The organism is Paramesorhizobium deserti, from assembly GCF_001558695.1.
Taxonomy (GTDB): Bacteria; Pseudomonadota; Alphaproteobacteria; order Rhizobiales; family Rhizobiaceae; genus Paramesorhizobium; species Paramesorhizobium deserti.
Window position 1 is genome coordinate 452,168 of sequence record NZ_LNTU01000034.1, and the last position, 88,287, is coordinate 540,454.

The 88,287-nt window shown below is 61.0% G+C and carries 86 protein-coding genes, 1 tRNA gene and 4 pseudogenes (1 of these 91 running past the window's edge); 45 read left to right on the forward strand and 46 right to left on the reverse strand.

Annotated elements, in window-relative coordinates; all coding sequences use genetic code 11:
- The 3 genes from ATN84_RS18390 to ATN84_RS18400 all read right to left on the reverse strand — a co-directional run.
- Positions 1 to 25: the 5' end (the start) of a carbohydrate ABC transporter permease gene (locus ATN84_RS18390; protein ID WP_068883327.1), read on the reverse strand. The gene continues 845 nt to the left of window position 1, outside the view; the window shows 25 of its 870 coding nt (coding positions 1-25); the start codon lies at positions 23 to 25; its stop codon lies off the left edge, out of view.
- A gap of 1 nt (position 26) precedes the next feature.
- On the reverse strand, positions 27 to 920 hold the full coding sequence (locus ATN84_RS18395; RefSeq protein ID WP_068883329.1) for a carbohydrate ABC transporter permease: 894 nt from the start codon (positions 918 to 920) through the stop codon (positions 27 to 29).
- A gap of 238 nt (positions 921 to 1,158) precedes the next feature.
- A complete protein-coding gene (locus ATN84_RS18400) occupies positions 1,159 to 2,478 on the reverse strand; it encodes an ABC transporter substrate-binding protein (protein WP_068883331.1) in 1,320 nt (439 codons plus the stop codon).
- Positions 2,479 to 2,642: 164 nt separating this feature from the next.
- Here ATN84_RS18400 and ATN84_RS18405 point away from each other — a divergent pair, with 164 nt between their 5' ends.
- Entirely contained in the window at positions 2,643 to 3,422 is a 780-nt protein-coding gene (locus ATN84_RS18405; RefSeq protein ID WP_068883333.1) for an IclR family transcriptional regulator, read from the forward strand.
- A gap of 41 nt (positions 3,423 to 3,463) precedes the next feature.
- Positions 3,464 to 4,312, forward strand: coding sequence for an amidohydrolase family protein (locus tag ATN84_RS18410; protein WP_068883335.1), 849 nt, complete (start codon positions 3,464 to 3,466; stop codon positions 4,310 to 4,312).
- A gap of 30 nt (positions 4,313 to 4,342) precedes the next feature.
- On the opposite strand, the gene ATN84_RS18415 is transcribed toward ATN84_RS18410, so the two are convergent.
- The 13 genes from ATN84_RS18415 to rplU all read right to left on the reverse strand — a co-directional run bounded on the left by ATN84_RS18415 (position 4,343) and on the right by rplU (position 15,975).
- Positions 4,343 to 4,867: an RNA pyrophosphohydrolase gene (locus tag ATN84_RS18415; protein WP_068883337.1), complete on the reverse strand. Its 525-nt coding sequence runs from the start codon at positions 4,865 to 4,867 to the stop codon at positions 4,343 to 4,345.
- A 32-nt stretch (positions 4,868 to 4,899) separates the two neighbouring features.
- Positions 4,900 to 6,078: a divergent polysaccharide deacetylase family protein gene (locus ATN84_RS18420; protein ID WP_068883339.1), complete on the reverse strand. Its 1,179-nt coding sequence runs from the start codon at positions 6,076 to 6,078 to the stop codon at positions 4,900 to 4,902.
- 82 nt (positions 6,079 to 6,160) lie between these two features.
- Positions 6,161 to 7,483, reverse strand: a complete 1,323-nt coding sequence (locus ATN84_RS18425) for a S41 family peptidase (RefSeq protein WP_068883341.1) — start codon at positions 7,481 to 7,483, stop codon at positions 6,161 to 6,163.
- Entirely contained in the window at positions 7,473 to 8,834 is a 1,362-nt protein-coding gene (locus ATN84_RS18430; RefSeq protein ID WP_425287420.1) for a murein hydrolase activator EnvC family protein, read from the reverse strand. Before ATN84_RS18430 ends, ATN84_RS18425 begins: the two co-directional genes overlap by 11 nt.
- A 215-nt stretch (positions 8,835 to 9,049) precedes the next feature.
- Complete coding sequence (rlmH, locus tag ATN84_RS18435; RefSeq protein ID WP_068883343.1) at positions 9,050 to 9,532, reverse strand: 23S rRNA (pseudouridine(1915)-N(3))-methyltransferase RlmH; 483 nt, start codon at positions 9,530 to 9,532, stop codon at positions 9,050 to 9,052.
- Between the two features lie 75 nt (positions 9,533 to 9,607).
- Positions 9,608 to 9,943 (reverse strand): ribosome silencing factor, encoded by a 336-nt coding sequence (gene rsfS / locus ATN84_RS18440; protein WP_068883345.1) that lies wholly within the window; start codon positions 9,941 to 9,943, stop codon positions 9,608 to 9,610.
- Between the two features lie 172 nt (positions 9,944 to 10,115).
- The gene (locus ATN84_RS18445; protein WP_082766381.1) at positions 10,116 to 10,736 is read right to left on the reverse strand and encodes a nicotinate-nucleotide adenylyltransferase; all 621 of its coding nucleotides are present in this window, start codon (positions 10,734 to 10,736) and stop codon (positions 10,116 to 10,118) included.
- Positions 10,737 to 10,792: 56 nt separating this feature from the next.
- On the reverse strand, positions 10,793 to 12,076 hold the full coding sequence (locus ATN84_RS18450) for a glutamate-5-semialdehyde dehydrogenase (RefSeq protein ID WP_068883349.1): 1,284 nt from the start codon (positions 12,074 to 12,076) through the stop codon (positions 10,793 to 10,795).
- A gap of 4 nt (positions 12,077 to 12,080) precedes the next feature.
- The gene (proB, locus tag ATN84_RS18455; protein WP_153020300.1) at positions 12,081 to 13,229 is read right to left on the reverse strand and encodes a glutamate 5-kinase; all 1,149 of its coding nucleotides are present in this window, start codon (positions 13,227 to 13,229) and stop codon (positions 12,081 to 12,083) included.
- A 16-nt stretch (positions 13,230 to 13,245) separates the two neighbouring features.
- Positions 13,246 to 14,277, reverse strand: a complete 1,032-nt coding sequence (obgE, locus tag ATN84_RS18460) for a GTPase ObgE (RefSeq protein WP_068883353.1) — start codon at positions 14,275 to 14,277, stop codon at positions 13,246 to 13,248.
- A gap of 135 nt (positions 14,278 to 14,412) precedes the next feature.
- A complete protein-coding gene (locus ATN84_RS18465) occupies positions 14,413 to 15,033 on the reverse strand; it encodes a GNAT family N-acetyltransferase (protein ID WP_068883355.1) in 621 nt (206 codons plus the stop codon).
- A 128-nt stretch (positions 15,034 to 15,161) separates the two neighbouring features.
- A complete protein-coding gene (gene rpmA / locus ATN84_RS18470) occupies positions 15,162 to 15,431 on the reverse strand; it encodes a 50S ribosomal protein L27 (protein WP_068883357.1) in 270 nt (89 codons plus the stop codon).
- An 82-nt stretch (positions 15,432 to 15,513) separates the two neighbouring features.
- Positions 15,514 to 15,975, reverse strand: coding sequence for a 50S ribosomal protein L21 (gene rplU / locus ATN84_RS18475; protein ID WP_068883359.1), 462 nt, complete (start codon positions 15,973 to 15,975; stop codon positions 15,514 to 15,516).
- 342 nt (positions 15,976 to 16,317) lie between these two features.
- Between rplU and ATN84_RS18480 the strand changes: the two genes are divergently transcribed.
- The 11 genes from ATN84_RS18480 to ATN84_RS18525 all read left to right on the forward strand — a co-directional run bounded on the left by ATN84_RS18480 (position 16,318) and on the right by ATN84_RS18525 (position 24,892).
- A tRNA-Ser gene (locus ATN84_RS18480) sits at positions 16,318 to 16,407 on the forward strand.
- Positions 16,408 to 17,088: 681 nt separating this feature from the next.
- The gene (locus ATN84_RS18485; RefSeq protein WP_068883361.1) at positions 17,089 to 17,589 is read left to right on the forward strand and encodes a TraG/VirB4 family ATPase; all 501 of its coding nucleotides are present in this window, start codon (positions 17,089 to 17,091) and stop codon (positions 17,587 to 17,589) included.
- A 68-nt stretch (positions 17,590 to 17,657) separates the two neighbouring features.
- Positions 17,658 to 18,353: a hypothetical protein gene (locus tag ATN84_RS18490; protein WP_153020288.1), complete on the forward strand. Its 696-nt coding sequence runs from the start codon at positions 17,658 to 17,660 to the stop codon at positions 18,351 to 18,353.
- Positions 18,354 to 18,420: 67 nt separating this feature from the next.
- Entirely contained in the window at positions 18,421 to 18,597 is a 177-nt protein-coding gene (locus tag ATN84_RS27325; RefSeq protein ID WP_161939592.1) for a hypothetical protein, read from the forward strand.
- Complete coding sequence (locus ATN84_RS18495) at positions 18,590 to 19,642, forward strand: TrbL/VirB6 family protein (protein WP_068883365.1); 1,053 nt, start codon at positions 18,590 to 18,592, stop codon at positions 19,640 to 19,642. Before ATN84_RS27325 ends, ATN84_RS18495 begins: the two co-directional genes overlap by 8 nt.
- A gap of 54 nt (positions 19,643 to 19,696) precedes the next feature.
- Positions 19,697 to 20,416: a VirB8 family type IV secretion system protein gene (locus ATN84_RS18500; protein WP_068883594.1), complete on the forward strand. Its 720-nt coding sequence runs from the start codon at positions 19,697 to 19,699 to the stop codon at positions 20,414 to 20,416.
- A complete protein-coding gene (locus ATN84_RS18505) occupies positions 20,413 to 21,219 on the forward strand; it encodes a TrbG/VirB9 family P-type conjugative transfer protein (RefSeq protein ID WP_068883367.1) in 807 nt (268 codons plus the stop codon). Before ATN84_RS18500 ends, ATN84_RS18505 begins: the two co-directional genes overlap by 4 nt.
- Positions 21,219 to 22,541, forward strand: coding sequence for a type IV secretion system protein VirB10 (gene virB10 / locus ATN84_RS18510; RefSeq protein ID WP_068883369.1), 1,323 nt, complete (start codon positions 21,219 to 21,221; stop codon positions 22,539 to 22,541). Before ATN84_RS18505 ends, virB10 begins: the two co-directional genes overlap by 1 nt.
- 4 nt (positions 22,542 to 22,545) lie before the next feature.
- Complete coding sequence (gene virB11, locus ATN84_RS18515) at positions 22,546 to 23,580, forward strand: P-type DNA transfer ATPase VirB11 (protein ID WP_068883371.1); 1,035 nt, start codon at positions 22,546 to 22,548, stop codon at positions 23,578 to 23,580.
- A gap of 25 nt (positions 23,581 to 23,605) precedes the next feature.
- Positions 23,606 to 24,055, forward strand: a complete 450-nt coding sequence (locus ATN84_RS18520) for a hypothetical protein (protein ID WP_068883373.1) — start codon at positions 23,606 to 23,608, stop codon at positions 24,053 to 24,055.
- A 54-nt stretch (positions 24,056 to 24,109) separates the two neighbouring features.
- Positions 24,110 to 24,892 carry a class I SAM-dependent methyltransferase gene (locus tag ATN84_RS18525; protein ID WP_082766360.1) on the forward strand — a complete coding sequence of 261 codons (783 nt, stop codon included), beginning with the start codon at positions 24,110 to 24,112 and terminating at the stop codon, positions 24,890 to 24,892.
- A gap of 6 nt (positions 24,893 to 24,898) precedes the next feature.
- Here ATN84_RS18525 and ATN84_RS18530 read toward each other — a convergent pair whose 3' ends face one another.
- The 9 genes from ATN84_RS18530 to ATN84_RS18570 form a co-directional block, all read right to left on the reverse strand.
- A complete protein-coding gene (locus tag ATN84_RS18530; protein WP_153020289.1) occupies positions 24,899 to 26,482 on the reverse strand; it encodes an FGGY-family carbohydrate kinase in 1,584 nt (527 codons plus the stop codon).
- Between the two features lie 86 nt (positions 26,483 to 26,568).
- Positions 26,569 to 27,255, reverse strand: coding sequence for an HAD family hydrolase (locus tag ATN84_RS18535; RefSeq protein WP_068883379.1), 687 nt, complete (start codon positions 27,253 to 27,255; stop codon positions 26,569 to 26,571).
- Between the two features lie 7 nt (positions 27,256 to 27,262).
- Positions 27,263 to 28,039 carry an SDR family NAD(P)-dependent oxidoreductase gene (locus tag ATN84_RS18540; RefSeq protein WP_068883381.1) on the reverse strand — a complete coding sequence of 259 codons (777 nt, stop codon included), beginning with the start codon at positions 28,037 to 28,039 and terminating at the stop codon, positions 27,263 to 27,265.
- A gap of 12 nt (positions 28,040 to 28,051) precedes the next feature.
- Positions 28,052 to 28,828: an L-iditol 2-dehydrogenase gene (locus ATN84_RS18545; RefSeq protein ID WP_068883384.1), complete on the reverse strand. Its 777-nt coding sequence runs from the start codon at positions 28,826 to 28,828 to the stop codon at positions 28,052 to 28,054.
- Positions 28,825 to 29,823, reverse strand: coding sequence for an ABC transporter ATP-binding protein (locus ATN84_RS18550; protein WP_068883386.1), 999 nt, complete (start codon positions 29,821 to 29,823; stop codon positions 28,825 to 28,827). Before ATN84_RS18550 ends, ATN84_RS18545 begins: the two co-directional genes overlap by 4 nt.
- Before the next feature lie 31 nt (positions 29,824 to 29,854).
- Positions 29,855 to 30,685: a carbohydrate ABC transporter permease gene (locus ATN84_RS18555; RefSeq protein WP_068883388.1), complete on the reverse strand. Its 831-nt coding sequence runs from the start codon at positions 30,683 to 30,685 to the stop codon at positions 29,855 to 29,857.
- Positions 30,686 to 30,688: 3 nt separating this feature from the next.
- Positions 30,689 to 31,561: a carbohydrate ABC transporter permease gene (locus ATN84_RS18560; protein ID WP_068883391.1), complete on the reverse strand. Its 873-nt coding sequence runs from the start codon at positions 31,559 to 31,561 to the stop codon at positions 30,689 to 30,691.
- Positions 31,562 to 31,661: 100 nt separating this feature from the next.
- A complete protein-coding gene (locus ATN84_RS18565; RefSeq protein ID WP_068883393.1) occupies positions 31,662 to 32,978 on the reverse strand; it encodes an ABC transporter substrate-binding protein in 1,317 nt (438 codons plus the stop codon).
- Between the two features lie 162 nt (positions 32,979 to 33,140).
- Entirely contained in the window at positions 33,141 to 34,103 is a 963-nt protein-coding gene (locus ATN84_RS18570; protein ID WP_068883395.1) for a sugar-binding transcriptional regulator, read from the reverse strand.
- Between the two features lie 164 nt (positions 34,104 to 34,267).
- Here ATN84_RS18570 and ATN84_RS18575 point away from each other — a divergent pair, with 164 nt between their 5' ends.
- From ATN84_RS18575 to ATN84_RS18595, 5 genes are all read left to right on the forward strand, one after another.
- Positions 34,268 to 35,152, forward strand: coding sequence for a helix-turn-helix domain-containing protein (locus tag ATN84_RS18575; RefSeq protein WP_068883397.1), 885 nt, complete (start codon positions 34,268 to 34,270; stop codon positions 35,150 to 35,152).
- A 171-nt stretch (positions 35,153 to 35,323) separates the two neighbouring features.
- A complete protein-coding gene (locus ATN84_RS18580) occupies positions 35,324 to 37,495 on the forward strand; it encodes a TonB-dependent siderophore receptor (protein WP_068883399.1) in 2,172 nt (723 codons plus the stop codon).
- Positions 37,496 to 37,630: 135 nt separating this feature from the next.
- Positions 37,631 to 38,524 (forward strand): ABC transporter substrate-binding protein, encoded by an 894-nt coding sequence (locus ATN84_RS18585; protein ID WP_068883401.1) that lies wholly within the window; start codon positions 37,631 to 37,633, stop codon positions 38,522 to 38,524.
- A 99-nt stretch (positions 38,525 to 38,623) separates the two neighbouring features.
- Complete coding sequence (gene fhuB, locus ATN84_RS18590) at positions 38,624 to 40,603, forward strand: Fe(3+)-hydroxamate ABC transporter permease FhuB (protein WP_068883403.1); 1,980 nt, start codon at positions 38,624 to 38,626, stop codon at positions 40,601 to 40,603.
- A 66-nt stretch (positions 40,604 to 40,669) separates the two neighbouring features.
- On the forward strand, positions 40,670 to 42,970 hold the full coding sequence (locus ATN84_RS18595; RefSeq protein ID WP_068883405.1) for an acyl-CoA dehydrogenase: 2,301 nt from the start codon (positions 40,670 to 40,672) through the stop codon (positions 42,968 to 42,970).
- Here ATN84_RS18595 and ATN84_RS18600 read toward each other — a convergent pair.
- Complete coding sequence (locus ATN84_RS18600) at positions 42,963 to 43,712, reverse strand: DUF4336 domain-containing protein (RefSeq protein ID WP_068883407.1); 750 nt, start codon at positions 43,710 to 43,712, stop codon at positions 42,963 to 42,965. The genes ATN84_RS18595 and ATN84_RS18600 overlap by 8 nt on opposite strands.
- A gap of 100 nt (positions 43,713 to 43,812) precedes the next feature.
- Between ATN84_RS18600 and ATN84_RS18605 the strand changes: the two genes are divergently transcribed.
- The gene (locus tag ATN84_RS18605) at positions 43,813 to 44,301 is read left to right on the forward strand and encodes an MgtC/SapB family protein (protein ID WP_068883409.1); all 489 of its coding nucleotides are present in this window, start codon (positions 43,813 to 43,815) and stop codon (positions 44,299 to 44,301) included.
- 95 nt (positions 44,302 to 44,396) lie between these two features.
- Positions 44,397 to 45,998 carry a BCCT family transporter gene (locus ATN84_RS18610; protein ID WP_068883411.1) on the forward strand — a complete coding sequence of 534 codons (1,602 nt, stop codon included), beginning with the start codon at positions 44,397 to 44,399 and terminating at the stop codon, positions 45,996 to 45,998.
- Between the two features lie 19 nt (positions 45,999 to 46,017).
- On the opposite strand, the gene ATN84_RS18615 is transcribed toward ATN84_RS18610, so the two are convergent.
- Positions 46,018 to 47,640 carry an NTP transferase domain-containing protein gene (locus ATN84_RS18615; RefSeq protein ID WP_068883413.1) on the reverse strand — a complete coding sequence of 541 codons (1,623 nt, stop codon included), beginning with the start codon at positions 47,638 to 47,640 and terminating at the stop codon, positions 46,018 to 46,020.
- Between the two features lie 140 nt (positions 47,641 to 47,780).
- Here ATN84_RS18615 and cueR point away from each other — a divergent pair, with 140 nt between their 5' ends.
- The 4 genes from cueR to ATN84_RS18635 all read left to right on the forward strand — a co-directional run bounded on the left by cueR (position 47,781) and on the right by ATN84_RS18635 (position 51,012).
- A complete protein-coding gene (gene cueR, locus ATN84_RS18620) occupies positions 47,781 to 48,242 on the forward strand; it encodes a Cu(I)-responsive transcriptional regulator (RefSeq protein ID WP_068883415.1) in 462 nt (153 codons plus the stop codon).
- Between the two features lie 382 nt (positions 48,243 to 48,624).
- Positions 48,625 to 49,410 (forward strand): ThuA domain-containing protein, encoded by a 786-nt coding sequence (locus ATN84_RS18625; RefSeq protein ID WP_068883596.1) that lies wholly within the window; start codon positions 48,625 to 48,627, stop codon positions 49,408 to 49,410.
- 12 nt (positions 49,411 to 49,422) lie between these two features.
- On the forward strand, positions 49,423 to 50,562 hold the full coding sequence (locus tag ATN84_RS18630; RefSeq protein WP_082766361.1) for a Gfo/Idh/MocA family protein: 1,140 nt from the start codon (positions 49,423 to 49,425) through the stop codon (positions 50,560 to 50,562).
- Between the two features lie 267 nt (positions 50,563 to 50,829).
- On the forward strand, positions 50,830 to 51,012 hold the full coding sequence (locus tag ATN84_RS18635; RefSeq protein ID WP_068883417.1) for a type 2 periplasmic-binding domain-containing protein: 183 nt from the start codon (positions 50,830 to 50,832) through the stop codon (positions 51,010 to 51,012).
- A gap of 129 nt (positions 51,013 to 51,141) precedes the next feature.
- On the opposite strand, the gene ATN84_RS18640 is transcribed toward ATN84_RS18635, so the two are convergent.
- A complete protein-coding gene (locus tag ATN84_RS18640; protein ID WP_068883420.1) occupies positions 51,142 to 52,062 on the reverse strand; it encodes a LysR family transcriptional regulator in 921 nt (306 codons plus the stop codon).
- Positions 52,063 to 52,159: 97 nt separating this feature from the next.
- Here ATN84_RS18640 and ATN84_RS27530 point away from each other — a divergent pair, with 97 nt between their 5' ends.
- The 3 genes from ATN84_RS27530 (at position 52,160) to ATN84_RS18650 (ending at position 54,274) form a co-directional block, all read left to right on the forward strand.
- Positions 52,160 to 52,513: a hypothetical protein gene (locus ATN84_RS27530; RefSeq protein ID WP_201026401.1), complete on the forward strand. Its 354-nt coding sequence runs from the start codon at positions 52,160 to 52,162 to the stop codon at positions 52,511 to 52,513.
- A gap of 44 nt (positions 52,514 to 52,557) precedes the next feature.
- Positions 52,558 to 53,544 (forward strand): MBL fold metallo-hydrolase, encoded by a 987-nt coding sequence (locus ATN84_RS18645; protein WP_068883422.1) that lies wholly within the window; start codon positions 52,558 to 52,560, stop codon positions 53,542 to 53,544.
- A 91-nt stretch (positions 53,545 to 53,635) separates the two neighbouring features.
- A complete protein-coding gene (locus ATN84_RS18650; RefSeq protein WP_068883424.1) occupies positions 53,636 to 54,274 on the forward strand; it encodes a dioxygenase family protein in 639 nt (212 codons plus the stop codon).
- Between the two features lie 160 nt (positions 54,275 to 54,434).
- Here ATN84_RS18650 and ATN84_RS26285 read toward each other — a convergent pair.
- Positions 54,435 to 54,727: pseudogene (locus ATN84_RS26285) on the reverse strand (ABC transporter transmembrane domain-containing protein); the annotation flags it as partial.
- Positions 54,728 to 54,947: 220 nt separating this feature from the next.
- Here ATN84_RS26285 and ATN84_RS18660 point away from each other — a divergent pair.
- From ATN84_RS18660 to ATN84_RS18680, 5 genes are read left to right on the forward strand one after another with little or no spacing between them, the layout of a single operon-like run.
- Positions 54,948 to 56,714 (forward strand): IucA/IucC family protein, encoded by a 1,767-nt coding sequence (locus tag ATN84_RS18660; RefSeq protein WP_068883429.1) that lies wholly within the window; start codon positions 54,948 to 54,950, stop codon positions 56,712 to 56,714.
- Positions 56,698 to 58,449, forward strand: coding sequence for an IucA/IucC family protein (locus tag ATN84_RS18665; protein ID WP_068883431.1), 1,752 nt, complete (start codon positions 56,698 to 56,700; stop codon positions 58,447 to 58,449). Before ATN84_RS18660 ends, ATN84_RS18665 begins: the two co-directional genes overlap by 17 nt.
- Before the next feature lie 25 nt (positions 58,450 to 58,474).
- Positions 58,475 to 59,746: an AMP-binding protein gene (locus tag ATN84_RS18670; RefSeq protein ID WP_068883598.1), complete on the forward strand. Its 1,272-nt coding sequence runs from the start codon at positions 58,475 to 58,477 to the stop codon at positions 59,744 to 59,746.
- Positions 59,746 to 61,092 (forward strand): DUF6005 family protein, encoded by a 1,347-nt coding sequence (locus ATN84_RS18675; protein WP_068883433.1) that lies wholly within the window; start codon positions 59,746 to 59,748, stop codon positions 61,090 to 61,092. The genes ATN84_RS18670 and ATN84_RS18675 overlap by 1 nt, the downstream gene beginning before the upstream one ends.
- Complete coding sequence (locus ATN84_RS18680; RefSeq protein ID WP_068883434.1) at positions 61,089 to 61,934, forward strand: sugar phosphate isomerase/epimerase family protein; 846 nt, start codon at positions 61,089 to 61,091, stop codon at positions 61,932 to 61,934. Before ATN84_RS18675 ends, ATN84_RS18680 begins: the two co-directional genes overlap by 4 nt.
- Before the next feature lie 86 nt (positions 61,935 to 62,020).
- Here the strand turns inward: ATN84_RS18680 and ATN84_RS18685 are convergent, their stop codons facing one another.
- From ATN84_RS18685 to ATN84_RS27835, 7 genes and pseudogenes are all read right to left on the reverse strand, one after another.
- Entirely contained in the window at positions 62,021 to 64,108 is a 2,088-nt protein-coding gene (locus ATN84_RS18685; protein WP_068883436.1) for a TonB-dependent receptor domain-containing protein, read from the reverse strand.
- 159 nt (positions 64,109 to 64,267) lie between these two features.
- On the reverse strand, positions 64,268 to 65,026 hold the full coding sequence (locus ATN84_RS18690) for an iron ABC transporter ATP-binding protein (RefSeq protein ID WP_068883438.1): 759 nt from the start codon (positions 65,024 to 65,026) through the stop codon (positions 64,268 to 64,270).
- Positions 65,023 to 65,997, reverse strand: a complete 975-nt coding sequence (locus ATN84_RS18695; protein ID WP_082766363.1) for an iron chelate uptake ABC transporter family permease subunit — start codon at positions 65,995 to 65,997, stop codon at positions 65,023 to 65,025. Before ATN84_RS18695 ends, ATN84_RS18690 begins: the two co-directional genes overlap by 4 nt.
- The gene (locus tag ATN84_RS18700) at positions 65,990 to 66,970 is read right to left on the reverse strand and encodes an ABC transporter permease (RefSeq protein WP_082766364.1); all 981 of its coding nucleotides are present in this window, start codon (positions 66,968 to 66,970) and stop codon (positions 65,990 to 65,992) included. The genes ATN84_RS18695 and ATN84_RS18700 overlap by 8 nt, the downstream gene beginning before the upstream one ends.
- Positions 66,967 to 67,896, reverse strand: a complete 930-nt coding sequence (locus tag ATN84_RS18705; RefSeq protein ID WP_068883602.1) for a siderophore ABC transporter substrate-binding protein — start codon at positions 67,894 to 67,896, stop codon at positions 66,967 to 66,969. The genes ATN84_RS18700 and ATN84_RS18705 overlap by 4 nt, the downstream gene beginning before the upstream one ends.
- Complete coding sequence (locus ATN84_RS18710) at positions 67,896 to 68,180, reverse strand: DUF2218 domain-containing protein (protein ID WP_068883441.1); 285 nt, start codon at positions 68,178 to 68,180, stop codon at positions 67,896 to 67,898. Before ATN84_RS18710 ends, ATN84_RS18705 begins: the two co-directional genes overlap by 1 nt.
- Before the next feature lie 1,428 nt (positions 68,181 to 69,608).
- Positions 69,609 to 69,800 (reverse strand): annotated as a pseudogene (locus ATN84_RS27835) (hypothetical protein); the annotation flags it as partial.
- Positions 69,801 to 70,132: 332 nt separating this feature from the next.
- Between ATN84_RS27835 and ATN84_RS18715 the strand changes: the two are divergent.
- Positions 70,133 to 71,428 carry a cation:proton antiporter gene (locus ATN84_RS18715; protein ID WP_068883443.1) on the forward strand — a complete coding sequence of 432 codons (1,296 nt, stop codon included), beginning with the start codon at positions 70,133 to 70,135 and terminating at the stop codon, positions 71,426 to 71,428.
- Between the two features lie 42 nt (positions 71,429 to 71,470).
- On the opposite strand, the gene ATN84_RS18720 is transcribed toward ATN84_RS18715, so the two are convergent.
- The 4 genes and pseudogenes from ATN84_RS18720 to ATN84_RS18735 all read right to left on the reverse strand — a co-directional run bounded on the left by ATN84_RS18720 (position 71,471) and on the right by ATN84_RS18735 (position 74,353).
- Entirely contained in the window at positions 71,471 to 71,722 is a 252-nt protein-coding gene (locus ATN84_RS18720; protein ID WP_153020292.1) for an alpha-glucosidase C-terminal domain-containing protein, read from the reverse strand.
- 73 nt (positions 71,723 to 71,795) lie between these two features.
- Positions 71,796 to 72,323, reverse strand: coding sequence for an alpha-amylase family glycosyl hydrolase (locus ATN84_RS18725; RefSeq protein WP_201026407.1), 528 nt, complete (start codon positions 72,321 to 72,323; stop codon positions 71,796 to 71,798).
- Positions 72,319 to 72,836: pseudogene (locus ATN84_RS27535) on the reverse strand (LLM class flavin-dependent oxidoreductase); the annotation flags it as partial. The pseudogene ATN84_RS27535 and the gene ATN84_RS18725, both read right to left, overlap by 5 nt.
- Positions 72,837 to 73,120: 284 nt before the next feature.
- Positions 73,121 to 74,353, reverse strand: a complete 1,233-nt coding sequence (locus tag ATN84_RS18735; RefSeq protein WP_068883451.1) for an SAM-dependent methyltransferase — start codon at positions 74,351 to 74,353, stop codon at positions 73,121 to 73,123.
- Positions 74,354 to 74,529: 176 nt separating this feature from the next.
- Here ATN84_RS18735 and ATN84_RS18740 point away from each other — a divergent pair, with 176 nt between their 5' ends.
- A complete protein-coding gene (locus ATN84_RS18740; protein ID WP_068883453.1) occupies positions 74,530 to 75,588 on the forward strand; it encodes an HWE histidine kinase domain-containing protein in 1,059 nt (352 codons plus the stop codon).
- On the forward strand, positions 75,581 to 75,943 hold the full coding sequence (locus ATN84_RS18745; RefSeq protein WP_068883455.1) for a response regulator: 363 nt from the start codon (positions 75,581 to 75,583) through the stop codon (positions 75,941 to 75,943). Before ATN84_RS18740 ends, ATN84_RS18745 begins: the two co-directional genes overlap by 8 nt.
- Positions 75,944 to 76,024: 81 nt before the next feature.
- Here the strand turns inward: ATN84_RS18745 and ATN84_RS18750 are convergent, their stop codons facing one another.
- The gene (locus tag ATN84_RS18750) at positions 76,025 to 76,207 is read right to left on the reverse strand and encodes a CsbD family protein (protein WP_068883457.1); all 183 of its coding nucleotides are present in this window, start codon (positions 76,205 to 76,207) and stop codon (positions 76,025 to 76,027) included.
- Between the two features lie 225 nt (positions 76,208 to 76,432).
- Here ATN84_RS18750 and ATN84_RS18755 point away from each other — a divergent pair, with 225 nt between their 5' ends.
- Together ATN84_RS18755 and ATN84_RS26300 are read left to right on the forward strand one after the other, a co-directional pair.
- Positions 76,433 to 77,500 carry an AI-2E family transporter gene (locus ATN84_RS18755; RefSeq protein WP_068883459.1) on the forward strand — a complete coding sequence of 356 codons (1,068 nt, stop codon included), beginning with the start codon at positions 76,433 to 76,435 and terminating at the stop codon, positions 77,498 to 77,500.
- A gap of 247 nt (positions 77,501 to 77,747) precedes the next feature.
- A pseudogene (locus ATN84_RS26300) lies at positions 77,748 to 78,697 on the forward strand (IS630 family transposase).
- Between the two features lie 265 nt (positions 78,698 to 78,962).
- Here ATN84_RS26300 and nhaA read toward each other — a convergent pair.
- The 3 genes from nhaA to ATN84_RS27840 all read right to left on the reverse strand — a co-directional run bounded on the left by nhaA (position 78,963) and on the right by ATN84_RS27840 (position 82,033).
- A complete protein-coding gene (gene nhaA / locus ATN84_RS18770; protein ID WP_068883465.1) occupies positions 78,963 to 80,288 on the reverse strand; it encodes a Na+/H+ antiporter NhaA in 1,326 nt (441 codons plus the stop codon).
- Positions 80,289 to 80,456: 168 nt separating this feature from the next.
- The gene (locus ATN84_RS18775) at positions 80,457 to 81,482 is read right to left on the reverse strand and encodes a fatty acid desaturase (protein ID WP_068883467.1); all 1,026 of its coding nucleotides are present in this window, start codon (positions 81,480 to 81,482) and stop codon (positions 80,457 to 80,459) included.
- 80 nt (positions 81,483 to 81,562) lie between these two features.
- Positions 81,563 to 82,033 carry a hypothetical protein gene (locus ATN84_RS27840; RefSeq protein WP_244491122.1) on the reverse strand — a complete coding sequence of 157 codons (471 nt, stop codon included), beginning with the start codon at positions 82,031 to 82,033 and terminating at the stop codon, positions 81,563 to 81,565.
- 112 nt (positions 82,034 to 82,145) lie between these two features.
- Between ATN84_RS27840 and ATN84_RS18785 the strand changes: the two genes are divergently transcribed.
- The 6 genes from ATN84_RS18785 (at position 82,146) to ATN84_RS18805 (ending at position 83,857) form a co-directional block, all read left to right on the forward strand.
- Positions 82,146 to 82,340 carry a hypothetical protein gene (locus ATN84_RS18785; protein WP_068883471.1) on the forward strand — a complete coding sequence of 65 codons (195 nt, stop codon included), beginning with the start codon at positions 82,146 to 82,148 and terminating at the stop codon, positions 82,338 to 82,340.
- A 147-nt stretch (positions 82,341 to 82,487) separates the two neighbouring features.
- Positions 82,488 to 82,739: a hypothetical protein gene (locus ATN84_RS18790; protein ID WP_342027689.1), complete on the forward strand. Its 252-nt coding sequence runs from the start codon at positions 82,488 to 82,490 to the stop codon at positions 82,737 to 82,739.
- 2 nt (positions 82,740 to 82,741) lie between these two features.
- Positions 82,742 to 82,891 carry a hypothetical protein gene (locus tag ATN84_RS27540; RefSeq protein ID WP_201026402.1) on the forward strand — a complete coding sequence of 50 codons (150 nt, stop codon included), beginning with the start codon at positions 82,742 to 82,744 and terminating at the stop codon, positions 82,889 to 82,891.
- Between the two features lie 30 nt (positions 82,892 to 82,921).
- On the forward strand, positions 82,922 to 83,275 hold the full coding sequence (locus ATN84_RS26990) for a hypothetical protein (RefSeq protein ID WP_153020293.1): 354 nt from the start codon (positions 82,922 to 82,924) through the stop codon (positions 83,273 to 83,275).
- Positions 83,272 to 83,526: a DUF1488 family protein gene (locus tag ATN84_RS18800; protein ID WP_068883473.1), complete on the forward strand. Its 255-nt coding sequence runs from the start codon at positions 83,272 to 83,274 to the stop codon at positions 83,524 to 83,526. The genes ATN84_RS26990 and ATN84_RS18800 overlap by 4 nt, the downstream gene beginning before the upstream one ends.
- Before the next feature lie 52 nt (positions 83,527 to 83,578).
- Positions 83,579 to 83,857: a hypothetical protein gene (locus ATN84_RS18805; protein WP_068883475.1), complete on the forward strand. Its 279-nt coding sequence runs from the start codon at positions 83,579 to 83,581 to the stop codon at positions 83,855 to 83,857.
- Here ATN84_RS18805 and ATN84_RS27330 read toward each other — a convergent pair whose 3' ends face one another.
- Positions 83,858 to 84,166 carry a hypothetical protein gene (locus ATN84_RS27330; protein WP_161939593.1) on the reverse strand — a complete coding sequence of 103 codons (309 nt, stop codon included), beginning with the start codon at positions 84,164 to 84,166 and terminating at the stop codon, positions 83,858 to 83,860.
- 691 nt (positions 84,167 to 84,857) lie between these two features.
- On the opposite strand from ATN84_RS27330, the gene ATN84_RS18815 reads away from it, so the two are divergent.
- Positions 84,858 to 86,081, forward strand: a complete 1,224-nt coding sequence (locus tag ATN84_RS18815) for a sensor histidine kinase (protein ID WP_244491123.1) — start codon at positions 84,858 to 84,860, stop codon at positions 86,079 to 86,081.
- A 143-nt stretch (positions 86,082 to 86,224) separates the two neighbouring features.
- Here ATN84_RS18815 and ATN84_RS18820 read toward each other — a convergent pair whose 3' ends face one another.
- Positions 86,225 to 86,662, reverse strand: coding sequence for an anthrone oxygenase family protein (locus tag ATN84_RS18820; RefSeq protein ID WP_068883607.1), 438 nt, complete (start codon positions 86,660 to 86,662; stop codon positions 86,225 to 86,227).
- 789 nt (positions 86,663 to 87,451) lie between these two features.
- Here ATN84_RS18820 and ATN84_RS18825 point away from each other — a divergent pair.
- The gene (locus tag ATN84_RS18825) at positions 87,452 to 88,264 is read left to right on the forward strand and encodes an SAM-dependent methyltransferase (protein ID WP_068883479.1); all 813 of its coding nucleotides are present in this window, start codon (positions 87,452 to 87,454) and stop codon (positions 88,262 to 88,264) included.
- The last annotated feature ends 23 nt before the right edge of the window (positions 88,265 to 88,287 follow it).

The following is an 88,287-nucleotide window of genomic DNA, read 5'->3' on the forward strand; positions in this document are numbered from 1 at the left end:
GATAGGAGCTGTTCTTGTCTTCCATCCTACCACTCCGCTCCGATCTGCTGGCGCGCGGCGGCCAGTTTTCTGAAGAAATAGACGGTGAAAAGGATCGACAGCACGATCGAGACATAAGCCATGGCATTGGCCACACCCATGCGCGCATCGCTGTAGGCCGTCCGTCCGACGAGCGTCCACAAAAGCTCGGTGCGCCCCGCCGGCCCGCCGTCGGTCATGATCTTGACGATGTCATAGGCCCGCGCCACGTCGAGGGAGCGGATCGTCATGGCGATGAAGGCGAACGGCATGATGAATGGCCATGTGACATAGCGAAACGTCTGCCAGGGCGTGCAGCCATCGACCCGCGCCGCCTCCACCGGCTCCTGCGGCATGGCAAGAAGCCCGGCGAGGATCAGGATCGCGAAGACGGAGGTGGAGGACCAGACCTCGGCGACGATGATAGAAAAGAGCGCGAGGTTCCCGTTGATCAGCCACGGAATCGCCTGATCGGTCAGCCCCAGGGACTGCAGTGCGTTGTTCACGAGACCGATATTGTCGTTGAACATGAATTTGAACTGGAAGCCGACCAGAACAGGCGAAAACATCATCGGAAACATCATCAGCGTGCGTAAGAGCCGCTGCCCATGCGTCGCCTTGTTGACGAGCATGGCAAGCCCCAGCCCCAGGAACATCTCCGCGTTGAGCGCGATGGTGAGAAGCAGGATCGTGCGCCCGAACGCCACCCAGAAATCCCAGTTGGAGAGCACGTTGATGTAATTGCGCAGGCCGATGAATGTCCACAGCGTCTCCGGTCGCGTCAGCCGGAACGGCGTGAAGCTGGAATAGAAGGACAGAAGCAGCGGCAGAACAATGACCGCCACCAGCACGATGATCGCCGGAAGAAGCAGCAGGATCGGGGCTGGAAGTCTGAGTTTCATTTATAAGCCCTGCTCCTGATCGGCATGCGGCATGGATTCTGTCATTTGATCAAGCCGATCGACCGGCCGTGAAATACATCTCATCCGCCTGCCGGCACCTTCTCCCCGCACGCGGGGAGAAGGGAGAAGCGGCACCGTGCGGATTCCCCCTTGCAGCACCGCAGAAGGAAGACGTACCGACGTGGGCACCCCCTCGCCCCGCTTGCGGGGAGAGGGTAAGGGTGAGGGGCAGCGACGCTCAAAGCTTCCCCGCATCCTCGAGGATCTGCGTCGCCTTCTTCGCCGCGTCATCAAGCGCCTGCTTGGACGTCTTGTCGCCAAGAATAGCCGCCTGCAATTCCGGATAGACCGCGTTGGAGATCTCGATCCATTCCGCCAGCGGCGGCACGGGGAAGGCGTATTTCGAAGCTTCCTGGAAGGTCTTCAGCACTTCCGTGCGATAGGGATCATCCTTCGCCTCTTCGATATTGTATTCCCAGACGGCGGTGCGGGTCGGCAGCGGGCCGGCGGATGATTCGAGCTTCTGGCTGTCCTCATTGGTCAGCCACCAGACGAGCGAGGCCGCCGCTTCCTTGTTGGCGCAGTTTTCGGTCACCGAGAACCCATGGAAGCCGGACCAGCCGGTGCGCTTGCCGGAGGAGCCCTTCGGCTGCACCTTGACGGCGACATTACCTGCCACCTTCGAGGCCTTGGGATCGTTGAAGAAGCTCGCCCAGCCCGGCCAGTCGAGATTGAGCGCGATGGAGCCCGAGGCAAAGCCTTGCCCGAGATCGTCCCAGAGATAATTGGTCGTACCCGCCGGTACCGCCTTGGCCTTATAGAGATTGACGAACCAGTCGAGTGCCTTGACGCCGGCTTCCGAGTTGAAGGCGGGCTTGCCATCGGCATCGATATATTCGCCGCCATCCGCCACCAGCATTTCATAGAAGCGGCCGTTGATCGCCTCTTCCTTACCGGCGAACTGCGTACCGTAGAAGGTGGGCGGATTCGAGAAGAATTCGGCCTGCTTCGTTACCTCGTCCCACGTATCGGGCGGCACGAGGTCTTCGCCGTATTTTTCCTTGTACGCCGTCTTCTTCGCGTCGTCCTCATAGAGGCTCTTCTGGTAATAGAGCGCCGAAACGTCAAACTGCGCCCGCGGCAGCATGACGAGCTTGCCGTCGAGCGTCGCCGCCTTGATGACGGAAGGCACGAAGGCGTCGATTTCCGTCTTCGGGATAAAGGGCGTCAGATCGGTATAGATGCCCGGATATTGCGGGGCGAAGGACGAATGGTTCGACCCCACGCACCAGTTCAAGCTGTTGGCGGCGATATCCGACTTGATTTCCTTGTCCAGCTCGAAATGGTTCTTCTTCGAGAGAATGTTGACCTTCGCGCCGGTCAGCTTTTCCCATTCGCCGATGCGCTGGTAGAGCGCTTCATATTGCTGGCCGCCGATAAGCTTGGCATCGATCGTCTGTCCGTCAAACTTGCCGGGCAGATCCTGCGCCGATGCGCCGGTCCCCGCCAGCGCGACGACAATGGCTGCTGCCGAAACGGCAGTAAGCAATCTCTTCATGATTTCCTCCCTTTGGCGACCGCTCCCCGATCCCCACCGCGCCCTCACATATGGACGCTTCATTCATATGCAAACATTTAATTTATGGATCGTCAAGCGAGGAATTTACTTTTCGCGGAAACCGTTCTTCGTATATGAGTGAATGAATTTACAGGAGAGAGATCATGGCCGACGACGAGGACAGCGAACGATACCGCGCGCCGGCGCTCGACAAGGGATTGGACATCCTAGAGCTTCTTGCCGGCATCGATGGTGGGCTGACCCAGGCCGAAATCGCCAAGGAGCTTGGCCGCAGCCCGAACGAGTTCTACCGCATGCTCGACCGACTGGTGCGCCGCGGCTATGTCACGCGGCTTGACAGCGACCGTTTTTCGCTGACCCTGAAGCTATTCGGCCTCGCGCAGCTGCACGCACCGGTGCGCCGCCTTGCCTCCTATGCCACGCCGATCATGCGCGAGTTGGCGATGAAGACCCGCCAGGCCAATCAGCTCGTGGTGTTCGACCGGGGTGCGGCGGTGGTCATCGCCCAGCAGGAAGCTCCGGATTATTGGGGGATTTCGGTCCGCGTCGGCTCGCATATTGGCCTTTTCAACACGGGTTCCGGCCATGTGCTCCTCGCCTTCCGATCGCCGGACGAGCGCGCGATGATGATCTCGGAATATGAGCGCCGGATGGACGACACGGTTCAGCCGCAGGATTTCGACGCTCGCCTCGATACGATCCGTGAGCGCGGCTATGAAATCATGACCAGTGCCCAAATAGCAGGGGTCTATAATCTCTCGGCCCCTATTCTGGCACCCGACGGGCGGGCTCTCGCCGCCCTCACCTGCCCCTATATAACCCTCGTCAACGCACCGAATGCGCCCGATATCGGACAGACCACGGAAATTCTGGTGAAGGCGGCAAAAGCGCTTTCGGAACTCGCCGGGGCGAAGACGCACTGAAACAAGTCCGGGAAAAAAGAAGGCTGGGAGGAGAGCCTGATATGTTCATAGACACCCATCTCCACATCATTGACAAGCAGGCGCTCACCTATCCCTGGCTTGCCGATGTTGCCCCGCTCGATCGGGATTTTCTCTACCGGCAATATGCGCAGGAGGCGAAACGGGTCGGCATTGCCGCCGCTCTCCACATGGAAGTCGACGTTGCGCCTGAAGCAATTGATGCCGAGACCGACTATATCCGCGGCCTCTCGACCGAGCCCGACAGCCTGATCGTCGGCGCGATCTCCTCCTGCCGCCCCGAGGAGGCCGGTTTCCCGGCTTTTCTCGAGCGCAGACGAGCCGATCCCTTCATCAAGGGCTTTCGCCGCGTGCTGCACGTCATGCCCGACGAGCTCTCCGAAACGCCGCTCTTTCGCGAGAATGTGAAGCGGCTCGACGGCAGCGGCCTGACCTTCGACCTTTGCGTCCTGCCGCATCAGATCCCCCGCGCCACGGCGCTGGTTGATCTCGCCGCGGATACGCAATTCGTGCTCGACCATTGCGGCGTTCCGGCCATCGCGGCCGGCGAACGGCATCCATGGCAGGAGAATGTCGCTGAGATCGCAAGACGCCCCAATGTCGTTGCCAAGATATCAGGGGTCGTCGCCTATGCCGATGCCGGCACGTGGACGGTCGAAACCCTCTCACCCTATGTCGAGCATGTCGTCGACTGTTTCGGCTGGGACCGCGTCGTCTGGGGCAGCGATTGGCCGGTCTGCACGCTGGGTGGCGGGCTCGCCACATGGGCGGCTGCGACCCACGCACTCTTTGCCGGCGCAACCAGAGACGAACGACGCAAGCTGTTTTTTGAAAACGCCCGGAAACTCTGGAAGCTCGATCTGCCCGCCTGATGAGGAAAGCAGGCGCTTATATTGGGCGGCTTACGCGGCCAGATGCCGGAAAGCCGCCACGACCTTTTCATAGAGCTCGCGCTTGAAGGGGACAATCAGCGAGGGCAATTCCTCCATCGGCTTCCATGCCCAATCATCGAACTCCGCGGTGTGCCCGTCCGGCGGCGGGTTGATGGCGATCTCGCTTTCGTCGCCCTCGAAACGATAGGCGAACCATTTCTGCTTCTGCCCGCGATATTTTCCCTTCAACGCCACACCGACCAGATGCGGCGGCAGATCGTAATGGATCCAGTCCGGCGCCTCGGCGAGAAGCGAGACCCCGCGGATGCCGGTTTCCTCGTAGAGCTCGCGCCGCGCCGCCGGCTCGGCCTCCTCGCCCTTGTCGATACCGCCCTGCGGCATCTGCCAGAGCTGCACCGCCCCGTCCATCTCGTCACCCGGAATGATGATGCGCCGCCCGGCCCAGACAAGGCCGTCGCGGTTAAGCACCATGATGCCGACACAAGGCCGGTAAGGCAGCGTCTCGGGGGCTACCGGACCCTTGTTCTTTGCCATGGGAATTCTCCGACTGAAATGAGAAGCCTCTGCTAATCCCTTTCGGGATCGCGGACAAGCGCTGAAACCGGCACGATCTCGATTCCCCGCGTCTTGGCCTCGTTCGCCCATGCAGCTACGGCATCGACGGTGACGGCGAAGGCCGAGCCGGTTCCGATCGCGCTCCCTTTGGCGCGGGCGATACGCTCCAGCTCGTCCAGTTTTTTGAGGATTTCGCCACGCTCCTGCACGGCATCGATGACAAGATCGGCGGCGGAAAATGGCGTCGCCTGTTGCATTGCCACCGTGTCCGCCTGGCTGCGCGCCGAGGTACCGTCGTCGAGATAGAGCAGCCCGCGCCTGCCGATCTCCTGCATCACCGGGGTCAGAGCCTCGGCATCCGCTGTGAACCGCGCCCCCATATAGTTCATCACGCCGGTATAATTGGTGATGCGTGACAAGGTCCAGAACAGGTCCGCCCTGTTCTTCTCGGCCCCGCCCTCGACCGTCAGCGTATGACGGCCGGGATCGACGCGCGGATAGTCGAAAGGTTCGAGCGGAACCTGCATCAGGATCTCATGACCGCTTTGGCGGGCCGCCTGCATCCATCGCTGCAGGCTGTTTCCCTGCGGCGCGAAGGCGAGCGTCACCTCGTCGGGAAGCTGACGGATCGCGCTCTGCGTGCCGGTCTGCGACAGGCCGAGACCGCCGATGACGATGGCGACACGCGCCCCGCGAGCGCCCGACCAACCTCTGCTATAGACGTCGAGAGGACGGAGGCCATCTGGCCCGCGTATCGGCAATGGTCCAAGCGCCGTATTCTCGATCAGTTCCGGATCAGGAAGATGCGCCACGCGCGGATCCTGACCCGTTTTCGAGGGATCGTTCACCACGATCTTACCGGATGATGCCGGCATATCCGGCGTCACCTTGATGATGGCGGGGCCCGGCGAGGAGCCGCTGCCTGGTGAAAGGGATTTGTTGCGCGCCTGCTGCGAAGGTGCATCGCCCCGCACCGTTGATCGCTCCGGAGACCTTGCTGCGACTTCGGTCGCCGAAGGCAGCGGCGGTGTACGGAACGAACTGTTGTTGCTGATGGAGAAAAAGCCAGCAGCGACGACAATGACAGCCAAGGCAGCAGAGGGGATGAACCAACGAAAAGCGCGGGAACGGCCGTTCCCGCGCTTATCCTGATTTCTGTCCTGCCCAAGCGGGCTATGAAGGTCCGCCATGTTTCAGCCCACCGCCCCCGGCTGAACGGAAGCATGGCCCAATACCATGTTTCCGATGTTCACTGGCCGAAGCCGGAAATGATCAGTTCGGCACACCCTTGTTCGGATCGGGCGGAAAGGCCGCATTGGCCATCTCGCCGCGCAGAAGTTTATAGGCCTGGTTGAGCTGAACATCATCCTTCTGATCCGGCGGGACATAGGCCGCCGAACCCGAGCCCTTGTCGTCCTCATCGACGCCCTTGATATGGCCCTTGAGCTCGGATTCACCGCGCGTCACGTTCTGATCCTTGAACTCGTCCGGCAATGGCTGCTCGACGACGATATCCGGCGTGATGCCCTTGCCCTGGATCGACTTGCCCGACGGCGTGTAATAGAGCGCCGTTGTCAGCCGCAGCGATCCGTTTTCGCCGAGCGGTATAATCGTCTGCACCGATCCCTTGCCGAAGGACTGCGTCCCCAGAACCGTCGCACGCCGGTGATCCTGCAGGGCGCCCGCGACGATTTCGGACGCGCTGGCCGAGCCGCCATTGACGAGCACGATCAGCGGCTTGCCATTGGTCAGGTCGCCCGGACGGGCATCAAAGCGGGTCACGTCCTGCGGATCGCGGCCGCGCGTCGAGACAACCTCGCCCTTGTCGAGGAAAGCATCGGAAACCGCCACCGCCTGATCGAGAAGGCCACCGGGATTGAGGCGCAGGTCGAGCACATAGCCTTTCAGCTTGTCCGCCGGAACTTTCGACTGGATGTCCTTGATCGCCTTCTGCAGATCCTCATAGGTCTGTTCCGTGAAGGAAATCACGCGGAGATAGCCGATATCGTTCTCCACCCGGGAGCGCACGGCGCGCACCTTGACGATATCGCGAACGATCTTGAGCTTGATCGGCTTGTCCACGCCCTGGCGAACCAGCGTCAGCTCGATCGGCGTATTGACCGGACCGCGCATCTTGTCGACGGCATCGTTGAGGCTCATGCCGCGCACTTCGGTGCCGTCGATCTGGGAGATGAGATCGCCAGCCATCACGCCGGCCTTGGAAGCAGGCGTGTCATCGATGGGCGCGATCACCTTGACCAGATCGTTCTCCATGGTCACTTCGATGCCGAGACCGCCGAACTCGCCCTTCGTCTGCACACGCATGTCCTGTGCCGCCTCGGGATTGAGATAGGAAGAATGCGGATCGAGCGAGGTCAACATGCCGTTGATCGCGTTTTCGATCAGCTTCTTGTCTTCCGGAGGCGTGACATATTGGGCACGGACACGCTCGAAGATATCGCCGAAAATCGCGAGTTGCTTATAGGTGTCGTTACCGGCCGCATTGGCCGAGGAAGCCGGGGCTCCCTGCACCACAACCATCGCCGAGGCTCCCAGAAGGGCGCCGGCGAAAAGAAGCGATAGTTTACGTATCATTTTGGGTCCTTCCAGAAAGCCGCACCGTCCACCACGGGGCCGGATCGACAGGTTTTCCATCTTTTCTAAACTCTATGTAGAGCATAGGCGCGCCATTTCCCATATCCATAGAAGCGGCACTTGCCAGAAGCTTTTCTCCCATAGCGCCGACCGGTTCGCCTGCCAACACGAACTGCCCCTGCGACACATCGATTCTTTGCATTCCCGCTAATACGATATGATACCCGCCACCAGCGTCCAGGATCAAGAGTTGTCCGTAAGAACGAAATGCGCCCGCATAAAGAACAACGCCATCCGAAGGTGACGTAATCGTGGCATTCGCGGCAGTCTCGAGCATTTCTCCCATGCTGCTGCCGGTGATTTCATCCTTATCGCCGTATCGTCTGCTGATCCGGCCCGCCGCCGGCAGCATCAGCCGCCCGCGCAGCGAGGCAAAGTCGGCCTGCGCCGTCAGATGGTTGGCATCGGGGTCCCGGCTCTCCGCCCGCTCCTGCCCCTCGGCCAGCCTTTTCTGTTCCGCCAGCCGCGCCGCCTCGGCAGCCTCGCGCACCGCAGCCATCTGGCTGTCGAGCGAGGCGATCAGCTCTTTCAGGTTGGTCGCCTTTTGCGCCAGTTCTTCCGTACGCTTGCGCTCGGCGGCAAGCTGCTCTTCCGATTGCGCATGCAGCTTCTTTTTTTCCTCGAGGAGCAGCGAAAGCCGCCGCTGTTCCTCGACTTGCGCCTTGCGCGTGTCGGTAAGCCGCGCCTGCTCCTTGGCTATCGAGGCGGTGACGCGGCTCATCTCCTTCAAATCACCCATCAGTTCTTCCGTCTGCTGGCGCATCTCCGGCACAACGGCACCGAGAAGCACGGCACTGCGCACCGAGGCAAGGGCATCATCGGGCCGCACCAAGATGGCTGGCGGCGGATTGAGCCCCATACGCTGCAGCGCGGCGAGCACTTCCGCAAGAACGCCGCGCCGCGCCTTCAGCGACAGCTTTATTCCATCCTCCTGCTCACGCAGCGACATCAATTTTTCGCCGATATCTTCGATATCCTGCGTCAGCTTTTTCTCGGTCTTGGCGGACTGGATCAGCGCGGCGGTAATTGTCACCTGATCCTTCTTCAGCGCACCAATTTCATCGTCGAGCTTGGCGAGTTTCTCCTGCGACAGCGAAATCTCGCCGGTGATCCGCTCCAGCTCCTCACTGGTTTGCGAGCGCTGCATCTGTAGCGGCGCATCCTGCGCCTGCCCCGGGACCGGCAGACCGATAGCCATCCATCCTGCGCACAGAATTGCCAGACCGGCCGCGCCCTTTCGCAAGGCGCGATCGCCGGCGGTCCTGCATCGGTTTGGCGAATGGCAATTCATCTATTCGTCTTGTCGCCCCTCGGCGGACGGCCCGGTCATGGTTTCGTGGCCGATATTATGCCCTGTTTCGTTAAGGAAACATCAACCATAATGCTGGGCGGCGATAATTTGCGCGCAATGAAGCCCTACCGCTCGACAGCGTTACACGGAGTATTCCCCGTCCGCCTTGTGCGCCAGCCACCCATGCGGGATGAATCCGGCGGAAATGCGTGCATTCAAGCCCTGTGATAAGGATGGCCCGAGAGTATGGTCGCGGCGCGGTAAAGCTGCTCGGCCACCAGAATGCGGGCGATCTGATGTGGCCATGTCATGGCGCCGAGCGCCAGAACCAGATCTGCGCGGTCACGCAAGCGCGGATCATGGCCGTCCGGCCCGCCAATGGCCAGGATGAGCTGCCGCGGACCCTCGTCGCGCAATCGGCCTATGCGGCCGGCAAAATCCTCCGAATTCAGCATCTTGCCGCGCTCGTCGAGCAGGATAAGCCTCGCGCCGGCATCCAGCGCCTCGAATATGCGCGCCGCCTCCTCCTGCTTGCGCTGCTCCGCCGTTGCGGCGCGGCTTTCTACGATCTCCCCCACGCCCGTGAATTCCAGGCCGAGCGAAGATCCGGTCTTGGTGAACCGGTCAAAATAGCGGTCGGCCAACTCCCGCTCGGGACCGGCCTTCATCCGGCCCACGGCAAAAACAGTGATACGCATGGCCTTCCCTGGCCTGATCCACGCCGGCGCAAACGCCGGCTACGCACAATCCCCAAAGATCATGCGGTTAATGCATCAGTGCATGGTTTCCGCTTCCAGCTCTCCGTCAAGGTCCGGCGTGAGCCACATCTTCTCGATGTTGTAGAACTCGCGCACTTCCGGACGGAAGAGATGAATGATGATATCGCCGGTATCGATCAGAACCCAGTCGCCATTCGTCAGCCCCTCGACCTTGGCATTGCCGTATCCGGCATCCTTGAGGGTACGCAGAAGCTGATCGGCAACCGCCGCAACATGGCGATGCGAACGGCCCGACGCGATTACCATGTAATCGCCGAGTGCCGATTTTCCGCGAATGTCGATGGAGACGATGGATTCCGCCTTGGAGTCTTCGAGACTGGCGAGGACCATTTCGAGGGCATGGGATACGGACGCAAGCCCGCTGACCCCAGCCGTTGAAGGCGCAAATGCGTCCTTCTTCTGAATTGCTGTTCTCAGTGTCTTTCCTTTCCAACAAGAACAACGCCGCACGGCAAATACAAGCGCCGCACAGGATTAAGATAGGCAGAGTCCCGTGACAGTTTCAAGACCTGCCGCGGTCAACTTTACTTTCGTTCGGATGGCGCCGGCCATTGCGGATCGCGGTGGAGGAGAGCGATGAACGGGGGCCGTGGATGAAAGTCCACGCAGGAGCGCGGAAACGGGAGAGAAGCGGCGCATCGGCCTCATCGACGCGGGCGTGCGCGAAAGTCTTGGCCAGCCGCGACGAGAGATAGGCGAGCGTCGAGCCCGGACGGTCGACGACGGCAATCGGAAACGTCATGGCGATCTGCCGCCAGCGCTGCCAGCGGTGGAAGCCGGCCAGGCTGTCGGCGCCCATGATCCAGACGAACCGGACGCCTGGATTGCGCGCTTTGATCAGCGCCAGCGTATCCGCGGTATAGCGCACATTGTAAGCCGCCTCGAACGCCGTCACCTTGATGCGCGGGTCCCTGGCTATCTTCTCGCTCTGCGCCAGCCGCTCGGCGAGCGGCGCGAGCTCGCTTGCATCCTTCAGCGGGTTGCCGGGAGTGACCATCCACCAGAGTTGGTCGAGATGCAGCTGGCGCAACGAGATTTCCGCCACCAGAGCATGACCGGCATGAGGCGGGTTGAACGATCCGCCGAAGAGGCCGACAGCCATGCCCTTCTCGACATGCGGCATCCTGAGATAGTCGGTATCTATGCCGGGATAGCGCCGTTGCGGCGGCAACGATCGTGTCACGGGCGCGTCTGGCCGTTGCCGCGCACGCGGTATTTGAACGAGGTGAGTTGCTCGACGCCAACCGGTCCGCGCGCATGCATCTTGCCCGTCGCGATGCCGATTTCCGCCCCCATGCCGAACTCGCCGCCATCGGCAAACTGGGTCGAGGCATTGTGGAGCAGAATGGCGGAATCGATCTCGTTGAAGAAGCGCTCCACGGCCACAGCGTCCTCCGCGATGATCGCTTCCGTGTGATGCGAGGAATAGCGGTCGATATGACCGATCGCACCGCCGACGCCATCGACCAGCGCCACGGAGATGACGCTATCCAGATATTCGGTCGACCAGTCGGCTTCGCTTGCCGGCTTCGCGTCAGGAAACAGCGTCCGCACTTCGTCGCTGCCACGGATTTCGCAGCCAGCATCGCGCAAATCTTCCAAAATCGGCACCAGATGTGTTGCGGCGACGGCGCGATCCACCAGCAGCGTCTCCGCAGCGCCGCAAATGCCGGTACGCCGCATCTTGGCGTTGACGGCGATCCGCCGCGCCATGGCGAGGTCGGCCGAACGGTCGATATAGAGATGGCAGAGGCCTTCGAGATGGGCAAAGACCGGCACGCGCGCTTCCGACTGGACCCGCGCCACCAGGCTCTTGCCGCCGCGCGGGATGATAACATCGATATTGCCGCTGAGCCCCTTCAGCATTTCGCCGACTGCGGCACGATCCGTCACCGGCACGATCTGGATCGCATCTTTCGGCAGTCCAGCCGCCTTCAGCCCCTCAATGAGCGCCGCATGGATGACCGCCGTCGACTGCGCCGAATCCGAACCGCCACGCAGGATCACCGCATTGCCGGATTTCAGGCATAGCGCACCGGCATCGGCCGTCACATTCGGCCGGCTTTCATAGATGACGCCGACGATGCCGAGCGGCGTTCGCACGCGCTCGATATGGAGCCCGTTCGGCCGGTCCCATTCCGCGATCATCTCGCCCACCGGGTCCTTCAGTTCGGCGATCGCCCGCACGCCGTCTGCCATCGCACCAATCCGGCCGCTATCCAGTTTCAGCCTGTCCAGCATGGCGGAGGTCAGCCCCGCTTCTTGCGCGTTGGCGAGGTCGATCGCGTTGGCGGCGAGGATCTCGTCTTGCCGGCGGATCAGCGCCTCCGCCATGGCCACTAGGGCGGCGTGCTTGCGCTCGGCCGATGCGATGGCGAGTGGCCCGGATGCGGCCCGTGCTTTGGCGCCGATCTCCGCCATCAGCTTTGCAATATCCGTTCCGGCCTCTGCTTTCGTCAGCATTATCCTATCCTTCCGCCATGCGCGTTTCTTCGCGCATCTTCATTCCGCGCACCACGAGGTCGTTGCGGTGGATCATCGCGGCACGTCCCTCATAACCCAGAATGGCCGCGATCTCATTGCTCTTGCGTCCCGCAATTCTTACGGCATCCGCCGCGTCATAGGCAACAAGGCCGCGCGCCACCTCCCGGCCTTCAAGACTCATGACCGCAACGGTATCGCCACGCTGGAAATTGCCCTCCACCTCGCGCACGCCTGCCGGCAAAAGCGATTTGCCGGATCGGAGTGCCGCAAGCGCGCCATCATCCACCACAAGGCGCCCCGCCGGTTCGAGATTGCCCGATATCCAGGTCTTCCAGGCGCTGACCGGCGCGTTGCTCGCCTTGAACAGCGTCGCGCGTTCGCCCCGGTCGATTGCGCCAAGCGGGTTGAGCCGGCTCCCCGAGGTGATGATCATCGCCGTTCCCGCCGCATTGGCGATCTTGCCGGCATCGAGCTTCGTCTTCATGCCGCCACGCGAGAGCTCGGAAGCTGCTGCGCCCGCCATCGCCTCGATCTCCGGCGTGATCGCCTCCACCACGGGCAGGAAGCGCGCGTTTGGATCAAGATGCGGCGGAGCCGTATAGAGCCCGTCAATATCCGACAGGAGAATCAGGAGATCGGCCCCCATCATCGTCGCCACGCGCGCCGCGAGACGATCATTGTCGCCATAGCGGATTTCGGTCGTCGCCACCGTATCGTTTTCGTTGATAATCGGAACGGCGCCGAACTTCACCAACGTCTCGATCGTGGCGCGCGCATTGAGATAGCGGCGGCGTTCTTCGGTGTCGGAAAGTGTCAGCAGTATCTGTCCGGCGCGGATATTATGGCGCTCCAGCACGTCCGCATAGGCCCTGGCCAGCGCGATCTGCCCGGCAGCAGCGGCAGCCTGGCTTTCCTCCAGCTTCAGCGCCCCCTTCGGCATGGAAAGGACGGTACGGCCGAGCGCAATGGCGCCGGAAGAAACAACGAGCACCTCGACGCCGGCGACGGCAAGCGCCGCGATGTCCTCACCCAGGCTTTCCAGCCATTCGCGCTTGAGCCCGGTTGTCCGGTCGACCAGCAGCGCCGAACCGATCTTCACCACGATACGGCGATATTGTTTCAGCGCCTTCATTGTCATGATTGCCGTCTCACTCACCTGTCGCGGCGGCGTGAGCGCCTGCCTCGACGGTTCTCGCCTCGTCGATAATCGCCGCAAGCGCCCGAAGCGCCTCATCAAGCCCCTCGCGACTGACGGCGGAGAGGAGAAGCGGCGCCTGACGGCTCGCCTTCTTCAACGCTGCCGCCTTTTCCTTGCGCGCATCCTCGTCCAGCGTATCGATCTGCGACAAGGCGACGATCTCGATCTTGTCGCTCAAGCCATGGCCATAGGCCTCGAGCTCGCCCCGTACCGTCCGGTACGCCTTGGCGACATCCTCTTCCTGCGCCGAGACCAGATGCAGGAGCACCCGGTTCCGCTCGACATGGCCGAGAAAACGGTCGCCGATGCCAACGCCCTCATGCGCCCCCTCGATGAGACCGGGAATGTCCGCGATAACGAATTCCCGCCCGTCGATGCGGGCCACGCCGAGATTGGGATGGAGCGTGGTGAAGGGATAATCCGCGATTTTCGGCTTGGCCGCCGTCACGCTCGCGAGAAATGTCGATTTACCAGCATTGGGCAGGCCGACCAGCCCGGCATCGGCAATCAGCTTCAATCTCAGCCAGATGGTTCGCTCCTCACCCGGCAGGCCCGGATTGGCGCGGCGCGGCGCCCGGTTGGTCGAGGTGGTGAAATGCAGATTGCCGAAGCCGCCATTGCCGCCCTTGGCAATCCGGAAACGCTGGCCGACCTCGGTCAGATCGCAGATCAGCGTCTCATTGTCTTCCTCGAAGACCTGCGTACCGACAGGTACTTTCAGCGCCACATCAGCGCCCTTGGCGCCAGTCCTGTTGCGACCCATGCCATGCGTGCCGGTCTTTGCCTTGAAATGCTGCTGATAGCGATAGTCGATCAGCGTGTTGAGACCATCGACGACCTCAACCCAGACGTCGCCGCCGCGTCCGCCATCGCCGCCGTCGGGCCCGCCGAATTCGAGAAACTTCTCGCGGCGGAAAGACACCGCCCCCGCCCCGCCATCGCCGGAGCGGATGTAAATCTTTGCCTGATCGAGAAATTTCATTGCTTTACAACCTGTTTGTTTTGAGACGCCTTACAGGAGAAAAGGGAGTAAGGGAATAAGTGAGTAGGGGAAGTGGGTATGCAAGAAACTTACTCCCGTATTCCCATTCCCCTACTGCCCTATTCCCCTATTCACTCATCTGTGCCAGCTCCGCAGGCCTATCCACGTCCGCCGGTCGAGCGTGTAGCGCTCCGTCGGCACATTGCCGGCAGCAAGCGAATCCATCATGCCGGTGCCGGCATACTGAAAGCCGCTCTTATGGATCACCCGGCGCGAAGCGGCATTGGTCACCCGGCAGGAGACATGCAGCCTTTCGATATCCGTGGCACGGAAAGCCAGATCGATCAGCGCATGCGCCGCTTCCGTTGCATAACCCCTTCCCCAGAACGGCTCGCCCAGCCAATAGCCGATCTCCAACCCCTCGCCATGCTTGTGGGAATGGATGCCGCAGCAGCCCATGAATATCCCTGTCTCTGCTTGGGTAATGGCATAGACGCATTTGCCGATCTCGCCCGTTTTGGCTCGATTGACGAAATCCGCCGCATGGGCACGCGTATAGGGATACGGCATGCGCGAAAGCATCTCCGCGACGCGGACATTGTCGGCGAGATCGGCAATTGCATCCACGTCCTCCTCATGCGGCGGGCGCAGAACGAGCCTCTCGGTGACAAGAACGGGACAATCGATCCGCCTTGCGCTTTCTTCCTCGTCTTCCCGAGCATGATGTTCATCATGATCTGATATTTCGGCAACCATTTTCAGTCCTCCAGATGCGAAAAGGGGAGATGGTGGCGTCCCATCTCCCCTTTTTCTGATCTCTTGGCCTTGGATGCCAGACACCGGGTCCGATGGGACGCCGGTGCTTGAAGTGGAGTGCTACCGGCTTACTCCGCTGCCTCCGTAATCGGGTTTACCGATACGAAGGTACGTCCGTTGGCTTTCGTGCGGAAGGAAACCGAACCGTTCGACAGAGCGAACAGCGTGTGATCCTTGCCGATGCCGACATTTTCGCCGGCATGCCACTTGGTGCCGCGCTGACGCACGAGAATGTTGCCGGCGAGAACCTTCTCGCCACCAAACTTCTTTACGCCAAGGCGTTTAGACTCTGAATCGCGACCGTTGCGCGACGAACCGCCAGCTTTCTTATGTGCCATCGGTGTTCTCCTTTAAAACTCTCTGGCATGTCCCCGAAAAGCTGCTTCACTTTCGGATAGGATCATGCGGCTAAATCCAGACTTACTCGGCCGACTTGGCCTTGGGCGCAGCCTTCTTCGGCGCTGCCTTGGCTTTCGGTGCGGCTTCGGTCGCCTCGGCGGCTTCCGCCTTCACGGCTTCGTCCTTCTTGGCGGCGGGCTTCGCGGCGGCCTTCTTCGACGGCTTGGCGCCACCGGTAAGGATCTCCGAGATGCGGATCGTCGTCAGCTCCTGGCGATGGCCGCGGGTGCGCTTCGAATTCTGCCGGCGGCGCTTCTTGAAGGCGATGACCTTGCGGCCGCGGCCCTGCTCGACGACCTCAGCCGTCACCAGGGCGCCTTCGACGACGGGCGCGCCGATCGTGGCGGATGCGCCTTCGCCGACCATCAGCACTTCGGCGAATTCGACGATATCACCGGCTGCGCCGGAAACTTTCTCGACCTTCAGGAGGTCGTTGGCGGCAACGCGATACTGCTTGCCACCCGTCTTGATGACTGCGAACATTTTTTATCCTTTCGGGTCGTTCGGTCCGGCTCTCATGCGAAAACGCATGGGCCGTCTTTTTGTCAGTCGTGACAGATTTATCTGGAAAGGCCGCCAAATCATCCGTTATGGAGATCCGGCAAACCCGCTCAAAACGATGGGCGCGGATTCACCCACGCCTAAAGTCGCGCGCTTATAAAGGCGAAACGGGCGGCAAGTCAAGAATTTTCCCCGAGATTTGGCCAAATAGCTCTTGTATCTCGCGGCCATGCCCGCTATCTAGCGCACCGCACATTCAGCTCGCGTGGAATTTTCCTTAAGCGGATGGCAGAAAGTCTCTTTCTGGCTACCCGCCCATAACGCGGAGAGGTGGCTGAGTGGTTGAAAGCACCGCACTCGAAATGCGGCATAGGGGCAACTCTATCGGGGGTTCGAATCCCTCCCTCTCCGCCAAACACCGCCGATTGCCCTCTATAGTGCGATATTGCCGCCGATTACCGCATTTCACCGGGTGAGATAGAACACCGCCGATTCTACGCTACAGCCCTATAATTCGTGGCCACATCATACCGGATTGAGGGCGAATGTAGCGTGACGCTCGTTCCTGACATTTTGACGTTGGTTCTTAGACAAAGTTGAACGCTTTAATCTGCACTCAGAAGCGTCGTGTTGGAAACCAGCCGACATTCTCACAATGACTGCACTGGCGACCATCGTCCGCTTCACAGACTTTGCATTTAATCCAGTCGCCCTCTTGCAACATGCTTACCATAACACCTCGGCAACGCTTGCGGTCATATGTCCTGTGGCAGTTCCGGCCGATGCTTTCAATTCGACTGGCCTGCGCACCGCAAACCGCACAGATCGAAATAGGACGTAATCTCATAATCGCACTCCTCTGTTGGGTCTGCAGAATTTACGGACCGAAAGGTTACTTTCTCAAACAGGGTCTAGAGGTGCTTTAAGGGGCTTTATAAGCCCCGACAAACCCAATCTCCGCAATGGGCAGCCTTGAGAGTTCGCCACGCATACGCCGCAGCCAGGCTGACCACTCCGTTACCGGCCGCATCGGATCGGTCCATCCGATCGGCCATCCTCAACGATCCGAAGACACGCACAGCGGCGCTCCTCTACATGTTCCACCGCATCCAGGACGTGCTGACCGGCGATCCCGCGATGATCTTCCTCGACGAGGGCTGGAAGCTGCTCGATGACGAGGTTTTCGTACTGTTCATCAAGAACATGCTGAAGACCATCCGCAAGCTCAACGGCATCATCGGCTTCGGCACGCAATCGGCCGCCGATGTGGTGGACTCGGCAATCGCCAACACGCTGATCGAGCAGACGACGACGAATATCTTCTTTCCCAATGCCAAGGCCGACACCCGCTCCTACCGCGACTATTTCAAGCTGACGGCCAAGGAATATGTCTTCGTCAAGAATACGGCCAAGGAAAGCCGTTCGTTCCTCGTCAAGCACGCCAGCGATTCCATCGTCGCCAGGCTCGACCTCTCCACAATGCCGGAACTGATCAAGGTCCTGTCCGGCCGGGCAGAAACGGTGCGCGAGTGCGAAAGGCTGCGCCAGGAATATGGAGACGATCCCGCGGCATGGCTGCCGCATTTCTGCGGGTGACCGGCAGGATGGAGCAATCAGTATTACAGCTCACCAAAGTATATCTTCATAATTTAGGGAAATGAACAATGAATTCCAGAATATTACTATCAGTAATCATAATAGTCTCTGCAACAGAACACGTAAATTCTTTCCCAGTATATGATTCCGCCGTCGACGGTTCAGTGAAAACTGTAAACGGCTCCGTTCAGCAGAACGTAAAAAACACGGATGAAATAAAAGAAACAAACAAGAAAATGCTGGAAGCGATGACCAAGGACAAAGATACAAACATGCAATCCAGCGAAAAATCGACGGGGAAGACCCCATCGCCTGCCCAAGCGACGAAGAGCGTGACGGAATGGAACAAACAGGCGATCAACGGCGCAAAGGGCATCATGTACGGTCTCAGGGCCGGAGACCAGATAATCGATCTGGCAGCACCGGAAGGTTCTGACCTCGCAAAAGCGAACAGGATCTATACCGGGTCAGTGAATCTTCTCGAATCCCTCATATTGATCGCCGAGGCGATAAACAACGACATCGCATTCCGGGAGAAGGATATGCAGGCGGCGGCCCAGCAAGTGGGCAAATCCGCCGATATCAAAACCTCCATGGATCAGAATACCTTTATGCAGATCGAGAATACCAGGGCACTCAATCAGCTGATCAGCACACAGAATTATTCGCTTTCCGCAACGAATGCAGGGATGCGCGATAGTCTGACACGACAGGCGGAGGTCGGCAGAATGCTGGCTTATAAGGACGTCAATCCGTTCAAATAATTCATTTTCATCACCTCCAAAAATCAAGTGTGCAAGAATGAAAACCGGTTTCGCTCGTCGAAAAGAATTGTCGGCCCGCACTGCGCTTATCCTTGTGCTGGCCGCGGTCGCGAGTTCATGTGCCGGCCCCGGTCGGGAGCTGAAGGCGCCGTGTGGGGCGTTGACAAGCTATGCCGACGGCGAGTGCGGGCCGGCCAAGCCGGTCAACACGATCTTCGGCATGGTGGATACGGATCATGTCTGACGCCTCCCGTTCGATCATAGGGTCTCTCCTGCTGGCCGTCGATAGAGCCGATCAGGCCTTCGTTGAGACGCTCTATCTGGGTCTCGCAGACCAGTTGAAGATATATTTTGTCGGGCTGCTGACAGTCTACATGATCTGGTGGGGCTATTCGATCATATCGGGCACGGCAACGGCCTCCCCTCTGGAAGCAGCCGAGCGCCTCGCCAAGGTCATATTCATCTACTGGATCGCGACCAACTGGGGCATATTCGCCACCGCTCTTTATGAGATCACGCAATATATCCCGGAAGAGCTGGCAAGCCGCATCGTGGAAGCAATCTCGACCGCGACCGGGCACACGGTGAGCAACACCAACATACATGAAATGCTAAACCATCTCTATGCAATGATGCTGCAGCTTCCAGCTATTTTCTATAGTGGAACCGTGCAGGATACGTTTGCCGGCCTTTTCTCCCTTCTCGTCATCGTTATGACCTTGCTGTTCCTCGGCGCCGTGTTGGCCGGGATCATCATCGTCAAGGTCATGCTGAACATCGTGCTGGCGCTCGGCCCAGTCTGGATCATCCTCGCGCTCTATAATTACTCCTCGCGTTTCACCGCCGGTTTTCTGACGATTGCCGCCAATCTGATGGTCCAGCAGATCCTGATCTACGGATTTCTCGGCTTTTATTATCATCTCGTCATCAAAGCGCTGGACGCAGCCACGAATGGCGAAATCGAAATTGCCGCCGCGGATGGCTCCGGCCAGCCCATAGTTTCCGTCGTCGACCACAAGCTCGCCTATGTGATGCCGCTGATGCTGGTCATGATGATCGGCTTCTACGTGCTGATCCGGCTTCCCGCGCTTGCCTCGGTCATTACCGGCAGTGCACAGCAGGCCGCCAGCCTCATGAGCGCCGCCATTGCGCGCTCAAGCGCCGGATGGTGGCGCCGCACAGTCAATACGGATGCTGCAAGACCCATCATTCTTTCCGCTGCCGACCATGAGGCGGCCCGCCTCAGCATCCAGCGCGAAACAGCCCGCAACTCGGCCGCAGCACTATGATTTCATTTGATAATTTTCAAACCGATACTCAAAAGAATAATGGGGGACCCCGACATGCAGCGTCGCGATACGCAAAATCCGGATGAAGCACCGCGCATCGATCCTCGATACTACAGCGCCGGCGCGACATGGGAGGACGAAACCCATCGAAATTTGAGGCGTTCGCGCACCTTTGCCTGGCTCTTGACCGGCGCGTCCTTTCTCGTCGCCATCGCCTCGCTCTTTGCGCTCGTCATGCTGATGCCGCTCAAGCAGTTCGAGCCCTATATGATCGAGGTCGACCGAACGACCGGCTATCTGGAAGTCGCCCGTGCGCTGAAGCCGGGCGATCTCTCACAGAACGAAGCCGTCACCGCAGCCAATATCGTGCGCTATGTCAGGGCGCGCGAGACCTATGATCCGAAACAGCTCAAATACAATTTCGATCTGGCGCAGTTGTTGTCAGCCGGCGCAGCGGCAAATGACCTGCGCAGCGAGTTCTCCCCAGGCAATCCCTCATCGAAGGACAAGGTCTATGGGGCCGATACGCAGATCGCGGTTTCCGTGAAGTCGCTCTCCTTCCTCAACAAAAGCACTGCAACGGTCCGTTTTTCCACCGATGAGAAGCGGGATAACAGCATCAGCCGCCAACATTGGGTGTCTGTGGTGAAGTTCCAGTTCACCAACGCTCCGCTCAAGAACGAATACCGCTTTGACAACCCCCTGGGTTTCCAGGTCGTGGAATATCGCCGCGACCAGGAATCCCTGCCTGCTGCCGGAGGGGCTGGACAATGAAGCGCATCTTACCCAAAGCCCTTGCCGCTGTAATTGGCCTGGCGCTTGCCACTGCGGCCCCGGCCCGCGACCAGCGCATCCGCTATGTCACCTTCAACAATGATGCGGTTGTCGCCATCGATGCCGGGCTCGGCGTGTCGACCATGATCCAGTTCAGCCCGAATGAGCACATCGAGACCGTCTCGGCCGGCGATACGATCGGCTGGTCGATTGTGCCAAAGAAGGGCTCGGCGATCCTTTTCGTCAAGCCGCTGGTCGAGAGGGCCGAGACCAATGTCAATATCGTCACCGACAAGAGACTTTATTCGCTGCTCCTCAGGAGTTCTCAGAGCCCTTCGATCAGGACGGCCTTCCAGGTCCGGTTCAAATATCCCGATGAGGATATCAACGCCGGCCTTCTGGCGCTCGCCGAAGAGAGCGCCCGAAACCCTTCGCTGAAGCGCCTGAACCGGGCCGATCTCAACTACGACTATGCCTATAAGGGCGATGACACGCTGAAACCCCGCGTCGCATTCGACGACGGCAAGACGATGTTCCTGCAGTTCACAGGCGATGTGCCGGCGATTTTCGTGGTGGATGCCAAGGGTCGCGAATCCCTCGTCAATCTGCGCACCGAGGGCGAATACACAATCATCGACAAGGTGGCGCCGCAGTTCACGCTGCGGGCCGGCGACAGGACCCTGTGCCTTTATAACCGCCAGTCGCATCCGCTGAATGCCGACCCGATCGAGCAGATCTACGGCCCGGCCAGGATCAGCCAACGGAAGAAGAACGGCCCACTGTTTCCTGGAAAGGACCGCTGATGTCGCAGATTGATCACAACGATCTCGACGGCGCCAGCGTCGTTGCCCGCCGCAACGCAGGCTTCGGCGGCAAGGTCGGCGTCTTCGCCCTCGGTGTGCTGCTCGTTCTTGGCCTTATCTACGTCAACTGGTCCGACAGCTTAAATGATTCCCTGACCGGCAATGATGAATTCAGTACGGGCCAATATTCCACCCGCAACCTACCGCCTTCATTCGAGCAGAGCCAGGCGCCCGCCACGCTCCAGGCATTGCAGCAATCCGCCAGCGTCGAGCGGACGGTTCAGGCCGGCAGGGATCTCGATGCCGAACGCCGACTGCTCGAGCAGAAGATGCGCGAGGAGGAGGAGGCCCGGCTGCGCGAAGAAGCACGCAAGAGAGCCGAGGCCGAACGGCTGCGGCGCGAGAAGGAGCAGCAGGCGTTTTGGGAGCGTCTGCGCTCCAGCCAGATCGTCACTGACGCCACGGAAACGGAAGGCGCCCGGCAGCAGACTGCCATGTCGATGCTGCCTGATGGCCAGTTGATCCCCGTGCCGGGCGCCGATACCGATCCGAACAAGGCATTCCTCGCGCAATCGGAGACCCATAGCAACGCCATGGCCAAGGCAACGCGCAACCTGCGCACCGACGCGTTGATTGCCGAAGGAACCGTCATACGCGGTTTCCTCGAAACCGCCATCAACACCGACCTGCCCGGAATGGTGCGGGCTGTCGTGCGCGAGGACGTCCGTTCGCTCGACGGACGACGCATCCTCGTTCCGAAGGGCGCGCGGCTCATCGGCGAATACAAATCCGATCTCGAACAAGGGCAGGTTCGCGTCTTTATCGTCTGGAACCGCATCATCCGCACAGACGGCGTCTCCGTCGATATCGGCTCGCCAGGCGCCGACAATCTCGGCCGCGCCGGCATGGCCGGACGGGTCGACAGGCACTGGCTTGAACGCTTCGGCTCGGCCATCATGCTTTCCATCATCGGCAGCGGGGTCGATTATGTCTCATCACTCGGCAAAGACAGCAAGGGCACGCAAGTCACCGTCAATGCCGGCCCGCAGGCAGGCGCGTCGGCAGCATCGAGCCTCGGCAAGATCGCGGAAGAGGATTTCAAACGGACCGGCAAAATCCGGCCGACGATCAATGTCGATCAAGGCTCCCCCGTCCTCATCCTTGTCCGACGCGATCTCGATTTTTCTGATCTCTACGCCGATCCGGTACAGCAGGAACTCGCGCGCCTTCGCCGCGGCGGCAAACCACGCCGGGCCATCGATCCCGTTCCCCTCTACATGACCCCGAAGGACAACTGGTATCCTCCGATACCGGAGAACTGAAACGATGAACATCATCGCCAACACCCGGGCCGAGATCGACATATGGGCGCGCTTTCCCATCCTGCGCATGGAGCTGGAACCGCTGCAGCGCTTTCTGCAGGAGGAAAACGTCTCGGAACTGTCGATCAACCGGCCGGGCGAGATCTTTATCGAACGTCTCGGCGCGAATGAGATGGAGCGGGTGGTCGACCAGGATCTGTCGGCGAAATGGATTGCCAATATCGCCACCCTCGTCGCCGGTTCGACGGACCAGATCGTCAATGAGGAAAGGCCGATCCTGTCGGCAGCGCTGCCGAGCGGCGAACGCATCCAGTGCGTCCTGCCGCCGGCAGCACCGGATGGTGGCGCCATATCGATCCGCAAGCAGGTCATCAAGGATATGACGCTCGATGACTATGCCGCGGCCGACGCCTTCCACGATACCCGCATGGGCGGCGACCTCGCGCTCTCCGACGAGGAGCACGAGCTGATCGGCATGCTTTCGGGCGACCCGATGGACTTCATCGCAAAAGCCGTCCGCAGCCGCGTATCCATCGTCGTTTCGGGCGGCACTTCCACCGGCAAGACCACCTTCCTCAACGCACTCTTGAAGCTGATCCCGCCGGAAGAACGCATCATCACCATTGAGGATACGCGCGAATTGAAGCCGGTGACGGCGAATTCGCTGACGCTTCTCGCCTCGAAAGGCGACCAGGGGCTCGCCCGGGTCGATGCCCAAAGCCTGCTCGAAGCCGCTCTGCGCATGCGCCCCGACCGGCTGCTTCTGGGCGAACTGCGCGGCGCCGAAGCCTTCGCTTTCCTGCAGGCAATCAACACCGGCCATCCCGGATCGCTCACCACCGTTCACGCCAACTCCGCTCGTTCCGCTTATGAACGCCTGGCGCTGATGGTCATGCAGGGGGGTGTCAAGCTCTCGCGCGAGGAGATCATGGCCTATCTCAGGGAGGTGATCCCGATCGTCATCCAGCTTTCTCGTCGGGAGGGCGGCAGGCGTGTCATCAGCGAGATCAGATTCACCAGGGCCGAGGCATCCGATTAACAAATGCGTTCACCGGGAGATGACGATGACGATACGCTGGGTCTCAATTCTCGCGCTGCCGTTCTGCATCATCCCGTTGCCGCTTCATGCGGCAACCACGGAGGCAGGCAATCCGATGTGGCCGTCCGGCTATGTCTGGGAGTGCAAGCCGGCGTCGAAAACCGTCTGCGGCCGGGAGAACGCATGCCGGGCCGACCGGCCGGAACCGGAGGGTTTTCTGCTGGATTACAATCACAGCCAAGTCACCTTCGGTCCGGATGCCGTGAAGATCCGGCGTCACTACGCCCAGACGGTGGCAGGCAGCCCGCTTCAGGCCGAAGTCAAGGTCGAGCTTGCCGACAACCGCGTGCTTTGGCTCACGCCGGTCGATGCCAGCCGCGTCTTTTCCAATATCTGGACCGGAGCCTTGATCGAGCCGAAAGGCGGCGTTGTTCTTTCGATCATCTCCAGCATTCTGTGCAGTCCGGCACAATAGAAATGAAGAACATCTACATCCAATAATATTCAATAAATATTTTAAGGAATATTCATGTTACGCCGAAGAAAAATACTTTCTCCGGAAGATTATTATGATTTCATCTCCCCCCAATATGACAGCATGTTCATTGATCCAATCAGTCGGGCGGAAGATGCGGTCGTCAAGATCATTCTCAACAACGCGATAAAACCGGGTGCAAAGATGCTCGATTGCGGCTGCGGCACTGGGCTTGGACGAGCGATGACGGCGGATATCACCGATGATTATCTCGGCATCGATATCTCGGATGCAATGGTGATGCAGGCCCGCCGGAGCCATCCTCTCAATTATCGCCAGGAAGGCATGTTCCTCGTTGCCGACATGGCCAAGCTGGACTTTCTCGGTGATAATAGCTTCGACTGCGTCATATCGCTCAATAGCGCGTTCTCCCATGTGGGTGACGGTAGGGCAGCCGCGGTGGAAATGACGAGGGTGCTCAAGCCCGGCGGCATGCTTCTCGTCATGGCCTACTCCAGATATTCGCTGTCGCGCCTGAGGACATTCTGGCGCAACGGCCTGTGCTCGCGCGAAGGGCCCTACACCGTCAGGAATGCCGATAAGGGCTGCGCCTGCCGGGCGCGGTTTTACACGTCGAAAGAGCTTGAACGCTGCTTCAGCGCGCTGACGGAGACGAGGACCTTTCCGCTCAATATCCTTCCCGACAATTTCCCCTGTGGCCGAAATATGCACAGGCTCATTGCGCTGATGACGCGCGAAACCAGGCTTCCCGGTTTTCTGCATGGCCTCGGCCATGCGCTGATCCTGACTGGCGTAAAGCGTAAAGCCGTTCACTGAAAGTGATCAGACCATGCGATCCAGCGCCTCGCGCTGCTTGTGCATCTCCAGAAAGATACGATAGTCGCAGGCGAGCGCCTCGCGCGCCTGCGACGACGGCTTCCGCTCCAGCCCGCCCTTCTGCATTCCGGCGCAGGCGGCGGCGAGATCGGGATAAAGCCCGGCGGCGGTCGCCGCCACCATTGCCGTGCCCAGCAGCATGGCGTCTTCCGCCTGCGGCTCAATAACCGTGCAGCCCGTGGCGTCGGCATAGAGCTCCATCAGGAGCGGGTTCTTGATGTGGCCACCGGTCACGTGCAGCGTATCGATCGTATAGCCCTTGGCGTTCAGCGTCTCCAGAATGTGGCGCACGCCCAATGCAATGGCGACGGCCGTTCGCCAGTAGAGACGGCACAGGCTGTCGAAGGAGGAATCGAGCGTCAGACCGCTGATCACGCCCACTGCATGCGGGTCGGCGAGCGGCGAGCGATTGCCGTGGAAATCCGGCAGCACATGCAGCCGCTTGGCGAAATCCGCACCCTCTTCAGCTTGCAATTCCCGAACCCGCTCGACGATGCGCCGGTGCATGGCCGCATCCGGCTCACCGCCTGCCCCGTGCCAGCGGATGATATGGTCGAGCAGCGCGCCGGTTGCCGATTGCCCGCCTTCGTTCATCCAGCAATCGGGAAGCACGGCGCCATAATAGGGACCCCATACGCCCACCGTCGGGCGTGGCGCCTGCGAAAGCGCCATCACACAGCTCGACGTGCCGGCGATCAGAGCCAGATGGCGATCGATCTCGGCGATATTGCCGGCATAGCCGCCGAGCACGCCAAGCGCACCGGCATGCGCATCGATGAGCCCGACGCCGACGCGGCATGCGGGACTCAGCCCCAGTTCCCTGGCTGCCTTCTCCGTGAGAGGTCCGAGCTCCTTGCCGATCGGGCTTGCCTTCTCCGGCAGGGCGCCCTTCTCCCGCATATCGGCGATGCCCACTTTGTCGAAGAAGTCCTGCTGCCAGCCTGGCTCCTCATGGGCGAGATAGGTCCATTTGCAGGTCAGCGTGCATTGCGAGCGCTCCAGCGAACCGGATGCCCGCCAGGTGAGATAATCCGCAAGATCGAGGAAGTACCCAGCATTTTCCCAGGTCGCGGGCAGATTGCGCTTCAGCCACATCAGCTTCGGCGTTTCCATTTCGGGCGACATGACGCCACCAATATAATCGAGGACGCGATGTCCCGTCGCAGTGCATTCGTCAGCCTCTGCCAGCGCGCGATGATCAAGCCAGACAATCGTATCCCAGCGGTCCTCGCCGCTGGGCGAGACGGTCAGCGGATCGCCATTGCGGTCGCGCACCACCAGCGAGCATGTGGCGTCGAAACTGATGCCCGCCACATCCTCGGGCACGATACCTGCCTTGACAATGGCGGCGCGCACGGCGCGGCAGACCGACTGCCAGATATCCTCGGAATCATGCTCCGCGAAATCCGGCTTCGGCCGGTTCATCAGGATCGGGTGTTCGGCGCGCCCGAGAAGATCGCCATTGCGCGAGAAGACGCCCGCACGCGCGCTTCCGGTCCCCACATCGACCGCCACAACTCTATCGCCCATCATTAGACCTCCCAAGGTGATCGAAGCCGGAACATAGAGCAAGTCCAGGAAAAATGGGAACTGTTTAGGGAGCGGAGGTAAAGCGGCTATACCGTGGAGGAAGAATGCAGCATATCGGGCAAGCGGGCCATTTGATCGAACATACGGTCCGGCGCCAACAGCCGCAGCGTCTCGCGATGGCTCTTGCCGCCGGCATGTCCGCCGCCGGTGAAGGCGAAGACACGCATTCCCGCCGCCTTCGCCGCCTGTATCCCTGCCGGGCTGTCCTCGATGACGAGACAGTCCGCAGGCGCAACTTTCATCCGGTCCGCTGCATAAAGAAAGAGATCTGGCGCGGGCTTGCCCTTTTTCACCATAGTGGCGCTGAAAATGTCAGGCTCGAAACGGTCGATGAGGCCCGTCACCGAGAGGGAAAGGCGGATACGCTCCGGCTGGCTGGAAGACGCCACGCAGAACGGCACCTCCAGCCTGTCGAGCGCATCGATGATCCCAGGGATCGGCTTGAGCTCTTCCTGGAACACCTCATAGAGCCGCGCCCGCCCCTTCTCTAGCGCCGCGTGGGTGAGGTCGACCTGGAACTCCTCGCTCAATATCGCCGTGATACTGGCAAGGCTCCTGCCGAGAAAGCGTTCATAGGCTTCCTCGGCATCCATGGTGAGGCCGGCATCGGCGAGCGTCTCCATCAGCACCCGGATCGCCAGCGGTTCGCTGTCGACAAGCACGCCGTCGCAATCAAAGATCACGAGGCCGGGATCGATCGCCTTCACATCCATCACCGCATTACCAGCACGTATAGCCGCCGTCGGCAAGCACGATAGAGCCGGTGAGAAGACTTGCCGCATCGGAGGCCAGAAAATGCACGACGGAGGCGATTTCATCAGGCTGGCCGACACGCGCCATGGGCGTCATCTCCAGCCAGGTCTTGTACATCTCAGGATTTTCCTTGATGCCGAAGGCTGTCAGCGGCGTCTCGATATAGGTGGGCGCCACGGCATTGACGCGCACGCCCCGCGCACCCCACTCGGCCGCAAGCGATTTGGTCAGGTGATGCACGGCAGCCTTGGACGCGTTGTAGAAAGCCTGTGGCTGCGGCTTGTTGACGATGAAGCCGGACATCGAGCCGATATTGACGATCGCGCCTTTGTCCTGTTCCAGCATCTGCCGGCCGAAGGCGCGACAGCACCAGAACAGGCCGTCGACATTGACGTCCATATGGAAGCGCCAGTGTTCGTCGGTCGTATCCTCGGCGCGCACATCGCTCTGGGCCACGCCGGCATTGTTGACGAGGATATCGACCCGCCCATGCTCCTTGACGATCCCGGCTGCAACCGCGTCGACTTCGCTGGATTTGGTGACGTCGAGTGTGACGCCATGCGCCTTTATGCCGAGCTTCTTCAGTTCCGCGACGATCGCCTCGACCCGCTCGGGCAACATCTCGGCCACGATGACGGTCGCGCCGGCCTCGCCAAGCGCCTGTGCGCAGGCGGCACCGATACCCTGCCCGCCCCCCGTCACAACGGCGACACGCCCATCGAGTTTCAGTTTCTCGAGATACATCGATATGCCCTTTCAGCTCATCCAGTTGCCGCCGTCGACATTGTAGGTTTGCGCGACGACGTAATCGCTCTCAGGACCGGCGAGGAATATCGCCATGCCCGTCAGATCTTCGGCCCTGCCCATGCGCCCGAACGGCACGGCCTCGCCCACCAGCCGCTTCTTCTCGCCGAGCGGCCGGTTCTCATATCTAGCAAACAGCGCATCGACGCCGGCCCAGTGCTCGCCATCGACCACGCCCGGTGCGATCGCATTGACGTTGATGCCGTATTTAATCAGGTCGAGGCCTGCGGACTGGGTAAGGCTGATAACGGCGGCCTTTGTCGAACAATAGATGGCCACCAGCGCCTCGCCGCGTCGGCCCGCCTGGCTCGCCATGTTGATGATCTTGCCGCCACGCCCGCGCCTGATCATAGACCGCGCCACCGCCTGCATGGTGAAGAGAACACCATGCACGTTGACCGCATAGAGCCTGTTATAGCTCTCTTTGGTGATCTCGATGATCGGCGCCATGTCGAAGAGCGCGGCATTGTTGACGAGAATGTCGATACCGCCAGTCTTCGTCTCGGCTTCCGCGACGGCTTTCTCGATCGATGCGATGTCGGTTACGTCGATATGGACGGCATGAGCGCCGTCGCCGATCTTCTCAGCACTTTCACGTGCGCGGTCGAGATCGATATCGGCAAGAACGACGGTCGCGCCTTCCCGCACATAGGCCTCTGCAAATGCGAAACCGATGCCGCGAGCAGCGCCGGTGATGAAGGCGGATTTTCCTCCGAGACGTCCACTCACAGCGCCTCTCCGTTTTCGGCGAAGCGATAGAGCTTTTCGGCTTCCGGGGTGAGGAAGACCCGCTCGCCATGCTTGACCGGAAACTCGCCCGGCGCACGCGCCGTTACCGAACCGACACCGTCGACATCGACATGGACGAAGGTGTCCGCGCCCAGATGCTCCACCACCGTAACCTTCCCCTGCCAGGGACCTTCCGTCTTCGAAAGCACGATATGCTCCGGCCGCACGCCGATCGTCGCGGCCTTCTCCCTGGCCGCTGCCGCGCCATCGATCAGGTTCATCTTCGGCGAGCCGATGAAGCCTGCGACGAAGAGATTTTTCGGGTTTCGGTAGAGTTCGAGCGGCGACCCCACTTGCTCGATGCGCCCGGCATTCAAGACGACGATCTTGTCGGCCATGGTCATCGCTTCCACCTGATCATGGGTGACGTAGATCATGGTGGTCTTCAGCTGATGATGCAGTTCGCTGATCTCCAGCCGCATGTTGACGCGCAGCGCCGCGTCGAGGTTTGAAAGCGGCTCGTCGAAGAGGAAGGCTTTGGGCTGGCGTACGATGGCGCGCCCGATCGCCACGCGCTGGCGTTGCCCGCCGGAGAGCTGGCGCGGCTTGCGGTCGAGATAATCGGTCAAATTGAGCACACGGGCGGCGGAGCGCACCTTGTCATCGATGGCGGATTTATCCTCCCCCGCCATCTTCAGCGGAAAGGCGATGTTGCCGTAGACGCTCATATGCGGATAGAGCGCATAGGACTGGAACACCATCGAGAGCCCGCGCTTCGCCGGCGCTTCATGCGTCGCATCCGTACCGTCGATGCGGATCGTACCGCTGGTTACATCCTCGAGCCCGGCGATGATGCGCAGGAGGGTCGACTTCCCGCAGCCCGACGGGCCGACGAAAACCACGAACTCACCGTCAGCGATCTCCAGATCGATCTCTGGAATGACATTGGTGGTTCCGAAGGATTTCGAGACCTTTTCGAGTGTTATGCTTCCCATGAAACCCTCCCTCTATTATTCCGCGCCGCACTCATTTCACCGCCCCGAACGTCAGACCGCGTACGAGCTGGCGCTGCGAGAACCATCCCAGAATGAGGATCGGCGCGATCGCGAGCGTCGAAGCCGCGGAAAGTTTCGCCCAGAACAGCCCCTCCGGGCTCGAATAGGATGCGATGAACGCGGTGAGCGGCGCGGCGTTGGCCGCCGACAGGTTGAGCGTCCAGAACGCCTCGTTCCAGGCCAGGATGATGTTGAGGAGCAGCGTCGAGGCGATCCCCGGCACCGCCATCGGCGTCAGCACATAGATGATCTCCTTGGCGAGCGAGGCGCCATCCATGCGCGATGCCTCGAGGATCTCGCCCGGGATCTCCTTGAAATAGGTGTAGAGCATCCAGACGATGATCGGCAGGTTGATCATCGTCAAGACGATGACGAGACCGAGCCGCGTGTCGAGCAGCCCCCAATCGCGAAAGAGCAGGTAAATCGGCACGAGCACGCCCACCGGCGGCAGCATCTTGGTGGAAAGCATCCACATCAACACGTCCTTCGTGCGCTTCGTCGGCGAGAACGCCATCGCCCAGGCTGCGGGAATGGCGATTGCGAGCCCGATCAGGGTGGAGCCGAAGGAGATCACCACCGAATTCATCACATGCTTGAAATAGTTGGATCGGCTCTGCACATCGAAATAGCTCTGCAGCGTCCAGTCGAAGAACAGGAAATGCGGCGGCGAGGCGATCGCCTCACCCTCCGTCTTGAAGCTCGTCAGAATGGTCCACAGGATCGGAAAGAAGATCACGAACCCGACGAGCCACCCGATAATGGTGAAGGTCACCTTCCTTCGCGTCGTAATTGCGCGGGCCATGGCTCAAGCCTCCAGATTCTTGCCGATCAGGCGAATGAGGAAAATGGCGACGATATTGGCGAGGATGACCGCGACGATGCCGCCGGCCGATGCGCCGCCCACATCGAACTGCAGGAGCGCCTGCGCATAGACGAGGTAGGTGATGTTGGTGCTCTCATAGCCCGGGCCGCCGTTGGTCGTCACCAGGATCTCGGCGAAGACGCTGAGCAGGAAGATCGTCTCGATGAGCACCACCACCGTCATGGCGCGGGCCAGATGCGGCAGCACGATATAGATGAAGCGCGAGATCGGACCGGCGCCATCCATCTCGGCAGCTTCCTTCTGCTCCTCGTCGAGAGATTGCAGTGCCGTCAGAAGAATGAGCGTGGCGAAGGGCAGCCATTGCCAGGCGACGATCATCGTCACCGAGAAAAGCGGCAGGTTGGCGAGCCAGTCCACCGGTTGCAGGCCGAACAGCCGTGCGATCCAGGCGAAGATGCCATAGACCGGATGCATCAACATGTTCTTCCAGACCAGTGCCGACACCGTCGGCATGACGAAGAACGGCGCGATCACCAGAAGGCGCACGATGCCTTGGCCGAAAAAGGGCTGATCGAGCAGCAGCGCCAATAGCGTGCCGCCGACAATGGTGATGAGGAGAACGCCGCCGACCAGCAGAAGCGTATTGACCAGCGCCGCGCCGAATGCCGGATCGGTGAGGAAATAGCGATAATTGAGCGTTCCCGCCCATTCCTCCATTCCCGGCATCAGGAGATTGTACCGCAGCAGCGAGAAATAGAGCGTCATGGCCAGCGGCACGATCATCCATACGAACAACGTAAGGACGGCCGGGGTCATCATCAGGCGGGCGGCGGACCGCGTGCGAAGGGTTGCCATGGGTCTAATCCCATTTTCTCGGGTGCGGGAGCGGGAACCGACCGGAGCTGCCCTGTCGTCGGGTGAGCAGCCCCGGTCCGCGAAGAGTGATCCAGGCCGATTACTTGATGTAACCGCCCTTCATCATCTCGCGTTCGCTGAGCTGCTGGGCGTTCTGGAGCGCCTGGTCGACCGAAACCTGCCCCGCGAGCGCCGCCGAGAACTGCTGCCCGACCGCGGTTCCGAGTCCCTGGAACTCGGGAATGGCGACGAACTGGACGCCGACATAAGGCACCGGCTTGACCGTCGGCTTGGTCGGATCGGCCGAGTTGATCGAGTCGAGCGTCATCTTGGCGAAGGGCGCAACCTTCAGATATTCCTGATTCTCATAGAGCGAAGTGCGCGTACCGGGCGGTACGTTGAGCCAGCCATCCTTCGAAGCGACAAGGTTGAGATAATCCTTGCTCGTTGCCCAGTTGATGAACTTCTCGGCAGCCTCGGTCTTCTGCGATCCTGCCGGAATGGCGAGAGTCCACGCCCAGAGCCAATTGCCGCGTTTTCCCAGCCCCTTGTCGGGCGCCAGCGCGAAGGCCACCTTGTCGGCCACTTGGCTTTCCTTCGGATCGCTGACGAAGGAGGCGGCCACCGTAGCGTCGATCCACATGGCGCATTTGCCTGTCTGGAACAGCGCCAGATTCTCGTTGAAGCCGTTGGAAGATGCTCCGGGAGGGCCCGCTTCCTTCATCAGATTGACGTAGTATTCCAGCGTTTCCTTCCATTCCGGCTGGTCGAACTGCGGCTTCCAGCTCTCGTCGAACCAGCGAGCGCCGAAGGAATTGGACATGGCGGTGAGCAATGCCATGTTCTCGCCCCAGCCGGCCTTGCCGCGCAGGCAGATGCCGTACATTTCCTTGCTCTTGTCGGTCAGCTTGCGGGCGGCTTCGCCCACGAAATCCCATGTCGGCGCGTCGGGCATGGTGAGCCCGGCCTGCTCGAACAGATCCTTGCGATACATCACGAACGAGCTTTCGCCATAGAATGGCGCAGCATAAAGCTTGTCCTCATAGGTCAGGCCGCTACGGATCGGCGGCAGCAGATCGTCGACATCGTAGCTCTGGTCCGCAGTCAACTTGTCCAGTGGCAGGAGCCATCCCTGCTTGGCCCAGATCGGCACCTCATAGGTGCCGATGGTCATGATGTCATACTGGCCGCCCTTGGTGGCGATATCGGTGGTGACGCGCTGGCGCAGCACATTCTCTTCCAGCACCACCCATTGCAGGTCAATATCGGGATTCTTCGCCTTGAAGTCGTCGGCGAGCTTCTGCATGCGCACCATGTCGCCATTGTTGACCGTGGCGATCGTCAGCGTCTCGGCCTGCGCAAAACCGGCCATCGCAATGAGCGAGCAGGCGCCGAGCATCAGCGATTTCAATCTCATCTGTTCCTCCCAAACATTAGAGCACCCATGGTTCCACGCGGACACGTGGAAACGAGCATTTGCTATTAATGTGGGCAATTACTCACAATATGACGAGAAGTGTCAAGCCCTATTCGTCGCCGCGGTGCAGCAACGAGACATGTCTTCGGCAGCTGGAAAAGCCTATATCTCGCGTTTCAGCAGCGCGGCAGCGGTGGCTTCATCGGTGATCAAGCCATTGACCAGGCGGCCTTTTACCGCCGCCGCGATTGCCGGCTGTTTCTTCGCGCCCTTGGCAAGCGCGATGATGAGGGAATTCCCGCCGCTCGGGATGGGCGCGCTGGCGACACGTTCATTTGTCAGCCCCTCGAGCATCCGGCCCTCGCTGTCAAACGACCAACCCAGTATTTCACCGACACCGCCCGCTTTCTGCAGCGCTTTCAGCTCGACCTGTGAAACGAAGCCATCGAGAAAAAGGGGAGCGTCGTCGCCAAGGTCACCAATGCCGAGGAAGGTGACATCCGCCTTCGCCGCCAGTTCCAGCACCGGGCGGATCATCGCCTGGGCATGCAGGAGCTCACGCTCCTCCGGCGAGGAGGCGATGACCGGCAGCGGCATGGGGAAGCTGCGCGCGTGAATCGCATCGGCGATATTGAAGATGACGTTATAAAAGGCGGCCGAGCCGTCGGGAGCGATATTGCCGGTGAGCGAGACGACCTTGTGTTGAGGGCATTCCATCGGCGACAATTGCTCGATCGCCGCCTTCAGCGTGCGCCCCGTGCCGATCGCCATGATGATCGGCTCGGGCGATTTCAGCCAGCGTGCCATCTCCTCCGCTCCGGCCTCGGCCACGCCCAGCGTCGTTGATAATGAGGCGGGATCGGTCGGCACCACCTCGGCGAACCGCAGGCCGAATTGCTTCTTGAGCTGTGACGCGAGTTCCAGGCAATTGGCGATCGGATGGTCGAGGCGTACCTTGACCAACCCTTCTGAAACGGCAAGTGATACCATGCGCTGCGCCGACTGGCGGGAAATGCCGAGCTTGGCCGCGATCTCATCCTGCGTATTGCCGGCTATGTAATAAAGCCATCCCGCGCGCGCCGCATCGTCGAGCCTGGTATTGTTGTTGTCGCGCCTTGAACTCACCTGACTTGCCGCCTCCTCAACCGTAATGGCTCAAAATGCGATAGGCAGGTGATGGACGCAACTCCTTTGACCGGAATGCGTCGGAGTGACCAATCGGATTAAAACTTGACTTTCATAGACATATTTTGTTTCTTCCGTGCAAAGATCCTCATGGCATCGGGCTCATGACGTTCCACCCCCAGATGAAAAGCAAGGTCGAAGGCGTCTCCATCGTGGACGGCCTGCATTGGCGCGCGTGGAACGGCGTCATCGCCGATGTCTGGTCGGTGATCTGCGCCGAAGGTGCTTCCGGCCAATATGTTTCCAAGGCGCCGCGCCTTTTCGTCGTGCTCGACAACGACGGCGTAGGCCGCTTCGCCATCAGGCAGAGCGAGCACCAGCAGCCCACGCCAAAGAGCGCCGCTCCCTACCGGATGAGCTATATCCCCGCCGGCATGCCGATCTGGAGCGAAGCGGAGAACACCGGCTTTCTTCGTCATCTCGATCTGCACTTCGATATCGAGGCGCTGTCCCGGCGTTTCGCCGGTCAACTCGACATCGAGAAGCTCTCGGTTCCTCGCCTGATGTTCTCCGACGAGCGCATCGCCCGTCTCGCCGGTCTCATCGCCGCTGAATGCTTGAACGACGATCCGCTGCACGACCTCTATGGCGACGGGCTGGCGGCAGCACTTTTCGCTGATCTGTTCAAGATCGGGCAGAAGCCGGAGAGGAAGCGCAGTCAGCTCTCACCGCGCCAGTTGCGCCGCACGATCGATTTCATCGAGGCGAATTGCCTGCGCTCCATCAGGCTGCGCGAGTTGGCCCAGCTCGCTGGCCTGTCGGAAACCTATTTCAGCCACGCCTTCAAAGCCTCGACCGGCATGCCGCCGCACCAATGGCAGATGCACGCGCGCATCAGGAAAGCGTGCGAACTGATGAACCGCAATTCGGTTTCGCTGACCTGGGTGGCCTCGGCGACCGGCTTTTCGGACCAGGCTCATTTCACCAGGGTTTTCAAGCGCTTCGTTGGAACAACCCCGGCCGCATGGCTGCGCGCGCAAAGCAGCTGATGCCGAGATAAAGGCCCAAAAGCATTCAAACCAGAGCAAGAACCGACAATCCATGTATAGATTGTTGATATAAAAACTCATCTTATTTCGACAGGGTTAAGGGTTGGCTGACTTCCGATCGCCGCATTTGGAACCGGAGGCGGTTACCCCGTCAAGCAGGGGCTAATTGCAATGAACACACCGCGCCGGAAGCTTATTCTCCGTATTCTCCTGGGCAGCACGGCGACACTTCCCGTTCTCCTTTCTTCACCGCTTCAGGCACAGGAGAACGGCACGCCGATCCAACTGCAGCAGATCACCGTCGAAAGCGGAGAAGGCGGAGAGGCGAGCGCCACCGGCCCGGTCAAGGGATTTGTCCCTGAAAATACCGCTACCGGCTCCAAGACCGACACGCCGATCGAGCAGATCCCGCAGGCCGTCTCCGTCGTCGGACGCGAGGAGATGGACGATCTCGGCGCGCAGAAAGTGGATGAGGCGCTGCGCTATACCGCCGGTGTCTTCGCCCAGCCCTTTGGCCCCGATTTTGATACCAACTGGCTCTATATCCGCGGCTTCGATGCGACCCAGTCCGGCACCTATCTCGATGGACTTCAGAACTTCAGCTATGGCTTCGGCGGCTTCCTGATCGACAGCTTCGGCCTCGAGCGCATCGAAGTGCTGAAGGGGCCCGCCTCCGCCCTCTATGGCGGCGCCAACCCGGGCGGCATGGTCAATTATATCAGCAAGCGCCCGACCGGCGAACGCCTGCGCTATGTCGAGGCTGGCATCAACTCGTTCGGCAACGGCTATATGGGCTTCGACATCGGCGACAAGGCCTCCGACGTAGTCGATTACCGCATCAATGGCATCATCGCCGGCGGCGACGGCTATACCGATTTCGAGAAAGACTTCCGTGGCGTCATTTCGCCCAGCATCTCCTGGAGCCCGGACGCGGCGACGAAGCTCACCGTTCTCGCCAACTATACCCATCTCGACGGCACGCATAATGGCGGCGCCTTCCTGCCCTATTTCGGCACGGTGGTGGACGCGCCCTTCGGCAAGATTTCGCGCAAGCGCAATTTCACCGAGCCATCGATAGATAGCTACGACCGCGAGCAGGCGTCGATCGGCTATGAACTCGAACACACCTTCGAGAACGATTGGACGGTGCGGCAGAATCTGCGCTACGGCTTTGCGCATGTGAAGGAGCATAGTCTCTATGCTTATGGCTATGAGGACGGAGCCTGGGGCGGACTGATGGAGCCACTTCCCGGCAGTTCCGATCTCCATCGCATCAATTTCCGTCACGACACGACGGTCAACACCTTCCTCGTCGATAATCAGTTGCAGGGCAAGGTGACAACGGGCGCCATCGAGCACACCCTGCTCTTCGGCATCGAATATAAATATTTCAAAATCGATCAGATGCAGCAGACGGGCGGCGCCACGCCGATCGACGCCATAGACCCAGTCTATGGCGAGCCGCAGGGGCCGATGTTCGATCCCTATATCGATCAGGATCTGCGTCGCAATCAGATCGGCATCTATGCCCAGGACCAGCTCCGCTTCGGCGATGGCTGGATCATGACCCTCAACGGCCGCTACGATTACGTCTCGGATAAATCCGAAGGTCTTCCAGACTATCGCGATCATCAGGGCGAGGCGAGCGGCCGCTTCGGCATCGGTTATGAATTTGAAAACGGCCTGACGCCCTATGCCAGCGTCGCCACCTTCTTCAATCCGGTTATCGAAAACCTCCGTCCGGGCGAACAGGCGAAAGCCGAAACCGGCCAGCAATATGAGGTGGGCATCAAGTATCGTCCGCAAGCGTTCGATGGTCTCATCACCGCCTCGTTCTTTGATCTGACCAAGCAGAACGTAGTGACCGGCCCGTTCAACGACAAGACGCAGATCGGCGAAGTGAACTCGCGTGGCGTGGAACTGGAATTGCAGGCCAATATCACCGATGCCTGGCGCGTGACGGCCGCGTTCACCACCTACAGGCTGGAAGTGACCGAGGACGACAACACCGCCATTATCGGCAACCGGCCCTACCTCCTGCCGGAGACGCAGGCCTCAGTCTTTGCGCAATACACCTTCCTCGACGGCGCGCTTCAGGGGCTTCAGCTCGGTGCCGGCGTACGCTATGTCGGCTCCTCCTATGCGGATGCGGAGAACCAGTACAAGGTTCCGGATGTCGCGCTGGTCGACCTGAAGCTCGGCTACGAGAAGGACAATTGGGGCGTCGACCTCAATGTCACCAATCTCTTCGACAAGGACTATGTGGCGGGCTGCCAGACGGTCCAGTCCTGCGGCTACGGCGAAGGCCGCAAGGCGCTGTTGAAAGCGCATGTAAAGTGGTGAGGACCGTCGTTTCTTAAGTGCAGTTCGCTTCTCAATGAAACGTTGTGACAACGATATCCCCCTCTGGCCTGCCGGCCAGAGGGGGGTGAATAGGCCAAAACTTGCGAAGGCTTGGACAAGCCTTTACGGGACCTGATGGCCATCGACCGGCAAAAACCGACGAGACGCAGCGTACTCGCCCTTGCGGCGAGCGCATTTGCATGGCCGGCCGTGCTTTCCGCCGCCCCCCTGCCCCGCATCGCGGTGATCGACTGGGCCATGCTGGAAACGGCGCTTGCCATAGGCGTCGTTCCCGTCGCCGCCACCGAGCTCATCCAGTTCCGCGAAATCGCCATTGAGCCGGAAGTGCCGCAAAGCGTCACGGACCTCGGCCTGCGCGGCACGCCCAATATGGAATTGCTGCGCATCATCGCGCCGGACCTCATCCTGAGTTCCAACTTTTACGAATATCGCCGCCCGGCTTTCGAGCGCGTCGCGCCGGTCTTTTCTCGGACGATCTATGAGACCGGCGTTCCGCCCTTCGATCCCGCGCGAGACGCCATGCTTGCGCTTGGCCAGAAGCTCGGCCGGGAAGACGCCGCGCGCAGCTATATCGCGGCATTGGGCGCGGAAATCGCCGTCTTGCGCGAGCGCGTCCAGACACGCGCCCACCGCCCCGTCTTCCTCATCAGCATCGGTGACAGCAGGCATTTCCGTGCTTTCGGCGGCGACAGCATGTTCGGCGACGTGCTCACCCGCATCGGCCTTGCCAATGCATGGACGGGAACCACCAGCTATTCGGCGACCGCGCCCGTCGGCATCGAGGCGCTGGCGGCGGTTCCAGACGCGGATATCGTGGTCATCGGTCCTGTCCCGCCCGAGGCGCGCGACATCCTGCCCCAAAGCCCCATTTGGAATGCGCTGCCGGCGGTGAGCCAAGGCCGCGTGGCCATGCTCGATCCCATCGACCATTTCGGCGGCCTGCCCGCCGCCCGCCGCTTCGTCCGGCTTTTGGGCCATGCTGGGCCATTCCTGCAGGAAAACCGTTGAGAGCGCCCTGTTTGATGGAATCGCCAGGCGCCCCCCTCTGCCCTGCCGGGCAGAGGGGGGCGCTGTCCCGCCAGCGTTTCCGTGTAATGAGATGTTCCGATGAGTAACATCGTTCTTCCCCGCCGCTCCATCCTCGTATGGGCGCTGGCGGCGCTCGCCGCCGCCATTCTTTGCGCCATCACCATAGCCGGGCATCTGTCGCCCGGCAGCGCCGTGCCCGCGCTCCAGCGCATCATCCTGCTGAACGCGACCTTGCCGCGCGCGGCGATGGCGCTGCTATGCGGGGCGGCGCTCGGCCTTTCCGGGCTGCTTCTCCAGCGCGTGCTGCGCAATCCGCTTGCCGAACCCTCGACGCTCGGCATCTCCGCCGGGGCGCAGCTCGCCATGGCGGCGGCGGCCATCTATGCCCCCACGCTGCTGGAAGCGGGCCGCGAGGGCGTGGCGCTGGTGGGCGGGCTGGCGGCGGTCGCCTTCATCCTGGCGCTGAACTGGCGGCGCGATCTGGAACCGGTTTCCGTCGTGCTCGCCGGCATGATGGTTTCGCTGACCGCCACCGCCGCAAGCGCCGCGCTCATTCTCGCCAATGGCGAATATATGTTCTCGCTGTTCATCTGGGGCGGCGGAACACTGTCCCAGCAGGGCTGGGGACCTACGATTGCTATCACGTTGCGGTTGGCTTTCGTTGCTTGCGCCTCTCTCCTGCTGCTACGCCCGCTCACCATTCTCGGCCTCGATGAAACGAACGCCCGCAGCCTCGGCGTCGCGCTCTACGCCACCCGGTTCATGGTGATCGGCCTTGCCGTCTGGCTGGCGGCGAGCGTGACGGCGGAAGTCGGCATCATCGGCTTCATCGGCCTTGCCGCACCGGCCCTTGCCACCTTGAGCGGCGCGCGTACGCCGCGCCAGAAACTCATTGCCGCGCCACTCATCGGCGCGGTCCTGCTCTGGCTCGCCGATGGGCTGGTGCAGCTTTTCGCGGGCTCCGGCGGCGAACGCATCCCCACCGGCGCAGCGACAGCCCTCCTTGGCGGCCCGCTGCTCCTCTGGCTCCTGCCGCGCTTGCGCATGCTCGAATGGCCATCGCTCAATGCCAAGCCGCCCGCAACGCGCCGCGCGTCCTATCCACTTCTGACGCTAGGCATCCTCCTGCTTCTTGCACTTGTCATGCTGATCCTCGCGCTCATTCTCGGACGCGGACCGGATGGCTGGAGCCTTGCCCATGGCGTATTACTGCAGGATATTCTCACCTTCCGTAGCCCCCGTGTCGCCATCGCCGCCGCCGCTGGCGCGATGCTCGCCGCTGCCGGCACGATCATGCAGCGCCTCACCGGCAATCCGCTGGCGAGCCCGGAAATCCTGGGCGTCGGCACCGGCGCGGGCGTCGGCCTCGCCGCAATCCTCTATCTGAGCGCCATGCCGGGGCAAGGCCTTCAATTGGCAGGCGCATCCGCAGGCGCGCTCATAGTGCTCGCTGTCATGCTCGTGATTGCCGCGCGCAGCGGCTTCGGGCCGGAGCGCCTGCTTCTCGCCGGCATTGCCATGAGCGTGCTGTGCAGCGCCGTGCTGACGGCGGCCATCGCCACGGGCAACCGGCAGGCCTTCCAGCTTCTCCAATGGCTAAGCGGCTCCATCAGTGAAGTTGACACCGGCGAAGCCTGGCTTGCCTGGGCGGCAGCGTTTCTGCTTATCACGCCGCTCTTCTTCACCTCACGGTGGCTCGATGTCCTGCCGCTGGGGCGCACGACCGCGCATGCCCTCGGCCTGCCGCTGGCAATGAGTCGGCTCCTGCTCATCGTTCTCTGCGCCGGCCTCACGGCATTTGCCTCCCTGCTCGTCGGTCCCCTGAGCTTCATCGGCCTCATCGCCCCGCATCTGGCACGGCTCATCGGCCTTCACCGGCCATTGCCCGGCCTTATCGGCAGCGTGCTGATCGGCAGCGGATTGATGGTCCTTTCCGACTGGCTGTCGCGCATGGTTGCCTTCCCCTATCAACTGCCGCTTGGCCTCTTTGCTTCCCTTATCGGCGGTACCTATCTCATTTGGATGCTAGGGCGAGGAGAAAGCCGCGAAACTGCCTGAGTTCTCCTTTGTTTCCTTCAAAACGGGAACCGCTCTATGATGGTGATTCCAACAGGGAGCTTGATCATGGACCTGCGCACCTTCCGCCGTGACTTCATTACAAGGCCGCTGTTCAGACAGGCCGCGCGAGTCATGCCGCCGATCTCCGAGACCGAGCGGGAGGCGATCGACGCAGGCACCGTCTGGTGGGACGGCGCGCTCTTCACCGGCAATCCCGACTGGAACAAGCTTCTCGCCATGCCGCGGGCAAAGCTCACCGAGGAGGAGCAGTCCTTCATGGACGGCCCGGTGCGCGAGCTTTGCGCCATGGTCGACGATTGGAAGATCGTCTGGCAGGATCGCGACCTGCCGACCGAAGTCTGGAACTTCATGCGCCGAAAGAAATTCTTCGGCATGATCATCCCGAAGAAATATGGCGGTCTCGGCTTCTCTAACACCGCTCATTCGGAGGTGGTGCGCACGGTTTCCTCCTGCAGCGTCGTCGCCGGCGTGAGCGTGATGGTGCCCAACTCGTTAGGCCCGGGCGAGTTGCTCATGCATTTCGGCACCGACGAACAACGCGATTATTGGCTGCCCAGGCTCGCTGACGGGCGGGAAATCCCCTGCTTCGGCCTCACTTCGCCCGATGCCGGCTCCGATGCGGCGGCAATGACCGACACCGGCATCGTCGAATACGGCATGTGGAAGGGCAAAAAGACCCTCGGCATCCGGCTCAATTTCCACAAGCGCTACATCACGCTCGGCCCCATAGCGACCGTCATGGGTCTGGCCTTCAAGATGCACGATCCGGAAAACCATCTCGGCCGTGGGGAGGATCTTGGCATCACCGTCGCGCTGCTCCCCACATCGACCCCCGGCGTCAGCCATGGCGAACGCCACATCCCGCAATTCACCTATTTCCAGAACGGGCCGCTCTACGGCAAGGACGTGTTCGTACCTCTCGATCATATCCTCGGCGGCGAGGAGCGGATCGGCCAGGGCTGGAAGATGCTGATGACGGCGCTTGCCGCCGGACGCAGCATCTCGCTGCCCTCGCAATCCGCGGCCTCCGCCGCGATCTGCGCGCGCACCACCGGCGCCTATGCCCGCATCCGAACCCAGTTCAATGTCCCGATCGGCATGTTCGAGGGCATCCGCAAGCCGCTCGCCGATCTGGCCGCCAATACCTATCTGATCGATGCAGCAAGACGCCTCACCATTGCCGCGCTCGACGAGGGGCACCGGCCATCAGTGATCTCGGCGATCATGAAATATCATGCCACGGACCGCATGCGCGATTCCATCATCAACGCGATGGATATCCATGGCGGCAAGGCGATCGTCGATGGTCCCAGGAACTATCTCGGCGGCCAGTACCGCTCGGTACCGATCGGCATCACGGTCGAGGGCGCCAATATCCTGACCCGCAACCTGATGATCTTCGGCCAGGGCGCGATCCGCTCCCATCCCTATATGCTCGAGGAATTGCTGGCCCTCTCCGATAGCGACAAGGCGCGCGGTCTCGATCGTTTCGACAAGACATTGTGGAAGCATATCGGCCACGCCTTTGCCACCGCCGGGCGGGCTTTCCTGCGCGGCTGGTCCGGCGGCCATCTCGCCCCAGCGCCCGAAGGCGCGGCGATGCGCAATCACTGGAAGCAGCTCTCGCGCTATGCCTCGGCTTTCGCGCTCCTCACCGATCTGTCGCTTGCCACGCTGGGCGGCGCGCTGAAGCGCAAGGAGATGATTTCGGCCCGCCTCGGCGACATCCTCTCCGAACTCTATCTGCTGGGCGCCGTCCTGAAGCGCTTCGAGGACGAGGGCCGGCCGCAGGAGGACGGGCCCATCGTCGACTATGTCATGGCGCAGGGGCAGAGCCGCATCGCCGCTGCTTTTGCCGGGGTACTCGATAATCTGCCGGCGCGCTGGGCGGCTGTCCTCATTCGCCTGCTCGCCTTCCCTGTCGGGCTTCCCGACGCAGTACCGTCGGACAAGCTGACCAACGACGTGGCTGAAACCTTGATGCGCAATTCGCCCCAGCGCGACCGGCTGACGCCGGATATCTATCTCGGCGAAGGTCGTCAGGAGCACCCGTTGAAGGATCTCGAACAGGCCTTCGCGCTTGTCGAAGCCGCGGAGCCCATCGAGAAGAAGATGCGGGAGAAGCGGGTGCGCAATGCGGAAGAGGCCCGTGACAAGAGCATCATCAGCGATATGGAGTTCGCGCAGCTTGCCGAAGCGAAGGCGGCAGCCGCCCGCGTCATCGCCGTCGATGCCTTTGCCATGGAAGAGATTTCACCGATCGCCGCGCAGCATCGGCAGAAAAAGCCATCGCCGCGTCCCAAGCGCGCTGCACCACGTCGGAACAGCGCCGCAAGTTCTACTTGAGCACCCAGCGGAATGCCCGGCGCAATTCGTTGGCACCGTTTCTGTCATACCAACGGCCATGCGCCAGGATGATGCGCTCGGGTTGCCACGTGATCATCGTTTCGATCGCCGCGCGTAATTGAGGCTTCTGCTTGGAAAAGGTCAGCCGCATGTCGCGCGGCATCTGGCCGTCGGGGTCCTGCACCCCGCCGAACCAGGTTAGCCACCGCATGAGAAATGAATCGAGCTTGCGCGGCTCGAAATTCTCGATGAAATCGGTGAGCACCAGCGTCCGGCTCGGCCGATGAAAGAACTCCACCTCCGTCATGAAATCGCCGGTGACGGGAAGCGTCGCGATATCCTTGTCCCAGGGATAGCCTCCATCGCGGTCGAGCAGCGTATATCTGAAATCGATGCGGCCCTTCGACTGCTCCTCGATCCGCGGCGCGAGATAGATATCCGCATCAGCAAAGGCGTTCCGCCAGTCCGGCACCCACCAGTAATGGATGCGGTTGGGGCCGATGATCCAGCGCGGCCGGCCAATGGCCTCGATCTCCGCTTTCAGCGATGGTACCAGCGGCGTGGGGGAATGGATGAAGAGTTCGCCTTTGCCGAGGCGGATCACCGTCATTCTTGTCGGAAAGGGCATCTTAGGCCATGGCATGCCGAAGCGGATGACCGGGCCGTCGACGACCCATACATTCTCACAGACCGCTTTCAGCGTGTTCAGCGGCGGATAGGTGATATGCGCGTGCCTTTTCATCCTTGCCCCGTGGATTGTCCAAAACCTCGGATACAGTTTAGCGGGGTTTGAACAATTGCACCAACGCGGAACCAAACGGCTATTCCTGCGGTTTCCCGGCATGGAAAAGATATTGGCCGATATCGCCGCCGATATGCTGCCGGATACCGCCATTCCGTACCATATCATCCTGGCACGAATTTGCGGCGCCCTGGTTCTCGTAGCGCTGATCGGCATCGACCGGGAAAGCCGCAGCAGGCCTGCCGGCCTGCGCACGCACCTGCTCGTCGGGCTGGCAGCCGCCGTTTTCGGCATTCTTGCCGGTGAAATCACCAAGGCGCCGCTCTACCAGATCGAGCAGGTCAGGATCGATCCCCTGCGCATCGTCGAGGCGGTGACGGCCGGCGTGGCTTTTCTCGCCGCCGGGCTGATCGTCTTCGGCAAAGGCCAGGTGCATGGGCTGACAACCGGTGCCGGCATGTGGCTTGCGGCCTCGATCGGTCTTTCGACTGGCTATGGTTTCTGGATCATTGGCTTTTTTGCGACAGCAATTGGAGCCATCGTTCTGCGCTTGCTTTACCGTGTCGAAAGATGGCTGCAATGGAAATGATGACGGCCTCGGCGAGGCCGATTTGCATCCTCTTTGCGACACTGGCACTATTGTTCTCCGTCTGAATCGATTTTTTAGAACGAGGGGAGAGAAAAATGACGGATACACCAACGCCGGCCCCGCCATTGGGATTCGACGAACACGGATTGGAAGCCGGCCAGGACAATGTCCAGATCGCCGGGCTCGACGTTCACAATCCGGTCTTCTTCATCTCCGCGGTCACGATCGTGGGCTTCGTCATCCTCGCGCTCATCTTCCGCGATTTCGCCGGGACAGTGCTCGAGGGCCTGAGAACATGGCTGACCTCGACATTCGACTGGCTGTTCATGATCGCGGCCAATATCTTCGTGCTGTTCTGCCTCGTGGTGGCCATTTCGCCGCTCGGCAAGGTCAGAATCGGCGGCATCGATGCGGTGCCGGACTATTCCTATTCCGGATGGTTTTCGATGCTGTTCGCTGCAGGCATGGGCATCGGCCTGATGTTCTTCGGCGTGCTGGAGCCGATGTATCATTTCAACAATCCGCCGCTCGGCGCGGCACCGCCTGTTGTCGACGGAGTTCTGGTAGAGGGCGCCGTTGACCGCGCCCGCGAGCTCGGCATGGCGGCGACGATCTATCACTGGGGGCTGCATCCCTGGGCGATCTACGCCATCGTAGCGCTTGCCCTGGCGCTTGCCGCCTATAATAAAGGGTTGCCGCTTTCGGTCCGCTCTGCCTTCTACCCGATCTTCGGCGAAGGCATTCGCGGATGGCCCGGCCACGTTATTGACACGCTGGCGGTCTTCGCCACGCTTTTCGGCCTCGCCACCTCGCTCGGCTTCGGCGCGTCACAGGCGCTCGCCGGCCTCAACGATCTCTATGGCGTGCCCAATACGGATATGATGAAGGTGCTTTTGATCATGGGCATCACGGCAATCGCGCTCGGCTCCGTGGTTGCCGGTCTCGATGCCGGCGTGAAGCGTCTATCCGAAATCAACATGCTGCTTGCCGTGGCATTGATGCTGTTCGTCATAGTGCTCGGCCCGACGATGTCCATCATCACCGGCTTCTTCACCAACGGCTTCAACTATATCAAGGATCTGCCGGCGCTCGCCAACTGGATCGGCCGCACCGACGAATCCTTCGTCCATGGCTGGACCACCTTCTATTGGGCCTGGTGGATATCCTGGTCGCCCTTCGTCGGCATGTTTATCGCCCGCATTTCGCGCGGACGCACCGTGCGGGAGTTCATCACCTGCGTTCTCATCATCCCGACGCTCGCCTCCATCCTCTGGATGACGACTTTCGGCGGCACCGCGCTGGAGCAGTTCCTCAATGAGGGCTATATGGGCGTGCAGCAGACGGTGGTCGATTATGTTCCGGAGCTTTCGCTGTTCAAGATGTTGGCGGATTTGCCACTCGCTTCCGTCACTTCGTTCATGGGCATCGTTCTCGTCATCGTCTTCTTCGTCACATCGTCCGATTCAGGCTCGCTGGTGATCGACACCATCACCGCCGGCGGCAAGGTCGATGCTCCGGTCAGGCAACGTGTCTTCTGGGCGATATTTGAAGGACTGGTAGCGATCGCATTGCTGCTCGGCGGCGGGCTCGCCGCACTCCAGGCGGGCGCCATCGCCACCGGCTTCCCATTCGCGATCCTGCTCCTGCTGATGCTCTATGCGACATGGAAGGTGCTGCGCAGCGAGCCGCATCGGTAACGCCGATCCGGGCCGCCGGCTATGCGATAACGCCGCCGGCGGTCTGCAGATCATCAGGCGTATCGACGTCCACCATCGCCGCCGGGCCGATTTCCACGTCGATCACGGGCGTATCGCCGGTTTCGATCAGATGGCGGGCGCCGACATCCCCTGTAAGGCGCTCGATTGCCCCGAACAGGCTTCTCGGCAGGATGACGGGATTGCCGCGCTTGCCGTCGAAGCTGGCGCGCACCACAGCGCTGCCGCCCGCCTTGGCGAAAGCGTCGATAAGGCGCTTCAAATGATCCGGCCCAAGAGCCGGCATGTCGGCAAGGAGCACCATCATGCCATCCGCATCAGCCGGCACATGCAGCAGCCCCGCCTTGATCGAAGAAGAGATGCCTACGGCATAGGCGCCATTGATGGCGGTCGTCACATTGAGCCCCGAAAGCGCCGCCTCGATCTCGCCGGCCATATGACCCAGCACCGCGATAACTGGACTGCCGCCGGAAGCGAGTGCCCGCCGGGCCGAAAGCCGGACGATTGGTTCGCCGTCGATCCGCGCCAGGAGCTTGTTGGGCCCGCCCATCCGGCGTGATTGGCCGGCGGCAAGCAGCGCGATGGCGACTGTGACGGGTCGGGCGGCAGGCTCCGCCTGGCGCGGCTGGGGCCGGCTGGGGATCTCCATCAGCAGACCGCCGACGCCCATGCCGACGATATCTTGCGGCGTGACCTCGACACCCGCCATCAGCCGGTCCAGCACCCAGTCGAAGCCGTTTTCCTTCGCGCTGCGGGCGCAGCCGGGCGCGCCGATCACCGGCTTGCCGTCGAGTTCGCCGAGGATGAGCAGATTGCCGGGATCGACCGGCATGCCAATGTGATGCACCGTACCACCCGCCTCGCGGATCGCCTGCGGCACGATATCGGCGGGATCGGCCACCGCGGAAGCGCCGAAAACGATGAGGGTATCGCACGCCGCCTGCATCTGCCGGATTGCCTCCTTCAGGTCCGCCATACGGTGCGCAACACGCATCTCGCCGCACACCGTCCCGGCATTGCGCGCAATACGCGCTTCCATGATGCGCTTGGTTTTGTCGAGCACGCTCGGCTTGACGGAGGGCAGAACCGTCTGGATAAGTCCGACGCGCTGCGGGCGGAACGGGAGAACGCCGAAGGCCGCACGGCCGGATATCCGCTTTTCGATCCGCTCGATGATCCCGGCATCCACCGCAAAGGGAATGATCTTGACCGTCGCCACCATCTGGCCGGACTGCACCCGGTCATAATCACTCAACGTCGCAATGGTGACGGCAGGATCGACCGCATTGATACCATCGATGACATCAGGATCGACCGTGAAGAGCCCACCTTCGAGGGCAAAGAAATTGACCCGCCCGGTCGAGGCCGGGCCGATCCGCACGCCGGCTATTTCGAGCTCGTTGGCAAGCCGCGAGGCGGCATCGTCCTCGCCTATGTCGGTCTCTTCGAGACGCGCCACCGTGACACGCGACACACCGGCCGCGTGGAGCGTCTCAATATCACTGCGCGTCAGCAAATGGCCTTTCCGGAGGCTCGATATGTGCCCCGAAACTGACTGGACCGAAACCGAATGGGCAAGGATTGCACCTTCTGCCTCGCCGACCAGGACCTCTCCGAATATCATGTGGCCTGTCCTTCCGGCGTATACCAACCATGGCCAAGGATCATATCCAGGACTGTACTGACAGCCATTTTCCATCTCCATTTGGCGTGAGGGCCCTCGAACCCTTATATATGGCCGGATCGGTGACAGGAGAATACCCCATGAATATCGGAGAGGCGGCTACCGCATCAGGCGTTTCAGCCAAGATGATCCGCCACTATGAATCGATCGGACTGATCGAGCCAGCGGAGCGGACGCTGTCGGGTTATCGCGTCTATTCGGCCAATGATCTCGAGACGTTGCGCTTCATCCGCCGCGGCCGCGATCTCGGCTTTTCGATCGAGCATATCCGCCAGCTCCTAGCGCTCTGGCGCGACCGTAGCCGCGCATCATCCGACGTCAAGCGCATCGCGTTGGAGCATGTCGAGGAACTGGAAGCCAAGATGCGGGAGCTTCGCGCCATGGCCGATACGCTTCGCCATCTCGCTACCCATTGCCATGGCGATGCACGGCCCGACTGCCCGATCATCCGGGATCTGGCGCATACCGATGAGGATGGTCCGGCGCCGGTGGCTTCATCCTCCAGACGCTCCGGCGCGCTCAAGGGGACGCTGGTCGGCTGATTCCACAGGCGTAGGCGTCATTCCCATGGATATGCACACTGAACTATCCCACCCTAATATATCGGGATTGCACGGCGATTGGCGGTCTGCTACGGCACGTTGAAATCGGAAATTTCCGCTACGGCAGCGGCGCCGATCCCGGCTCGGGAGAAGAGACGCTGACCGTTCGGAAAGCTGGCAATCCAGGCAACGGCTGGGCCGAAAGGCTGGCGGGGTTTTGTCGGCAAGAGCATTCAATTCTCGGCCAATCGAGGCGTCGGCCTAACGGGTAGCCTTGTGCGGTGCGCTGATCTCATCATGTTCCCGATCGGCCGCCGGCGGACGGACCGATCCGGTTCACGCGTAATACTCCTCACGAAAATCAGATCAAGGAATGACGAAAGTGCCTATTCGCACAATTGTATGGGGTGAAAACATCCACGAGAATACCAATGCCCTCGTCCGGGAGATTTATCCCGAAGGCATGCATGTGACGATCGCCAATGCGCTCAACAGCGATCCGGCGATTCATGCCACCACCGCCACGCTGCAGGAACCGGAGCACGGTCTGAACGAGGCCAGGCTCGCCGAAACCGACGTGCTCGTCTGGTGGGGACACAAGGCACACAACGAGGTTTCCGACGATATCGTCGAGCGCGTCGCCAGGCGCGTCTGGGAAGGCATGGGCCTGATCGTCCTGCATTCCGGCCATTTTTCGAAAATCTTCAAACGGCTGATGGGAACGCCCTGCGCGCTCAAATGGCGCGAGGCGGGCGAGCGCGAGCGCTTGTGGGTGATCAATCCCCGCCACCCGATCGCCGCCGGGCTCGACGAAAGCTTCGTCCTCGAAAACGAGGAGATGTATGGCGAGCAATTCTCCGTTCCCGAACCGCTGGAGACCGTATTCATCTCCTGGTTCCAGGGCGGCGAAGTATTCCGCTCCGGGCTTACCTGGCGCCGCGGCGCTGGCAACATCTTCTATTTCCGCCCGGGCCACGAAACATACCCGACCTATCATGACGTCAATGTCCGGAAAGTGCTGATCAACGCCGTGAAGTGGGCCCATAACCCGCAGGGCGATCTGAAAACCATCACCGACGCTCCCAACGTGCCCGTCGAAAAGGCGCATGAGCCGATCGTCGAACGCGGACCGAAATTGCATAAGGCCGGTGAAGCCGGTTATCGCTGAGGAACTTACTATATGAGACTGATTATTGTTGGCACCGGCGCGATGGCCAAGAGCCAGACGAACCATTTCAAGGCCATCGACGGCGTGGAAGTCGTCGCCGCCGTGGATACGGATCCGGTTCGGCTCGCCGAATTCGCCGATCATTTCGGCATCGAGAAGCGCTTCCTGACCCTTGAAGAGGCAATCGCCTGGGGTGAATTCGACGCCGCGACCAATGTCACGCCCGACCGTATGCATCATGCGACCTCACTGGCGCTGATCGCCGCCGGCAAGCATGTCTTCTGCGAAAAGCCGCTAGCCGAGAACCACGCCGAAGCCATGGAGATGACCCATGCCGCGGAGGCAGCCGGCGTCGTCAACATGGTGAACCTGACCTATCGCAACGTGGCGCCGCTGCAATATGCCCGCGGGATGGTGCTGGCCGGTCAATTGGGGACGATCCGCCACGTCGAGGCCTCCTATCTCCAGAGCTGGCTCGTCTCCCGTGCCTGGGGCGACTGGCGTACGGAATCGCGCTGGCTCTGGCGGTTGTCGACCGGCCATGGTTCGAACGGAGTGCTGGGCGATGTCGGCATCCACATCCTCGATTTCGCCGCCTATGGCGCAGCCACCGATATCGATCATGTGTTCTCCCGGATGAAAGCCTTCGACAAGGCGCCGAACAACGAGATCGGCGAATATGTGCTGGATGCCAATGACAGCTTCACCATGTCCGTCGGCTTCGCCAATGGCGCGCTCGGCGTCATTCACGCCAGCCGCTGGGCGACGGGCCACCTCAATGAGCTGAAGCTGCGCATCTATGGCGAGCGCGGCAGCCTCGAGGTCACGCACCGGCCGACGGATTCGGAACTGCGCGGTTGTCTCGGCGAGGATATCGAAACGGCCACCTGGAGAAACATCGAGGTTCCGGCGGTGCCGACCAATTATGAGCGTTTCGTCGAGGCGATCGCCACCGGAAAGCAGCTCGAACCGAGCTTCCGCCATGCCACAAACCTGCAGAAGGTGATCGACCTCGCCATGGTTTCGGAAAAGGAGCGCCGCGAAATCACGCTGCTGCCACCGGTCGAAATGGTAAGTACGCCTGAATTGCAGGTGGTGGAGCTTCAAACGATCGCGGATCTCGAAACATTGCCGATCGCCGGTGAGTGCTGAAGGGTCATTGGGGTGTGAGAACATCTCAAATGCCGCCCTGCTCGCCAACGCCGGCAGGGCGGCATGGCCCTGGATGGGCCCGATAGAATATGCAGCATCGCCCGACCGCTGCTCTCCATGCAGCGGGACCGACATCCCCGACCACGAAAAGCTCACCTTCACCAACCGCTACGGCATTTCGCTGCCCGGCGACTTCTACCGGCCGAAGAACGGTGACAACGTGCGGCTGCCGGCTCTTGCCGATGAGATTGGCAAAGCATCGCCTATGTGCCGGAGCATGCGGTCGCCTCGCAGATCGCTGAGGGAATGCTCCTGCCGGTGCTGGAGGACTGGTGCCCACTGATCCCGGGCCTGATCCTTTATTATCCCGGCCGCCGCCATGTGCCGGGCAGTCTGCGCGCCTTCATCGACACGCTTCGGGAGGTGCTGTCATCCTCACCTGTCTCGTAGCAGCCCAACCTGCGCTTGGCGGTGACAGCATCATAGGTGCCGTAGGAAGGCTCTTACGAGGATCGAGACAGAATGCAGGGCGATGGGTTCGATCCTGAAGCTCCGCCACTTACAGAATGATATCTCGGCTCAGGCTTGCTGCTTCTTGGGATGTAAGCGATGCGAATAGCCTCGGATATGCTGCAAGAAGGCCTGCATGGCGGCGCTGGAGTGACGGCGGCTGGGATAATAGAGGAACCAGCTCGGCAATTGCGGGCTCCAATCCGCCAAGACTTCGATAAGGTCGCCCGTGGCCAGATGTGCTTGCGCATAATCTTCGAAGACATGGGCGATCCCCTGGCTTGCGAGCGCTGCCTGAAGCTCTTGGTGGGCGGTACTGAGAGTCAGCCGACCGGTTGGCGTGATCTCCAGCGGCTCTCCATCCTTCTCGAAATGCCAGACTGCATAAGTGCCGCCCGGGAAACGGCGTTGGATGCAATTGTGATCGATAAGGTCATGCGGCGCTGAGGGCGTGCCGTTCTGCCGGAGATACTCCGGCGTGGCCACGATTGCATATCGCAGGGTAGGCCCCAGAGGTACAGCGATCATATCCTGCTCGAGCTGCTTACCGAAGCGGACACCGGCGTCATATCCGTGCTTGACGATATCAATGATGGCCGCATCGCTGATGAGTTCGAAGTTCACTTCGGGAAAGTACCGCATAAAATCGAAAACGATCGGGCAGAGAATATGATCCACCGCAGGTGCCGGCGCATTGATCCGGATTGTCCCAGATGGTTGCTCACGCAACAGGTTTAGGTCGTCGAGTGCTGCTTTGATGTCGGCCAGGGCCGGTTCCAGCTGCCTGAGAAGGCGTTTGCCGGCATCGGTCGGCGAAACGCTTCGCGTTGTTCTGTTCAGCAGACGGATCCCGAGTGCATCTTCCAGCGCGTTTACGGACTGGCTCAGGGCCGAAGACGAAACGCCGCGTTCGACGGCTGCTGCCCGAAAACCACCAGCCCGCACAATCGCGGCCAAAATTTCCAGACTATCGAGGCGAAGGTTCTGCATTGCAAAGCTGTCCTTAGCAACCTTGTAAGAATTGACTGTCTTATCAGATCAACGGAAAGGCTCCAATCTCGTCGAACAGCGTGCATGGAGGTTTCCGATGCCTATAAACGTGAGCACGAATGAGCGGCAGATTGAGTTCAAAGAAAACGCTCTGGATATTGCCATCAATCGCCGCGAGACGCTGATCCTCGGCGCAGGGACGGGTTGCCGTGGCGTCACCCCCTGTGGCTGCGGTCACTCAATCACCGAATGCCGAAGCACTGGCCGTTCCGTCGGACCATATGCGTGTACCGGCTCAGATCAATGGTCGAGCGGTGGAGCTTCCCATCAATCCGCGGACGTCGCTCCTCGATATGCTGTCGGCGTCGCAGCTGCGGTCGCCAATGCCGTGTTCCACGCGACGGGCGTGCGAATTCGCGAACTGCCGATCCGTTTGGAACACCTCCTTTGAGATCCACCTGAACCTTTCCTCCAAACAAATATCGGAGCAACACCATGAGTTTCTTCACGATCAATCGCCGTCGCATCATGCTATCGGCCGTCGCCGGCGCATCTGCACTTGCATTGCGTCCGGGCTTTGGCCTGGCGCTTGCACAGGATGCTGCCGTTTCGCCATCGAACGTCGGCTACTACCGGCTTCAGATCGGCGACATTCGAGCAACGATCCTCAGCGACGGGACGATTGCAGGCCCGCCGCGTGTCTATGCCTTTGACGCGCCGGAGGCCGATCTGGAGACTGTGCTGGCAAATGCCTTTCTTCCCTCGGACATGATGACACTGAACCTAAACACGCTTTTGATCGAAACGGCAGGCCAGCGGGTTTTGATCGAGGCCGGTGCGGGTCAGACCATGGGACCGAATGGCGGCCGTGTCTTCGCGAACCTCGCCGCCATCGGCTTGCGCCCGGAAGACATCGATATAGTGGTCGTCTCGCATACCCATCCCGATCACGTCGGCAATCTCCGTACTGCCGATGGCGGCCGAGCCTTCCCGCACGCCACAGTCTTCGCGCCAAAGGCGGACTGGGACTTCTTTGTTCGCAACGATCCCGACCTTTCCTACATGCCCGTCAGTCAGGAATTCCGTCAGCGCTTTGCGGCTGCGATCAAGCGGAGCGTCGAGCCGGTTGCCCCCTCTGTCGAACTTTACGAAGCCGGCACGGAAATTGTCCCTGGCCTGACCACCCTTTCAGCCTCCGGTCATACGCCCGGCATGGTCACCTTCCTGGTTCATTCGGCTGATGATCAGCTGTTGCTGACCGCGGACCTCGCCTACCATCCGCTCGTCAACATCGACAATCCTTGGCGTCCTGGGCCAGACCGGGACAAGGATGCCGCGCTGGAATCGCGGCGGCGCATCTTCGACCGCGCGGCAAGCGAACGTCTCCTGGTGCTCGGCTTCCACTATCCGTTCCCCGGCATCGGGCGGATGTTGAAGACGGACAGCGGCTACGCCTGGGTTCCTGCCGGCTGGGAGTTTTGACAACTTCACGGACAGCTCTCCGAGCAAGAGCATGACAAGCCTTCACACAGGCTGGGATCGAGAACTTCATGTCGTATTGGGAGACGGAACAATGAACGATATCGAGCAGGGCGGATTTCCATATGATCTCCTGGCCGCGGACGCTGGCCACAGTCGCCGAAGGATTGTCAGCGGCGCCTTGGCAACGGCAGTATTTGCCATGGTCCCAATGTCTGGCTGGGCGCAGGCCGCACCGGCAGAGCTGCCTCGCACGCCTCACTGTGACGACGACGATGCACCTACTATCGCAACGACCGAGGGGCCGTTCTTTCGCCCGCGCTCGCCCATGCGCCGCCACTTGAGCGGGTCCGAACTGCCGGGGCGACCTATTCTTATTGGCGGCTTCGTCCTCGATACCCGGTGTGGCCCGCTGCGGAACGTCCTGGTGGACGCGTGGCAAGCAAACGATGACGGCGAATATGACCAGCGGGGCTTCCAGCTTCGTGGGCATCAATGGACGGATGACGAGGGGCGATGGTGGTTCTCAACGATCGTGCCTGCGCCTTATGGGCCGCGTACGCGCCACATTCATTTCAAGCTGCAACAACGCGGCGGTGCCGTCCTGACAACCCAGTTATTCTTTCCGGACGAGCCGTTGAACCAGTCCGATTATCAGTACGATGACAAGCTTCTGCTGACCGTGAGCAGAGATTCAGATCGCCTTTTCGGGCGCTTCGATTTTGTTCTGTAGTTTCGCAACGCCGCGCTTCCGAGCTTCAGGCTCGGCCAACGTCTCCCTCGTACTGTTTGTGACAATGCCATTGGGCGACAGCGACAGAACGAGATCGCAGGCAAACGCGCGAACATCACCGAGGCCATGCCCTGCTGACGGCACGCAAATTGCTGCAGGAAAATGCCTTGCGGCGCATCTCCGTCTCGATGCCGATGCCGAGCATGTGGCCCCAATAGGTGACGATCGCCTGCAGGCCCGCGCTGATCAGATAGGCGGCGAACAGGACCGCCGCTGCCAGCGCGATGAGGCCGTGCTGGCCCGTCGGCAGGAGCCGGTCGATGAACAGCGTCACCGCGACCGGGAAGGCAAGCTCCAGAAGAGCCCGCCGCCACCGCGCAGGAGAAGTCCAGCAAAAACAGCCTGCGATGCGCGGCGATAATAGGCGGCGAAGCGCTTTAGAAGATCAGCCATGGGCCCGCTCCTCAATACACTACACATCTGCACCAGCATGGCCTGGTCTCGAATTGCGGTCTTCGGGAGTTGATCCGCGCATCCAAATAATATAACGTGATAATTATAGTCAAGTTTTAGCCGCGGCCGCAGCAGGACCCGTTCCTCACGCGCGGCGTCCTCATAGCCATAGATGTTTGGAGCGGAGTGCCGCGGGCCTCCGCAGAGATGACGTGCGCGGATGATCGATAATAACCAGATCGCGGCAGAACAGGCGACGTTCCGAAGCTTCGCCAATAGCTATATGCGGGAGCTCGACTCCGGAACACCGATTTTCCACCGCATCGGCGACCGCAACTGCGACTGCATGGAGCTGTCCCTGCCGTCGCGCAATGTCGTCCTACGCATCGAGCTCAAATCCCGTTCGCTCTGCGGCATGCACCTGTTTGGACGCATCTGGATGCGTGGTGAAACCGGCACGGCCTGGCGCGAAATCGAGCCGCTGCTGGCGATCCATCTCATGGTGCTGGGCGCCCGCGAAACTGCGTCGGCCGCACATCGGCAGGCTGACGTCGAGCTGTTCGAACGCGTTCTCCAGAGCTGCCAGGCGACGAAACGCTATCTCGACGCGGCAGGCGACAGACCCCCGCCGGCGAGTGGCTTTCTTGCCGCGGAGCAATCGCTCTATTTCGGTCATCCGCTGCACCCAACGCCAAAAAGCCTGCAGGGAATGACGGATTGGCAGCAGGGTGTCTACGCGCCGGAACTGCGCGGCTCTTTTCAGCTGATATATTTTGCGTCCGCCGAGGGCCTCGTCCGCTGGGATGCGGCCCGCGAAACGGCGATGTCCATCGTTGAAGCGCTGCTGGGAAGCGAAGCCGGCGCGTTGACAGTCCGTGACGGCGAAGCGCTGATTCCGATGCATCCGCTGCAAGCGGAGGCGCTGATGCTCGAGCCGGCGGTGCGTGCGCTTATTGCTTCCGGCAAGCTCCGTTGTCTCGGCCCGGTCGGCCCGCTGTTCACCGCCACCTCGTCGGTCCGCACCCTCTATTCACCGGAGGCCGCCTGGATGCCTAAATTCTCGCTGCCGGTGCGCATCACCAACTCCAGGCGCGTCAACCGCCGCCATGAGTTGGAGGCGGGCGTCGCGGTGGCCCGGCTGTTCGCCCGAGCCGGCATCGACGGTTTCGACCCGCGTCTCGGCTTCCTGCACGACAGCGCCTATCTGACGATCGACATCCCCGGGCGGGCCGAGAGCGGGTTCGAGGTGATTTTCCGTGAGAACCCGCTCCGCGCTGCAGATCCGGTCGTCACCGTGTCGGCGCTGACGGCCGAGCCACCACCCGGCGCGTGCTCGATGCTCGAAACCGTGATCCGCCGTATCGCCAGCGATCGCCGCCTCCCGCTTCGGCAGGCCTGCCTCCTGTGGTTTACCCGCTATCTCGACTGCACACTGAACCCGCTGGTCGGACTTTATGACAGGTTCGGCGTGGCGCTGGAGGCGCACCAGCAGAACAGCTTGCTGGACCTCTCGCATGATGGTCTCCCCACACGCTATCTCTACCGCGACAGCCAGGGGTTCTATCTTTCCAAGGCTTTCCAGGCACGATGGCAGAACCTTGCGCCCGAAATCGCTCATGTGAGGGACCTGTTCTTCGAAGACAGCGACATCCAAGAGCGCTTTGCCTACTACCTCGTGGTCAACCAGATTTTTGCCGTGGTCGCACGGGCGGGCCATGACGGGCTGGCAAGCGAGGCGGAGTTGCTGGGCATTCTGCGCGATCGCCTGAGAAGGCTGGCGAGCGAGCTACCCGGCGCCGGCAGAGCGTTTGCCACGGGTCTGCTCGACCGACCGAGCCTCACCGCCAAGGCCAATCTCGGAATCCGGCTGCAGGATGTCGACGAGCTTGCGCCTGGCGGCACGGCCCTCTACACCCATTTCCCCAATCCGCTCAGCCGCGCCGGGCTGTTCCTGGCCGCCGAGACCCGCCATGCCCTTGCCTCGTGATGTGCAGGGCAATGCCGGGCGAAGCGTCATGCGCCGGCTAGCCGAGGCGATGATTTTTGAAGGACTGGCCGACTACTCGGCGGCGCCGGCCGGGGCATCCTGCCGTTTCTCCTGGCGTGGGAACGGCGTGGAAATCCGCTGCGTGGGTTTCGTTGGCGCGTTCGGGCGTGTGAGGATCGAGCCCGCGACGCTGCAATGCCGGCGGGGCGACGCATGGGACTTTGCCACGCTCGACGATGTCGTCGCCAGCCTCGAGGCGGATCGCGAGTGGCGGACGCAACTGGCCTTGGAGCTTGACCGGACGCTGGTGCTCGCGGCCTGGAACGACGCCAACCTGACACGCCGGCAGCGCCGGCATCTGCCCCATGCGCAGCTCGACAGCGCGCTGGACGAGGGACATCCCTACCATCCCTGCTTCAAGGCGCGCACCGGCTTCGACCTTGACGACCACGCCGCCTATGGACCCGAGGCAGGCAACATTTTTCAGCTCGCCTGGCTGGCGGTCGCGCCCGAGCGGCTACACTCCGCCTTCCCTGCCGGCGAACGGACTTTTTGGGAACAGGAACTCGGCCCCGAAACGTTTGCGCTGCTAGACGAACGCCGCGCCGCCTGCGGCGACGCCGCCAAACGCTTCGGGCTGATGCCGCTTCACCCCTGGCAATGGAAGGCCCTGCAAGGTTCGGAGCTTTCGGTTTGGCTGGCGGAGGGCTCGGCCTTCTTTCTCGGCCTCGCCGGCGACCGTTACGCCGCGAGCCAGTCGGTGCGCACGCTGTTCAACAGCGATCATCCGGAGCGCGCCAACGTCAAGCTGCCGATGAACCTGATCAACTCGTCGGCGATGCGCATCATCGAACCGCATTCGGTGTGCAGCGCGCCTTCGGTCAGTTCCTGGCTCAAGGACGCCATTGCCGCCGATCCGGTCTTCGCCGAACGCTTTCCGCTGAAAATCCTGGGCGAATATGCCGGCACGATCGCCGGCCGCGACGGGCCGCTCGCGGGACAGATCGCCGCCATCTGGCGCGAGGACGTGAGCATGCACCTGTCGCCGGGCGAGGCCGCCGTGCCACTCAACGCGCTGATGATGATCGAAAGCGACGGCCACCCGTTCGTTGCCGAGTGGATCGACCGTTACGGCCTGGAGCAATGGGTTAACCGGCTGATCAACATGGTCGTGATGCCGATCTACCATCTGCTCGCCGGCCACGGCATCGCCACCGAGTGTCACGGCCAGAACCTCATCTTGATCCATCGTGACGGTTGGCCGGTCGGATTGGCGATGCGCGATTTCCACGACAGCGTCGAATATGTGCCGGACTTTCTGCGCGATCCCGAAAAGGTTCCGGATTTTCTGGCGCTCAGCCCCGCCTACCGTGCCGCCGCGCCGAACGAATTCTATTGGATGGAGAGCGTCGAGCTGCTCGGCGAGCTCGTGCTGGACTCGCTGTTCGTCTACAATCTCGCCGAAATCTCCCACTTGCTCCATTGCTGCTACGGCCTTGACGAAACGTCCTTCTGGGCCGGTATCGGCCGGCGGCTCGCCGCCCATGGCGAGGCGTTCGGACTGTCGGACCGCATGGCCGCGCTCGGCCTGTTCAAGCCGTGCATCCGCACCGAATCGCTGCTGAGGCGCAAGCTCATGCCGCCGGGCGCCGAGTGCGCGCACGAAATCCCGAACAGTCTCGCCTCCGCCGTCAAAGGCGCGGAACGCTGCGACATGCAGGCCGCCATGGCGTGAACAGACCGACAATCTGGAGATGAAGATGATCGAAATCAACGACACGGTCTTCAACGAGGCCTATTTCCGCGAAGCCGCAGGCCGCATCGGCGACGCGGCGCAACTCGGCGCGCGGGCGGGCGACCGCTTCGCCGTCTGTTTCTCCGAGGCGCAGGATTGGCTGGCCTTCTTCTTTGCCGCCCGCGCCGCGGGCGCCAGCATCCTGCCGCTGCCCCCCTCCACACCATATGCGGCGGCGCGCCGGCAGGCGGAGAACGCAAACTGCAACTGGCTGTTCTATAACCGGCTGGAAGGCGAGCCGATCGTCGAGGAACGGAATTCGCAAAGCGGGCAGCTCCTGCAGATGAGCTCGGGGACCACCGGCGAGCCGAAATGCATTGCACGCCCCTGGAGCGACATCGAGGACGAGATCGACACCTACGTCTCCTTCTTCACCGAGCCGCAAGACATGACGCCGTTGGTCGCCTGTCCCACCACCCATTCCTATGGGCTGATCTGCGGGATACTGATGGCGCTGAAGCGCGGCCAGACGCCAAAAATCCTCGACACCGGCAACCCGAAATTCCTGCTGCGCAAGCTGCGGGAAACGGAACGCCCCTATCTGATCTCCTCGCCGGCGATCCTGCACACGCTGGCGCGGCTCATGCCTGCCGGCGAGCAGATCCACGCCACCATGACCTCCGGCACACTGCTGCCCGAGCCCTGGTTCCGGACGATCCGGGCGAAGTCGAAGCACATGTTCCAGCAATACGGCTGCTCGGAAGCCGGCTGCATCGCCATCAATGCTGACGTGCACGCGGCCAACGAGGTGGGCCGCGTGCTGCCGCGTTTTTCGCTGCGCAACCCCGGCACTATCGACGAGCCGAAAGAGATCGCGGTCGAACGGCACGGAATTTCCATCGAGACGCGCGATCTCGGCTTCCGCCGCGACGACGGCATACTGGTGTTCCTGTCGCGCCTCGACGACGTGATCAACGTCTCCGGACTCAACGTCTACCCGAAGGAGGTCGAGGACGTGGTCATGAGCATGCCGGGCATCGGCGACGCCGTCGTCTTCCGCAAGCTGGATACGTTTACCGGCGAGCGCGTTGCGCTGCTTTTCAGCGCCGAGCGGACGATCGACCGGGCGGAGCTGCGGCAATGGTGCGCCGAGCGGTTGGCCGCCCATCACGTGCCGAGCGAGGTCATGCAGGTGGAGCGTATTCCGCGCCAGCCCAACGGCAAGATCAGCCGGCGCGACGTGGCGGCGCGCCATGGCGCAGGCGAATTCGGCGCCGTGCGGACGGAGGCGGCGTGATGACCCATGGAGAAATTCTCCGCGCGATCGAGACGATCCTGCGCGACAGGCTCAACCACGCTCACATGGATGCCTTCGCTCCGACGGCGCGGCTCAACGAGGATCTTTACCTCGACTCCGTTCTGATCCTTGAGATCATGCTGGCGCTGGAGCTCGACCACGGCGTAGCACTTCCCGAAGAAGCTATCAGCCGGCAGGATCTGGAAACGGTTAACGATCTGGTAAACCTGTTTGCCGAGCCGCCGGCCACAGGCGACCGGCCGATGCCAGGCCCGGCGCATGATCTCACCTTCGCCCGCGCCGAGCAGGAGGCGGCTGAACGCGTCGGCGTGCATGGCGAGGACTATGTCGACATAAAGGTCCACTGCTTCGTCAGCAATGTCTGCCACGCGGTGAAGCAGAAGCAGCTCGACCACCGGCCGTTCTTTTTCGGAGTCTGGGACGCTGGCTTCTCCGTCGACGAGCGCTGGCGGCTTGCTTACCACACGCCGGAGATCAGCCATGACTTTTTCCGTGGCTGGTTCGAGAGGCTCTACGGCGCAAGGGTTCGTCAATGGTACCGGCCGGACGTCAGCAAGACAGAGAACCTCGCCACCATGCTGGAGCTTCTCGAGCACAAGAAGCCGAGCGAGTTCCTGATGGTCATGCTCGACCTCTTCCACCTGCCGGAACGCGAGAACAAGTTCAACCAGAACCCCTTCCCACACTATCTGATGTTGGAGAAGACGGACGATCCGGACGTCTTGATGGTGCTCGACCCGGATTTCCGCTGGGAAGGCCGGATCGAGAAGGCGAAGATCGTCAACGCCATCATGCAGCCGACGGTGGGTGGCGGCTTCATCTTCGATGCCGCCGAGATACGGGCGCCCTCGGCGGGCGATCTGCGCGACTATTTCCTCGCCTGCTTCCATCAGGACGAGAATCTCCTGACGAGTGCGGCGCGCGACATCGTGCGGGCCCATGTCGAGGGCCGCAATGGTGTGGCGCTCGCAGACCTGCCGGCGGCACTTCGCGAGCTGCCGGTCATCTCCATCCGCAAATACGCGCTGGAGCATGGGTTTGCGTTCTTCTGGCGCTCGCTGCGGCTGTCGAACGCCGAATTCGACGTGATCTGCGATCATATCGAGACGCTGATCCAGGAGTTCAAGGCGCTGCATTACGCGGTCATGAAGCTCGGACAGACTGAAGACGAGGCGCTTGCCGAGTCGGTATTCGAGAAGCTTGACGCGCTGGACGCGATGGAGCGCGTTCTAAAGCGACAGCTGGCCGAGACCTACCGGGTCTGGTGCGATTCGCACGGACTGCTGCACGCGCCGCGCCATGACGTGGAAGAGGCGGTGGCATGAGGCTGTCGCTCTGCACCATCACCTTCCGGCACCACCTGCTGTCGCTGGAGGACATCGCCCGCTGGGCGGCTGCCAACGGCTTTCAGGGCATCGAGCTTTGGGCCGTGCATGCCCGCAACATGCAGCATCTCACCGACCGCGACGCGGCCTGGATGGCCGGCTTCGGGCTTTCGGTGCCGATGCTCAGCGACTACCTGCCGCTCGACGACGATCTTGCCACGCTGCGCCACGCCACGGCGGATCTCTGCCGGCTTGCGGGTCGCTGGGGCGCGAAAAAGGTGCGCACCTTTGCGGGAAAGACGGGCAGCCGCGACATCTCGCCCGAGGCGCGCTGGCGGCTGTCGGCGCGCCTCAAGGAGGCCTGCCGCATCGCCGAGGACAGTGGCTGCACGGTGCTGGTCGAGACCCATCCCGGCACCTTGGCCGATACGCTCGCTTCCACGCAGCGCCTGATCGAGGAGGTCGACCATCCTGCGCTGGCGATCAATTTCGACACGTTGCATGTGTGGGAGGGCGGCGACGATCCGCTTTCCGCACACCGGGCACTGTTGCCCCGCATCCGGCACTATCATCTGAAGAACGTGCGCTCGCGCGCCGACCTCGGCGTGTTCGAGCCGGCAAACGTCTATGCGGCGGCGGGAAAACGCACCGGCATGACGCCGCTGTTCGACGGCGCGCTCGACTATCTGGAATTTCTCGATGCGCTGTTCGAGCGCGACGACATCGATGCCTCGCTGGAATGGTTCGGCGGCGACTGCTTCAACGTGCTCGCCAACGACGCGCGCAATCTGCGCCTGCTCAGGGCTGACCGCGAGGCGCCGATCCGCGCCGGGGCAGCGTGAGGATGACAACGCACGCTCACGTCTCACATCAATAAACCAGAAGCCGGTGGGACCGATGTCCGCGCCGGCTTTTTTGCGTTTCGACCTCAGAAGCGCGCGGTCGCTGTGAGGCGGAAGGAGCGGCCCGGATCGTAGTGAGGGCTCACGCCGTCGAAATCTTGGCCGTAGGCGGCGCGGTCCGTGTAGACCTCATCGAAGATGTTGAGCGCATCAGCGCGTAGCGTGAAGTTCGGCTTCGACGGCGACGTCCATTCCAGATAGGCGTTCACCACCTCGTAGCCCTGCAGTTTCCGCTTCGGGCTGGTCGGATCGGTCGGATGCTGCACCAGCGTGCGATCGTAGGGAAGCGCGATCTCAACGTCGCCACCGACCTTCAAGCCCCAATCGTGGAAGGTGTAGCCGGCGCCGATCATGACGACCTGGCCAAGCGGCGTCGTCAAATAGCGCCCAATCTCGGAGTCGGCCGGCACGCCGTCTATATCAGCCTCGATGTCGGCATATTTTACGCTGACAAAACCGGCATCCCAATTGTAGCGCCCACCGACCTCCCAGCCCTTGGAGACGAGATCGAGCGTGCGGATCGATGAGACTTCCGGCGCCGGCACGCCGCGTCCGAAGACCGGCAGGCGCGCATTGTCAATGTCTGTGCGGAACAGGTTCGCCTCGAAGGTGAAGCCGTTGTAGCGCGCCTCCAGACCGGTGGTGATATTGTTCGAGGTAACCGGCTCCGGCCCGTTACCATAGGTCCAGAGCGGGTTCTGGAGGAAGTTTTCTGCCAGCGGCACGCCGCCCCAGACATGCGAGGCCGCGGCCTTCACCGTCAGAAATTCGGGCAGAAGGTCGTATTCGCCTGAAATGTTGCCACTCACGCCGGCATTGGTCCAATCCGATCCGTCGATGCCGGTGAACCACTGGTGGTCAGCGCGGCCGCCAAACGAAACTCGCGCGCGGTCAGACGGCTCCAGGCGCGCCTGCGCATAAGCGCCAATATTGGCGGTGCGTTCGTCGGTAAAGAAGGGTTCCGTGGAATTCCGGTAAGCCAAGTCTGCCTTGTCGTTGTAGAAGTCGAAGCCGGCGGTGATCGTGCCGATGTCGAGCGTGAACCTGTTCTCCATTTTGCCGTTGAAGCTTCTGGTAGCGCCTTCGGTGGGTGAGATCTCGTCGAAGAAATACTCGGGCGTTGCAATCTGTGTTCTGCTGTAGGCCAGAACAATCTTGGGATCCCACCAACCTTCGGGCGAAGCGTCGGTGTAAGTGAAGACGGTGTTCTGGCGGCGCAGATCGTAGTTCCGCAACTCCCGTTCACGGCCAGGCCGATGGATATAAACATTGGCGCGGTAGGGACGAAGGTCGTCGTCGCGCACCTGCTCGTGGCTGAGCTCGAAACGGTGACCCTCCAGGCTCTCATAGGCGATTTTGCCGAGACCGCTGATCAGGTCGGTGCCGGTGCCCGGCATCTCTTCACCATTGCCGGCGGTGAAATTGCCACCGTTGCTGTAATTGATGTAGCCGAGATACTCGAAACCCTCCTGCTGGCCGAAGGCGGCAAAGCCGGTTGTGTAGGTCTCGCTGTTGGTGTCCCAAATGCCCGTGACGAAGCCGCCAAAATTGCGGCCCGGCTCCAGGAGATCGACGGCGTCCTTGGTCTCGAAGCCGAGCGAACCGCCCAGAGCGCCGGGCCCGGCATCGGCCGGCGCCACGCCCGCCTGAACGGACACCGCCTTCAACAGCGCCGGATCGAGCAGATAGGTGCCGTTGTGGTGGAAAACCTTGTTGTTCTGCCGCGAGCCGTCGACCGTCACCGCTAGGTTGTTCTCGTCGACACCGTTGACGTAGATCTTCTGCGTGCTGGGGATGGCCCCGCCGACCGCGATCTGCGGCTCGCCAGAAAAGACTTCGCGCAGATCGCGCGGCGCCTTGCGATCGATCTGCTCCGGGTCGATGGCGATCACGTCCGCGCCGGCCGAGGCACTCGCCCCCGCACCGACATCAACCACGATGGTTTTGAGTTGTATTGCGCCACCCGGCGCGGTCTGGCCCTCTTCGGTTTCCTCGGCAGCCGTCACGCGGGGTCCCGTTCCCTGCGCGGGAGCGGACTGCGCCAATGCGTCGTGGCTGACAAAAAAGGATATCGCGGTGCTTACGGCCAACACACGCAAACGATCGGATGACATTAGCTGATTTCCCCACGGTTGGACCCACCCCGACCGGTGCCCAAGCACACGGCCGGATTGCTAATAGCCCATCCATTGTGCCGTGGCAATAAACCTGATATAAAAAATCAACTTTATGCAAGTCGTTGGAACTGCTGCGTTCTCTGCGCGGCTGTGTTTTTATGCGTGGTGCAGAACGGTGAGCCGTCCCGCTATGGTTTCGACCTGCATCGGGAAGCCGAAGACCATCTCCAGCAAGTCGGGCCGGATGATGGACGCCGTGTCGCCCGCGGCGGCGATCCGACCATCCTTCATGGCCACGATCCGGTCGGCATGAGCCGCCGCGTGGTTGATGTCGTGCAGCACCACCAGCACTGTCTTGCCATGCTCGTCGGCGATCTTCCGCAGCATGCGCATCAGTTCACGCGCATGGAACATGTCGAGGTTGTTCAGCGGCTCGTCGAGCAGGACAGTGCCGGTCCCCTGGCAGAAGGTCATGGCGACCAGCGCCCGCTGCCGCTGCCCGCCTGAAAGGGTATCGATGAAGCGCGAGGCCAGCCCGGTCAGGTCGAACCGTTCCAGCGTTTCCGCGACGATGCGACGGTCCTCCGCCGTCAGCCGCCCGCCGCTGTGCGGGAAGCGGCCGAATCCCACCAGCTCGGCGACGCGCAGCCGGCTCGCCACGCCCGGGTCCTGGCGGAGGATCGCCATCACTTTCGCCAACTGCCGTGTCGGCGTCGTATCGATGGGGTGGCCATCCACTGTGATGCGGCCTGTCTGCAACGGCCGCAGCCGAGCGATCAACGACAGCAAGCTGGATTTGCCGGCGCCGTTGGGACCCACGAGCGCAGTGACCCCGCCTTTGGGCAGCGTCAGGCTGATCTGGTCGAGGATCACGCTGCCGCCGAGCGTCAACGACACATCGGATATGTCGATCACCGCCGCACTCCCGCGAAAAGCATGACAAGAAAGATGATACCGCCAATAAATTCGACGACGATCGCAAGCGTGCCCTCGCCGCCCAGCCCGTGCTGAAGCACTGTCTGGCCGCCCACAAGCACCACCACCGCTACCAGCGCGGCCGCCGGCAGCAGAACGGCGTGCCGGCCGGTGCCTGCGACGCGGTCGGTAATCGAGGCGACCAGCAGCCCGAGGAACGCCATCGGCCCAACCAGCGCCGTCGCCGCCGCCACCAGGGCCGCGACCAGCGCCAGCAGGCCGGCGACAACGCTTCGCCAGGATACGCCGAGCCCGACCGCAGCCTCCTCGCCAAGTGCGACCACGTCGAGCACGTGCCGCATGCGCCAGGCGACCACCGTGCCTGCCGCGGTGATCAGCCAGGCGATCAGCAGCAGGTCCGGCCGGGTCCGGCTGAAGCTGGCAAAGACGGCGCCTTGCAGCACGGCAAAGTCGTTGGGGTCGAACAGCCGCGCCAGCAGCACCGACAGCGAGCGGAACAGCAGGCCGAGCACGACGCCCGTAAGCAGCAACAGGCCGAGATCAAGGCGCCGGCCGAGCAAGGGCAGGAACAGCGCCAGAGCAAGGCCCGTCATGACAAAGAAATTGCCGAAAAATTGCAGGCGCGGGTCGATGCCTGCAAAGCCGAGGCCGGTCAGAGCGAAGACCAGCGCCGTCTGGCAGAAAATATAAAGCGCGTCTAGCCCCATGATCGACGGGGTGACGATGCGGTTGGCCGTGAGTGTCTGGAATACCACCGTCGACACCGCCACCGCAACGCCGACACAAATCATCGCTCCAAGCCGCAATCCGCGCAACTCAAGCCCCAGCGCGAGATCGCCGCGCAGGCCGATCGTCATGTAGGCTGCGCAGGCGAGCAACGCCACGGCAGCGGTCAGCGTTAGCCGCCGCGCCGGGCTTGCAGCGCCGGAAAGAACCGCCGCCTCAGCCATCGCCGCGCCCCGCGAACAAAAGGCCGAGAAACAGCGCGGCGCCGACCACGCCGAGGACGATCCCCACCGGGATCTCGTAGGGAAAGCGGATCAGCCGCCCGATGATGTCGCAGGAAAGCACCAGCGCCGCACCGGTTCCCGCCACCCACGGCAGGGTGTGGCGCAGGTTCTCGCCGGCAAATCGCGAGATCAGGTTCGGCGCGACCAGGCCGACGAATGGGATGATGCCGACCACCACCACGGTCAGCGCGGCGATGGCCGAGACGATGACCAGGCCCAGGCGCAGCACCGCCGCGTAGTTGAGCCCAAGCCCGATGCCGACATCCCGGCCGAGCGACAGGATAGTCAGCCGATCGGCGGTCCACCATGCCAGCGCCACCAATGCGCCGGCGATCCACAAAAGTTCGTAGCGGCCGCGCAGAACACCCGAGAACTCGCCGGTGGTCCAGGTTTCCAGATATTGCAGCAGGTCGAGCTGCCAAGCCGCGAAGGTCGCCACGGCGCCCACCACGCCGCCATAGACGATGCCGAACAGGGGCACGAGAAAGGGCTGCGTCGGCGGTAGCCTATGGGCGAGCGCCAGGAATACCGAGGTGCCGGCAAGCGCCGTCACCACGGCCACCGCGGCCTTCCAGCCGAGCGGGGCTTCCGGCCACAATACGGTGACGAGCAGAACGCCGAGCGCCGCCGACTGCGTGGTCCCCGCCGTCGACGGCTCGACGAAGCGGTTGCGCGCCAGCGCCTGCATCACCAGTCCGGCGATCGCCAACGCGCCGCCGGCGAGCAGCGCGGCCAGCGTGCGCGGCACTCGGCTCGCCATCATCAGGCCAAGCGCCTGCGGATCGGAAAACAACGCGCCCGGCGAAAGTTCGCTCACGCCGACGAACAGGCTGACCGCCGCCAGCGCCAGCAGCGCACCTAGCGCCGCCGCCGACGGACCAAATTTCAAACGGACAGCCGTCGCCATGGTCATCGGGGTTTGGAGAAGGCGCTCCGGATCGTCTCCAGAACGCGCATCGTCGCCCGCACGCCGCCCGCCGCGATGTAAAAATCGGCGGCCGGTACATAGATCACCTGTCCCTTCGTCCAGGCGGTGGTCGCAGCGACCAGCTCGTTGTCGAGCGTGGCTCTGGCGTTCTGCTCGCCGGAACCGATGGCGGCGCCGCGATCGACCACGATCAGCCAGTCGGGATCGGCCTCGCGCACGAATTCGAACGAAACCGCCTCGCCGTGGGTCGCCGCCTCGACATCCTTCACCGCGAGCGGCAGGCCGAGCGCCCTATGCACCCAGCCGAAACGTGAGCCCTCGCCGTACGCGGTCACTTTCGGGCCGCTCGTCATCAGGATCAGTGCGTTGCCCTTGCCCTCGACCGCCGACCGCGTCGCGGCGACGGCGGCATCAAGTTCTGCCACCAGATTCGCTGCTTCGGCCTGCTTGCCGACAAGGGTGCCATATCCCTCCAGCCGCGCCTTTGCCTCGGCGAGGAGATCGTCGCCCTCGATCGTCATGTCGACGCTCTGTGCCACCCTGGCCGTCGCTTCCAGCCGCAGGGAGGAGCGGCCACCGACCACGATCAGGTCCGGCGCCAGCGCGCTGAGCGCCTCCAGATCGGGCTCGAAGATCGTACCGACAACCTCGGCACCCGCCTTCAGGTGTTCGAGTTCCGGCACGTATAGCTTTTCCGGCACGCCGGCGATTTTCACGCCGAGACTGTCCAGAGTGTCGATCGCGGCGATGTCAAACACGGCGAGTGTCCGCGGCACCTTGTCGACCGTCACCTTGCCAAGCGCCGTATCGATCCCGGCCGCCGACACATCGGCGATCAGCAGCACCGTCGCCGCCAAGCCGAGCGCGGCCCGCGCCCAGGCCGTCGGCCATCTTACGGACCCTGACGTCATCAGCCCTGCCATGCGAGCGCCGGCATGTTTTCGCGGAACGCAAAGCGGATGAGGTGCGATTCGATGACGTGCTTCGTATCCTTCAGCCCCTCCGCATCGGCGGCCTCCACCCTTATCTCGAGGTTTTCCAGGTCGGCATCCATGATTGCCGTGCCGCAGGAGAAGCAGCACTCACCATGCCCATCGGCATAAACGGCCTCGATCTTGTGGCCGAAATGTTTGCAGAGCTGCTGTATGTATTTGTCGGCGTGCGGGGTCCGGCAGCGCGCGGTCGCGGTCAGCATGGCAATCTCGCTTTACATGACTTTATTACTCCAGTTATCGCAAACCGCCCTATCGGGCAAGTGCAGCGCTCCCAACAATCGCCGAAGACGGAACAGGTCGCAGTGATGCGGTTCCGCACGACAATCGCAGTACCCGTCCAATGTGACATTGATGGAGTCCTGAAGCGGCTGCATTGCGTAAGGGTACCACCGGCCAAGCTTAGCTACGGTGGGATCCGTCGTACCAGACGGGCATGGACCACAGACGACAAAACTTACATCGGCGATCCGCTGGCGATGTCTGGCACCACAGCTGGTCACACGCGGAACAAGGAAGACCGCTGTGACACAGATGCCTGATTTCCGCACGGTTCGATTCCGGAAGCCGCCCACTTTCGGCCCCGAACACGTCATTCGCCGATCAGCTTAGCGACGACCCCTTCGTTCGCAATGGAACCCGCCAGCGCGCTCATCTCGGTTCCACCGCCAAAAGGCATTCTAGGTCGTGGTCGGTAGTTCACTGCCCTCTGTCTCGCCGATCGGAACGAGCAGGTTGCGGAGAAAGCGGTCATTGCGTTGTATAGGGACAAGGAAACATAACAGGAGCAAAATACTCGCGGAGAGCGCAAATGCACCTATACTCGCCAAATGGGCAAAAGAATCACGGACAGTCAGATTCTGGATGAGCTGGGCGAGACGGCGGTCAAGAAGATCGTGCTCGAAACAGGTTTCATACCCCCACGAAAGACGGTGGTGCGGAGGCGCCTTGGCGCGCAAGCCTTTGCCGTCTCACAAAAGAGGGCTATAGCGTAGATATAGTTCTCATCATCGCGCGGCGCGCCCGACAGGACTCGAACTTTCTCCTAACTATTAGGATAACTGTATGACGTGCTCTGCTTTTGGATTCCGGGGTCAGATCTGAATGACCGAAATAGAAGGCGCGTTGCGGTCTGGAAGCTTAGGTCAAAACATGCCCGGCGTCGCGCGATGAATCCCTGACTGCCACTTAAGCTGACCATAGCGGTCGTCTTAGCCAAGCGATTTTGCCTGCTATAATCCGGGGACAATACAGCAATTGGGGCCTGTTCGCAGCCTTAGCCTGGCCTTCATGGATTGCAAGCTGGTTGCGTGTCGGCCGACCTTCGATTTGAACCTCAATCCCGTAATTGGATTGATATTTCTTCGCTTTTTGGATTTTTCGATGTTTCTGGAGAATCTGGACAAACAAAAACCCCCAGCCAACTGCTTGAGTTGATTGGGGGTTTTGGGTTCAGTTTGGTTGCGGGGGCCTGCAATCATCTTTACTTGCGACCGGTCTCTCTACTTCATCCCATGCTACTCCAGATGGAAACAGCGCTTCTTGACGAGCTATTTCGCACAGCAGCGTAAGAAACGGACCTAACCTAGATACGACTTCCACGCGTTGACTTGTGCTTCTATCAGCGTGGCTCATTTGTCGGCGCGATAGCTGCCGACCGAAAGTTGTCGCGGCCGACCGAAAATCTCAGCTGCCGGCAGGCAAGGATCGGTCCCCTCGCTGAGGATCGCAAGACAGCGTTGGTAGCTAAACACCCGTCCCCGCTTGCGCCCAGTGATCTCTTCAACGATCCCCATCTTCTCAAGGTCGGCCAAGGCCGCGTTGGGGTGTCGGAACTGAAGCACCTCATATGTGCTATGGGTGTCAGCAACAGGAGAGATTCGATGGGCACACGCAGCCCTCGAACGGATGAGCGCTGACGGGGCGCTGCAAGTGTCAAGGAACCCTCAAGTCCGCGCCTGAGGGACGCAGATCAATAGCCTCTGTAGGTGAGGTGGATACATTTCACTATGGTGCGCGGACGTTCTCAATGTCATGATCACACCAACGTTCGCTCACGACACTCGCTCCTCGGGAGATCGGCAGCACGGAGCGGAGGCAGGACGTCGGTCCCAGGGCGATAGAGCCGGGCGGCAAAGGGAGATATCGAACGTAAGTGGAGTGGTATGCCGTCTTCCTGGCCATTTTTGGCGCCATTGTTCTTTTGACCGCTTGGCTGCCCCTCTGGCTGAAAGAGCTGCCGTTATCCCTGCCCATGTTCTGCATCGGCACGGGGGTGTTGCTGACCTGGTCACCGCTTCTGCCGATTGACTGGGCGAACCCGCTCGAGAATCGGTACATCACTGAACGGATGACCGAATTTGTCGTCATCGTCTCCCTGATGGGCGCCGGCCTGAAGCTGGATCGGCCGATCGGTTGGCGCAATTGGGGCATGACATGGCGCCTCCTTTTCATCGCCATGCCGATCACCATTGCGGGCGTCGCGCTGCTTGGTTGGGCGGTCCTCGGCTTGGGCATTGCCGCGGCCCTTCTTCTCGGCGCTGCCCTGGCGCCGACCGACCCGGTCCTGGCGAGCGACGTACAAGTTGGGCCGCCTCAGTCCGGCGAGGAGGATGAGGTGCGTTTCGCGCTTACCTCGGAAGCCGGCCTCAACGACGGCGCGGCCTTTCCCTTCGTCTACCTGGCCATCGCAATCGCGCTCTCGCAGGCTTCGGGCGAACCCTTCTTCGCCAACTGGCTGCTCGTTGACGTGATCTGGAAAGTCAGTGCAGGGCTGGCGATCGGGTGGATTGGCGGATGGGTGATGGGGCATCTCACGTTCCGCCTGCCGAACCGAGCGGCACTCGCCAGGTCGAATGACGGTTTTGCCGCGCTCGGCATTACATGCCTGGCCTATGGTACAACCGAGCTGGCCAATGGCTACGGCTTCCTCGCGGTCTTTGTCGCTGCGGTGGCTTTCCGGGCAGTCGAACGGCGACACCGCTACCATCGCAACCTGCACAGCTTTGCCGAGCAGATCGAACGGCTGGTCATGATGGTGCTGTTGGTCTGCTTCGGTGCCGCGATCGCCGAGGGTACGATTTTCGGCGGGTTGAGCTGGCCCGTCGTATTTGTTGCAGCCCTGGTTCTGCTTGTCCTACGGCCACTTTCCGGCTGGATCAGCCTCGCTGGTCATCCCGCACCGTATCACGAGAAGCTGGCGATTTCGTTCTTCGGCATCCGCGGCCTCGGCTCGTTCTACTATGTCGCCTACGCCTTGGGTCAGGCCGAATTCGACGGGGCTCAGGTTATCTGGGTCACGGTCTGTTGCGTGGTCCTCGTTTCGATCGTCATCCACGGCATCGCGGTTACCCCGATCATGAAGCGTCTTGACCGCTACCGGACTTCAATGCGCAGCGCAACGGGGCCGCCGCGTGGGCAGCCACCGGCGATCCAACGGCCACGTCACTAGAGCATCTTGCGGACGTGCGAGCGAAAGCGTGCGCATCCCACTCTAAAGCGGGAGATCTTCGGTGGTGCGCCGAATGCGAAACCATCTGTAGGCGTAACTCCCGACCTCGATGGTGATGGTTCCATCCTTCTCGATGGTAAAGCCGCCGTGGCCAAAGAGATCGACGAGGCCGTGCGGGGCAACCTGACCGAGGCTGAACGAGACCCGGTGGGATTTGTCGCTCAGATTGTGGATCGTGAGGACGGAGCGATTCCCCCAATCGTGGCGCAGCGCCAGGATTGCGGCTTCTGACACCGGCACCAGGCTCCAGGCCCGAAGACAATCTCCGGCGTCTCGCGTCGCCTGCGGATCAGGTGCTCCATCCAGTTCAGAAGTCCTCCTTCGGCCCGAATGCGCGAAAGACCTCCTGCCGTTCCGCCTCCGTGAGTTTATCGAGCGACCACTCGTCGTGATTGCGGATGAGGTTGGCCCATGCTGCGTCGGCCGGCAGCGACGGCATGGCCCGCAAATTGTGGACCAGCGCCCCCGCATCCTCGCGCACCAGCGCCAATGCCAGCGCCTGGTTCAGGTTGAAGTTGAGGCACATATGCAATTCGTCGCCGCTCTCATCGCCGAAAAAACGGCGCACATCCTCATATTCGAGATTGACCTCGCCCATGAGCAAGGCATCGCCGCGCCGGCGGCCGAGGAAACTGCGGAGATCACGCAGCCAATCGTGCGGCGCGATCTCCATCGGGCGCTCGATTCCCGAGGTCTCGAGGAGGAGGGGGACAGCATCGACACGAAAGCCGGAAAGGCCGATCTCCAGCCAGAAACCGACGATCCTGCGGATCTCCTCGCGCACCCTGGGATTGGCGATGTTGAGGTCGGGCTGGTGCTTGTAGAAGCGGTGCAGACGTGTGGTTCACCACCAGGTCCGCGATCACACGCATGCCGAGATCGCGCGCGGTGCGCACGATCCACTTTGATCGCCCGTCATGGGTCACGGTCTCGCCTGCGAACAGCGCACGCATGACCGCAACGCATTCGGCCAGCCTGTCATTGCGGACGGGCTTTCGAGGCCAGCGATCTCCCGTGATGTGCTCGTTCGAGGCTTCACCGGTGCCGCACGCCATCCAGAAGCGGCCGGGGAACATCTGGCAGAGGGTGGCTGCAGCCTGAGCAATGATCGCCGGGTGTATCGCTGGCCAGGCGCGGTGACCACGCCGAAAGGCAGGGATGTGGCTTGCAAAGCGGCGCCAAGCCAGGACCAGGCTAAGCCGGACTGGCCCTGTCGCTCGCTCCAGGGCGAGAAGTGATCCGACGACATTGCAGCGCCGAAGCCCGCGGACTCCGCAAGGCCAACCGCATCGAGCAGCGACCTCGGATCGATCTGCTCATGCGAGGCGTGAAAGCTGATAACGGGCATTGCCCCTCCGACACACTGCTGGCCACCGCCCCGTCGAACGGCGATTGGCGTCGCGACTTGTCAAAACTGCTGGTGCGAGAACGGTGCCGGCCGAACTCGGTTACGGAAGCGGACCGTCCGCAATCGATGAAGTTTGCAACAAGCGTCGGCCCAAAGCCGCCGCGGCGGCGATTATGACAGCTGAAAGCGGACTTTCTCCAGAATCGACATCGCTGTCCTTAACCGACACTGCGCCTGAATAGGTAGGTGCTGGTTGCACGCACGTCGCGGCATCCTCCGCCGCACTACTCTGCCGCTCGCGTATATCGACGCGTCGTCGGCATGTGCTCTCGCTCCCAATCCACCATGTAATCACGCGTTAGCGGAACAATGTCGGATCGTTTGGCAAGCTGTACCTGGAAAACCATCATGGAGCGAAAGCGGAATCCGATCTCGCACAAGACGAGATAGAACTCCCACATGCGGCAGAACCTTTCGTCGTAGAGCGCCGCGACGCGCTGCCGATTGGCCATAAAGCGCCTGCGCCAGTGACGGAGCGTTTCCGCATAATGAAGACGCAGGATCTCGATATCGGTGACGATCAGGCCCGAGCGCTCAGCGGCTGAGCTGACTTCGGACAAAGATGCCAGGTCGGCGCCCGGAAAGATGTATTTGCGGATGAACGGATTTATCGGGCCCGGCGCATCCGAAAACCCGATTGCGTGCAGCAGCGCAACACCATCTTCCTTGAGCAGGTCGTTGAGTTTGGCAAAGAACTCGTCATAGTTCTTCTTGCCCACGTGCTCGAACATGCCGACCGAGACGATGCGATCATACGCGCCGGCCACTTGGCGATAGTCGCGCAGTTGAAAGCGGGCTCGATCGGCAAGGCCGGCTGCGGCCGCCCGCGCCTCGGATTTTTTGTGCTGCTCGACGCTCAGTGTGACGCCGGTAACGTCAGCACCCGCTTCCTCGGCCAGATAGAGGCCCAGCCCTCCCCAACCTGAGCCGATATCCAGTATGTCGAGGCCCGGCCGATCGAGAAGCAGCTTTGCCGCGATATGGCGTTTCTTGTTCTCCTGTGCCGTCTCCAGGCCGTCGCTGGCATTGATGAAATAGGCGCAGGAATACTGACGGTCGCTGTCGAGGAAGAGATCGTAGAGTTGGTCCGATAGATCGTAGTGATGGGCGATATTGCGGCGCGCCCGATCGATTGGATTGTACTGCTTGAGCTGGCGCGCCATACGCGACAGCAAAGAGAACCACGGCATCTTCTCGAAATTTTGAAGATTTCGTGCAGCAATCTCAAGGAGATCGTAGAGCGTTCCATCCTCGACGGTCAGCAGGCCGTTCATGTAGGCTTCGCCGATCGAGAGCTCCGGATTCAGGGCAAGCGTATAGTCAAGATGGCGAGCGCGCAGCCGAACGGTACAGTGGGGCGGGGAGCCGTCGCCATAAACGTGCGTTCCTCCTGCACCGTCGATCAACCGCAGGCTGCCAGTGCGGATGGTAGATTTGAGAATTGCGGGAAACAGCATGGTGATCCTCCTGTTGATCGCAAATTTTAGCGTGATCGCGTGCGGCGGAAAGTCAAATGTCCTGCAAAGCCTCTCAGCCAAACGAGTTGTGCTGACGGTCCACGCGTGCGAAGATGTCTGCAGGCCTGTAAAGCCGACGATCTACGCAATGCTCCTTTCTCGGATCACATTCCAGTATGGCGAAAAACATAATCGACAAGTCCGAAGGGCAAAAGGCCGCCGAAGCCAATGTCGAGAGCTTTCGGCACGAACTCGGCCCGTTCGTCGTCGCCGCCAATCAAACACGGATGGCCATGGTGTTCACGGACGCGAAGGAACCCGGCCACCCGATCATCTTCGCCAATGACGCCTTTCTCTCCCTGACCGGATACGACAGGGAAGAGGTGCTCGGCCAGGACTTCAATTTCCTGACACAGCTCGGTGCAGATGCCGCGGCGCTGGAGAAGATAAAGAGCGAGTTCAACGCGCATGCGGTGGGAGGTGCGGAAATCCAATATCGCCGCAAGGATGGCAGCGATTTCTGGGCCGTCGTCTTCATCAGTCCGGTCCGCGACCAGGATGGAGAAATAGTGCAGTACTTCGCCTCTTTCGTCGATCTCACGCTGCACAAACAGGAGCAGATCGAATCCAAAATGCTCATCGACGAGCTGAACCACCGGGTGAAGAACACGCTTGCGACGGTGCAGTCGATCGTTTGGCAGGCATCGCGAACAAATTCCGATCCCAAGGTGATCCGGGAAGCGATCGAAACCCGGCTGTTCGCGCTTTCCCGGTCGCACGATCTGCTGACCCGAGAAAACTGGGTAAGCGCAGGGCTGGTGGACGTGCTCAACGACGCCCTCGAGCCGTTCGGAATCACGAACGGCCGCGCGGAGCGCGTTACGATCAAGGGCGAGAACATCCGCTTCCCGCCGAAAGCCGCCTTGGCGCTTGGGATCGCGTTCAACGAACTCGCAACCAATGCCGTGAAATACGGCGCGTTCTCCAACGCTGCCGGCTCAATCCATATTGAGTGGAAGGTCGAACCGGGAGCGAATGGATCCCGATTGTCGCTGACTTGGCGGGAGGAAGATGGCCCGCCGGTCGCCCCGCCCATACGCAAAGGATTCGGCTCTCGCGTGATCGAGCGCGGCCTGGCTCACGAACTAGGCGGGATTATACATCTCGACTACCGGAAGGAAGGGCTGGTCTGTACAATTGACATTCCCGCTGCATCGGAATCGCTCCATGGATGATTTGCTCTCCGGCCGCCGCGTCCTCGTCGTCGAGGACGAAGTGCTGGTCCTCATGATGATCGAAGACATGCTGGCCGATCTCGGCTGCGAGTCCGTGACCGCCGCCGGCACGATTGAAAAGGCCGTCGCGTCCATGGAAGAGCATGTCTTCGACGTGGCGATGCTGGACATGAACCTGAATGGCAACGATAGCCTCAAGGTAGCCAAAGCGCTGACCGCACGCGGCGTGCCGTTCGTCTACTGCACTGGCAACGGCCATGGCATAAAGGAAGACTCGGCCAACACCCCGGTTCTTCGCAAGCCGTTCAGCTTCGAGGAACTGACCGGAATCCTCACGCGTCTTCTCTCTCGCTGATCGCTGTCGGCGCTCAGCCAAAGGCCTTCGCCCGTAGCCCCGGTTGCTGCAGGGCACCGTAACGCCACCGGGTGCTCCTGCTCAGCGTTTCAGGGCGTCCCGAATCTCGTCCTTGGCCTTGCCTACACCTTTTTGGACCGTGCCCTCAGCCTTGTCTGCCTTGCCTTCGGCCCGAAGTTTTTCATCCCCCGTGCCCTTTCCAATAGCTTCTTTCACGTTTCCGCGAACTTTCTTCGCACTGCCTTTTGCTTCGTCCTTGTGCATTACTCTCTCCTGCGTCCAGACAAAACAAACCGGCGGGACAATCAATCGTTCCGGGTAGGATCTTCTTTTCTCGCTCTGAGCGAAGCATCTCGTCCGACTTCTCGTCAAGCGACCGTGAGGGTGTGACGTGCCTTCACGTGAGAGGCCTCTATATTCCAGAGTGTACGACCGTCTCTTGCAAGCATGATAAGGATTACTGGGCCTAGGTCGCAGGAAGGATATGGGATGTTGACGCCGACTGTGCAGGGAATCAGTTTTGCCACTGTAGTGGTCCTGGTGACCGCAGCTTTCGTCTGGCTGCTCTTGCCATTTTATGGGGCAGTGCTATGGGCTGTAATTCTCGCGCTGTTGTTCAATCCGCTGCACCGCAGAATTGAGAGACGACTTGGTGCTCGGCGAAACCTTGCGGCTATGCTGACCCTATTCGCCTGCATTTGCATTGTGGTCATCCCTGGCTCGCTGATCCTCGCATCCCTCGCCCAAGAGACGACCAGCCTCTATAGCCGCATCAGTACGCGAGAGTTGGATCTCGCCCTCATACTGGAGAATTTTCACAGAGCTTTGCCCTCCTTCATTGTGGATGGGCTCGCAGTCTTCAAACTTGGCAGTTTTGGGGAGATTCAAACTCGGCTGACCTCATTCCTGGGCGAAGCCGCCCAAACCATCGCCACGAGAATAGTGTCCATTGGGCAGGGAACAGCTCAGATTTTCATTAGCCTCGGTATAATGCTTTATCTGCTCTTCTTCCTATTTCGGGACGGCCCTAGATTAGCGGCCACGATCCGCAAAGCCAGCCCGCTCAGCGACCATCATACCAATCACATATTGGGAAAGTTCAGTGAGGTCGTGAAGGCAACCGTCAAGGGAAACGTGATTATCGCGATCATCCAAGGAGCTATCGGAGGCATCGCGTTCTGGATGCTCGGGATTGAAGCCGCGCTTCTCTGGGGTGTTCTCATGGCGGTGTTGTCGCTTCTGCCGGCCATAGGTGCCTTTATAGTCTGGGGGCCTGTCGCAGCCTATCTGCTGATATCGGGTCAGTATCTGAAGGGTGCCATTCTGCTTGCGGTGGGCGTGTTGATCATCAGCATGATCGACAACTTGTTACGGCCACCACTGGTGGGAAAGGGTACACGCCTGCCCGACTATGTAGTCCTTATTTCCACTCTCGGCGGAATCGCGATCATTGGAATGAACGGGTTTGTCATCGGCCCGCTGATTGCTGCCCTGTTCTTCGCCGTTTGGTCTTTATTCACCGACGACCAAATTCGCTCGCAACGGGGGGACAAGTAAGTCAGTCATTCGTCTTTGTCCGCTTTGAGGAGAGCTTGGCTGCACAGGGTGGATGTTGCCTGGCGAGGGCACGTTTGAACGCCCCCAGGTCTCGTTTTGATAGATCCCGCCGCGGGTGCTTGTAGAGACGATAGGAACTGGCGGTCTGTATTCTTAGAGCGGTTCAGGTTGTATCTGAATCGGAGGGGATTCCAGTTTCAGCCGGTTTGTGATTCAAGATGCTGGCTGGGGTGGAGGCCAGCATCGGATGACGCGACCTCTTTCGAATGATCTGCGTGAACGTGTTTTCAGGGCGGTCGAGGCCGGCGAGAGCTGCCGGTCGGTGGCGGCTCGTTTCGGCGTTGCCGTCTCGTCGGTGGTGAAGTGGTCTCAGCGCTACCGTGCGAGCGGATCTGTGGCGCCGGGCAAGATGGGCGGGCACCGCAAGCGTGTGCTGGAGCCGCACCGTGCCTTCATCGCCGAGCGGATCAGCCAGACGCCGCATCTGTCGCTGCACAAGCTGAAAGAAGAGCTGGCGGCGCGCGGCGTGAAGGTGTCGCACGATACGGTGTGGCGGTTCCTGCGCCGCGAGGGGCTGCGGTTCAAAAAAAACGCTGTTCGCCCTTGAGCAGGCCCGTGCCGATATTGCCCGCCGGCGGCAACGCTGGCGTTCTTGGCAGTCCGGTCTCGATCCGACACGGCTGGTGTTCATCGACGAGACCTGGATCAAGACCAACATGGCGCCGCTGCGGGGCTGGGGACCATGCGGCAAGCGCCTGCGCGGCTTTGCCCCGCACGGCCACTGGCGTACGCTGACCTTCCTGGGCGCTTTGCGCCACGACCGGCTGACGGCGCCTTGCGTCTTCGACGGACCGATCAACGGCCAGTGCTTCCGCGCCTATGTCGAGCAGCAACTCGTGCTGGTGCTTAAACCGGGCGACATCGTCATCATGGACAATCTCGGCTCGCACAAGTCGGCCGCCGTCAGGCAGATGATCAAAGCCGCCGGCGCAAGGCTCTGGTATCTGCCCCCATACTCGCCCGACCTCAATCCGATCGAGCAGGCCTTCCGCCAAGATCAAGCGCTGGATGCGCGCGGCCCAGAAGCGAACCATAGAGGAGACATGGCGACACATCGGCGGCCTCGTCTCCTCAATCAAGCCCAGCGAATGCAGCAACTACTTCGTCAATGCAGGATACGCTTCCGTCAAAACTTGAAAGGCTCTAGGATCCGCGAACGATCAAAGCCGGGCAGAATCCAAGCGAGCAGTTTCCCGGGTTTCAGCGGGTGGTCACGGACAACAGCAATTGAGGCAATGTGCTTGCCTAGCTGAGACATTTTGGACCTGGTGGGACTATCGAAGCGGACGTTCATCTCTTCACTACTGTGCTCTAAATCCGGCACATTGAAGCGTCGCGCAGTGTATCGAACGCCCCGCGCTCCCTACAAAGCGGCGAGCGAAGTGCCGGCGGATACGCTGTTTCACACCTCGGTCGTTTGACCCCGCGAGGTCAGCCAGACCAGCATTGCAAGGCCGGCGAGGGCTGAAAAGACGGATCCAGCTAGAATACCAAGCTTGGCGGCATCGAGCATTGCTGGGGCGTATGCAAGGCCGGCGATGAACAGAGACATGGTGAAGCCGATGCCGGTCAGGAAGGCGCCGGCTGCCAAAAAGGACCAACTTAGACTGGATGCCCGGGCGGCGAGGCCGACACGTACGGCGAACCAACTGAATCCAAAAACGCCAACCGGCTTGCCCAGAGCCAGACCTGCAAAGATTGCCAGAGAGACCGGTTGGCCGAGATCGGCCCCCGTGATCGCAACACCTGCATTGGCCAAGGCGAAGATTGGCATGACCGCGAAGCCCACCCATGGGTGCAGCATCGTTTCCAGCCGTTCCACCGGGGAGAGTGATTCCGTAACCGCTCTGCTCGCCTGTCGGAGGTCGCGGTGGTCCGCGGTGTCAGCGCTCCAATGCTCATCTCCCGGATAAGCAAGCACGCGGCCGAGGATGGCACGCAGACGTGTGTCGCTGACCCATACGCGCGTCGGCGTCATCAAACCGAGAACAACACCAGCGATCGTCGCATGGATGCCGGATGCGTCGAAACACAGCCATATTACGCCTCCCAGCAGAAAATAGACGGGAACGCTTCTAATCCCGATACCGGCAGCGCCTGCAACTGCGCCAAGCCCAAGGATGCCGAGGCCGAGCGCAAGCCAATTCAATGCTTCGCCGTAGCCGACAGCCACCACCAGTATCGCCCCGACGTCGTCGAAAATCGCCAGAGACAACAGAAACAGGCGCAGAGCCGGTGGGATACGGGAGCCGAACAGCGCGAGGCACCCGATCACGAACGCCGTGTCGGTGGCCATGACGGTCCCCCATCCATGCATTCCCGGTTGGCCGCCCATCAACGCCAAATAGATGGCCACCGGAACGAGCATGCCACCTATCGCGGCTGCGAAAGGAAGTGCCGCTGTTCGTACAGCTCGCAATTCACCGAGGACAATCTCTCGTTTGAGCTCCAGGGAAATCACGAAGAAGAAGAACGTCATCAACCCGTCGTTGATCCAGTGCCGCAGTGAACGGCTGAAATCCAGCGCACCGAAATGAAGGCCGATCGGCGTCTCCCAAAACGCGAGAAACTGCGCTGACCAGGGTGAGTTTGCCAGGAGCAAGGCGATTAGCACCGCCAGGAGCAGCAGTCCTCCTGCCGCCGCCTCAATCTTCAGAAATCGCGCGAAGGGCTTCGTGACGCGGTCGGCTATCTCATGTGGTAGGTCCGTGCTGCTCCGATCGGTCATGACAGATATTCACTCCCCGCGGTCTGGCGGAACAATCCAAGGAGGTTGGGTTTGCCGCGTGCTGCAGTGGACTACAAAGGTCAAAGGGCCACCATCAGCGCATTGAAGTCACACTCTCCATGGGAGTCGAACTAGGGCGAACGCAAGATCATGTCGCGTTCACTGCACTCAAGCCGCCAGAGCTTCTCGAAACGATACGAGCCGTTTGGCATTTTCGTCCCACAGTACAAGTTTGACGCAGCGCAGGCTCTGCAGAAAGGTGATGCGGCCTATGTCGCGCAGGTCAGGATGATCTCGCAACACCTCCGGCAGACGATAAAACGGCACCTTGGCCGACAAGTGATGCACGTGGTGGATGCCAATGTTTCCAGTAATCCAGCGCAGAGGAAAGGGAAGATCGTAGTGTGAACTGCCGTGCAACGCGGCGTGATGGAAGTTCCAATCGTTGCCCTCGGACCAGTGCGTTTCTTCGAATTGATGCTGAACGTAGAAAAGCCAGACGCCGGCAGTGGCCGCCATCAGGGTGATCGGCAGTTGGACCATGAGAAAGGGACCAATCCCCATGAGCCACATCAGACCGGCGACCGGCAAGGCGACACCAAGATTGGTGGCGATCGTCGACGTCCAGGGCTGTATGCCGGCGCGCATGAGGCCGAATGGCAATCGATACTGACAGACAAACAGCCAAGCGGGGCCGAAACCGAACATCACAAGGGGATGGCGATAGAGCCGATAGCGCAGGCGGCCCCACCAAGACAGCGCGTGATATTCTCCGACTGTGAGAGTATTGATGTCGCCGATCCCGCGCTTGTCGAGATTGCCCGCTGTCGCGTGATGGATGGCATGGGTACAGCGCCAGTAGTCATAGGGCGTTAGCGTGAAGACGCCGATCACGCGCCCTGTCCAGTCGTTAACGCCGCGGCGCGCGAACAAAGTGCCGTGACCGCAATCGTGCTGCAGGATGAAAAGGCGGACCAGAAAGCCGGCCGCCGGGATCGTCAGCAAGAGGCCCCACCAGAAGCCGTACACGGCCGCTACCGCACACAGCGTCCATAAGGCGGCAAAGGGCAGCGCCGTTATGGCTATCTCGACCGTGCTGCGGACGGGGTTGGGTTGCCGATACTGCGCCAGGACCTTTGTCCAGGAGCGGTCGCCGGCCTCAATGGCGGCGCCACCAGAAACATTATTTTCCACTAAATTTCCGAGCCTACATGTGCGCCCAAGCGGAACGCGCGTTACAATCAGGCGCCGATATCGCACCTTTGATCTGATACTCAGGCTGCACGATGGGAAACGAATTTCTTCGCTTTCTTCGCGGTGCGTTTGGCCGAAGCGGGCGCAGGTCGCTGCGCCTCCATCTCCAGGCGGGCCTGGCGCAGCCTTTGAGGCTTGGCTTCGCGACTATCGGCTTCCGCCTTCATGATTGCCCGGGCCGCGCTGTCCGTGAGATCCGCCTTGGTTTGCGGACCCGGCCTAACGGTCCGAAAAAGATTGTCTTTGGTAATGGTTTCGGTCATGCCATCGGCCTCCTTCCATGACGATTTCCTTTCAATCGCATGTTGTGATTGTGCCGGCCGCATGACGCGGCGAGCGGTCAAAGTCGAATTTGATAAGGGGATCGTCAGAGCGCCCTTGGCGCATAACAAGTTCATCAAACAAGATCGATCTATTCGAATATATAGGCAAGTCTGGCGTCCGAACAAGCCCATAGCCAAGAAAATTGATCCGATATTGCTGGAGTCCATAAGAAGAACCTCGTCCTTGAACGAATAGTTTGCGGCAATCCTGGTATTTGACTGCCAAAGAGCCTATATAAGGGTGTGGCTCCATACACCCGGCCACAGAAAAGAACACCCTATGAAATTCCGGCTCCTCCACGACCGCGTCGGCATTCGACGCGTCGATGCCAATCCCATCGCAATACTTCTGATCACGACCGAGGCAATGGTCGCCGATATTCCGCATGAGGTGCGACGACAATCGCCGCACCAACGGCATGGGCGGAATGAATTGCAGTGCCTGAAGGGCCTTGTCGAAGACGACCGGGCATAGCCGGAACAACTGGCAGGCGCCGAACTACGACAAGACGTTCCTCGCCAGCGCTGGACCAACTACCAGCCATCGAAATCGACTCTCGTGCCGCGACCCGCAAAAGCTGTGCTGCGCATCACAAGCCAGGCGGCCAAAGGAGCAGAACAGATGAAGAGCATGCCGGCCCGCCGTTTCACCATTGGACAAGCCGTCCGCATGAACAACAGGCTCGGCCTTTCGCCCTCAACGGCGGAGACCTACCGCATCACAGCGATCCTGCCGGCCAGAGAGGATAATTCACCTCAGTATCGCATCCGCAACGACGATGAGCGTCACGAGCGCGTGACGACGGAAGACAGCCTCGAAGAGCTACCAGCGCCGCCCGCCCCGGGGCGACGGGGCACGAATAAAGGAGCCTGACAATGGCTAAAGGGCAGAAACGCAGCAATCGCGAAGTAAGGAAGCCGAAGCAGGAGAAGGCGCCTGCGAAAGTGGAGGCGCCGCTCGGCTCTCAAGTCAAGCGGGCGGGCAACAGCAATGTGTTGCGCGAGAAGACGAAGAGCCGAACATGAGCGGGCTACATCACCCGGCAGGTGCCGAAGATGAAGGTGATCATCGAATTCTATAGGGTCCGCGCGGTCGATACCGCTCATGCAAGGGTCGGCCGTGTCAGCCGCAGCGTGGCTGATGCCGACGACGCCATCAGGCTGGCCAGATCGTTGCTGCTCTCGCTCGACATGCCGCAGGAACCTGATTTCATCGCGATCTTGGACGATCAGGAGAATGCCTTTTATTGTGCATCCGCCATTCCCGGTCATGAATTCGGTTCAACCCAAACTGCCGAAGTCAGCGTCTGGGAGAACGAGGGCGGCGCTGTCCACAGGCCAACCAGGAGTGCCGCCAACTCAGCACAGGCTTTGGTCTCACTCCCGATATACGGAGATACGCCATCATGACGCTCACTTTCCCCAATAGAAGCCGCAGCTATGACAAGGCCGGACAGCGCGTTCGCTTCATCGGCCATGACGGCATGTTCGAGGTGCCTTTCTTCGTTGAGACCGATGCGCTCCGCACCGTAGCTACCGGCGAAGCGGATTATCTTGCCGCGTTCGATGCAGCGCGCGCCACGATCTACGACGTCGCGCGCGAAATCTACGGGAATGCTCGCAGGACCATATATGTGCTGACGGCAGCGGATTTCCGGTAAGCCGGGGCCCTCTGGACCACCCCGACAGGAATATGAAAAGCTGGATGCTGCCATGACCGTTCGCACCACCGATACAGAGATCACATTCGCGCAGCCCTTCATGCTGAGCGCCTTTGACGCTCGGCAGCCTGCGGGGACCTATCGCCTGGTGGTCGACGAGGAGGAGATCTTCAGTCTTTCCTTTCTTGCCTATCGGCGCACGGCCACGATGTTGCACATTCCAGCGATTTCCGTGCAAAGCGACCGATATCAGGTCGTCGAAGTCGATCCGGAGGAACTCGCGGCGGCTCTAGACGCGGATGCGCTCGCGAGCCGCTCTAAAGAGGACTAGTCACTCATGCAGCACCTTGGTCGAATTCACGGGACTGGTGTCCTGAAATGTGCCGGCAAGACACTTTTCCGCATAGACTACGATTTTGACGGTTTCCTGAGGAAGCCGGCGGAAGTGATCGGCAGCGGCGAGATCCGGATGTCTCCCGACACACTGCGACAGGTATTTGGTCGCGAGGATCTTCATCTCCTTACGGAAGACGGGCGACTTCTGAGCCTTCGCTTCTCCGAGAGGCATTTGCCGGAGGCCAGCGACGCCGCTCATGTGGATATCGCCGGTGATCTGCCGCCGCAATCGGAATGGTGCCACTGACCGCCCGAATCCGCGACATGTGATCGTCGTGCGACTCAAGTGGGACTTTGAACCGTCTCCTTATCCGAAACGTATAGGAGTCGATACTTCAGCAAAATCAGCTCGGCGCCATTCGCGCACAAGCTGGAAAGGCACTCATTGAACTCGATCCTTCGCTTCTCGGGCTCGCTCTTCATCGCCATGGAATAACAGGGCGCCGGTGAGGGAGGAGCTTTTCAGCGTCGAGCGGCTCGAGCAGCACGCGGAAAGCCTCGCTGCCGCGCAGCCGGTGGCCGGCCGCCCGCCGGCCGTCCGGCCCCTACACACGAGACTCAATGATAATGCCGCCATTTTGCTTGCCGCCTATCGGGCCGTTAGCTGCCCGTCGGGTCCTGGCCGAGGAATTGGGCAAGCTGCCCTTCGGTAACCGACCTCATGCCGGTCGTAAATGACCTCTCTGTCTTCCCCAGAGCAAACCCGCGATCGCGTGAACAACTGCGTAGCGCCAATTTTGGACGAAGTAGAATACCCTGATCATTCGTGCCCTCGCGCCGCGACGGACGATAGAACTGGCAACGCATCCTTTTTTTCACTAGGTTTCCCGGAACTGCCAAGCCAGCACTCGCCCTCGCTGCACTGGCTCCGCAACATCGCAGGAATATATGACAACTGCAGAAGTGCGCATCTTTTTTTGAGGAAGTGAGCCACCGTGCCTGATCCAGACACTGCGGAGCACAATACCGAGCCTATGCGGCTCGCAGACTTTATCCGCGCAAACGTCGACCCGATTGTCGCGGAGTGGGTAAAGTTTGCGCAAACGCGCACGCCAGCCAGCGACAGCATGACGAAGTTGGCCCTGAAGGACCACATCGTCGAGCTTCTCGAATTCATCGCGGATGATCTTGAGTCTCCCCAATCCAAAAATGAGCAGGTTCGAAAGTCTCATGGCCTCGGTGTAGAAGATGGCGAGTTTGCCCGGAGTGCGGCAAAAATTCATGCTTCGCTAAGACAGTCAGATGGCTTCAGCATCGACCAGATGGTCTCGGAATATCGTGCGTTGCGGGCCAGTGTCGTGAAACTGTGGGCGGCCTCCAGCCAGGTTGTCTCCGCGACTGATCTTGAAGATATGACCCGTTTCAACGAGGCAATCGACCAGGCCATGACGGAGTCGGTCGCCGAGTATACGAAAATGGTCAATCAGTCCCGCGACCTGTTCCTTGGAATGCTGGGGCACGATCTGCGAAATCCGATCGGGGCCGCCTTGATGGCCGCGAGATTGATCGTCAAGCGCGGCGTGGCCGACAGCAAGGAGAGCAGGCTGTCGGGCCAGATCGCATTATCGATGGAACGGGCGATTTTAATTCTCGATGACCTTCTTGAAGTCACCCGCTCCGCCTTCGGTTCAGAATTGCCACTCGTCCGAACGCCCATGAAAATGGGGGAACTTGGCACGCAGCTCGTTGAGGAAATGCGCACGCTTTCTGGGGGCAAGCGGATCGAGATCGAAATTGAGGGCGATACACAGGGCGAGTGGGACAGGTCCAAGATGGGACAGGTGTTTTCGAACCTGATTGGAAACGCTCTCCAATACAGCCCCAGCGACAGCGCCATAACTGTCAAGATCAACGATCAGGTGGACCGTGTTCTGATCTCCGTGCACAACGAGGGCGACGCAATTCCTCTCGACAAGCAGAAGACGATTTTCGAGTCCCTGACGCGTGGCAAGGACAGTGGCTCCGAAGGCGCCGGATCGACCCACCTCGGCCTGGGCCTTTTTATAGCGCATAAGATCGTAACCGCGCACGGTGGAAAGATTTCTGTCGATTCAGCACAGGAACGGGGGACGACGTTTTCCGCAGTTTTGCCAAAGCGCTGTGCCGACGACAGCCGATTGAAATCAGGGTCCCGAGAGAATGCAGCGCAACATGGGTAATTCGGCCTTTGGTTGCGCGCCCGATGAATTCAGGCCCAGCGAAGCATCCGCACATTTCCGAATGTCCGCAATATAAGGCTTGCTTTCCCGAAGCCGTCTGTCCGCATTCCACCAAGCCTCAGCCTCGGCGAACCGTCCGATTCCTAAGGCGACGCAGACGAGCACGCAATGAGGAAGGCAAAGGTGGCAGCCAGTCCGAGGGCGGAACGAACCGCATGCAAGCCGCCCCACTTTTCCACCAACATCCGGGACGCCGGACCTGCATCCTTGAGGTCGGTATTGTGTAGCTTGTTGTTGGTCGACATCATGGCGACTAGCGTCCATGGCCAATTGGCAATCATCAAGCTCCCACCCACCAGGAACGCAATCACCCCGGTTTGCCACCAGGCGATCAGACCAAGAAGAAGGCCGATCACCGCGAGAGATGCTTGCATTGCAAAGCCGCGCTTATACGAGGGTTTCCATTCCGCGAGCTGTGACCTGTCATCAAGCACGAGCCGCGCAGGCTGCTCAGCGACATTGATGTAGATTGCGGCGCCCGAGAAGAACGCAGCTGTTATCAGAGCGAGAAGGCCAAAAATCATACTGTGCTCCGTTGCGCCATCGTTGTCCGCTTTTGATCTTATCGCTCGAAAGCCGACCGGCGGCAAACCACCCAATGGCAGCAGCCCGTCGATCAATCTCGAAGAGCCGCCATTGCGGTCAAATCTCCGTTCCGCCATCGAGGGTCAGCGCGCCCTCGACATCCACACCGAGATATCGAACCGCACTTTCCGCCCTACAGCCCGTAGTGCCTCCGAAACCGAGCGACTGGGGGCCGGACGAGGCGCTGGAGTGCTTCCCGACGACGGCTGGCCCCGCCTATTTCGGCTTCGGGAGTATGCCGTGGATAGATCCCGCTGCGATGACAGGCTTCATCCTTGAAGCCCTCGAAATGACGGGGAGCGCGGTCTGCTAACCGGTGAGGGCGGCGCGATCGGTTGCTGCCACCGGCAAGCGCGGCCGTACATCGGTGGAGCCGCAAACAACCGCGGCCAGCCTTCGTGCAGCGCTGCCCACACAGGTCGTCCCTTTTCTTCGGCGACCAGCCCCCGTCTGGGGCAGACCGAAGCACTCTCAGCGCTGCCGGGCAGGTAAAAGCTCTGGTAGCGATGGAAACGGCCGCCATGCGGGCACGCGCGGCGGAACGGGCATTGCTCGGGCTCGACAACGGTTCTGGTTCCCCCATACGACCTGCGTGGTTATCATCGGTGCAGATATTGGGGAACCATCTGGGGAATGTCAGTTTATATGCTGCGAAGCTTATTTCACAATTATCGTGCCTGAGACTGGCAAAGGTTGGATGACAGGGGCCTCACCGGATTTTGCCAATGTCTAGTATCGTGATCGTCAACCGCGACAATGTCGACATCATGTCGCGCGGGCTGCCGCTGCCGCTGCGGCTGGCGTTTCGTTTCATCGCCCGGTTCGAGTGCGGCCGCCTGGAAATTGGTCTTCCCGACGGCCGGCGCTACGCTGTTGTCGGCCGGCAGGAGGGGCCTTCGGCCGTCATCGAGATCCGTGATCCGCACTGTGCCTGGCGGATGCTGGCCGGCGGCGACTTGGGTGCCGCGGAGGGCTATTTACGCGGTGAATGGGACACCCCGGACCTGTCCCAGTTGTTGTATCTGTTTGCCCGCAACAGCGAACCCGCCAACGAGCTTTTGAGCAGCAACCGCCTCGCGCGCATGTGGCAGCGCTTCGGTCATTGGCGGCGGCGCAATACGCTGCGGCAGGCGCGGCGCAACATTCACGCCCATTACGACCTCGGCAATCGCTTCTACGCCGCCTGGCTCGATCCCTCGATGACCTATTCCTCGGCGATCTATGATTCCGGGGCCGACGATCTGAGGGCCGCCCAGGAGCGGAAGTACCGCATCCTTGCCGAAGGCATTGGCCTGGCGCCAGACCAGCATGTGCTGGAAGTCGGCTGCGGCTGGGGGGGCTTTGCTGAATTCGTCGCCCGAACCTATGATGCGCGCGTCACCGCCTTGACCATCAGCCGTGAGCAGCACGACTATGCCAGCCGCCGGATCTTCGAGGCCGGACTTTCCGAGCGTGTCGAGATCAAGTTCCAGGACTATCGCGAGGCGGCGGGGATATATGGTAAGCGACAAGGAGACCCCGTCTGGCGTAGGGAGTGAGCGGTCGTATATTGGTAGCGGAC

Coding starts and splice junctions, on each gene's coding strand:
- ATN84_RS18395 (WP_068883329.1), bottom strand. CDS start 920: ATGAAACTCAGACTTCCAGCCCCGATCCTGCTGCTTCTTCCGGCGATC.
- ATN84_RS18400 (WP_068883331.1), bottom strand. CDS start 2,478: ATGAAGAGATTGCTTACTGCCGTTTCGGCAGCAGCCATTGTCGTCGCG.
- ATN84_RS18405 (WP_068883333.1), top strand. CDS start 2,643: ATGGCCGACGACGAGGACAGCGAACGATACCGCGCGCCGGCGCTCGAC.
- ATN84_RS18410 (WP_068883335.1), top strand. CDS start 3,464: ATGTTCATAGACACCCATCTCCACATCATTGACAAGCAGGCGCTCACC.
- ATN84_RS18415 (WP_068883337.1), bottom strand. CDS start 4,867: ATGGCAAAGAACAAGGGTCCGGTAGCCCCCGAGACGCTGCCTTACCGG.
- ATN84_RS18420 (WP_068883339.1), bottom strand. CDS start 6,078: ATGGCGGACCTTCATAGCCCGCTTGGGCAGGACAGAAATCAGGATAAG.
- ATN84_RS18425 (WP_068883341.1), bottom strand. CDS start 7,483: ATGATACGTAAACTATCGCTTCTTTTCGCCGGCGCCCTTCTGGGAGCC.
- ATN84_RS18430 (WP_425287420.1), bottom strand. CDS start 8,834: ATGAATTGCCATTCGCCAAACCGATGCAGGACCGCCGGCGATCGCGCC.
- rlmH (WP_068883343.1), bottom strand. CDS start 9,532: ATGCGTATCACTGTTTTTGCCGTGGGCCGGATGAAGGCCGGTCCCGAG.
- rsfS (WP_068883345.1), bottom strand. CDS start 9,943: ATGGTCCTCGCCAGTCTCGAAGACTCCAAGGCGGAATCCATCGTCTCC.
- ATN84_RS18445 (WP_082766381.1), bottom strand. CDS start 10,736: ATGCCGCATGTCGAGAAGGGCATGGCTGTCGGCCTCTTCGGCGGATCG.
- ATN84_RS18450 (WP_068883349.1), bottom strand. CDS start 12,076: ATGCTGACGAAAGCAGAGGCCGGAACGGATATTGCAAAGCTGATGGCG.
- proB (WP_153020300.1), bottom strand. CDS start 13,229: ATGAAGGCGCTGAAACAATATCGCCGTATCGTGGTGAAGATCGGTTCG.
- obgE (WP_068883353.1), bottom strand. CDS start 14,277: ATGAAATTTCTCGATCAGGCAAAGATTTACATCCGCTCCGGCGATGGC.
- ATN84_RS18465 (WP_068883355.1), bottom strand. CDS start 15,033: ATGGTTGCCGAAATATCAGATCATGATGAACATCATGCTCGGGAAGAC.
- rpmA (WP_068883357.1), bottom strand. CDS start 15,431: ATGGCACATAAGAAAGCTGGCGGTTCGTCGCGCAACGGTCGCGATTCA.
- rplU (WP_068883359.1), bottom strand. CDS start 15,975: ATGTTCGCAGTCATCAAGACGGGTGGCAAGCAGTATCGCGTTGCCGCC.
- ATN84_RS18485 (WP_068883361.1), top strand. CDS start 17,089: ATGTTCCACCGCATCCAGGACGTGCTGACCGGCGATCCCGCGATGATC.
- ATN84_RS18490 (WP_153020288.1), top strand. CDS start 17,658: ATGAATTCCAGAATATTACTATCAGTAATCATAATAGTCTCTGCAACA.
- ATN84_RS18495 (WP_068883365.1), top strand. CDS start 18,590: ATGTCTGACGCCTCCCGTTCGATCATAGGGTCTCTCCTGCTGGCCGTC.
- ATN84_RS18500 (WP_068883594.1), top strand. CDS start 19,697: ATGCAGCGTCGCGATACGCAAAATCCGGATGAAGCACCGCGCATCGAT.
- ATN84_RS18505 (WP_068883367.1), top strand. CDS start 20,413: ATGAAGCGCATCTTACCCAAAGCCCTTGCCGCTGTAATTGGCCTGGCG.
- virB10 (WP_068883369.1), top strand. CDS start 21,219: ATGTCGCAGATTGATCACAACGATCTCGACGGCGCCAGCGTCGTTGCC.
- virB11 (WP_068883371.1), top strand. CDS start 22,546: ATGAACATCATCGCCAACACCCGGGCCGAGATCGACATATGGGCGCGC.
- ATN84_RS18520 (WP_068883373.1), top strand. CDS start 23,606: ATGACGATACGCTGGGTCTCAATTCTCGCGCTGCCGTTCTGCATCATC.
- ATN84_RS18525 (WP_082766360.1), top strand. CDS start 24,110: ATGTTACGCCGAAGAAAAATACTTTCTCCGGAAGATTATTATGATTTC.
- ATN84_RS18530 (WP_153020289.1), bottom strand. CDS start 26,482: ATGGGCGATAGAGTTGTGGCGGTCGATGTGGGGACCGGAAGCGCGCGT.
- ATN84_RS18535 (WP_068883379.1), bottom strand. CDS start 27,255: ATGGATGTGAAGGCGATCGATCCCGGCCTCGTGATCTTTGATTGCGAC.
- ATN84_RS18540 (WP_068883381.1), bottom strand. CDS start 28,039: ATGTATCTCGAGAAACTGAAACTCGATGGGCGTGTCGCCGTTGTGACG.
- ATN84_RS18550 (WP_068883386.1), bottom strand. CDS start 29,823: ATGGGAAGCATAACACTCGAAAAGGTCTCGAAATCCTTCGGAACCACC.
- ATN84_RS18555 (WP_068883388.1), bottom strand. CDS start 30,685: ATGGCCCGCGCAATTACGACGCGAAGGAAGGTGACCTTCACCATTATC.
- ATN84_RS18560 (WP_068883391.1), bottom strand. CDS start 31,561: ATGGCAACCCTTCGCACGCGGTCCGCCGCCCGCCTGATGATGACCCCG.
- ATN84_RS18565 (WP_068883393.1), bottom strand. CDS start 32,978: ATGAGATTGAAATCGCTGATGCTCGGCGCCTGCTCGCTCATTGCGATG.
- ATN84_RS18575 (WP_068883397.1), top strand. CDS start 34,268: ATGACGTTCCACCCCCAGATGAAAAGCAAGGTCGAAGGCGTCTCCATC.
- ATN84_RS18580 (WP_068883399.1), top strand. CDS start 35,324: ATGAACACACCGCGCCGGAAGCTTATTCTCCGTATTCTCCTGGGCAGC.
- ATN84_RS18585 (WP_068883401.1), top strand. CDS start 37,631: ATGGCCATCGACCGGCAAAAACCGACGAGACGCAGCGTACTCGCCCTT.
- fhuB (WP_068883403.1), top strand. CDS start 38,624: ATGAGTAACATCGTTCTTCCCCGCCGCTCCATCCTCGTATGGGCGCTG.
- ATN84_RS18595 (WP_068883405.1), top strand. CDS start 40,670: ATGGACCTGCGCACCTTCCGCCGTGACTTCATTACAAGGCCGCTGTTC.
- ATN84_RS18600 (WP_068883407.1), bottom strand. CDS start 43,712: ATGAAAAGGCACGCGCATATCACCTATCCGCCGCTGAACACGCTGAAA.
- ATN84_RS18605 (WP_068883409.1), top strand. CDS start 43,813: ATGGAAAAGATATTGGCCGATATCGCCGCCGATATGCTGCCGGATACC.
- ATN84_RS18610 (WP_068883411.1), top strand. CDS start 44,397: ATGACGGATACACCAACGCCGGCCCCGCCATTGGGATTCGACGAACAC.
- ATN84_RS18615 (WP_068883413.1), bottom strand. CDS start 47,640: ATGATATTCGGAGAGGTCCTGGTCGGCGAGGCAGAAGGTGCAATCCTT.
- cueR (WP_068883415.1), top strand. CDS start 47,781: ATGAATATCGGAGAGGCGGCTACCGCATCAGGCGTTTCAGCCAAGATG.
- ATN84_RS18630 (WP_082766361.1), top strand. CDS start 49,423: ATGAGACTGATTATTGTTGGCACCGGCGCGATGGCCAAGAGCCAGACG.
- ATN84_RS18640 (WP_068883420.1), bottom strand. CDS start 52,062: ATGCAGAACCTTCGCCTCGATAGTCTGGAAATTTTGGCCGCGATTGTG.
- ATN84_RS27530 (WP_201026401.1), top strand. CDS start 52,160: ATGCCTATAAACGTGAGCACGAATGAGCGGCAGATTGAGTTCAAAGAA.
- ATN84_RS18645 (WP_068883422.1), top strand. CDS start 52,558: ATGAGTTTCTTCACGATCAATCGCCGTCGCATCATGCTATCGGCCGTC.
- ATN84_RS18650 (WP_068883424.1), top strand. CDS start 53,636: ATGAACGATATCGAGCAGGGCGGATTTCCATATGATCTCCTGGCCGCG.
- ATN84_RS18660 (WP_068883429.1), top strand. CDS start 54,948: ATGATCGATAATAACCAGATCGCGGCAGAACAGGCGACGTTCCGAAGC.
- ATN84_RS18665 (WP_068883431.1), top strand. CDS start 56,698: ATGCCCTTGCCTCGTGATGTGCAGGGCAATGCCGGGCGAAGCGTCATG.
- ATN84_RS18670 (WP_068883598.1), top strand. CDS start 58,475: ATGATCGAAATCAACGACACGGTCTTCAACGAGGCCTATTTCCGCGAA.
- ATN84_RS18675 (WP_068883433.1), top strand. CDS start 59,746: ATGACCCATGGAGAAATTCTCCGCGCGATCGAGACGATCCTGCGCGAC.
- ATN84_RS18680 (WP_068883434.1), top strand. CDS start 61,089: ATGAGGCTGTCGCTCTGCACCATCACCTTCCGGCACCACCTGCTGTCG.
- ATN84_RS18685 (WP_068883436.1), bottom strand. CDS start 64,108: ATGTCATCCGATCGTTTGCGTGTGTTGGCCGTAAGCACCGCGATATCC.
- ATN84_RS18695 (WP_082766363.1), bottom strand. CDS start 65,997: ATGGCTGAGGCGGCGGTTCTTTCCGGCGCTGCAAGCCCGGCGCGGCGG.
- ATN84_RS18700 (WP_082766364.1), bottom strand. CDS start 66,970: ATGACCATGGCGACGGCTGTCCGTTTGAAATTTGGTCCGTCGGCGGCG.
- ATN84_RS18705 (WP_068883602.1), bottom strand. CDS start 67,896: ATGACGTCAGGGTCCGTAAGATGGCCGACGGCCTGGGCGCGGGCCGCG.
- ATN84_RS18710 (WP_068883441.1), bottom strand. CDS start 68,180: ATGCTGACCGCGACCGCGCGCTGCCGGACCCCGCACGCCGACAAATAC.
- ATN84_RS18735 (WP_068883451.1), bottom strand. CDS start 74,353: ATGCTGTTTCCCGCAATTCTCAAATCTACCATCCGCACTGGCAGCCTG.
- ATN84_RS18740 (WP_068883453.1), top strand. CDS start 74,530: ATGGCGAAAAACATAATCGACAAGTCCGAAGGGCAAAAGGCCGCCGAA.
- ATN84_RS18745 (WP_068883455.1), top strand. CDS start 75,581: ATGGATGATTTGCTCTCCGGCCGCCGCGTCCTCGTCGTCGAGGACGAA.
- ATN84_RS18750 (WP_068883457.1), bottom strand. CDS start 76,207: ATGCACAAGGACGAAGCAAAAGGCAGTGCGAAGAAAGTTCGCGGAAAC.
- ATN84_RS18755 (WP_068883459.1), top strand. CDS start 76,433: ATGTTGACGCCGACTGTGCAGGGAATCAGTTTTGCCACTGTAGTGGTC.
- nhaA (WP_068883465.1), bottom strand. CDS start 80,288: ATGACCGATCGGAGCAGCACGGACCTACCACATGAGATAGCCGACCGC.
- ATN84_RS27840 (WP_244491122.1), bottom strand. CDS start 82,033: ATGGACTCCAGCAATATCGGATCAATTTTCTTGGCTATGGGCTTGTTC.
- ATN84_RS18785 (WP_068883471.1), top strand. CDS start 82,146: ATGAAATTCCGGCTCCTCCACGACCGCGTCGGCATTCGACGCGTCGAT.
- ATN84_RS18790 (WP_342027689.1), top strand. CDS start 82,488: ATGAAGAGCATGCCGGCCCGCCGTTTCACCATTGGACAAGCCGTCCGC.
- ATN84_RS27540 (WP_201026402.1), top strand. CDS start 82,742: ATGGCTAAAGGGCAGAAACGCAGCAATCGCGAAGTAAGGAAGCCGAAG.
- ATN84_RS26990 (WP_153020293.1), top strand. CDS start 82,922: ATGAAGGTGATCATCGAATTCTATAGGGTCCGCGCGGTCGATACCGCT.
- ATN84_RS18800 (WP_068883473.1), top strand. CDS start 83,272: ATGACGCTCACTTTCCCCAATAGAAGCCGCAGCTATGACAAGGCCGGA.
- ATN84_RS18805 (WP_068883475.1), top strand. CDS start 83,579: ATGACCGTTCGCACCACCGATACAGAGATCACATTCGCGCAGCCCTTC.
- ATN84_RS18825 (WP_068883479.1), top strand. CDS start 87,452: ATGTCTAGTATCGTGATCGTCAACCGCGACAATGTCGACATCATGTCG.